The sequence below is a fragment of the Vibrio sp. V09_P4A23P171 genome (assembly GCF_963875615.1).
GTDB lineage: Bacteria > Pseudomonadota > Gammaproteobacteria > Enterobacterales > Vibrionaceae > Vibrio > Vibrio anguillarum.
In genome coordinates, this window is record NZ_CAWNMR010000033.1 from 173,015 (window position 1) to 287,463 (window position 114,449).

The 114,449-nt window shown below is 44.6% G+C and carries 107 protein-coding genes, 2 tRNA genes and 1 pseudogene (1 of these 110 cut by a window edge); 25 read left to right on the plus strand and 85 right to left on the minus strand.

What is annotated here, in order from left to right:
* Both AACT23_RS11410 and AACT23_RS11415 read left to right on the plus strand, forming a co-directional pair.
* Window positions 1-1,389, plus strand: partial view of a DUF3413 domain-containing protein gene (locus AACT23_RS11410; protein ID WP_013856391.1) — the 3' portion only. The gene continues 417 nt to the left of window position 1, outside the view; the window shows 1,389 of its 1,806 coding nt (coding positions 418-1,806); its start codon lies off the left edge, out of view; the stop codon is at window positions 1,387-1,389.
* A 62-nt stretch (window positions 1,390-1,451) separates the two neighbouring features.
* Window positions 1,452-1,528: transfer RNA gene (locus AACT23_RS11415), tRNA-Pro, on the plus strand.
* A 54-nt stretch (window positions 1,529-1,582) separates the two neighbouring features.
* Here the strand turns inward: AACT23_RS11415 and AACT23_RS11420 are convergent.
* A complete protein-coding gene (locus tag AACT23_RS11420; RefSeq protein WP_094128982.1) occupies window positions 1,583-3,892 on the minus strand; it encodes an FdhF/YdeP family oxidoreductase in 2,310 nt (769 codons plus the stop codon).
* A gap of 10 nt (window positions 3,893-3,902) precedes the next feature.
* Window positions 3,903-4,793: a formate dehydrogenase accessory sulfurtransferase FdhD gene (locus AACT23_RS11425; protein WP_094128985.1), complete on the minus strand. Its 891-nt coding sequence runs from the start codon at window positions 4,791-4,793 to the stop codon at window positions 3,903-3,905.
* 568 nt (window positions 4,794-5,361) lie between these two features.
* Here AACT23_RS11425 and AACT23_RS11430 point away from each other — a divergent pair.
* Window positions 5,362-5,452: transfer RNA gene (locus AACT23_RS11430), tRNA-Ser, on the plus strand.
* 225 nt (window positions 5,453-5,677) lie between these two features.
* On the plus strand, window positions 5,678-5,818 hold the full coding sequence (locus AACT23_RS11435) for a hypothetical protein (RefSeq protein WP_176428670.1): 141 nt from the start codon (window positions 5,678-5,680) through the stop codon (window positions 5,816-5,818).
* An 81-nt stretch (window positions 5,819-5,899) separates the two neighbouring features.
* On the opposite strand, the gene AACT23_RS11440 is transcribed toward AACT23_RS11435, so the two are convergent.
* Entirely contained in the window at window positions 5,900-7,852 is a 1,953-nt protein-coding gene (locus AACT23_RS11440; RefSeq protein WP_094128988.1) for a DNA topoisomerase III, read from the minus strand.
* Between the two features lie 84 nt (window positions 7,853-7,936).
* Window positions 7,937-8,269 carry a Grx4 family monothiol glutaredoxin gene (gene grxD / locus AACT23_RS11445; RefSeq protein ID WP_094128991.1) on the minus strand — a complete coding sequence of 111 codons (333 nt, stop codon included), beginning with the start codon at window positions 8,267-8,269 and terminating at the stop codon, window positions 7,937-7,939.
* Between the two features lie 242 nt (window positions 8,270-8,511).
* Here grxD and sodB point away from each other — a divergent pair, with 242 nt between their 5' ends.
* The 3 genes from sodB (at window position 8,512) to AACT23_RS11460 (ending at window position 10,582) form a co-directional block, all read left to right on the plus strand.
* A complete protein-coding gene (gene sodB, locus AACT23_RS11450) occupies window positions 8,512-9,096 on the plus strand; it encodes a superoxide dismutase [Fe] (RefSeq protein ID WP_010318866.1) in 585 nt (194 codons plus the stop codon).
* A 122-nt stretch (window positions 9,097-9,218) separates the two neighbouring features.
* Window positions 9,219-9,722 (plus strand): VC2046/SO_2500 family protein, encoded by a 504-nt coding sequence (locus AACT23_RS11455; RefSeq protein WP_026028396.1) that lies wholly within the window; start codon window positions 9,219-9,221, stop codon window positions 9,720-9,722.
* A 233-nt stretch (window positions 9,723-9,955) separates the two neighbouring features.
* Window positions 9,956-10,582: an SDR family oxidoreductase gene (locus AACT23_RS11460; protein WP_370685854.1), complete on the plus strand. Its 627-nt coding sequence runs from the start codon at window positions 9,956-9,958 to the stop codon at window positions 10,580-10,582.
* A 33-nt stretch (window positions 10,583-10,615) separates the two neighbouring features.
* On the opposite strand, the gene AACT23_RS11465 is transcribed toward AACT23_RS11460, so the two are convergent.
* The 23 genes from AACT23_RS11465 to sixA form a co-directional block, all read right to left on the minus strand.
* Window positions 10,616-11,380, minus strand: a complete 765-nt coding sequence (locus AACT23_RS11465) for an MlaA family lipoprotein (protein WP_094125525.1) — start codon at window positions 11,378-11,380, stop codon at window positions 10,616-10,618.
* Window positions 11,381-11,449: 69 nt separating this feature from the next.
* The gene (ccmI, locus tag AACT23_RS11470; protein WP_017045243.1) at window positions 11,450-12,667 is read right to left on the minus strand and encodes a c-type cytochrome biogenesis protein CcmI; all 1,218 of its coding nucleotides are present in this window, start codon (window positions 12,665-12,667) and stop codon (window positions 11,450-11,452) included.
* A complete protein-coding gene (locus tag AACT23_RS11475; protein WP_017042542.1) occupies window positions 12,667-13,164 on the minus strand; it encodes a cytochrome c-type biogenesis protein in 498 nt (165 codons plus the stop codon). Before AACT23_RS11475 ends, ccmI begins: the two co-directional genes overlap by 1 nt.
* The gene (locus AACT23_RS11480) at window positions 13,164-13,715 is read right to left on the minus strand and encodes a DsbE family thiol:disulfide interchange protein (protein WP_013856380.1); all 552 of its coding nucleotides are present in this window, start codon (window positions 13,713-13,715) and stop codon (window positions 13,164-13,166) included. The genes AACT23_RS11475 and AACT23_RS11480 overlap by 1 nt, the downstream gene beginning before the upstream one ends.
* The gene (locus AACT23_RS11485) at window positions 13,716-15,671 is read right to left on the minus strand and encodes a heme lyase CcmF/NrfE family subunit (RefSeq protein WP_017049118.1); all 1,956 of its coding nucleotides are present in this window, start codon (window positions 15,669-15,671) and stop codon (window positions 13,716-13,718) included.
* Window positions 15,668-16,153: a cytochrome c maturation protein CcmE gene (gene ccmE, locus AACT23_RS11490; protein ID WP_094128994.1), complete on the minus strand. Its 486-nt coding sequence runs from the start codon at window positions 16,151-16,153 to the stop codon at window positions 15,668-15,670. Before ccmE ends, AACT23_RS11485 begins: the two co-directional genes overlap by 4 nt.
* A complete protein-coding gene (gene ccmD, locus AACT23_RS11495; protein WP_013856377.1) occupies window positions 16,150-16,356 on the minus strand; it encodes a heme exporter protein CcmD in 207 nt (68 codons plus the stop codon). The genes ccmE and ccmD overlap by 4 nt, the downstream gene beginning before the upstream one ends.
* Window positions 16,357-16,358: 2 nt before the next feature.
* Window positions 16,359-17,111, minus strand: coding sequence for a heme ABC transporter permease (locus AACT23_RS11500; RefSeq protein WP_019280903.1), 753 nt, complete (start codon window positions 17,109-17,111; stop codon window positions 16,359-16,361).
* 111 nt (window positions 17,112-17,222) lie between these two features.
* The gene (gene ccmB, locus AACT23_RS11505) at window positions 17,223-17,891 is read right to left on the minus strand and encodes a heme exporter protein CcmB (RefSeq protein ID WP_013856375.1); all 669 of its coding nucleotides are present in this window, start codon (window positions 17,889-17,891) and stop codon (window positions 17,223-17,225) included.
* Entirely contained in the window at window positions 17,888-18,511 is a 624-nt protein-coding gene (gene ccmA, locus AACT23_RS11510; RefSeq protein WP_026027245.1) for a cytochrome c biogenesis heme-transporting ATPase CcmA, read from the minus strand. The genes ccmB and ccmA overlap by 4 nt, the downstream gene beginning before the upstream one ends.
* 211 nt (window positions 18,512-18,722) lie before the next feature.
* On the minus strand, window positions 18,723-19,223 hold the full coding sequence (locus AACT23_RS11515) for a DUF2802 domain-containing protein (RefSeq protein WP_202598892.1): 501 nt from the start codon (window positions 19,221-19,223) through the stop codon (window positions 18,723-18,725).
* Window positions 19,223-19,717 (minus strand): chemotaxis protein CheW, encoded by a 495-nt coding sequence (locus AACT23_RS11520; protein ID WP_013856372.1) that lies wholly within the window; start codon window positions 19,715-19,717, stop codon window positions 19,223-19,225. Before AACT23_RS11520 ends, AACT23_RS11515 begins: the two co-directional genes overlap by 1 nt.
* A 40-nt stretch (window positions 19,718-19,757) precedes the next feature.
* Complete coding sequence (locus tag AACT23_RS11525; protein ID WP_094128997.1) at window positions 19,758-20,747, minus strand: chemotaxis protein CheW; 990 nt, start codon at window positions 20,745-20,747, stop codon at window positions 19,758-19,760.
* On the minus strand, window positions 20,737-21,513 hold the full coding sequence (locus AACT23_RS11530) for a ParA family protein (RefSeq protein WP_026027244.1): 777 nt from the start codon (window positions 21,511-21,513) through the stop codon (window positions 20,737-20,739). The genes AACT23_RS11525 and AACT23_RS11530 overlap by 11 nt, the downstream gene beginning before the upstream one ends.
* Before the next feature lie 10 nt (window positions 21,514-21,523).
* Window positions 21,524-22,639 carry a protein-glutamate methylesterase/protein-glutamine glutaminase gene (locus AACT23_RS11535; protein ID WP_094129000.1) on the minus strand — a complete coding sequence of 372 codons (1,116 nt, stop codon included), beginning with the start codon at window positions 22,637-22,639 and terminating at the stop codon, window positions 21,524-21,526.
* 25 nt (window positions 22,640-22,664) lie between these two features.
* Window positions 22,665-24,959: a chemotaxis protein CheA gene (locus AACT23_RS11540; RefSeq protein ID WP_094129003.1), complete on the minus strand. Its 2,295-nt coding sequence runs from the start codon at window positions 24,957-24,959 to the stop codon at window positions 22,665-22,667.
* A gap of 9 nt (window positions 24,960-24,968) precedes the next feature.
* Window positions 24,969-25,685 carry a protein phosphatase CheZ gene (locus tag AACT23_RS11545; RefSeq protein ID WP_017045236.1) on the minus strand — a complete coding sequence of 239 codons (717 nt, stop codon included), beginning with the start codon at window positions 25,683-25,685 and terminating at the stop codon, window positions 24,969-24,971.
* 57 nt (window positions 25,686-25,742) lie between these two features.
* Entirely contained in the window at window positions 25,743-26,111 is a 369-nt protein-coding gene (cheY, locus tag AACT23_RS11550; RefSeq protein WP_033197405.1) for a chemotaxis response regulator CheY, read from the minus strand.
* A 44-nt stretch (window positions 26,112-26,155) separates the two neighbouring features.
* Window positions 26,156-26,890 carry an RNA polymerase sigma factor FliA gene (locus tag AACT23_RS11555; protein ID WP_010318887.1) on the minus strand — a complete coding sequence of 245 codons (735 nt, stop codon included), beginning with the start codon at window positions 26,888-26,890 and terminating at the stop codon, window positions 26,156-26,158.
* Window positions 26,883-27,770 carry a MinD/ParA family protein gene (locus AACT23_RS11560; protein WP_010318888.1) on the minus strand — a complete coding sequence of 296 codons (888 nt, stop codon included), beginning with the start codon at window positions 27,768-27,770 and terminating at the stop codon, window positions 26,883-26,885. Before AACT23_RS11560 ends, AACT23_RS11555 begins: the two co-directional genes overlap by 8 nt.
* Window positions 27,771-27,783: 13 nt before the next feature.
* Window positions 27,784-29,271 carry a flagellar biosynthesis protein FlhF gene (gene flhF, locus AACT23_RS11565; RefSeq protein WP_094129006.1) on the minus strand — a complete coding sequence of 496 codons (1,488 nt, stop codon included), beginning with the start codon at window positions 29,269-29,271 and terminating at the stop codon, window positions 27,784-27,786.
* A gap of 53 nt (window positions 29,272-29,324) precedes the next feature.
* Window positions 29,325-31,418, minus strand: coding sequence for a flagellar biosynthesis protein FlhA (gene flhA / locus AACT23_RS11570; RefSeq protein ID WP_013856364.1), 2,094 nt, complete (start codon window positions 31,416-31,418; stop codon window positions 29,325-29,327).
* Between the two features lie 181 nt (window positions 31,419-31,599).
* Entirely contained in the window at window positions 31,600-32,064 is a 465-nt protein-coding gene (gene sixA / locus AACT23_RS11575; RefSeq protein WP_094129009.1) for a phosphohistidine phosphatase SixA, read from the minus strand.
* Between the two features lie 214 nt (window positions 32,065-32,278).
* Between sixA and AACT23_RS11580 the strand changes: the two genes are divergently transcribed.
* On the plus strand, window positions 32,279-35,056 hold the full coding sequence (locus AACT23_RS11580) for an insulinase family protein (protein WP_047687818.1): 2,778 nt from the start codon (window positions 32,279-32,281) through the stop codon (window positions 35,054-35,056).
* A gap of 26 nt (window positions 35,057-35,082) precedes the next feature.
* Here AACT23_RS11580 and AACT23_RS11585 read toward each other — a convergent pair whose 3' ends face one another.
* Window positions 35,083-35,679: a VOC family protein gene (locus tag AACT23_RS11585; protein WP_094129012.1), complete on the minus strand. Its 597-nt coding sequence runs from the start codon at window positions 35,677-35,679 to the stop codon at window positions 35,083-35,085.
* A 205-nt stretch (window positions 35,680-35,884) separates the two neighbouring features.
* Here AACT23_RS11585 and argS point away from each other — a divergent pair, with 205 nt between their 5' ends.
* Together argS and AACT23_RS11595 are read left to right on the plus strand one after the other, a co-directional pair.
* The gene (gene argS / locus AACT23_RS11590) at window positions 35,885-37,621 is read left to right on the plus strand and encodes an arginine--tRNA ligase (RefSeq protein WP_094123958.1); all 1,737 of its coding nucleotides are present in this window, start codon (window positions 35,885-35,887) and stop codon (window positions 37,619-37,621) included.
* Between the two features lie 83 nt (window positions 37,622-37,704).
* The gene (locus tag AACT23_RS11595) at window positions 37,705-38,133 is read left to right on the plus strand and encodes an HIT family protein (RefSeq protein WP_017042525.1); all 429 of its coding nucleotides are present in this window, start codon (window positions 37,705-37,707) and stop codon (window positions 38,131-38,133) included.
* 112 nt (window positions 38,134-38,245) lie between these two features.
* Here AACT23_RS11595 and AACT23_RS11600 read toward each other — a convergent pair whose 3' ends face one another.
* The 5 genes from AACT23_RS11600 to znuA form a co-directional block, all read right to left on the minus strand.
* Complete coding sequence (locus tag AACT23_RS11600) at window positions 38,246-38,476, minus strand: FeoC-like transcriptional regulator (protein WP_094129015.1); 231 nt, start codon at window positions 38,474-38,476, stop codon at window positions 38,246-38,248.
* Window positions 38,473-40,746: a Fe(2+) transporter permease subunit FeoB gene (gene feoB, locus AACT23_RS11605; protein ID WP_094129018.1), complete on the minus strand. Its 2,274-nt coding sequence runs from the start codon at window positions 40,744-40,746 to the stop codon at window positions 38,473-38,475. Before feoB ends, AACT23_RS11600 begins: the two co-directional genes overlap by 4 nt.
* Window positions 40,746-40,973, minus strand: a complete 228-nt coding sequence (locus tag AACT23_RS11610; RefSeq protein WP_013856356.1) for a FeoA family protein — start codon at window positions 40,971-40,973, stop codon at window positions 40,746-40,748. Before AACT23_RS11610 ends, feoB begins: the two co-directional genes overlap by 1 nt.
* Before the next feature lie 770 nt (window positions 40,974-41,743).
* Window positions 41,744-45,106: an AraC family transcriptional regulator gene (locus AACT23_RS11615; protein ID WP_094129022.1), complete on the minus strand. Its 3,363-nt coding sequence runs from the start codon at window positions 45,104-45,106 to the stop codon at window positions 41,744-41,746.
* Between the two features lie 172 nt (window positions 45,107-45,278).
* On the minus strand, window positions 45,279-46,157 hold the full coding sequence (gene znuA / locus AACT23_RS11620; protein WP_094129025.1) for a zinc ABC transporter substrate-binding protein ZnuA: 879 nt from the start codon (window positions 46,155-46,157) through the stop codon (window positions 45,279-45,281).
* A gap of 84 nt (window positions 46,158-46,241) precedes the next feature.
* Here znuA and znuC point away from each other — a divergent pair, with 84 nt between their 5' ends.
* Together znuC and znuB are read left to right on the plus strand one after the other, a co-directional pair.
* Entirely contained in the window at window positions 46,242-47,024 is a 783-nt protein-coding gene (znuC, locus tag AACT23_RS11625) for a zinc ABC transporter ATP-binding protein ZnuC (protein ID WP_017049130.1), read from the plus strand.
* The gene (gene znuB, locus AACT23_RS11630; protein ID WP_013856353.1) at window positions 47,017-47,796 is read left to right on the plus strand and encodes a zinc ABC transporter permease subunit ZnuB; all 780 of its coding nucleotides are present in this window, start codon (window positions 47,017-47,019) and stop codon (window positions 47,794-47,796) included. The genes znuC and znuB overlap by 8 nt, the downstream gene beginning before the upstream one ends.
* 77 nt (window positions 47,797-47,873) lie before the next feature.
* Here the strand turns inward: znuB and sucD are convergent, their stop codons facing one another.
* From sucD to sdhC, 8 genes are all read right to left on the minus strand, one after another.
* Window positions 47,874-48,746, minus strand: a complete 873-nt coding sequence (sucD, locus tag AACT23_RS11635) for a succinate--CoA ligase subunit alpha (protein WP_013856352.1) — start codon at window positions 48,744-48,746, stop codon at window positions 47,874-47,876.
* A complete protein-coding gene (gene sucC, locus AACT23_RS11640) occupies window positions 48,746-49,912 on the minus strand; it encodes an ADP-forming succinate--CoA ligase subunit beta (RefSeq protein ID WP_017045227.1) in 1,167 nt (388 codons plus the stop codon). Before sucC ends, sucD begins: the two co-directional genes overlap by 1 nt.
* A 150-nt stretch (window positions 49,913-50,062) precedes the next feature.
* The gene (gene odhB / locus AACT23_RS11645; RefSeq protein ID WP_094129028.1) at window positions 50,063-51,271 is read right to left on the minus strand and encodes a 2-oxoglutarate dehydrogenase complex dihydrolipoyllysine-residue succinyltransferase; all 1,209 of its coding nucleotides are present in this window, start codon (window positions 51,269-51,271) and stop codon (window positions 50,063-50,065) included.
* A 30-nt stretch (window positions 51,272-51,301) separates the two neighbouring features.
* Window positions 51,302-54,112, minus strand: coding sequence for a 2-oxoglutarate dehydrogenase E1 component (sucA, locus tag AACT23_RS11650; protein WP_094129031.1), 2,811 nt, complete (start codon window positions 54,110-54,112; stop codon window positions 51,302-51,304).
* Between the two features lie 89 nt (window positions 54,113-54,201).
* Window positions 54,202-54,915: a succinate dehydrogenase iron-sulfur subunit gene (locus tag AACT23_RS11655; protein ID WP_094129034.1), complete on the minus strand. Its 714-nt coding sequence runs from the start codon at window positions 54,913-54,915 to the stop codon at window positions 54,202-54,204.
* 15 nt (window positions 54,916-54,930) lie between these two features.
* A complete protein-coding gene (gene sdhA, locus AACT23_RS11660) occupies window positions 54,931-56,697 on the minus strand; it encodes a succinate dehydrogenase flavoprotein subunit (protein ID WP_013856347.1) in 1,767 nt (588 codons plus the stop codon).
* Window positions 56,698-57,045, minus strand: coding sequence for a succinate dehydrogenase, hydrophobic membrane anchor protein (gene sdhD / locus AACT23_RS11665; RefSeq protein ID WP_010318675.1), 348 nt, complete (start codon window positions 57,043-57,045; stop codon window positions 56,698-56,700).
* Window positions 57,039-57,431 carry a succinate dehydrogenase cytochrome b556 subunit gene (sdhC, locus tag AACT23_RS11670; protein WP_010318676.1) on the minus strand — a complete coding sequence of 131 codons (393 nt, stop codon included), beginning with the start codon at window positions 57,429-57,431 and terminating at the stop codon, window positions 57,039-57,041. Before sdhC ends, sdhD begins: the two co-directional genes overlap by 7 nt.
* Window positions 57,432-57,827: 396 nt before the next feature.
* Between sdhC and AACT23_RS11675 the strand changes: the two genes are divergently transcribed.
* Complete coding sequence (locus AACT23_RS11675) at window positions 57,828-59,117, plus strand: citrate synthase (protein WP_017042719.1); 1,290 nt, start codon at window positions 57,828-57,830, stop codon at window positions 59,115-59,117.
* An 85-nt stretch (window positions 59,118-59,202) separates the two neighbouring features.
* Here AACT23_RS11675 and AACT23_RS11680 read toward each other — a convergent pair whose 3' ends face one another.
* Entirely contained in the window at window positions 59,203-59,958 is a 756-nt protein-coding gene (locus AACT23_RS11680; protein ID WP_017042720.1) for a Nif3-like dinuclear metal center hexameric protein, read from the minus strand.
* 86 nt (window positions 59,959-60,044) lie between these two features.
* On the opposite strand from AACT23_RS11680, the gene AACT23_RS11685 reads away from it, so the two are divergent.
* Window positions 60,045-60,803, plus strand: a complete 759-nt coding sequence (locus tag AACT23_RS11685) for a DUF1853 family protein (RefSeq protein ID WP_017047844.1) — start codon at window positions 60,045-60,047, stop codon at window positions 60,801-60,803.
* A 68-nt stretch (window positions 60,804-60,871) separates the two neighbouring features.
* On the opposite strand, the gene pgm is transcribed toward AACT23_RS11685, so the two are convergent.
* Together pgm and seqA are read right to left on the minus strand one after the other, a co-directional pair.
* The gene (pgm, locus tag AACT23_RS11690) at window positions 60,872-62,518 is read right to left on the minus strand and encodes a phosphoglucomutase (alpha-D-glucose-1,6-bisphosphate-dependent) (RefSeq protein ID WP_026028060.1); all 1,647 of its coding nucleotides are present in this window, start codon (window positions 62,516-62,518) and stop codon (window positions 60,872-60,874) included.
* A 110-nt stretch (window positions 62,519-62,628) separates the two neighbouring features.
* Entirely contained in the window at window positions 62,629-63,174 is a 546-nt protein-coding gene (gene seqA / locus AACT23_RS11695) for a replication initiation negative regulator SeqA (protein ID WP_010318681.1), read from the minus strand.
* A 92-nt stretch (window positions 63,175-63,266) separates the two neighbouring features.
* On the opposite strand from seqA, the gene AACT23_RS11700 reads away from it, so the two are divergent.
* From AACT23_RS11700 to fldA, 3 genes are all read left to right on the plus strand, one after another.
* Complete coding sequence (locus AACT23_RS11700) at window positions 63,267-64,037, plus strand: alpha/beta fold hydrolase (protein WP_017045728.1); 771 nt, start codon at window positions 63,267-63,269, stop codon at window positions 64,035-64,037.
* A gap of 108 nt (window positions 64,038-64,145) precedes the next feature.
* Window positions 64,146-64,367 (plus strand): DUF2788 domain-containing protein, encoded by a 222-nt coding sequence (locus AACT23_RS11705; RefSeq protein ID WP_010318683.1) that lies wholly within the window; start codon window positions 64,146-64,148, stop codon window positions 64,365-64,367.
* 48 nt (window positions 64,368-64,415) lie between these two features.
* Complete coding sequence (gene fldA, locus AACT23_RS11710) at window positions 64,416-64,949, plus strand: flavodoxin FldA (RefSeq protein WP_013856340.1); 534 nt, start codon at window positions 64,416-64,418, stop codon at window positions 64,947-64,949.
* A gap of 70 nt (window positions 64,950-65,019) precedes the next feature.
* Here the strand turns inward: fldA and AACT23_RS11715 are convergent, their stop codons facing one another.
* Window positions 65,020-65,721 (minus strand): LrgB family protein, encoded by a 702-nt coding sequence (locus tag AACT23_RS11715; RefSeq protein ID WP_094129037.1) that lies wholly within the window; start codon window positions 65,719-65,721, stop codon window positions 65,020-65,022.
* Window positions 65,718-66,164, minus strand: a complete 447-nt coding sequence (locus tag AACT23_RS11720; protein WP_017042726.1) for a CidA/LrgA family protein — start codon at window positions 66,162-66,164, stop codon at window positions 65,718-65,720. The genes AACT23_RS11715 and AACT23_RS11720 overlap by 4 nt, the downstream gene beginning before the upstream one ends.
* 117 nt (window positions 66,165-66,281) lie before the next feature.
* Here AACT23_RS11720 and AACT23_RS11725 point away from each other — a divergent pair, with 117 nt between their 5' ends.
* Window positions 66,282-67,166 carry a LysR family transcriptional regulator gene (locus tag AACT23_RS11725; RefSeq protein ID WP_094129040.1) on the plus strand — a complete coding sequence of 295 codons (885 nt, stop codon included), beginning with the start codon at window positions 66,282-66,284 and terminating at the stop codon, window positions 67,164-67,166.
* Here the strand turns inward: AACT23_RS11725 and AACT23_RS11730 are convergent.
* The gene (locus AACT23_RS11730) at window positions 67,163-67,681 is read right to left on the minus strand and encodes a DUF4442 domain-containing protein (RefSeq protein WP_010318688.1); all 519 of its coding nucleotides are present in this window, start codon (window positions 67,679-67,681) and stop codon (window positions 67,163-67,165) included. The genes AACT23_RS11725 and AACT23_RS11730 overlap by 4 nt on opposite strands.
* Before the next feature lie 214 nt (window positions 67,682-67,895).
* Between AACT23_RS11730 and fcrX the strand changes: the two genes are divergently transcribed.
* Complete coding sequence (fcrX, locus tag AACT23_RS11735) at window positions 67,896-68,345, plus strand: ferric iron uptake transcriptional regulator FcrX (RefSeq protein ID WP_010318689.1); 450 nt, start codon at window positions 67,896-67,898, stop codon at window positions 68,343-68,345.
* Window positions 68,346-68,460: 115 nt separating this feature from the next.
* Here the strand turns inward: fcrX and AACT23_RS11740 are convergent, their stop codons facing one another.
* The 3 genes from AACT23_RS11740 to fabB form a co-directional block, all read right to left on the minus strand.
* Window positions 68,461-69,474, minus strand: coding sequence for an aspartate-semialdehyde dehydrogenase (locus AACT23_RS11740; RefSeq protein WP_094129043.1), 1,014 nt, complete (start codon window positions 69,472-69,474; stop codon window positions 68,461-68,463).
* The gene (locus AACT23_RS11745) at window positions 69,458-70,603 is read right to left on the minus strand and encodes a 4-phosphoerythronate dehydrogenase (RefSeq protein ID WP_094129046.1); all 1,146 of its coding nucleotides are present in this window, start codon (window positions 70,601-70,603) and stop codon (window positions 69,458-69,460) included. Before AACT23_RS11745 ends, AACT23_RS11740 begins: the two co-directional genes overlap by 17 nt.
* 226 nt (window positions 70,604-70,829) lie before the next feature.
* Complete coding sequence (fabB, locus tag AACT23_RS11750) at window positions 70,830-72,041, minus strand: beta-ketoacyl-ACP synthase I (protein WP_013856332.1); 1,212 nt, start codon at window positions 72,039-72,041, stop codon at window positions 70,830-70,832.
* 127 nt (window positions 72,042-72,168) lie between these two features.
* Here fabB and mnmC point away from each other — a divergent pair, with 127 nt between their 5' ends.
* The gene (mnmC, locus tag AACT23_RS11755) at window positions 72,169-74,196 is read left to right on the plus strand and encodes a bifunctional tRNA (5-methylaminomethyl-2-thiouridine)(34)-methyltransferase MnmD/FAD-dependent 5-carboxymethylaminomethyl-2-thiouridine(34) oxidoreductase MnmC (RefSeq protein ID WP_094129049.1); all 2,028 of its coding nucleotides are present in this window, start codon (window positions 72,169-72,171) and stop codon (window positions 74,194-74,196) included.
* 114 nt (window positions 74,197-74,310) lie between these two features.
* Here the strand turns inward: mnmC and AACT23_RS11760 are convergent, their stop codons facing one another.
* From AACT23_RS11760 to AACT23_RS11770, 3 genes are all read right to left on the minus strand, one after another.
* Window positions 74,311-74,835 (minus strand): NADPH-dependent FMN reductase, encoded by a 525-nt coding sequence (locus AACT23_RS11760; protein WP_026027294.1) that lies wholly within the window; start codon window positions 74,833-74,835, stop codon window positions 74,311-74,313.
* 117 nt (window positions 74,836-74,952) lie between these two features.
* Window positions 74,953-75,216 (minus strand): YfcL family protein, encoded by a 264-nt coding sequence (locus AACT23_RS11765; protein ID WP_013856329.1) that lies wholly within the window; start codon window positions 75,214-75,216, stop codon window positions 74,953-74,955.
* A 32-nt stretch (window positions 75,217-75,248) separates the two neighbouring features.
* Entirely contained in the window at window positions 75,249-75,779 is a 531-nt protein-coding gene (locus AACT23_RS11770) for an elongation factor P hydroxylase (protein WP_017045732.1), read from the minus strand.
* Between the two features lie 234 nt (window positions 75,780-76,013).
* Here AACT23_RS11770 and AACT23_RS11775 point away from each other — a divergent pair, with 234 nt between their 5' ends.
* Window positions 76,014-76,637, plus strand: a complete 624-nt coding sequence (locus tag AACT23_RS11775) for a trimeric intracellular cation channel family protein (RefSeq protein WP_026027295.1) — start codon at window positions 76,014-76,016, stop codon at window positions 76,635-76,637.
* A gap of 166 nt (window positions 76,638-76,803) precedes the next feature.
* Here the strand turns inward: AACT23_RS11775 and aroC are convergent, their stop codons facing one another.
* Complete coding sequence (gene aroC, locus AACT23_RS11780; RefSeq protein ID WP_026028357.1) at window positions 76,804-77,889, minus strand: chorismate synthase; 1,086 nt, start codon at window positions 77,887-77,889, stop codon at window positions 76,804-76,806.
* A gap of 184 nt (window positions 77,890-78,073) precedes the next feature.
* The gene (prmB, locus tag AACT23_RS11785) at window positions 78,074-79,006 is read right to left on the minus strand and encodes a 50S ribosomal protein L3 N(5)-glutamine methyltransferase (protein ID WP_013856325.1); all 933 of its coding nucleotides are present in this window, start codon (window positions 79,004-79,006) and stop codon (window positions 78,074-78,076) included.
* Window positions 79,007-79,069: 63 nt separating this feature from the next.
* Between prmB and smrB the strand changes: the two genes are divergently transcribed.
* Window positions 79,070-79,600: an endonuclease SmrB gene (gene smrB, locus AACT23_RS11790; protein ID WP_013856324.1), complete on the plus strand. Its 531-nt coding sequence runs from the start codon at window positions 79,070-79,072 to the stop codon at window positions 79,598-79,600.
* 56 nt (window positions 79,601-79,656) lie between these two features.
* Here the strand turns inward: smrB and flhB are convergent, their stop codons facing one another.
* From flhB to AACT23_RS11935, 29 genes are all read right to left on the minus strand, one after another.
* Complete coding sequence (gene flhB / locus AACT23_RS11795) at window positions 79,657-80,787, minus strand: flagellar biosynthesis protein FlhB (RefSeq protein ID WP_017042734.1); 1,131 nt, start codon at window positions 80,785-80,787, stop codon at window positions 79,657-79,659.
* Between the two features lie 9 nt (window positions 80,788-80,796).
* Entirely contained in the window at window positions 80,797-81,579 is a 783-nt protein-coding gene (gene fliR / locus AACT23_RS11800) for a flagellar biosynthetic protein FliR (protein WP_094124522.1), read from the minus strand.
* 8 nt (window positions 81,580-81,587) lie between these two features.
* Window positions 81,588-81,857 (minus strand): flagellar biosynthesis protein FliQ, encoded by a 270-nt coding sequence (gene fliQ / locus AACT23_RS11805; RefSeq protein ID WP_013856321.1) that lies wholly within the window; start codon window positions 81,855-81,857, stop codon window positions 81,588-81,590.
* An 11-nt stretch (window positions 81,858-81,868) separates the two neighbouring features.
* Complete coding sequence (gene fliP / locus AACT23_RS11810; RefSeq protein ID WP_017048873.1) at window positions 81,869-82,708, minus strand: flagellar type III secretion system pore protein FliP; 840 nt, start codon at window positions 82,706-82,708, stop codon at window positions 81,869-81,871.
* Window positions 82,709-82,754: 46 nt separating this feature from the next.
* Window positions 82,755-83,135, minus strand: coding sequence for a flagellar biosynthetic protein FliO (fliO, locus tag AACT23_RS11815; RefSeq protein WP_013856319.1), 381 nt, complete (start codon window positions 83,133-83,135; stop codon window positions 82,755-82,757).
* Window positions 83,136-83,168: 33 nt separating this feature from the next.
* Window positions 83,169-83,579 carry a flagellar motor switch protein FliN gene (fliN, locus tag AACT23_RS11820; RefSeq protein ID WP_010318705.1) on the minus strand — a complete coding sequence of 137 codons (411 nt, stop codon included), beginning with the start codon at window positions 83,577-83,579 and terminating at the stop codon, window positions 83,169-83,171.
* A gap of 17 nt (window positions 83,580-83,596) precedes the next feature.
* Window positions 83,597-84,649 (minus strand): flagellar motor switch protein FliM, encoded by a 1,053-nt coding sequence (fliM, locus tag AACT23_RS11825; RefSeq protein ID WP_013856317.1) that lies wholly within the window; start codon window positions 84,647-84,649, stop codon window positions 83,597-83,599.
* Between the two features lie 7 nt (window positions 84,650-84,656).
* On the minus strand, window positions 84,657-85,154 hold the full coding sequence (fliL, locus tag AACT23_RS11830; RefSeq protein WP_013856316.1) for a flagellar basal body-associated protein FliL: 498 nt from the start codon (window positions 85,152-85,154) through the stop codon (window positions 84,657-84,659).
* Between the two features lie 33 nt (window positions 85,155-85,187).
* On the minus strand, window positions 85,188-87,239 hold the full coding sequence (locus tag AACT23_RS11835) for a flagellar hook-length control protein FliK (protein ID WP_094129052.1): 2,052 nt from the start codon (window positions 87,237-87,239) through the stop codon (window positions 85,188-85,190).
* 156 nt (window positions 87,240-87,395) lie between these two features.
* Window positions 87,396-87,848, minus strand: coding sequence for a flagellar export protein FliJ (gene fliJ, locus AACT23_RS11840; protein ID WP_010318709.1), 453 nt, complete (start codon window positions 87,846-87,848; stop codon window positions 87,396-87,398).
* 3 nt (window positions 87,849-87,851) lie between these two features.
* A complete protein-coding gene (gene fliI, locus AACT23_RS11845; protein WP_013856312.1) occupies window positions 87,852-89,174 on the minus strand; it encodes a flagellar protein export ATPase FliI in 1,323 nt (440 codons plus the stop codon).
* The gene (fliH, locus tag AACT23_RS11850; protein WP_013856311.1) at window positions 89,174-89,977 is read right to left on the minus strand and encodes a flagellar assembly protein FliH; all 804 of its coding nucleotides are present in this window, start codon (window positions 89,975-89,977) and stop codon (window positions 89,174-89,176) included. Before fliH ends, fliI begins: the two co-directional genes overlap by 1 nt.
* Before the next feature lie 30 nt (window positions 89,978-90,007).
* Entirely contained in the window at window positions 90,008-91,057 is a 1,050-nt protein-coding gene (gene fliG / locus AACT23_RS11855; protein ID WP_094129055.1) for a flagellar motor switch protein FliG, read from the minus strand.
* Entirely contained in the window at window positions 91,050-92,792 is a 1,743-nt protein-coding gene (gene fliF, locus AACT23_RS11860) for a flagellar basal-body MS-ring/collar protein FliF (RefSeq protein ID WP_013856309.1), read from the minus strand. Before fliF ends, fliG begins: the two co-directional genes overlap by 8 nt.
* Window positions 92,793-92,806: 14 nt before the next feature.
* Window positions 92,807-93,118: a flagellar hook-basal body complex protein FliE gene (gene fliE / locus AACT23_RS11865; RefSeq protein WP_026028064.1), complete on the minus strand. Its 312-nt coding sequence runs from the start codon at window positions 93,116-93,118 to the stop codon at window positions 92,807-92,809.
* Between the two features lie 84 nt (window positions 93,119-93,202).
* Window positions 93,203-94,612: a sigma-54-dependent transcriptional regulator gene (locus AACT23_RS11870; RefSeq protein WP_094129058.1), complete on the minus strand. Its 1,410-nt coding sequence runs from the start codon at window positions 94,610-94,612 to the stop codon at window positions 93,203-93,205.
* Window positions 94,612-95,670, minus strand: a complete 1,059-nt coding sequence (locus AACT23_RS11875; RefSeq protein WP_013856306.1) for a sensor histidine kinase — start codon at window positions 95,668-95,670, stop codon at window positions 94,612-94,614. The genes AACT23_RS11870 and AACT23_RS11875 overlap by 1 nt, the downstream gene beginning before the upstream one ends.
* A gap of 129 nt (window positions 95,671-95,799) precedes the next feature.
* Window positions 95,800-97,266, minus strand: coding sequence for a sigma-54 dependent transcriptional regulator (locus AACT23_RS11880; protein ID WP_017045739.1), 1,467 nt, complete (start codon window positions 97,264-97,266; stop codon window positions 95,800-95,802).
* Between the two features lie 248 nt (window positions 97,267-97,514).
* Window positions 97,515-97,925: a flagellar export chaperone FliS gene (gene fliS / locus AACT23_RS11885; protein WP_010318718.1), complete on the minus strand. Its 411-nt coding sequence runs from the start codon at window positions 97,923-97,925 to the stop codon at window positions 97,515-97,517.
* Between the two features lie 10 nt (window positions 97,926-97,935).
* Entirely contained in the window at window positions 97,936-98,241 is a 306-nt protein-coding gene (locus tag AACT23_RS11890; RefSeq protein ID WP_069212109.1) for a flagellar protein FliT, read from the minus strand.
* Between the two features lies 1 nt (window position 98,242).
* Window positions 98,243-100,243, minus strand: coding sequence for a flagellar filament capping protein FliD (gene fliD, locus AACT23_RS11895; protein ID WP_094129061.1), 2,001 nt, complete (start codon window positions 100,241-100,243; stop codon window positions 98,243-98,245).
* Between the two features lie 22 nt (window positions 100,244-100,265).
* Window positions 100,266-100,694 carry a flagellar protein FlaG gene (gene flaG, locus AACT23_RS11900; RefSeq protein WP_013856302.1) on the minus strand — a complete coding sequence of 143 codons (429 nt, stop codon included), beginning with the start codon at window positions 100,692-100,694 and terminating at the stop codon, window positions 100,266-100,268.
* A gap of 74 nt (window positions 100,695-100,768) precedes the next feature.
* Window positions 100,769-101,899 (minus strand): flagellin, encoded by a 1,131-nt coding sequence (locus tag AACT23_RS11905; protein ID WP_026028066.1) that lies wholly within the window; start codon window positions 101,897-101,899, stop codon window positions 100,769-100,771.
* A 285-nt stretch (window positions 101,900-102,184) separates the two neighbouring features.
* A complete protein-coding gene (locus AACT23_RS11910) occupies window positions 102,185-103,318 on the minus strand; it encodes a flagellin (RefSeq protein ID WP_013856299.1) in 1,134 nt (377 codons plus the stop codon).
* A gap of 243 nt (window positions 103,319-103,561) precedes the next feature.
* Window positions 103,562-104,695 carry a flagellin gene (locus tag AACT23_RS11915; RefSeq protein WP_094129064.1) on the minus strand — a complete coding sequence of 378 codons (1,134 nt, stop codon included), beginning with the start codon at window positions 104,693-104,695 and terminating at the stop codon, window positions 103,562-103,564.
* A 125-nt stretch (window positions 104,696-104,820) separates the two neighbouring features.
* Window positions 104,821-105,723 carry a Dyp-type peroxidase gene (locus AACT23_RS11920; RefSeq protein ID WP_017045744.1) on the minus strand — a complete coding sequence of 301 codons (903 nt, stop codon included), beginning with the start codon at window positions 105,721-105,723 and terminating at the stop codon, window positions 104,821-104,823.
* Window positions 105,724-105,789: 66 nt separating this feature from the next.
* Window positions 105,790-106,254: a DUF2919 domain-containing protein gene (locus AACT23_RS11925; protein WP_176428671.1), complete on the minus strand. Its 465-nt coding sequence runs from the start codon at window positions 106,252-106,254 to the stop codon at window positions 105,790-105,792.
* A 243-nt stretch (window positions 106,255-106,497) separates the two neighbouring features.
* Window positions 106,498-108,036: an EAL domain-containing protein gene (locus AACT23_RS11930; protein WP_094129069.1), complete on the minus strand. Its 1,539-nt coding sequence runs from the start codon at window positions 108,034-108,036 to the stop codon at window positions 106,498-106,500.
* A 310-nt stretch (window positions 108,037-108,346) separates the two neighbouring features.
* The gene (locus AACT23_RS11935; protein ID WP_094129071.1) at window positions 108,347-108,751 is read right to left on the minus strand and encodes a response regulator; all 405 of its coding nucleotides are present in this window, start codon (window positions 108,749-108,751) and stop codon (window positions 108,347-108,349) included.
* A 933-nt stretch (window positions 108,752-109,684) separates the two neighbouring features.
* Here AACT23_RS11935 and AACT23_RS11940 point away from each other — a divergent pair.
* The 3 genes and pseudogenes from AACT23_RS11940 to AACT23_RS11950 form a co-directional block, all read left to right on the plus strand.
* The gene (locus tag AACT23_RS11940; protein ID WP_094129074.1) at window positions 109,685-110,917 is read left to right on the plus strand and encodes a winged helix-turn-helix domain-containing protein; all 1,233 of its coding nucleotides are present in this window, start codon (window positions 109,685-109,687) and stop codon (window positions 110,915-110,917) included.
* Between the two features lie 206 nt (window positions 110,918-111,123).
* Window positions 111,124-112,191 carry an outer membrane beta-barrel protein gene (locus tag AACT23_RS11945; protein ID WP_094129077.1) on the plus strand — a complete coding sequence of 356 codons (1,068 nt, stop codon included), beginning with the start codon at window positions 111,124-111,126 and terminating at the stop codon, window positions 112,189-112,191.
* A 308-nt stretch (window positions 112,192-112,499) separates the two neighbouring features.
* Window positions 112,500-112,931: pseudogene (locus tag AACT23_RS11950) on the plus strand (transposase); the annotation flags it as partial.
* Window positions 112,932-113,157: 226 nt separating this feature from the next.
* On the opposite strand, the gene AACT23_RS11955 reads toward AACT23_RS11950, so the two are convergent.
* Complete coding sequence (locus tag AACT23_RS11955) at window positions 113,158-113,592, minus strand: hypothetical protein (RefSeq protein WP_094129080.1); 435 nt, start codon at window positions 113,590-113,592, stop codon at window positions 113,158-113,160.
* Window positions 113,593-114,449 lie beyond the last annotated feature (857 nt).

Below are 114,449 nucleotides of genomic sequence, written 5' to 3' on the forward strand. Positions count from 1 at the left end.
GTGGTCATGCCGCTCATTTTCCTCTTACAACTTGGGCTTTCGGAGTGGGTTTGGCGTAAGCAGCGAAAACTATCGCATAAACACGTTGGCCGGCCCATCGCGGCGGTATTTTTCATTAGTTTTATTACCAGCCACCTTATTTACGTTTGGTCTGATGCGTATTTAGAAACATCAGTGACCAGCCAAAAATCAAACTTCCCGCTCTCCTATCCAATGACGGCAAAATCGTTCATGGAAAAACACGGTCTATTTGATCGTGATGTGTACTTAAAGCGTTTGAAGGATAATGAAGAGAACCTTAACATTGTTCGTTATCCTCTTGAGCCTCTTCAATTTGGCCGCAGAGCAAATAATCTCAATATTTTGCTAGTGAGTGTCAATAATTTAAGAAGTGATGTGCTGACAGCTGAAATCATGCCCAACACTTACCAATTTGCGACAGAAAATTTGAAGTTTAATAATCATTACAGCTCGAGTAATGACATGTTTGGGATCTTTGGCTTGTTTTATGGCTTGCCAAGCAGTTATGCCAACGCCATTCGTTCACAAGGTACCCCTCCGATACTGATAGATGTATTGAAAAAACAGAATTATCAGTTTGGCCTCTTTAGTGGCGATAATTTTGACGACACCTTATACGAAGAGACGATTTTCCGCACTTTAACGGTCTCTAAAGCTCCTTTTGATCAAAAATCGAGCACAGATAACCAAACTATACAACGCTGGCATAAATGGGTATCCGAGCAAACCGAACAACCCTGGTTCAGCTATTTGGAGTTGACGACCGTTGACAACTTTAATGACTTTGACCCTCGGTCAAGTAAAGGTAGTGCCAGCGATCGCCTGCGTGCTGGTTACAATAACTCGGTCAATGCAGCCGACCAAGAAATAGGTCTGCTGCTCACTAAGATTGACGAATTACAATTGCAAGACAATACGCTGATTGTGATCACCTCAAATCATGGCGCGGAGTTTAACGAGACAAAAACCAACAGCTGGGGTGCTAACAGCAATTACAGCCGATACCAGTTACAAGTGCCGATGATCATCCATTGGCCTGGGAAAATGGCAGGGGAATACTCACACCGTTCAAGTCACTTAGATTTTTCAGTCACGCTTTTACAGGATCTGTTAGGTGCTTCATCCAACCCCATTGAATTTAGCAGTGGTAGAAACTTGTTTGATGAAAACAAAAGGAAGTGGATTTTAGCCGGTGATGCCCGTGAATTAGCTTTGATTACCGATACCCAAACGACTCTCATTGATAAATTTGGCAACTTCAAGCTGTTTGATGAAAACTATCAACGTCAGAAAGACTCTAGCCCAGCGTTACCTGTACTGATGCAAGGCTTAACTGAATTGCAGAGATTTTACGCCAAAGATAATTAAATCAGGTCGTTAGCAAGATTATCTCTTGACGCTAAAGGGATAAATGATTAGATTACGCCAATCGGACTGTAGCGCAGCTTGGTAGCGCACCGTCATGGGGTGTCGGGGGTCGGAGGTTCAAATCCTCTCAGTCCGACCATACACCTAAAAAAAGAGAGCTTCGGCTCTCTTTTTTGCTTTAGTATCTGATTTTTTAGTCTGTTTGAACTAACAGTGGTGCAACTTTGGTTGGGTGAATGACAACGGCAATAGATTTTGATGTCGGGGTATCACTAAAGTCGCCTTTACTGCTCAATGGAATGAGTGCATTTGCCTCAGGGAAATAGGCCGCTACATTCCCTTGAGGAATTACATAGGCGACCACTTTGAAGCCCAAAATTTCACGTTTAATACCATCATCCCACAGTGTCTCAATATCGACTCGTTCACCCGCTTTTAATTGCAGCTGCTCAATATCTTTTTCATTCATGAAGATGACATTACGTTCGCCAAATACACCTCGGTAACGATCATCCAAACCGTAAACCGTGGTGTTGTACTGATCGTGCGAACGCATCGTCTGCAACACAAAAATCGGTTTCTTGGTCATCTGCTGAGTTTTAAGCGGAACGATAGATTCAGGAAGTGCATTGCTGCTTATCTGCGCTTTTCCTGTGGGTGTTTTCCAATTAAATTCACGCGCTGAATTACCAAGATAAAAACCGCCAGGCCCTTTGAGCCGCTGATTAAAATTGGCAAATCCTGGGATAATCTTTTCAATCAAATCTCGAATGTTATCGTAATTATCGGCCATGGATTGCCAATCGATTGGATTTCCCTCCCCTAAGGTCGCTTTTGCCATTCCTGCGATAATGGCAGGCTCTGAGCGCATCATCTCTCCTGTAACATCAATTCGCCCAGAAGAGGCATGAACCATGGAGAATGAATCTTCAACGGTAATTTTCTGTGGCCCCTGAGCCTGAATATCAATATCTGTCCGACCTAAACAAGGCAGGATCAACGCATCCTTGCCCGGGTTGACATGACTCCGATTCAGTTTAGTCGCAATGTTTACGGTCAAATTACAGTTTTTCATTGCTTGTGCGACACGCTCGGTATCGGGCGCAGCAGCAACGAGGTTTCCTCCTAAACCGATAAAGACTCTACTTTCACCCCGTAGCATCGCCTCAATAGCATTAACTACATTATGGCCATGCGCTTTTGGTGGCGTAAAGCCCAGTACTTTTTCAATATTGTCGAGTAGAAATTCAGGCGGTTTTTCATTAATTCCAACCGTGCGGTCACCTTGCACATTTGAGTGACCACGGACAGGACATACCCCAGAACCATCCTTACCAATTTGGCCAAACAGTAATTGTAGATTGACCAACTCTTGTATGGTTGCCACCGAATGCTTATGCTGAGTCACCCCCATTGCCCAAGTTACGATCACGCGTTTAGCGCCTTGGTAAATATCTGCCACCAGCTCTAGCTCTTGTTGCGTGAGCCCAGATTGTTCAATAATACTTGACCACGGCGTAGCCTGCACCATGGCTAAATAAGACTCCATCCCTTCGGTATGCTGGGCAATGAAATCAAGATCGAATATCGATTCACCGCAGGCCTGTGCTTGCTGATGACGAGCAAGAAGAATTTTCACCAAGCCACGAACCGCCGCCATGTCTCCGCCTAATTTAGGAGTGAAATAATGGCTAGTGGTCGGTGTTGAACCATTGCTTAACATTTCAAAAGGATTTTGCGGGTTAGTAAAACGCTCCAATCCTCGCTCTTTTAAATTATTAAACGCAACAACCCGAGCTCCACGCTTATAGGCTGACGCCAGTGTTTCCAACATACGAGGGTGATTCGTTCCTGGGTTTTGTCCAAATAAAAGAATCGCATCGGATTCTTCAAAATCCTCAATAGTCACAGTTCCCTTACCAATGCCAATCGAGCGAACCAAGGCGACGCTCGTCGCTTCATGGCACATGTTTGAGCAATCAGGAAAATTATTGGTACCAAACCGGCGCGCAAACAACTGGTATAGAAATGCAGCTTCATTACTCGCGCGGCCTGATGTATAAAATTCCGCCTGATTTGGACTAGCGAGTTGATTGAGGTGTTGTGCAACCAGTGCAAACGCCTCATCCCAGCTGATTGGCTCATAGTGATCCGTTTGAGCGTTATAGCGCATTGGTTCCGCTAAACGCCCTTGAGATTCGAGAAAATAGTCACTCTGCTTATTGAGCCAAGTGACCGAATATTGCTTAAAGAAATCCGCCCCAACGCGTCGAGAAGTGGCTTCCCAGTTGACGGCCTTAGCGCCATTTTCGCAAAAACGAAAACGCCCTGGGACATGTTTTTCACCCCAAGCACAGCCCGGACAGTCAAAACCATGGTCTTGGTTGGTTTTTAAAAGATTGGAAATATTTTTGGCAACATTATGACTTTTCAATAGATGATGCGCGGTGCTTTTTAGCGCTCCCCAACCACCAGCCGAACCGGTATATTGTTTAATACTCATATTCTTCTTCTCACTCTTTCACTGACTGCAAACGTGCATGACCATGGTATATATTGAACTGATTTTTTTTGATAAAACCAATCAGTGTCATATCGAACTGACGCGCCATATCGAGCGCTAAACGTGATGGCGCACCAACAGCCACCACCACTGAAATGCCAGCAATGGCCGCTTTTTGCATTAACTCAAAACTCACTCGGCCGCTAAGAATTAATACCCCTTGCGGGTGCCAACGCTGCTCACTCAAAATTCGACCAATCAACTTATCCACTGCGTTATGGCGGCCCACATCTTCCGCAACGGCAATCAACTCACCATTCACGAAGTAACCCGCACCATGCACCGCCCCCGTTTTTGCAAACAGTGGTTGATGAACAAGAAGCAGATTAGGAAGCGCAATAACAACATCAGAAGAGAGCCATTTCGGGCTATCATCAACACGAATTTCTCGCCTCAAACTCAAGGATCGGATGGATGTCATACCGCAAATGCCACAGCTCGACTGGCTCATATAACGACGAGCCTGATGCTGAATCACATCAGTGTATGGATGATTGAGCGTGACCAACCAGTGATTCTGGCCATGGCGTGATTCGTCGTCAACCAATTCCATATTGAGTATATGGTCATATGAATCGATCACTTGCTGCGTGTAAAGTAAGCCACCGATGAGATGGGCATCGTCACCGGGCGTTCGCATTGTCATGCTCCACTCTTCGATATGCAGCTTGTTAGTAACCGTATCATTCCATTGCAAATGGATTTGTAAAGGCTCTTCAATAGCAAGAATATCGTATTCATTTTGAAACCCTATTTTGGAATCAAAACGTTGGCGATAAATGCGTTCAGTCCCCTCAGGTTGAGCATCATGAGGGTCATTGGTTGTCGTTTCTTCTAGCATGGTTCTTTTTATTGACTGATTTCAATCATCAGCATAGGTGAGTGCAAGATAAACTCCTGCAAACACTCTGTACTTAATGATTGGAAATGGAAGCAGTGCCTTAAACACAGGAAGCTGCAAATTACTCCTCACCTTGCGCAGGGTCAAGAAAGCCATCTTTTGGCTATGGTTCAGGTTTAGTACCATTTCCCTGCCAGTTTTAGCTTGTTACCCGTCATTCCCAGAGGTTCAAGCATTATATGAACATAAAAGCATAAAAAAGAAATAACATTCCATTTATGAAACTCCGGTAGCCTGATACTACAAGAGAGCATCAGGCTCTTGGTAAACCGTTGCTAATACATAACCGATTATTTCTGTATAAACATCGTCAGAATTCACCGTTAAGCCAGCAACCAAATAAAAAAGGCGCCATAACGAAGTACGCATTAATGTACATTTTTTCTCCAACAAGGTACTAAGAATCAAGCCATTAGTGGAAAATCATCGTCAATTGTATACAAAACCAGCAAACAATCAGCTCAAGACTTTACAAAGTAAAATTGCCTCGCTATTATGCGCACCACACGGAGAGATGGCTGAGTGGTTTAAAGCACCGGTCTTGAAAACCGGCGATGGTTAATAGCTATCCTAGGGTTCAAATCCCTATCTCTCCGCCACTTTTAAGAAAAGCCGCTGTTTTTACAGCGGCTTTTTCGTATCTGATTAACATCATTTTCTCATACTGATATTTTATTCCACGCACCAGTTGCCATTCATTAGATAAGTACCCTCTCCATTCATTACATACCAAAGGTGTATTTTTTAGAAACTGGCATCAAATATGCTTTCCATTATTCAACGGTTATGTCGTAATTAATGGCACGGTTAGAGAGGAGAAGTGTATGAGCCATCTCTATAAGATTGAATCCTACAGTGAAGAAGCGGTCAGCTCGATTGCCCAGTTTATCCGTTCTAAAGGTGGAAGATGCTGTATTGCTGGTTTTGCCGTGATAACAAGCCAGCCTTTTTTATCGAAAATGTGATAATTAGCTCGTCAGGTCGGTGAACATCTTACCTAATTCGCAGGCATCTGCTTACTTAGCGACCGATTCTTTGATGTCATTTTATTGAGCCGAATTACGTTGATAACGCGTGGTTTTGCTGGATTTACGTATCTTTCGTTTGAATGCAGGGCGCTCCACTTTGGGCAATGAGCGAAGCGACTCTGGCACTGAGCCCGATTTCGCCTGTTCCATGATCTGAATAATGCGCTCTTGCAGCACTTGCATAAAGGGTTGATACGCTTGCCCACGTTCAGCCATCGCTTGCAATTGATGCTCCCAATGGGCGGTCATATCAGGATAAGTTGATTCATTTGGCAGCGCATGAATTAAACCCCTTCCCGCTGGCGAGCTTAGAATCAGCTTACCTTGACGTGTTAAGAGTTGCCGCTTGAATAAAGTGTCAAGGATCCCCGCTCGCGTCGCTTCCGTACCCAAACCATCGGTTTCACGTAAGATTTTTTTCAGCTCTTTATCTTCAACATAGCGAGCAATTCCCGTCATCGCTTGTAGCAAAGTCGCTTCAGTAAAATGACGAGGAGGCTCGGTTTTTCGATCGTGAATCTCCCCTTCTCGACACGTCAGCACCGTCCCTTTACTCAGTGGTGGAACGGTATCGACTCCGTTCTCTTCTTCATCGACTTTGCCTAACAAACTCTTCCAACCGGTTTCAACCAGTTGTCGCCCTGACGCAACAAAAAAGCCACCCGCAATATCAAACACCAGCTTGGCTTCGGCGTACACGGCGGCGGGATAAAATTGCATCAAGTATTGGCGCGCAATCAATTGGTATATTTTCATCTCATTTCCCGACAAGGCATTGACGGATGCCTGCTTTGGTGTGGGAATAATGGCATGGTGCGCGTCCACTTTCTTATCGTTCCATGCTTTGGATTTAAGAGCTAAGTTTGCGCCACTGACCGCCGTTAACAACTCTTTGGCGTTGCACGCGATAGCTTGAGTTACTGACGAAGCTTGAGCGTAATGTTCTTGTGGTAAGTAACGACAATCTGAGCGCGGATAGGTGATTAATTTATGCTTCTCATACAGAGATTGACAAGTGTCTAACACTTGCTGGGCGCTCATTGCAAAGCGCTTCGCTGCATCAATTTGCAGTGCAGATAAGGAATAAGGTAACGGCGCGGCTTGCTTAGTTTGCTTTTGTTCGGCTTCAATCACTGTGGCGGGTTGCCCTGCGATGCGCTGTGCGACATTTTCCACCAACTTGCGGTTTAAGACTCGCCCTTCTTCATCTTGCCACGGCTGGCAAGCATCGCTGGGTTTCCAGCGCGCACGGATATCAAACGCCACTTGATCAGTTTGATAAGGGATTAACGCATGTAATGTAAAATAGTCTCGCGGGATGAAGTTTTCTATCTCCTCATCCCGACGTACCACAAGCCCTAGAATAGGAGTTTGTACCCGTCCAACCGACAAGACACCTTGATAGCCCGCTTTCTGCCCCAGCAAAGTATAAGCCCGTGACATATTCATGCCATACAACCAATCGGCTCTTGAACGCGCGAGCGCTGAAACCGATAAAGGGATGAATTCGCGATTACTGCGCATCTGTTTCAGTGCACGCTGCACGGCTGGAAGGTTTAAATCGCTGATCAGTAGCCGCAATGCTTGCTCTTTTTTACTTTGGCTTACTTTGCAATAATCAATCACTTCATCAACTAATAGTTGCCCTTCGCGATCCGGGTCTCCTGCATGGATAATTTGCGATGCTTCTTTCAAAAGCTGACGAATCACAGTCAACTGTTTGCTCGATGTTTTGCGCGGTCTAAGCTGCCACTGTGAAGGAATGATAGGTAAGTCGAGTAAATTCCACTTTTTATAGCGTTCATCATAAACATCCGGCTCAACTTGCTCGAGTAAATGCCCAATACACCAAGTAACGATGTCACCATTCGCACAACGAATGAAACCTTGATCTTTCTTGTGTGGTTTCGGCAGAGCATCGGCTATAGCGCGCCCTAAGCTGGGCTTTTCAGCAATGAATAAACGGGTCATAAACTCAAATCAACGCAAAAAAATAAGGCCACATTAACCAATGTGACCTTAATAAATCAAGAAAAACTGTTATTTTATACAGTATTACCCTTCATTGCCTGCACGTGCAGCGGCTTCTTTCACTAAAGGTTGCAGTTCGCCTTTTTGGAACATTTCGATAATGATGTCACAACCACCAATCAACTCACCTTCAATCCACAATTGTGGAAAAGTAGGCCACTGTGCGTATACAGGCAGCTCAGCGCGGATATCTGGGTTTTGCAGAATATCCACATAAGCAAATTTCTCACCACAAGCCATCAAAGCCTGCGCAGCTTGAGAAGAGAATCCGCAACTTGGTAGCTTAGGAGAGCCTTTCATGTATAGCAGAATGGCATTTTCTTCAAGTTGCTGTTTAATTTTATCAATAGTTTCCATTGCTTCCTCTTAATGGGGATAGTGCGGTTTGTTACTGACATTCTAAATCATTAATAGAGAATAAAAAGCACATATTATTTATGGATATCCTGCCTATACAACAATTTTCAACATTAGGACTTTTAATAAAGTAAAAACTTGCTAAAATACCTTCAAGTCAGTCGTATCGACGAATATCATTATAATATCTGGAAGCTACTGAAAGAGACTTTCACTCTTTCTACACAACGGAGAATCGAGCAATGTCATTCGAATTACCAGCTTTGCCTTACGCTAAAGACGCTCTAGAACCACACATTTCAGCCGAAACACTAGATTTCCACCACGGTAAGCACCACAACACTTACGTTGTGAAGCTTAACGGCCTTATCCCTGGCACTGAATTTGAAGGTAAATCTCTCGAAGAGATCATCAAGACTTCAACTGGTGGCGTATTTAATAACGCCGCTCAAATTTGGAACCACACCTTCTATTGGCACTGCCTTGCACCAAATGCAGGTGGCGAACCAACAGGTGCCGTTGCAGACGCAATCAACGCCGCATTTGGTTCTTTTGAAGCTTTTAAAGCAAAATTCACTGACTCAGCGATCAATAACTTTGGTTCATCTTGGACTTGGTTGGTGAAAAATGCGGATGGTTCTTTAGAGATCATCAACACTTCAAATGCAGCCACACCACTGACTCACGAAGGTGTGACTCCGCTACTGACGGTTGATCTGTGGGAACACGCTTACTACATCGATTACCGTAACCTACGCCCTGACTACATGAATGGTTTCTGGGCACTGGTTAACTGGGCATTCGTTGCAGAAAACCTAGCAAAATAACCTTTTCCCCTTGGATTGGTATTTAGTCATATGAAAAGCCTGCTTTGTCGCAGGCTTTTTTGTTATTTTATCTAAAGTTATCTGCTTTCTCGCCGCTAAAAGTGCATCGGTTGGAGAGGCAAATGCAAGTACATACATTAGATAAAGCCAGTATTATAAACGAGCTTCAATTTGGCTCGGGGCTAAGCCATGCTGTCCAGCAAGGACGCCGTGCGGACTTTGCACTCATACTGTCGATGTTTTCTAACGATGTACGCGACAACACTCCTGTTGAACGTATTGAAAACCCACCCACTAGCGATGAATTGTTACGTAAGCGATTTGAGCTTACGGAGCCTCAAGCACTGCGTTCCGACCAAAGCTCTTACGCTGTTTCAGCAAAACAGGCCGAGCTTTTCCATCACGGAGGACTCGCCAGTGCGAAACTCAGCCACTACTTGACTCCTGAAGTACTCGCCTATTTGCCTGAAGATACGCATGATTTACCCGAAGAGGTATATCTTAATCTGTCAGGACATGAGCGAAGGCATCTTGCCTCCCCCTCAAACGTTGAGCTCTTAGTTGCCGATCTGTCGGTTCAACTCACCGTTGCCCACCGGCGAGATCAGATCCGCACCCAAGTTTGATGTCTTGTATGTAACACAAAACGACATTCTCTAGATCAGAATGTGAGTATGACCAAAAAAAACACATACCACGCTCGCTTAGGCTGAGTAATTTGATGTTATTCACACCCTACCCACAGTTAATCAACCATCCTATTGAGACTAAATCCCGCTATAACAATAAAACAAACAATAGGGTGAGGCACCCAATGGATATAAAAAGTGCAATAATATTAATCACTTCAGCAAGTTCGATGCTTGGTAGCACGCTGGCCGTTCATTTCGCACATTTAGGTGCAAAAATTATTTTGTGTGACCAAGACAAATTTGGGTTAATGGAAACCTTTGCTCGTTGCAAAGCGATCTCTCAGGATGTTCATTATTACCACACACCAGATTACTCTTTAGAAACGATCCATCGGCTGTTCGATTTTATTGATCAAACCTATCATGGGGCACCGGATGTGCTGGTCAATAATTGGCCAAATGCATCCCTCCCCCCCTTGATAGGTGAACAACGAGCTGAAGTCTTTCTTCAGAAGCTCGCCATGATGGCCTCAACTTTATTCACTTTTGGTCAAGCCAGTGCTGAGCGAATGCGTATTAACAACAAGCCAGGTGTGATTGTGAACGTCATTTCTCAAAATGATGAGTATGACCTAGCGGGAATTGAAAATGCGAATTCTATGGTTTCTGGTTTCACGCAGAGTTGGGCAAAAGAACTAACCCCTTTCAACATAAGGGTCGGAGGCGTAGTGCCTAGCGCAAAAGGTGATGTAGATGAGAAGCCCCATTGGGCTGAGCTGCAAGATGAATTGATCCGCAATACGGAATACATCGTCGCTAACGAATACTTTAGCGGACGTGTGATGTCGGCCTAGCTAGCAGTACAAGGCCGACCTACATGGGTATGATTAAAACCCTTCTTCCAGATAATCGTCGAGATACTCTTCTTCCGATTCATCGTACGTTTGGGTATCAATTTCTGCTTTAAAATCTTGGCGTTGTAAATAAACATCGCGAGTTAATGAATATGGATCTGGGGAGTTTTCCAACGTCACTTCTTGGGGAACGAGCCTTGCTCGGGTCTCCAATCCTTCCAGAGCCCATTTACCTAGGCCAGCCCAGACATTGAGATAAGAAAGTGGTACATACAAGCCATCCACAACATCTGTGGTTTCTCGAATCGTGTAGGGCCCGTATCCAGGAATCATTAAATATGGACCATTACCAACACCATAATGGCCTACCGCATCACTAAACGCTTTTTCATTGTGTTTGGTGATGCCCGCTTCTGACGCAATATCAATCATCCCAAACAGGCCTAAGGTGCTATTAATCCAAAAGCGGTTAAAGTGGTCAACGGCTTTCGTACCATTACCCATCAATATGTTGTTGATAATGCTTGAAGGTTCATCAAGGTTTGACAGAACATTGGCGATCGTTTTTCTAATGGGGTGTGGAATGTAATCCACGTAGGCAATCGCAACAGGGCGAACCAAGTATGGATCGATATAATCGTAGTTGATTGTCCACATTGATCGGTTAAAAACCTCAAAAGGATCGCCCGACTGCGTTTGCTTTGATTCGGCTGACGTTGAATCCGGAGCGCTTGCACACCCTGCTAATACGAAAAGGAACAGCATAGGGCATATCAGTCGGGATAGGCGGCTTATCATTATTTATTTCCATGTATAAAGGCCGATGAGACATCGGCCTATCAATACGTTAATTGTATATAAGTGCTATTAATACTGCTTATTGATCACAACTTCAACAGGTTGACCGAGACTCATGGGAGCACTTTCACCAAACCAATCACCTTGTTTGGTTGAAACATTGCCATCCGTATCCAAGCGTACTCGAACAATAAGCTGTGCAAGGTCGGATAACTTCCGACCCTGAACCATGCTATTGCTATCATCTAACACAACCTTAATAGGGAATTGAGTCAGTGGATAACGCGCTGCGGCAACAGGCATAGGTGCACCATCAGAACTGTGCACAGAGACTATGAGTACTGCATTTTGTTCAAGAGTCACACCATCACCGAGTGAGATGGTGACAGGAACCATTTTCCCATCGATAGCTTTAGGCTGCATTTTGCTTTGTGCTCTTTCAATACTGCGCGAAAGCATCTCATAACGGCTATCTTCAGGGCCAATCATCTGCTGCATTAATCGCCAATACTTCATCGCCGCTGGGTAATCCTGGCGTTCAAACGCATCAAACGCAAGTAGTGAAAACACGCGTAAATCAACATAATCTTGTTGTACTAATGCCGTTAAAATTTCACGTGCTTGATTTTGGTCAAGCTCATCTTGTGACAACATTAATGCTTGCGCATAGCCCAACTTCACATCTGCATCTTTTGGATCTAACGCATACGCTTTTTTCATTGAGCCAATCGATGTTTCTATATCTCTGTTAGCAAGTCCAATACGTCCAAGCAGCAACCACCCGGTCGCATCTTGAGGCTGATAATGCAGACGAGTGCGCAGCGCCAGTGTGAGATCATTCATCTCATCATCACTTAAGGCAGCACCTTCTGGTGACATCATTTTTTTTGAGAGTGCAGGTAAGTTAGCGTTCACTTGCTGCCACTGCTCCACTTGACTAGCCGCGCCAAATTTTAGGTAAAAGCCATAGCTTAAGATAACGACCAATAAAATCGAGGGGATCAAAACAACCATCGGTGATACATGTGAAGAATTTCCTTGCACCGATTGCGCAGGAATATCATCCAATAGCGACTGTTTCAGATCAGCAATCAGCTCTTGTTCGCTGTCAACCAACCCTTCTTGCGTCTCTTCGTGTAACTCTGCAAGGCGGTTTTTAAAGATCGCTTTGTTCAATTCGTCACGCAGCGCTGCATCGTTGTTCGCTCTGTTTTTGAGGATCGGCAGTGCAATGAAGACACAACCAAAGAAGGTCACAATGAGGGTAGATAACCAAAAAAACGTCATTATTGTTTGTCTCCATGCTTCTCATCATCAACCGCGTCTTCGGCGAGCAACTGATTTAATCGCTCTTCCTTTTCGGCATCCCAAACTTCACCATTTTGAGCGGTTGATGCTTTACGACGTTTGCTGCGTAATACAATAAAACCAAAACCCAGAAACACCACACTCAAAGGACCTAGCCATAAGATGGAAGTCGCCAAAGTCAACGGTGGGTTATAGGTCACAAAGTTGCCGTAACGTGCAATCATGTAGTCAACAATGTCTTGTTCAGACTTACCTTGTTTGGTCATTTCATAGACTTTATTACGTAAGTCCTGTGCTAATGCAGCATTTGAGTCGGCAATAGTATTGTTTTGACACTTTGGACAACGCAATGTATTGCTCAACTCTTTGAATTGCTGCTCTTGCTGTGGATTATCAAACTCGTACACTTCAATTGCAGATTGCACAGAAAATACCAAAGCAAAGCTAGCAATGATCGATAATATAAAACGCTTCATTACTTCGCTTCCTCTAGAAGTTTCTGATACATAGGTTGCAAAGTTGTTTGCCAATTGGTTGGATTAACATCCCCCACATGGCGGTAACGAATAACGCCGTTGGCATCAATGAGAAAGGTTTCCGGCGCACCGTAAACGCCGAGATCTAACCCTAGCATACCATTACCATCGAACAGGCTGATCAAGTAAGGATTACCTAGCTCATTTAACCATTGAACCGCTTTATCTCGTTGATCTTTATAATTTAAGCCTATAATTTTTACACCATCACCCGCCAACCGATTGAGATATTGATGTTCGGCATAGCAGGTCGGGCACCAAGTTGCCCAGACGTTCAGCAGCAAAGGCTCGCCTTTAAATATCGCTTGGTCATACAGCTTTCCGGGTTCGGCTAAATCTTCCAAACGAAATTCAGGCACAGACTTACCAATCAGAACCGACTCCAATTTTGTGGGATCATCACCTTCGGTATTTTTGACCAACTGAGTAACAAACACGGCAACTAGACCAAGAAAAGCCACCAATGGAATAAATAGAATTTTCTTGTTCATCTACGCCTCCTGTTGGGAGCTTTTTCTAAAGCGGTAGCGTTTGTCACTGATGGCTAACGCACCACCTAATGACATCAATAAAGCACCAGCCCAGATCCAACGTACAAATGGTTTGTAATAAATTCGGATCGCCCATGAATGACCATCTTCTAATCGCTCACCCATTGCAATGTACAAATCGCGAGTGATGCCACGATCGATGGCCGCTTCAGTCATCATTGACTTGGCAGTACGATAAAAGCGTTTTTCCGCATGGAGTGTATTCACGTATTGCCCATCCTGCGTAATTTCAAAATCGGCAATATAACCATCATAGTTCGGGCCATCTTTATCTCTTAACCCTTTGAAATAAAAGTTATATTGTTGGATTTCAAAAGATTCCCCAGGTGCTAGACGAACATCACGCTCGATACTGTAGTTTTGCACCATCGCAATACCAATCACAGTAACGGCAAGACCAACATGGCCTAACATCATGGCCCAGTGGCTACGTTGTAGTTTAGTCACCCCTATCATAAAGCTATGACGATGTGTCGCACGTTGGTGCAACTCGACAACGTGTAGCAAGATGATCCAAAACGCCATGACCCAGCCGATAAATGCCATCAAGCTAAAGCGTTCAGCTAGCAGGTACACCATAACCGCCGAAAGAATCAACGCCATCAGGCCACAAATCAACATCGGTTTCAAAAGCTTGGAAAAATTATCGCGCTTCCAACGGATCAGTGGACCGATCCCCAGCAAAAATGCAAATGGCACCATTAGCCATGCAAACAGCATGTTGAAGAAAGGCGCTCCTATTGATACGGAACCAAGGCCAATCTGCTTGTGGATTAAAGGTAACAAGGTGCCAACCAACACCACCACCAATGCCGCGATTAATAAGATGTTGTTGGAGAGCAGCGCATTTTCACGCGAGATCAATTCAGCATTGCCACGGACGCGCACTGCCGCACCTTTAACGGCAAACAATAGCAGTGAGCCACCGATGACAAACACCAAAAACCCAAGGATAAACAGGCCACGAGCGGGATCGGATGCAAATGCGTGTACCGAAACCAAAATACCAGATCGCACTAAGAATGTGCCCAGTAAACTGAGCGAAAATGCTGAAATTGCCAGTAACACTGTCCAAGCTTTGAATGTGCCACGTTTTTCTGTCACAGCAAGTGAGTGCATCAATGCCGTTCCCGCAAGCCATGGCATAAACGACGCGTTTTCTACTGGATCCCAGAACCACCAGCCACCCCAGCCAAGTTCGTAGTAAGCCCACCACGAACCTAGCGCGATACCTAATGTCAAAAATAACCACGCCGCAGTTGTCCAAGGACGAGACCAACGGGCCCATGCAGTATCCAAACGCCCGGTCATCAAAGAGGCTATTGCAAATGAGAATGCGACTGAAAAACCGACATATCCCATGTATAACATGGGTGGGTGAATGATTAGCCCAGGATCTTGTAGCAGCGGGTTTAAGTCACGACCATCAATTGGGAAATAGGGTAAGGTGCGTAAAAATGGATTCGAAGTCACGATGACAAACAGCAAGAATCCAACGCTGATCAGCCCCATAACGGATAAGACTCGCGCCACAGATTCTTGAGGCATACCACGGCTAAAGGTAGCCACCGCCACAGTCCATCCCGCTTGAATTAAAACCCACAGCAATAATGAACCTTCATGCGCCCCCCACACCGCTGTTAGACGGTAATACCAGGGTAATTGACTATTCGAATTACTCGCCACATATTGCACCGTGAAGTCATTGACATAAAATGCCCACAACAAAATGCTAAATGATACCAATAGCAATGAAAACATTCCCCATGCTAATGGCCGCGCAGTATTCATCAGCATGGTATTGTTTTTAGAAGCACCAACAAGTGGAAGTAAGCTGAGTAATATGGCAAGCCCAAGTGAAACAATAAGGGCAAAATGTCCTATTTCAACAATCATTGAGCACTTCCTTGTTTTTGTTCCGAGCTATAGGTTAACGGCTCATGCGTTTTCTTCATTGCTTCAGCAATTTCCGGTGGCATATAGTTTTCATCATGCTTGGCTAGCACTTCAAACGCTTCCACTGTGGTGGCATCTTTCAATACGCCTTGCGCAACAATACCCTGACCTTCTCTAAACAAGTCGGGTAAGATGCCTTCATATTCGACCGTCACATTTGGACCAACATCGTGGAGCTGAAATCTTACTTTTAGTGAACCCGGAGCTCTTTTCACAGAGCCCACCACCACCATGCCGCCAATACGTAGCCGTTGACCCACTTCTGGCTTTGTCCCATCGGGTTTACCGTGTACAAGCTCGGTCGGCGTATAGAAAAGGTCCATATTTTGATTGAGTGCATACAACATCAAACCAATGGTGGCACCAGCCCCAATAATCAATGCCAAAATAATGGTGAGTCTTTTTTTACGTCTTGGGGTCATAAGGTGTTCTCCATATGCTTTGCAGCATCAATTCTGGCTTGGCGTTCAACCTTTGCTTGCACATCTTGCAACAAGGTTTTGCCACGCTTGATGCTGAGCATCAGTAAAATAAACATGGATAAAAAGGTAATGCCAAATGCACTCCATACATAGGCGGAGTAACCGCCCATCGCCAAGAAATCACTCAAAGAGTCAAAATGCATGATCAGTTACCTTTCTGTGTTTGAAGGGTTGCCAATTCGATAACCCAAGGGCGATGGCTCTCTTTACTGATAATTTCATTGCGTAAGCGGACCATAGTGACCGCAGCAAAAAAGAAAGCAAAACCAAAAATATTGAGCAGCAATGGCCACAACATGTCACTGGATATGGAAGGCTTTTCAAATTTAGTAATCGTGGCACCTTGGTGCAGGGTATTCCACCACTCAACGGAGAAATGAATGATAGGTAGATTGATCACACCAACGATGGCCAGCAGACCTGCGGCTTTTGCGGCTGTTTTTTGATCATCGAAAGCGTGGTAAAGCGCAATCACTCCCAAATAGAGAAACAGTAAAATGAGCTCAGACGTCAGACGAGCATCCCATACCCACCAGGTACCCCACATCGGTTTGCCCCAAATTGCTCCAGTAATTAACGCAATAAACGTAAATACCGCACCGATGGGCGCCATTGCAGCAGCGGCCATGTCTGACAGTTTTAATTGCCAAACTAGACCAATGAAAGCCGCAATCGCCATCGACATATAAATGCCCATTGACCAAATGGCGGAAGGGACATGAATGTAAATGATTCTGAAGCTGTCGCCTTGTTGATAGTCTGCCGGAGCATAAGCTAAACCAAGGATATTACCGACTACCAGGCATAAGATAGCGAGCCCTGCAAACCAAGGCAGGAACTTTCCACATAGCCGATAGGCGGATTCAGGCTTTGCATAGGGATGGAGCCATTTCCACATTGTATTGTCTCACTCTTACTTCATTGCTTCTGAGCATGTGTCTGCTCAGTTTATTGTGTTGTTGATACGCAACGCTCAAATGCATTGCTGAAAATATCGTTCGTACTTAATTTAGTTAACGCTGACTCTCAATGCTGCGCTAATAGCAAATGGAGTTAATGTTATCGCGCCCATAAACATTGCCCCCAAAACAGCCAATTGACCGTTGTAGAGCATGCCAAGCGATGCTGCATCAATAGCTGATGTAGCGAAGATTAAAATCGGGATATACAAGGGTAAGACCAGTAGGCTCAGCAACACGCCACCTTTTTGCAAGCCTACGGTCAATGCAACACCAATAGCACCGATAAAACTCAACGTTGGCGTGCCAATGAACAAAGTCAATACAACTGCAAGCCACGTATTAAAATCTAATGACAATAATACGGCTAACAATGGGCTAATTAAAATTAAAGGCAGTCCAGTCAATAACCAATGAGCCACGACTTTTGAAATAACGACTATGGGTAATGGCACTGGGATCAGCATCATTTGTTCAAGTGACCCGTCTTGAAAATCATCGCGAAACAGACGCTCAAGTGATAGTAGCGCCGACAGTAACGCCGCAACCCAAACAATACCTGCAGCGATACGGGCGAGCAAAGCAGGCTCTGGGCCGATACTCAGCGGGAATAGGGTGATCACTATGATAAAAAACCACAGTGGATTAAAAATATCGGCTTGACGTCGAAAGGCGATCAATAATTCACGACGGATGATCATCCCCATGGTCACGATCATGACTCATGCCCCAATTTAATTTTTCGCAATTGCGGATAGTTAGCAAACATATCTTGGTGTGTGGTCAATACAACAATGCCACCTTGTTGCGCATGCGCTAGAAATAAGGCTTCCAACACTTTGACACCCTGCTTATCAATCGCAGTTAACGGTTCATCTAAAATCCACAACTTTTGTTGACTGAGCCACAAACGAGCCAGCGCAACTCGGCGCTGTTGTCCGGCAGAAAGCTGGCCTGCAGCCACGTCTTCTCGGCCAGCTAAACCCACTTTAGCCAAGGCTTGATATATCTCTTGAGAAGACGATTCTGCATTATGCACTGATTGATAAAAATGAAGATTCTCGAATGCCGTCAAATCGCGCTTAACCCCAGTTTGATGACCAAGAAACAGTAAATCTTGGTGGTAATCATCACGATTAGACTCAATATTCATGCCATTCCACAAAATAGAACCATCCTCTCTATCACCTAACCCGGTAATAATTCGTAGTAAGGTCGTTTTACCTGTGCCGTTCCGTCCTTCAATCTGCACCAATTCGCCAGCATGAATCACAAAGCTAAGTGCTTCAAACAGAACTCTTTCATCACGAATTGCGGTCAGGTTATTTACTTCAAGCATGTGCATCTAAATCGAGAAATTTGAGCCGCTATATTAGCACACCACACCTAAGACAAAACATAATAAGACTATTACCAGTCACGAAACTAGGTAAGAAACTGTTAATTTTTAATTATTTTCTGTCTCATTTACTACTTTATGGCTACATTTAACCACATTCAAAACTAGAGAGGGAAGCCATTGGCTTCCCTCTCTAGTTTCGCTCTTTCGACTATTTTTTTGCAGGTCGCCTCGTACTTTGCACCGGCTCGCGACCTTCCGGGTGACTACTCAGTGGCGGGATGCTTTCATGCCCTGCAATTTTCTTCTGCAAGGACATCATCAACTCAGCTTCAGCTTTAGGTAGCTCACACTCTTTAATAAGCTCATTGATGTCAGCACCGAGTTGGACCATTTTTGTCGCTCGGCTGTATAAACGCCCATCCGTATCAACATGTTCCAATTCAGTAATTCGCTCGTTTAAATGCTGGATGAGATCCTGCTGATCCGTCACTTTTTGGCCAAGACCAATAGCAACTGAGCGTATTTCCAACAGCTGTCTATTCGCCTTTTGCAACTCCTTATCTAACGATCGGGCTTGTTGTCTTTGGTGATCAATCTGTTGGGCAAGTCCCTGACGTACACGAAGTAACACCAGCAACAAAAATACAACAACAAAAACCGCGCTCCCTATAAGAATAACAGGAGCACTGAACAACATAGCTTCGCTCATTATAGGTGGACCATCTCGTCCCACTCGTCTTCAGTTAGCAGTTTATTCAGGTCAACAAGGATCAATAGCTTACCGTCACGGTTGCTCACGCCTTGGATAAACTTAGCGCTCTCATCAGTACCAACACTTGGTGTAGTATCGATTTCAGAAGAACGTAGGTAAACTACTTCCGCAACGCTATCGACTAAAATACCAATCACTTGGCGCTCAGATTCAATCACAATAATGCGTGTATTATCCGTGATTTCACCTTGCATTAAGCCAAAACGAGATCGTGTATCAATGACGGTCACAACATTACCACGTAGGTTAATGATGCCAAGAACATAATCAGGAGCACCTGGTACCGGTGCAATTTCTGTATAGCGGAGTACTTCACGTACCTGCATTACATTAATTCCGTATGTTTCTTCTTCTAGTTGGAACGTCACCCACTGAAGCACTTCGTCGTTAGACTTGTCTTTTCTTACTTCTACTTCGTTAGTCTGAGACATACCTTTTCCTCTCTAAGTCGATTCCGACATCAATGTATTATTATTTCTCTAGTGCTTTTACATCAAGCCCTGCATTAAGCATAGCTATCAATGCTTCAACATGGATCAAAGCACACATTTTTTCTTTTACCATTCCAGCAAGCCACGGCCTTTTGCCTGCCTGTTCTCGCCAGCGGACCTTCTCTGAGCTTAGCAATTCTGTACCCATAAGCTGAGTACTTGCTAACCCCCACATACTGTCACCAAGCATGACGATGTATTGATAACCTTCTTTGTAGCTATCATCATGGAGCTTTTCTGCCATTACCCATTTTGCCGTATCGACAACATCTAGCTGATTATCTTTATTCGTTTGCAGTCCAAGGTACCAAGCAGGTCGACCGATTAAATGATTGAGCGTTGCCATACGGTGGATCCCCCCAAGTTCATCAAGAGGCACCGCAAACGTCACGCCATTCACTTCAAAATAGAGCACTTGAAAATCTAGTGTTCTCGCAGTGCTTTGCCATGTACCAATTCCAGAGTAGCCCGCTTGCGTTTCAAGTTCGACTTCAGCCGTCGGTTGCTCAACCACTTCCACGTCAACAGCAAATTCTTCAACAGTGTCTGCCGCAGTCAGAATTTCAACTTCAGGTTCTGTTTCCAAGGTATCGGCGGGAATATCCCATTCTTGGATCTCTTCAACAATTTCAGTCACTGGTTGAGTTTTTAAAGCGATCTGAACGGTGTTTTGCTCCATGATCTCTTCCAGCTCTAACTCTGCCACTGGATTACTTGATTCTAGCTGGCTTAATAAGCGCTGCACATCATCTAAATTCGGCAGCTCAAACTCAACCACTTCAGCATGGTAATAACTTTTTTCCGGTACAGATTGCACCGATGTCGAAAGCGCTAACTCAGGTTCAGCAAGGGACAATTCTTTTTGCTCTTCCGCTTTCAGCTCAAGTTCAATCGCTTCTTCATCTAGTAACGCTGTAAAGTAGTCATCGAGTGCTTGTTCACTGGATAAAAATGGCCCACTACTCATCAATAGCTAGCCTCTCTAAATAAATCAGCAACTGTTTATAAGCAAAAACACCACGGCTACCTTCAGCAAAATGAGAAGCAGGCAAGCGCTTTAAACTCGCATCACGAAACTTGGTGTCTATAGGTACAGCAGAGCTCCAAACTTGCTCTGGGTAATCTTTTTTAAGTTGATTCAGCGTTTGCAAAGAAGCCCGGGTTCGCTTGTCGTACATAGTCGGTACGATAGTCACTTTAAACGATCGACTACGAGATTTTTGCATGATGGCTAAGGTGCGAATCATCCTTTCGAGCCCTTTCATAGCCAGAAACTCAGTCTGCACTGGAATTAAGATACGATCGCTGGCGGCCAATGCATTAACCATCATTACACCTAAGATTGGAGGACAGTCGATCAATACGTAGTCATAATTATGGCGCAATGCAAGAAGCGCACGTTTCAAAATCAGCCCCATTCCACTGCGGTTGCCCATGACTCTATCTAAAGTGGCTAGAGACATATGGGCAGGGATGAGATCAATGCCTTCAACATCGGTTTTTAGGATAAGAGGGGTAACGCTTTGCTCTGTTAACTCACGTTGCTGAAATAGGTCAAACAGGCTGACGGGCACGCCATCAGAATCATAACCTAAGTATGTAGTAAGCGAGGCGTGAGGGTCAGTATCGACCAACAGCACTCTTTTGCCTTGCTGACTTAGCAAACCAGCAAGCGTAATCGTTGTGGTTGTTTTACCCACACCGCCTTTTTGGTTTGCAATACTCCATACAATCATTGAACTTCCTTTATGCGAGGCCAACTTCAACTAACATTCGTTCTGATATACGCTCTAACGGTAAATCTTCAGACGAGATCCCCGCTTTTGCGACAGCTTGCGGCATGCCATACACCACGCAACTTTCTTCATCCTGAGCCCAAATGGTTGCCCCTGCGGCTTGTAACATTCGAGCCCCTTCACGACCATCGGCTCCCATACCAGTCAATATCATTGACAGCACTTTATCTGCATAGATCTTCGCCGCAGAACCGAATGTTATATCAACACACGGCTTATAATTCATACGTTCACCACCATCGATAATGCGCAATTTTGCACTACCCGGACGGCCCTCAATCATCATCTGTTTACCACCCGGAGCCAAGTAAGCAACGCCTGGGCGCAATGCATCGCCATCTTCTGCTTCTTTCACTTCAATTTTACACAGTGAGTTGAGCCGGTTTGCAAATGCAGCAGTGAAGGTGGCAGGCATGTGTTGAATGAGTACGATCGGATGCGGATAATTCGCAGGTAACTTCGTCAATATTTTTTGTAACGCAACCGGGCCCCCTGTAGAGGTACCGATAGCGGTCAACTGATATTTTTTACCTGTAGCTTTAAAGCGAGCCAATGTGCCCATTGATTTCGGCACAGGGGAACTCGCCGTTGTAGCCGCTGTTCTATTGGCAAACGGCGACGATGTGCTCGGCGCTGGGCGTGAAACCAAAGGTCTTCTCAGCATCCCTTTTTTCGACGCGATTTGAATAACCCGTTGTTGTAATAAAGCGACAGCCTCATCACGGTTACGGGCAATATCTTCAAACTTTTTCGGTAAGAAATCTAACGCTCCAGCATCTAAAGCATCTAGCGTTGCTTTGGCACCATCATGAGTCAGCGATGAGAACATCAAGATTGGGATCGGGTTCGCAGCCATAATTTCACGGACAGCAGTAATGCCATCCATAACTGGCATCTCAATATCCATTGTGATGACATCAGGCTTTAAGATTCTCGCTTTTTCTACGGCTTCTTTACCGTTAGTTGCAACATCAATCACTTCTAGACGGGTGTCAGAGTTAATAATTTCACTCACACGCCGTCTAAAAAAGCTCGAATCATCAACGACTAATACTCTAATCGCCATGGGTGTCCTTATATTGTGTGCTCATTTAAATGCGGGAAGCAGCAGCATACTGCTTAAGCAAATCTGGCACATCTAGTATTAGTGCAATATGTCCATCGCTGGTAATCGTTGCCCCAGCCATACCCGGTGTTTTTTGAAGAAGCTTATCTAGTGGTTTGATTACCACTTCTTCTTGGCCAATTAAGGTATCAACCACAAAACCAACTCGCTGGCTACCAATCTGAACAATAACAACATGTCCATGACCTTTACGCAGTTCTATTTTACCCGCTTTAGGTGCTAGCCAATTCTGTAAGTAGAAGAGTGGTATCGATTTTTTACGTACTATGATGGTCAGTTGTCCATCAACGACGTTCGTCCGGCTAAGATCAAGATGGAAGATTTCATTCACGCTCGCAAGCGGTAGAGCAAATGGATGCCCTGCGACCCCAACCATCAATGTCGGTAAGATAGCGAGTGTTAGCGGCACTTTGATCGTAATCTTAGTCCCTTTGCCCATCTCAGAATCGATGTCAATTGAACCATTGAGTGTATTGATGGCTGTTTTTACAACATCCATCCCAACACCACGACCAGAAATGTCTGAAATTTGCTCTTTACTGGAGAATCCCGCCATAAAGATTAAGTTAAAACACTCTTTATTGGAGAGACGCGACGCCGCATCTTCATCCATCATGCCTCGTTTAACCGCAATACTACGCAGCTTATCTGGGTCCATACCGCCGCCATCATCGACGATAGCTAGCTCAATATGATCACCTTCTTGCGAAGCTGAGAGTATGATTTTACCCGTGCTTGGCTTTCCAGATTTGCTACGCACATCAGGCATTTCAATGCCGTGGTCAACTGAGTTACGCACTAAGTGGATCAATGGGTCTGCAAGCGCTTCGACCAAGTTTTTATCAAGGTCTGTTTCTTCACCGCGCATTTCAAGCACGATGTCTTTTTTCAGGGTACGTGCAAGGTCTCGAACCACGCGAGGGAAACGACCGAACACTTTCTTAATCGGTTGCATGCGCGTTTTCATGACAGCGCCTTGCAAATCCGCAGTAACTACATCAAGGTTAGCCACCGCTTTTGCCATCTCTTCGTCGTTGCTATTAAGCCCTAAACTCAGCAAGCGGTTACGCACTAGCACCAATTCGCCAATCATGTTCATAATGATGTCGAGCGTTGATGTATCAACACGGACTGTTGTTTCCGGCTGAGTTTGCGCTTTTTTAGCCACAGCAGGTGCTGATACTTCTTTTTTCTCAGCCACTGCAACCGGAGCTTTCGCCGGGGAAGAGGCGGCTGGAGCCGTTACTTTAGGCTGAGGAGCAGGTGTAGGTTTCGCCGCTTCAGCTTTCGGTTTTGCGGTCTCTGTTGGTTTTACAGGCTCTGCTGGCTTCACATTTTCAGAAGCAGGTCTGGTTGCCATTTCCAACTCTTCTGGCAATGGCCCTTTTCCTGAGCCATGCAGTTCGTCAAGAAGCTTTTCAAACTCCTCGTCCGTCATCAAATCATCGCCACCACCAGCAGAAGCTTTAGGTGCCGCTGTTGATTTAGGCGGAGTAGTTGGTTTCGCTGTCACCTCAGGAGCGGGTTCAACGGTTGGAGCTTTGCCTACGCCGTGCAGTTCATCAAGCAGCTTTTCAAATTCGTCATCCGTAATGTCACCACTAGCAGCCACTGATGCACTTGGGGCTTTAGGCGCTGGGGTCGCTGGTGCGGCATTTTCAGAATGAGCATTAGGCGCGGTGCCCTTGCCATGTAATTCGTCTAACAGTTTTTCAAATTCATCTTGCGTGATTTCATCGATAGAATTTGACGCGACAGCCTTTGAGGCCACTGGTTGAATGACTTCCGGTTCAGGCGCTTCGATAGCGGCCTCTTCCTCGACTTCAACTTCAGCAATAACAGGCTCTACTTCGTCAATTTCATCTTCAGAAGCAGGACGACACAATTTATGAAGTTCATCGAGTAGAGCGGGATCTGCAGGCTCTAAGGGTTCTTGATCTTGAACAGCGCGAAACTGTGCGTTAACGGTGTCTAAAGCTCGTAACATCGTATCCATCAAGCTCGATGTTACACTTCTTTGGCCATTGCGTAAGATATCAAATACGTTCTCGGCACCGTGGCACGTCTCAACCAGCTCGGTGAGTGCAAGAAACCCGGCCCCACCTTTAACGGTATGGAAACCGCGGAAAATCGCATTTAATAACTCCCTGTCTTCGGGGTTGTTCTCAAGTTCAACCAATTGCTCTGAGAGCAATTCGAGAATTTCACCTGCTTCAACCAAAAAGTCCTGAAGAATGTCGTCGTCTAATTCGTAGCTCATACGTTACCCCTAAAAACCAAGACTCGATAACAAATCATCGACTTCGTCTTGAGATGAAACCGCATCGGCTCTTTCATGAGGGTTCAAAATAGGACCTTCAGGTTCGATAGATGGGTTCTTCTTGTCTGTTTTTTGTTCTATTTGGTTAGCCCCAAAGGCAGTGAGAATCTCAACTAGGCGTTTCTCAACTTCATTAACCAGCGTAATAACACGCCGAATTATTTGGCCAGTGAGATCTTGAAAGTCTTGAGCCATCAATATCTCAGTTAGCTGACCTCGCAATTCGCTGCTGTTGCCTTCAACTTGTGATAGTAGATCATCAATACGGTGACAAAGTGCTTTAAACTCAATGAGATCAATACGTCCATGCATCAACTCATTCCATTGTGGACGCACTTTTAACAGACCTTCGTGAAGGCTGTCAGCGATCGGCATACATCGATCCACTGCATCCATTGTTTTATTCGCAGCCACTTCCGTTTTATCAATTACGTATTGAAGACGATCCCTTGCATCTGGAATTTCGTCATTTGCAATCTCAGCCATCCGTTCATCAAGGTTGAACTGTTTGAGCGATTCATGCAGTTCCCTTGTCAAAGTGCCTATTTCTTGCAGCATTGGATTGCTTGCTTTGTCGTAGGTCTCTTTAAAGAGTTGATTCGCCTGATCTTGCTGTCCATTTTCCAGTAGCTGAACGAGTTCTTTTGCTTGTTCTAATGAAATCATCGATTAGCCTTTTCGCGCATAAATGAATAGAGCACCTTTTGTCTGTGACCACACGCTTTATAAACGCTCGAAAATTTTATCCAGTTTTTCTTTAAGCGTAGCAGCAGTAAAAGGTTTTACGATATAACCATTCACACCTGCTTGAGCAGCCTCGATGATTTGTTCGCGTTTTGCTTCTGCGGTGATCATCAGAACAGGCAGATGCTTAAGTTCTGCATCTGCTCGGATATTTTTCAACAAATCGATGCCTTGCATGCCCGGCATATTCCAGTCTGTAACCACAAACTCAAAATCACCTTTCTTTAGCATAGGCAACGCTGTCAGGCCATCATCTGCTTCTTGGGTATTATTGAAGCCCAAATCACGAAGTAGATTCTTAACAATACGGCGCATTGTTGAAAAGTCGTCAACAATAAGGATCTTCATGTTTTTATTCAAAATTGCCTCCACTGAGCTCGAAATCAGTGATATTAGTCATTTTGCGTCCAAGAACTTAACTTCGTTCTTAGTCGCTGCATAGATTGGCTTAGTATCTGGCTAACGCGGGATTCGCTAACACCTAGAACTTCACCAATTTCTTTTAAGTTTAGCTCTTCATCATAATAGAGCGAAAGTACCAAAGCTTCACGTTCTGGAAGTGATTTTATTGATTCAACCAATGCTTTACGAAACGATTCATCGGCGACTCCCTTAAATGGCGAGTTGTCTTCATCGTCATCCAGAGGAGAAATTGCATCATCAGAAATACCTAAATCTTCGATTCCGACAATCCGTGAGCAATTAATGTCAGTTAATACAGTATGGTACTGATCCAGCGACATGCCTAAATACTTCGCAACTTCTGTATCAGTTGGGTTTCGGTTTAGCTCACCTTCTAGAACTGAAATTGCATGGGTTATCTCTCGGTTGTGTTTATGAACCGAGCGTGGAACCCAATCACCACGCCGAATATCGTCAAGCATAGCTCCACGAATTCGAATTCCTGCGTAGGTTTCAAAGCTTGCACCTTTACTCCCATCATAATTTTTTTGTGCTTCAAGTAGGCCTATCATACCGGCTTGTATTAGATCTTCGACCAATACGTTTGGTGGCAGGCGACCTGCTAAATGGTGTGCAATACGCTTAACCAATACAGAGTATTTTTCTAAAAATGCTTGTTGGCTCTTTAGGTTTCCGTGTTGGTCATAAGTAAGCGCTTTATTCACCGAATGGTTCCCCTACACTTTCTGTTCTATTTAGCAAACGCTCGACAAAAAATTCCAGATGGCCTGTCGGCGTTCTTGGAATTGGCCACGTTAACGCTTTACTTGCCAACGAGCTGATTGCCAGTGCCGCAGGTGACCGTGGAAACGCATCGACCACTATTTTTTGTTTTTTTACTGCTTGTCGCACTTTATCATCCAAAGGTATGCAAGCAACAAGTTCAAGGCTCACATTTAGGAATCTTTCTGTCACTAAAGTTAATTTAGCAAATAATTCCCGTCCTTCACGATAACTTCTCACCATATTGGCCACAATTTTAAAACGTTGCACTTGGTGTTCACGACTTAAGAGCTTGATCAGCGCGTAAGCGTCGGTGATGGATGTCGGTTCGTCACATACCACGATCACTACATCTTGTGCGGCGCGACAGAAGCTCACGACCATATCAGAAATACCTGCGGCTGTATCGATGAGCAGAATATCCATCTCATCTTCTAAACTGCCAAAGGCGCGTATTAAACCAACATGTTGGGCGTGTGACAACTCTGTCATCGACTGTGTGCCCGAGGTCGCTGGAATTATTCGTATCCCAAAAGGTCCCTCGACGATGGCATCTTTCAGTTCACACTCGCCAGCCAGTACATGCCCTAAGTTTCGCTTCGGGCGTATGCCAAGCATAACATCCACGTTAGCTAAACCTAAGTCTGCATCCAACACCATGACTTTTTTGCCTTGACGAGCCATGCAGATCGCCATGCCGAGTGTCACGTGAGATTTACCCACACCACCTTTACCACCAGTCACAGATATGACTTTGGTCAGTGACGGTTGAGTTAAGCGGCGTAAACCGCTCGCTTGGTCATATATCATATTATTCGCCATATTTGTCCGCCGCCTAGAATCTCTCGGAGTCGCTGCTCCAATAGTGAGGTTCATTCTCTGTCGACTTCTCTAGCAATTCGTTTGCCTTTGCAACCATGTACTTCGGCTGGGCAATCACAATATCTTCTGGTACACGCTGGCCATTCGCGATGTAAGCAACGGGCAGTGCGTTTTGAACCACGACACTCACAAATTCCCCTAAGCTCAATGACTCATCAAGCTTAGTCATAATGCACCCTGAAAGAGGGATCCTTCTAAAGTGCTCGATTGTTTCTTGTAATACTTTTCTTTGTGCCGTTGCAGGCAGAACAAGGTAACTGTGGATGATTTCGCCACTCTCTTGCATCAGGGTATCGAGCTGCTCTGATAACCGAACATCACGCTGCCCCATCCCCGCGGTATCAACTAAAATTAAACGCCGATTTCTTAGCTGATATATTACATCGGCTAACTCACTGGAATCTTTAGCAACTCTTACTGGACAACCCATGATTCGGCCATAAATAGAGAGCTGTTCATGAGCACCAATACGGTAGGTATCTGTGGTGACTAGAGCGACGTTATCAGCGCCATACTCCATAGCGGCACGAGCGGCTAGTTTAGCAATGGTGGTGGTTTTACCAACCCCTGTAGGGCCTAATAGCGCAACCACACCACCACGTTTCAGAATATCTTGTTTGGAAACAGGGACTTGATCAGCCACTAAGCCAAGCAGTGCCTTCCAAGCTTTAGTTGGAGCAGTATCTTCTGGGATATAACACGCAAGCTGGTCAGCCAGTTCTTGTGAAACCCCCATGCGCTCAAGTCTTTTAATGAGCATGGCACGCAAAGGCTCTCGACGCTCAACTTCTTGCCACATTAATCCTGAAACTTGATGTTCTAACAAGCGGCGTATTGAGGTCATCTCTTCACGCATGTTTTCCAGCTCTGGGTTCGAAACACTCGCCTCTTGCGTTGGGTAACGATCATAACGCGACGGATCTAGCTTCGGCGTTTGACGGGTGGACGCTCTTCTATCCTCTGCAATTAACTTCGCTAATGGCGAATCGGCTCGTAACTCTGCACTACCGTGTCCTGAGTTGGTGTTAGATGAACCCGATTGACGTTGCAATAATGCAGAGAGCGAATCTTCATTTTCGGCGTGATAGTCCGAATCTGAGCCACTTGGTGCGCTGTACTGCTTTAACATATTTGCAAAACGTTTGGTCATTGAACGCCCAGAATCTGCGCTGTTTTGCAGGCTGACTCGATCATCATCCAACTCACGAGAGGATTTGTTCAAAGACGGGGTGACTTGGGTGTAACCTTGTTGTCTAGGCTGCGAATTATAGCGCTTGGCACTGTTTTGCTGGGTGGGCTGTTCACCATCCACAGCGGCAACGATTTCCACACCACCCGCGACTTTTTTATTCGACATGATCACCGCTTCCGCACCAAGCTCTTCTTTCACTTGCAGCAGCGCTGTTCGCATATCTTTGGCAAAAAATCGTTTTATTTTCAAAGCAGATATCCGTGTTTAAATGGCTAAAGCCCGATTAGGTAACAGCAGTTTCGTTAGTTACCAACGGCTTGAACAATCCGAATTTGTTTCTCGTCAGGTATTTCTTGATAAGAGAGCACACGCAAATTAGGTATCGTGTTTTTCACAAACTTCGCCAAAGTTGAACGAAGCACACCAGACGTGAGTAACACGGCGGGCTCACCTTTCAATTCTTGTTCTTGCGTTGCATGGCTCAGTGCAGCTTGTAGACGCTCTGCTAAGCCTGGCTCAATACCTGCCGATTCTCCTCCTGACGCCTGCATGGTTTGATGCAATATTTGTTCCAGCTCAGGAATCAGTGTTATCACTGGTAGTTCAGGTTCTATACCATTGATTTCTTGGACGATTAAACGCTTCAATGAGATTCGAACGGCCGCCGTTAGGATGTCAGGTTCTTGACTCCGCCCAGAATACTCCGCCAAAGTTTGTATTATGGTTCGAATATCTCGGATTGGAATCGCTTCATTGAGTAGGTTTTGCAGTACCTTAACGACTGTACCCAACGGCAGTTGATCTGGAACGAAATTTTCAACTAGCCTTGGCGCTGAGCGACCCAGCATTTCAATTAAGTTTTGAACCTCTTCATGACCAATCAGTTGCGAGGCGTTATTAGTGAGAAGCTGACTCAAATGAGTGGCGAGTACGGTCGATGAGTCCACAACTGTGTAACCGAGAGCTTGTGCGTGTTCACGTTGTTCTTCACGGATCCAAACCGCTTCAAGGCCGAATGCAGGGTCGAGTGTGCGTTCACCGTCAATAACACCATAGACTTGACCAGGGTTAATCGCCAGTTCTTGATCTGGGCGGATCTCCGCTTCACCAACAGCAACCCCCATTAAGGTAATGCGATAACTATTGGGTGTTAATTCTAAATTGTCACGAATATGCACTGCGGGGATGAGAAAGCCAAAGTCTTGCGACAGTTTTTTCCGAACACCTTTTACGCGTTCGAGCAGCTCTCCACCTTGATCTCGGTCCACCAGCGGTATCAATCGATAGCCCACTTCTAAGCCAATCACATCAACGGGTTGAACATCATCCCAAGAGAGCTCTTTTTGAGTGGGTGCTTCGTTGTCCACTTTTGCAGGCAGTTTCTTTTCATCGGCGGTTTTTTTCTGTTTGCGTATCATCCAATACGCGCAACCACCCGCTAATGCGGCTAGCAGTAAGAAAGCAAAGTGAGGCATACCCGGCACAATGCCCATGATGCCGAGAATACAAGCGGTAATCATCAATGCTTTAGGGTTGTCAAACAGTTGGAAGACGACTTGCTCTCCCATATCTTCATCGGTATTTTGACGGGTAACCATCATGGCAGCACCAATCGAAAGCAGCAATGAGGGGATCTGAGCCACTAAGCCGTCACCAATGGTCAGCAGTGTGTAGATTTGGATCGCTTCTTTAAAACCCAACCCATATTGCGCCATACCAATCGATAAGCCGCCAATAATGTTGATGAACAAAATTAAGATCCCAGCAATCGCATCCCCTTTAACAAATTTTGACGCACCGTCCATTGAACCGTAGAAATCCGCTTCTTTGGTTACTTCAAAGCGTCTCAGCCGCGCTTGGTCTTGATCGATTAAACCCGCATTTAAGTCCGCATCTATGGCCATTTGCTTACCCGGCAAGGCATCTAGGGTAAAGCGAGCACTCACCTCAGAAATACGTCCCGCACCTTTGGTTACTACCATGAAGTTGATGATCATCAAGATCAAAAACACCACTAAACCGACGGCGTAGTTACCACCGATCACCACACTACCAAACGCTTCAATGACGTTACCAGCCGCCCCAGGGCCTTCATGACCATACAATAAAACCACACGGGTTGAAGCAACGTTCAAGGCTAGTCGAAGTAAGGTTGCAATAAGCAAAACCGTAGGAAAAGCAGCAAAATCAAGCGGTCTACGGGTATAGACAGTAACGAGTAACACCACCATCGATAAGGCAATGTTAAAAGTGAAAAACAGATCCAATAGGAAGGCTGGGATCGGTAAAACGACCATAGCCAACGTGGCCAATACCATAACCGGCGCACCGATTGCTGGCATACTTCGCTGCGGTATTGATGGCAATTTATCTGCAAATGGGAGAGTAAATTTCATAGGTTAGCAAGCAATCTGTTGATAAATATCTATAAATGCGACAATGCGTTAACTCGGCAATGCAATTTTTAGTCCAGTAAAACAGTCAAAATAATGGCTACATTGGTAAAGGCAATAACCCTTCACTTAACGTAGCCTAGTTATTCAAATTACGTGAACTTCTTTTACTTTGAATGGTGGTTTAAGGATTAATACTCCAGATCTGCTGTCCTTTGCGCAACTCTCTATCATATTCGATACCAATCAGACCGGATGTGGGGAACATTGGAGGGACTAAATCGGTAACAAATTCAGCCGCGAGATAGCCAACTAACGGTAAATGAGACACCAGCAGCACTGATTCGATTTGTTCTACATCGGCCAAGGCAGAGACATACTCAAATACCACTTCCGCTTTCCCATAAGGTGTGATGTCATCACAGGTCACAACATCATTGGCATTAAAATAAGAGGCTATCGCAGCCCAAGTTTGCTGCGCCCGTAAGTAAGGGCTTACCAATACTTTATCTACATGGCGAAGATCTTGCTTTTCACAAGCACGAGCCACAGCAACAGACTCACGAAGACCTCTTTCGGTTAAGGCCCTTTGTGCATCACTCGCTGCATAATGTTCAGCTTCTCCGTGACGCATAATAAAAATCTTCATTACTCATTCCTAGTGGTTATTATCTATGCCGTCTAGGCGGCTTTATTCTCGATTATATCAGGCAACCAAGCAAAGACTTCGACACTGTTAACAGTCTATTAAAAAGTCTCCTGAAGGACTAAAATGGCACTTTGCTCATAAAATCATTGCTTGAAATTTGCACCTAACCGTTTCAACGCCATAATTAAAAAAGCCTTTTCTGTGGAGAGTCACTGTGCATTTAAGCCCTAACGACACCAACCAATACCGCTACATTACGTTAACTAATGGTCTGAGAACATTACTTATTCAAGCGGATGATGCACAAAAGTCAGCCGCTGCTTTAGCGATTAATGTGGGGCATTTTGATGACCCTGAAGACAGAGAAGGTCTTGCCCACTATCTGGAACACATGCTGTTTTTAGGCACAGAAAAGTACCCGAAAATTGGTGAGTTTCAAAGTTTTATTAATCAACATGGTGGCAGCAATAACGCATGGACTGGTACAGAGCACACCTGTTTTTTCTTTGATGTAAGCCCAAATCATTTTGAAAAAGCCTTGGACCGATTCAGCCAATTCTTTTGTGCCCCCTTGTTTAATGAAGAAGCCCTAGATAAAGAACGCCAAGCGGTGGATTCTGAATTTAAACTCAAACAGAATGATGATTCGAGAAGGCTCTATCAGGTTCAAAAAGAAACCATCAATCCGCAACACCCGTTTGCTAAATTTTCAGTGGGTAATTTAGAAACGCTGTGTGATAGAAATGGTGTCTCTATCCGTGAAGAAATTGTCCGCTTTCACCATGAAAATTACTCGGCTGATTTGATGACGCTCTCGCTAGCAGGCCCACAGACACTTGATGAGTTAGAGCAGTGGGCAAGAGATGAATTTTCCTCCATCCCAAATAAACAGCTCGGCCCGAAAAAAATAGAGGTGCCTTTTGTTTTAGACGCGCACCGAGGCGTCTTGATTCAAATCGAGCCACGAAAAGAGATCCGCAAACTGATTTTAAGCTTCCCTGCCCCAAGCACGGATGACTTTTATCATGTCAAACCTCTCTCTTATTTCGCCCATCTCATCGGTTACGAAGGTGAAGGCAGTTTAATGCTGGCATTAAAAGAGAAAGGTTGGATCACGTCCTTATCGGCTGGAGGCGGCGCGAGTGGCAGCAATTATCGTGAGTTTTCGATAAGTTTTAGCCTGACACATGAAGGCGTAAAACAGGTCGATAACATCATCCAGTCACTCTTTACTCAGATTAAATTAATCGCAGATCAGGGGCTAAACGAATGGCGTTACCTTGAGAAAAGAGCGGTGCTTGAATCGGCTTTTCGCTTTCAAGAAACGACAAGGCCATTAGACATGGTCAGCCATTTAGTGGTTAATATGCAGCACTATCAGCCGCAAGACACCATCTATGGCGATTACATGATGGCGGGCTACAACGAATCACTACTTAAGCAAGCACTTCATTATTTGACTCCTGAAAATCTACGCGCCACGTTAATTGCTAAAGATGGGTATTACGATAAGAAAGCGAAATGGTATTTTACACCTTATTCAATTACTCCATTATCGGCGTCACAACTTGCAGCATTCGCAACCCCTTGCGACATTGAAACAAACTTACCGCCACTCAATCCTTTTATCTGTTACGACTTAGACCCAAAACCGTTAGAGCCTTCAACGTCTTTACACCCGGAAATCATTGAAGAGTTACCAGGCTTTCGTTTATGGCATCTACAAGACCATGAATTTAGAGTGCCTAAAGGGGTAATTTACATCGCGATTGATAGCCCCATCTCGGTAGCCACTGCTCGAAATATTGTTAAAACCCGCCTCTGTGTGGAAATGTTTTTAGACTCGCTGGCCACGGAAACTTACCAAGCAGAAATTGCTGGGATGAGTTACAACATGTACGCTCATCAAGGCGGCGTCACCCTGATGCTTTCTGGTTTTAGCGAAAAACAACCACAGTTAATGGAGATGATTCTCGCACGCTTTGCTAAACGTGATTTTAGCCTAAAACGCTTTAACACCATCAAGCAACAACTGCTTCGTAACTGGCAAAATACCACTAAAGATCGTCCAATTTCGCAGCTTTTCAATGCAATGACGGGTATTTTACAACCCAACAACCCTCCTTATGAAACGCTACTTGGTGCCTTAAAACAGATAGAAGTCGATGAGCTCAGTGATTTCGTTGAACAAATATTAGCGCAACTTCATGTTGAGATGTTTGTCTATGGCGACTGGTTAAGAAGTGATGCACAAGCGATGGCAGATACGCTTAAAAATGCATTACGAGTCAAAGATCAACAGTACGAGGAATCATTAAGACCACTCGTCATGCTCGGAGAGAGTGGGACTTTTCAAAAAGAGGTTCACTGCGATCAAGAAGATTCTGCTGTGGTGGTCTATTATCAGTGCAATGATGCCGCACCGCGCAGCATCGCCTTATATTCATTAGCTAATCACTTGATGTCCGCTACATTTTTTCATGAAATTCGCACTAAGCAACAACTTGGTTATATGGTCGGAACGGGCAACATGCCATTAAACCGTCACCCAGGCATCGTACTCTATGTCCAGTCACCGAATGCTGCCCCTTATGAGCTGATTAGCGCTGTAGATGAATTTTTAAATGCTTTTTACATGGTGTTGCTGGAGCTCAACGAATACCAGTGGCACAGCAGTAAGCGCGGTTTATGGAATCAAATTTCAACGCCCGACCCCACCCTTCGCAGCCGTGCGCAAAGACTTTGGGTTGCTATCGGCAATAAAGATGCCGGCTTTGATCAAAGAGAGCAGGTTTTGAGTGAACTGAAATCACTCAGCCGCAGTGATATGATTCGCTTTGTGGTCAATGAGCTAAAACCAAGGACCGCCAATCGACTGATCATGCACAGCCAAGGAAACGCACATCAAACGGTTCAGAAACTCAGTTTAGGGCAAGAAATTGGCTCAATTGAAGCGTTCCAGCTTCGGCCTAAAAGCTATAACTTAGGATAACCGTACTTCATCGCCATCAGAGCAATTTATCTTTGCTCTGATTTTACGATCTCTTTTAAAGAGTGGGGATGCAGTTTAATGCACACGCCTTGCCACTTAAATGCAACCGTCGGGTTATGTAATCGCTCTCCTTCCCCTTTTGGACTGGACAATTTAACTTGAACACCTTGAGTGTCTAATGTTGTCCAGCATTCTTTTAATTGTGGGTAAACCGACAGTATATCCTGCAAATAAGCTTGCGCGGTTTGAGCCTCAGATGGCACCACAAATTCCACATGCTCCCAGCTCTGCTCTGGGTAAATTTTTCCCTCGGCAGGGTAAGGCAATTCCAAACATTCTATTGACCAACCATAAGCCGATAGCGGCACCGAAAATTCAATCACAATGATAGGACGGCCATTTATATGAGCACTCGATATTTCTCGTCCTTCCTCCAGCCATGCCGCATGTGCTAATGACGCTAATTTACGATCATTAATGCGCAGTGCAATGTGGTCAGCTTGATTTGTGGATAAATCAATATGCAAAATTTTGGTTAATTCTTGAATTTTATGCATAAATTTATCTAAATCCTGCTTAAGCTGTTCAGGATGAAGCGCTGCATTCTTCAATGGTTCAAGCATTTAAATGGTCCAAAATGATGATTATCGTCTAATAGTACCAACAACTCTTCGAAAAGTAGAAAATTTCCTAATTTAGTCCCTATAAGCGCCTCAATAAAATTGGTATTATGTGCGCCAAATGATGAACAAAATTAAGATATGTATTGGCACTAAATGGTGAATAAAATGCATACCTTTGCAATTCCAAGAATTAAAGGAAACGCGTGTGAATATCCAAGCACTGATTAATGACAAAGTATCTCAGGCTCTTGAAGCCGCAGGCGCACCAGCTGGCAGTCCTGCTGCTGTTCGCCAATCGGCCAAAGCGCAATTTGGTGACTATCAAGCCAATGGCATTATGGGCGTAGCTAAGCAACTGGGTACCAACCCGCGAGAATTTGCTCAAAAAGTATTGGATGTTCTGGACCTCGATGGTATTGCGAGCAAAACGGAAATTGCAGGCCCAGGTTTCATCAACATTTTCCTCAGTGAAGCGTTTCTTGCTAAACAAGCGGATATCGCCCTAGCAGATGAGCACCTTGGCGTAACCAAAGAAGCGCAGAAGACGATCGTCGCAGACTACTCAGCGCCTAACGTTGCTAAAGAGATGCATGTAGGCCACTTACGCTCAACCATCATTGGTGACGCCGTTGTACGTACCTTGGAATTTTTAGGCCATAAAGTGATCCGCGCCAACCACATCGGTGACTGGGGCACGCAATTTGGTATGTTGATAGCCAACCTTGAACGTGTGCAACAAGAGTCTGGTAACGAAGTTTCAATGGAACTTTCCGATCTTGAAGCTTTCTATCGTGAGTCAAAAAAACTCTACGACGAAGATGAAGTGTTTGCTGCTAAAGCACGAAATTATGTGGTCAAACTACAAAGCGGTGACGAATTCTGCGCTCAAATGTGGAAAAAATTGGTGGACATCACCATGATCCAAAACCAGCGTAACTATGATCGTTTGAATGTTTCGCTCACGCGCGATGATGTGATGGGCGAAAGCATGTACAACGACATGTTGCCCGGCATCGTAGCCGATTTAAAAGAAAAAGGTTTGGCGCAAGAAGATGATGGCGCACAAGTCGTTTTTCTTGAAGAATACAAAAATAAAGATGGCGAGCCGATGGGCGTTATCATCCAAAAACGTGATGGCGGCTTCTTATACACCACAACCGATATCGCGTGTGCAAAATACCGTTATGAAACCTTAGGTGCGGACCGTGTGTTGTACTTTATCGACTCGCGTCAACATCAGCACCTAATGCAAGCATGGACGATTGTCCGCAAAGCGGGCTATGTACCTGAAGAAGTGACTCTTGAACACCACGCCTTTGGTATGATGCTAGGCAAAGATGGCCGCCCGTTCAAAACTCGTGCTGGCGGTACTGTTCGTCTGGCCGATCTTCTCGATGAAGCGCAAGAGCGTGCCGCTAAATTAATTGAATCCAAAAACCCTGATTTAGACGCCGCAGAAAAAGCGAACATTGCCAATACTGTCGCGATGGCCGCAGTGAAATATGCTGATCTTTCTAAGCACCGTACTACCGATTACGTGTTTGACTGGGACAACATGTTGGCATTTGAAGGTAACACTGCACCTTACATGCAGTATGCCTACACACGTGTCGCGTCAATTTTTGCTAAAGCAGGCGTATCGATGGATAACCTGACGGGTGAAATTAAAGTCACACAAGAGAAAGAAAAAGCTTTGATTGCGAAACTTCTGCAGTTTGAAGAAGCGGTACAAGCTGTTGCCCGCGAAGGCCAACCTCACATTATGTGTAGCTACCTATTTGAATTAGCTGGCCAATTCTCTAGCTTCTATGAAGCATGCCCAATCTTAGTCGCTGAAGATGAAAGTGTGAAACAAAGCCGCCTAAAACTGGCTGCGTTGACAGCAAAAACCATCAAGCAAGGTCTGTCGCTACTCGGTATTGATACATTAGAACGTATGTAACGACAGCTATGAGTGAATGAAAGGGTTGACCATGGTCAGCCTTTTCTTTTATCGGTGATAACATCCGTGCAAGTGAGATTGACATGAATTTTGAACTCCACCCGCAACTGGCCAAAGACACTTCCGTCATTGGTGAATTTCCTCTTTGCTTAGCCTTACTCCATAAAGATAATGCCGTACCTTGGATTATTCTGGTGCCTAAACGTGCCAATTTGAAAGAGTTGCATCATCTACCAATGCAGGAACAGCAACAATTTTTATGCGAATCTCAAGCCGTTAGCCAAGCTCTTGAAGCCACGTTTTGTCCAGATAAACTCAATTTAGGTGCGCTGGGTAACATGGTGCCTCAGCTCCATATTCACCATGTTGCTCGATTTAAAAATGACGTAGCATGGCCAGGGCCTATCTGGGGCAATACTCAAGGGATAGTGAGAGCCGAACAAGAACAGCAAGCGATCTTAACCAGAATCCAAAATGTTCTATCACTGAGTTCTATTTTTAGAAAAGGATAAACGTCGTTTCTCACACCATATACTAGGTAAAAGATAGATTGGGTAAAAGTTTGAAAGCCGCTGACTTCAGCGGCTTTCGTTTATCAGACAGAATGCCTAGCATCAATTATGACTAAAGTACGACAGTCAAAGACAGCCCATTGTTTCGGTTAAGCCCATAACGCACTCTTGTTACGTGGTGAACCTTGTTGGTATCGATAGTGCGCGACAACACACCTTTTCTTATCCACACGGCTAACATAGCGTCAACGCCGTCCTCACTGAGCGAAAACTTTTTCGCAATCGCCGAGCGGCTAACGATCCCATTCTCTTCAATGTAGCGCTTTAACTCATTTAATATCATGCCACTTGTACCTCAAGCACCGTTTTCTGCTGGAGTCCTTTTCGCTTAAGCATTTTAAAGGTCAACAAACTCACCATAATAATGGCAATAATCCACGTTAAACTTTCAACTGGGGTTTCAGTGATCCTAGTCGCTTGGTAATAAAGCGCGCCACCACCATACGCAAGCCCCATCGTCCATACTGCGATAAAACGAGCGTAATTCGCACCAAACTCACGAACATAAGCCCCCATGGCTGCAACGCAAGGCGTGTAAAGCAAAATGAAGATAAGGTAGGCAAATGCGGCATGACCAGTGACAAAGTGCTGTTTCAAATTACCAAAGATTGAGGCATCTACGGCTTGCTCTTCAGCCACTGCGCTACTGTCTGTCAAGTCTCCGACTTCGATACCGAGCGGATCAGAGAAGCTTAATCCCGTTAGGTTTTCTGGAATAGACATAACCGCTTCTTGTAGGCTCGCCATTAGGTCATATTCACTTTCATCACCTTCAGCAGAGGTATATAAATTGTTTAATGTTCCGACTACCGCTTCTTTTGCAAAAATACCCGTGATGATACCCACTGTCGCTGGCCAGTTATCTTGATTGATACCAATAGGAGCAAATACCGGAGTAACCACTTGAGCCACTTTTGATAACACGGAGTTGTCACTATCTTCATTACCAAAGCTACCATCAGTACCAACTGAATTGAGGAAGCTTAAGATCATAACGACGATGACAATCGTTTTCCCTGCACCGAGAACAAAACGTTTTAATTTCTGCCATGTTTTGATCATGACGTTTTGTACCGTTGGGATCTCGTAATCTGGCATCTCCATGACTAGGCTGTCGCTTGAACCCGGATAGAGCGTATGCTTCAAAACCAAACCAGTGAACACTGCGGCTAAAATGCCCAACAAATAAAGAGCAAAAACTACATTTTGACCGCTTTCAGGGAAAAATGCCGCAGCAAATAGCGCATACACTGGCAAACGTGCACCACATGACATAAAGGGTGCCATCGATGCCGCTAATTTACGTTCACGTTCTTGATCTAGAGTTCGGGTCGCCATAATCGCGGGAACGTTACAACCAAATCCTAAGACAAGCGGAACAAACGCTTTACCCGGTAGGCCTATCTTCTGCATCACTTTATCTAAAACAAAAGCCGCGCGAGACATATAGCCTGAACTTTCGAGTACAGCTAAAAATAAGTACAAACAAGCGATAACTGGGATAAATGTGGCGACGGTTTGAATACCTCCGCCAAGGCCATCTGCTAATAATGTCACTAGCCAAATAGGCAAATGATCATCCAGTAAGTGGTGCCCACCATCAACCAATAACGCCCCGACGCCAATGTCGAAGAAATCAATGAAAGCGCTCCCAATATTGATCGAGAACATAAACATTAAGTACATAACCACAAAGAAAAACGGTACACCCACCCATTTATTTAAAATCAGCTTATCCGCTTTTTGTGTAAAACTGTGGCTTAATTTCCCTTCTGTTTTGCGGATCTGCTGGCACTGTTCATGCAAAAATGTGTATTTGGTATCAGCGACATGCAGATCAATATCCAAACCACTTTGCAATTGCTCTTTCTGGATAAGCTCACGCTGCACTTCTGGTAATCCATTAATCACCAAAAGATCATTTTCTAAGGCACGAATAGCCAATGCGCGAGGTGCCACTTGCTTATGTTGAAAAATAGTGGCTAATTTTCCGATCGATTGTTCAAATGCACTGCCGTAATCCAATAGCAGTTCTTTAAGAGCTACGCCTTGCAGCAGTACTTTATGCAGCTTTTCTTTGAATCGACTCACCTGCTCTTTACTGGTAGCAGAAAGCATAAAAACGGGGCAACCTAGAACTTTCTCAAGTTGTTGAATGTCTAGGCTTTGACGCTCTCTTTTTAAAGCATCCATTTTATTCAAAACCACAATCATTGGACGCCCGAGCTCTCTCAATTGAAGCGTCATATAGAGACTGCGCTCCAAACACGTCACGTCCACAACGTTAATGATTAAATCGGCAGGATGTGTAAGAACCGCTCTAGAGGCAATGGATTCGTCAATGCTGTTACTGTCATTCCCGCTGTCAAGTGCGTAGATGCCCGGCAAATCCGTTAGTATGAATTCATCTCCAGAATGAGTGTAGCGACCCGTTTTTTTCTCAACTGTAACACCAGCCCAGTTACCGACTTGCTGCTTAGAACCTGTCAGTCCATTAAATAACGTTGTTTTGCCACTATTAGGGTTACCAACGGTTAGAATTTGATATCGCACTACGCTCTCTCCACTTCAATACAAGCGGCTATATTTTCACGTACCGCTAAAGAGACGCCTCTCACTTCAAGTTGAAGTGGATCTCCCATAGGAGCTCTTCTGATTAACGTAACAGTAGTTAGAGGCAGCAAGCCCATCACCATCAATTTTTTACGAATGTCATTTGGAAGTTGATTGAACGCGACAATGCTCGCGCTATCCCCTTCATTTAATTGAGATAATTTCATCTATCTTGCTCTCAATGGTAGTGGTAATGAGAAATATTTTTATTAACAGGCGAATAATACACGCGCTAACCCTCTATTTTATTGCGTGAAATCAAAGATTGCATAAATCCATCACGTTGTTTTCGGTAAATAAACTGACGTTAAAAACGTTAAAAAATTATCAGGCACAAATTAGCTCAACATAAAAAAATAAACAAAAACAGAAAAAATCAAAATAAACCTTTAAAATCAATCAGTTAATGTTAATTATATATTTTGTCGTTTTTCTTATACTAGGTTGTCGTTAATTTTATAAATGAAATAAGTCCTTTGCCATATAGTAAATCCATCGAAAGGAATTACTCCTTAGATACAAATTCCAGAGGTGGTACGGGTGTTACTCGTATCACTCCGGCAGCAAGCGAAGGTGTCATTGACACCCGTGGTATAGTCCCCCCGGCTATACCACGATCTTTTTTTTCTACTCATCTCATCTTTACCGCAACACAATCACCAACCCAGCCTGTTTATTGAGTAAGTGCTATTTCCAAAATAAATTGATATTACGACTTTGAGTATTAATGAGTGTATCTACGCAAGCATAGACAAATATGCGCAGCTAACACCGCAGCCAATCTAATCAAGAAGGGAGATACAGCTTGATTGCAGGCCGGCGGAAAGTGAGTTCATCTCCACACACCTGAATAAGCTTTGTGATTAGGGTGACTGAATGTCGCTAACATCGCTGCAGCTTCAAGTGGGAAAGTTATCACTATTTATCAGGGGCGGTATTACTCGTTATCATCAACAAATTGGGTTGGCGATAAACCGAAGTGATGTTTAAATCTTTGGCTGAAATAAGACGGATCATTAAACCCACAATCAAAAGCGACTTGGGCGACTTTTCCTCCTGCGAGCAAATATTGGCACGCTTTCTCTAAGCGGATCTCATTTAGATACTCTTTGAATGTTTTATTGGTGATCGCTTTAAAACGACGCTGCAAACTACGCTCCGATACGAAGAGTGATTTGGCCGCACTAGAGGTACTAAATTCAGGATCTGAATAGTAATTGTGTACCAATTTTTCTACTTTTTTAAGCCACTCTTTTTCCGTTACATCAATAAACTTGTCCTCTGAATGCTCCTCTACGACGATCATTTCAGGTGCATCACTCACAAGCTCAACTGATGGCCAAGAAAGCTCAACTAAATTTCGTTCTGGCGATGAAAAAATATGTATTTCCCCACCACTGCGCTGTACTAACAGTTGCATTTCCTCTAGTTCAAAACCAGAGATACGCTTATCACTATTGATAGACTGCACCTGATCGCCACAGTCAATCATCACAATAAACAGTCTTTTCTCCCTTTCATAACAATGAATTTGTAGCTCTTGATTTCTGTAAAGACGTTTTACCGCATCAGACAGTAGCGTATTGAAAATGATGTCTAGGTTAAAATGGGCAGATTCAATATAAGCTTGTTTAAGCTCATTGTTCACCGCCAACGAAATATTCGCTTTCGCGAACTCTTCACGCCATCCGTCCACACAAGAGTTCAAGATGATCGATAGATCGTAGAGCAACTGAGTCGCTGTTTTATCATTTCTTACATTACGAAGTAACGCCAGTTCACGTTTTACTTTTAAAGCTAAAGACTCAAGTCGCGCGAGTTGATGGAGTTGCGAGCGATAAATCAGCTGATTTAATGTAGGTGTAATAGAATCTAACATCTGTTCAACAACGATATGGCGAATTTGTAATTGCTTGCGCAACTGCTGGTTATTAGTCAAAACAATTTTGCTTTGATGCCGTAGTTGATCCGTTTTCAAGGCCACCTGAGCTTTTAACTTTCGGTTTACTTTGGTAACCCAACGAGATCGCCACCATGAAGCAAAAGCAATAAGGCCTATAGAAAGGCAAAGGTAAAGAACAATAGCCCATGAAGACCAATACCACGGGTTATCCACAATAAATGATAGGCTGTTTATCATACTGTTTTGCGGATTTGGACTGTAATTTCTCACCAGCAAACGATAGTGTCCAGGTAACAGGTGATCAAGTGTCAACTGAGCACTTTCTAATCTCTGCCACTCCTTATCCCCTGCTATACGATACTCCAATGATAAGGCTCTCGATTCTGGCAATGCACCAAACAAAAAGCTTATCGAACTTCCATATTCCAGTTCTAGTGTCTGAAAACGACCACGACCGAACATGACAGGAATGTGATCGACATTCACTTGGCTAAAGATAATATTGGTATTAGGAGGGGTAGCAACCGTGAGTTCAGAGGACCATGCTGTCACTAAGCCAAAACGGGAACCTAGCAGCAACTGCTGTTGGTTATTGATAATACTTGATTCGCAAACTCCACTTTTAAATTCGTTATTCATCAATCCGTGTGGATCACCAAAATGCTTTACCATCTCACCCATAGGACTGTAGAGCGAGATTCCTTGTGAGGAAGTCAGCCAAATACCGTTGCCCGTTTCAGTTAAACATTTGGGGCTAATATTCTCTTCAACCATATCAATAGATCGAATATCACTACGATCATGTGCCAAAACAAAGACGCCATAAGCACTAGCAAACCAAACATCGCCCTTGCTACTCTCAAATATATCAATGCTTTGTCCATAATGACTAGTCGCTCGGAGAAAAACAATTTTGCCTTTGTCAAAAAGATAAACACCATGGTCAGTGCCGATAAATACCCCTCGCCGAGTTGACTTAAGTTTTATTATTTTTGCAGGCAAAAATGCATCAACAAACCATTCAGAACCGAAATCGGTTAGCGAGTTATCGGCCAACTGATATGACCACAAATGGTTACCTGTTGCTCCCCACAACAGTCCTTCATGATCAAATTCAAGATGTTTAGTATCATTCGAACGCAGCTTCAGAGGTAAAACGCTCGTTTCTATCATCTTTTTTGTCTGCAAGTGATAAATAACGATGCCTGTATGTGTAGCTATCCATAGAGAATGATCATCTATTTGAGCGACATCATGCACTTCTCCAGGGAAAATAAGTTTAGGCTCTTGCCAATCTTCAGCATCGACTTGGTACAACCCTTGTCGAGTTAAAAACAAATACCCTTTATTATCTGACCTTGTCACAATTTTTGTTATGGGATTATTGTTGAGCTGTGCAATGGAATGGCGCTTAAATTTTTGTCCAAACAGAGAAAAGTAACGAATACCTTTATCCGTTGCGATCCAAATCCCACCTTGTAAGTCATTGACCAATGAATAAATTTTATTGCCTGGTAACCCATTATTGTCTTGGTCATTACTTTCTAACTTGACGGTTTTACCTGTCAAAAACGAATGAACAAATAATCCATCTTCAGTACCAATCCAATACTCTTGATCTGTCTCAGCAACAGATAATACATGGGAATCTCCAACCAACTTTTGTTGGCGCTTTGGGTCCTCGACATCAATAATCAGCCCACCATTGAGCATTCCAATCACAAGCTCTCTACGTTTCTCGGAAAAATAGAGTTTCTCAATGAAGTTTTTACCAGAGCTGAGCACGTGAGAAAAACTCTCTCCATCTGACAGATAGACTCCAGCATTAGTGGCTAATACCCATTTAGAAAGCACAAACTTCGCATCATTAACGATCAATCGACTAGCTTGATTTAATTGATACATTTCTTTAAAAGAATAAGTAACTAACTTGTGGGTTTGCGCATGGTATGTATAAAAGTGCGTCTCATCGGCTAACCAGATGAAATTACCTGACGAACCTATTTTTTTTATGATGATTCCAGGCGTTAAGCTAAATACTAATTCGCGATCTTGTGCGGGATAAGTTCGATAAAGTTCATTATCAATGAACGTCCAAAAAGCGTTATTAAGATAGGTAATATTTTCGCTCTCTTGTGAAAGCACTGAGCCACGCCGGGGAAGGATGTTTTGTCCATCAAAGAAAACCACTTTGCCATGCACATCGTGTATCCAAATTCCCCCTTCTTCACCTAAAAACAAATTTTGTGCGGCAAAAATTTTCCCTTGAGCCTGAGCTGGCAATGGATAGAAGATGGAAGGTGCTTTGTCTAGAGCTTGTGTCCCCTGCGCTAATAAAAGCGTCAGAAAACCCAAGATCCAGAGCAAAGGTTTAAAATAGTCGTTCTTTCCTTTCAACAGACAGAGCCTCAATCAATAGCACGCCAAATTGCAAACTGTTTTTTCGTGGCGATAATTATCAAAACATTCTAACCAAAGATAAGGCTTTTTGAAGCTAAGAAAGCGACAATCTGTGAATCTTTATCCTAGATTTCAGTGCAGATCGTACAACATACAATACAGCGTACATCTATTGAGACAAACAAGTGTAAAAGTTGTTGCTCAGCTGATTTAACAGCTCAAAATAGCTGCCAATTTTCACTTTGATATCTGCGCCTAATGGATCAAGTACTCCCGTTTTGACCTTAGTGCCACGAGTCACAGTATCAATCACCGCCGGGGTAAACTGAGGTTCTGAAAACACGCATTTCGCTTCATTATTAATGATTGAATTTTTAATGGTGATTAGGGTTTTAGCACCCGGCTTTCTGTCAGGACTAACGGTAAAATGGCCGAGGTTATTCAAATGGTATTGCTGTTCAAAATAGCCGTATGCATCATGAAAAACATAATATCCTTTATCACTAATTTTGCTCATCTTCTGCATGATTGATTGATGGGTCGAATCTAATTGAGCTAAAAAGCGGACTAAGTTTACTTTATACTGCTCGGCATTAGCGCTATCACTTTTCACTAAACTTGCGGTAATCGCCGCTGCCACTTGCTTGGCTTGATCGGTTCCAAGCCAAAAATGTGGGTCATACATACCATGGTGATGCCCATCATGATCGTGTTGTTCGCCACTGAGCTCTCTCAGTGTCAGGCCATCAATTTGGCTGATGGTCAAAACGTTGTGGTGACTCGCTAATGTCTTACTTAAGAATGGCTCAAGGTCTTTTCCATACCAAATCACTAAATCCGCCGCTCTGACTTTTTTAACATCAGAAGGGCGCAACGCATAGTCATGCGGTGAGGTATTTGCCCCCAGTAGTACTTCTGGTTCATTCACATCGAGAGTCAATTCATATGTAATCATCTGAATCGGCTTGATGCTGGTCAAAATGACCGTAGACCACGCCAAAGGCGATAATGTTATTAAGCAAAGAAGGAGCATAATCTGACGCAACATGATGGTTTTTCCATTCGGTATATAGCGTTAAAGGGAACGAAATGTTACATTATAACACTTCCGAATTGCAAATAAGTTCCATTCATGTCCAACTTAATTCAGCTGCAAGGCATTTGTGTCGAATTCAACAACCGCCGTGTTTTGGACAATGTCAGTATCAACCTAGAAAAAGGGAAGATTACCACACTGATAGGTCCTAATGGTGCGGGCAAGTCGACGCTCGTTAAAGTATTGCTCGGGCTACAGCCCGTCCATAGCGGAACGATGACGCGCGTAAAAAACCTTAAAATTGGTTATGTTCCTCAAAAGTTAAAACTTAATGACGCGTTACCACTCCCCGTTAAACGATTTTTAAGTTTAGCCGGACGTTTTAGTCAACAAGAGTTGCTAGACGCACTCAGACTAGTCGGGGCCGAGCATCTTCTTGATTATGATATGCATAAGCTGTCCGGTGGTGAAACGCAACGGATTCTTATCGCCCGTGCATTGCTACAGCGCCCAGGTATTCTAATTCTTGATGAACCAGCCCAAGGTGTTGACGTGCAAGGGCAAATTGATCTGTATGATCTTATCGATGCCATACGACATCGTTTCGGCTGTGGTGTCTTCATGGTCTCTCACGATTTACATCTGGTAATGGCAAAAACGGATGATGTTATCTGTCTTCATCACCATGTTTGCTGTTTCGGTTCACCTGCAACGATTACTCAACACCCAAGCTATATCGCTTTATTTGGTACGCGCAATCGCGAAGCCTTAGCTTTTTACCATCACAAACATCAGCATCATCACGACTTAGCAGGCCAACCTGTGAAAGGAGATGCAACTTGCTGTTCAAATCATTCACACGGTCACCATCATGATTGAATTTCTTCTTCCATCAATATTAGCAGGCCTTGGTATTGCCGTTATCGCAGGTCCCCTTGGGTCATTCGTGGTTTGGCGAAAAATGGCTTATTTTGGCGATACCCTCGCACACGCCTCGCTGATGGGATTGGCGCTAGGCTTTTTGCTTGATATCAACCTTTATCTTGCGTTGCTCGTTTGCTGTCTTGGGCTTGCAATCATTTTGGTTACTATGCAGAAACAGCAGCTTGTGGCGACAGACACTTTGCTCGGCATTCTCGCTCATAGCTCGTTATCCATTGGTCTCATTGCAGTAAGCTTCCTTGATAACGTTCGCATCGATTTAATGAGCTATCTCTTTGGCGATTTATTGGCGGTAAGTTTTACTGATTTAGCCTTCATTTGGGGGGGAGCGATTGCAGTAAGTGCACTGCTATTTCTTTTTTGGCGACCATTACTTTCAACTACAGTGAACGAAGAACTTGCGTTTGTTGAGGGCATCAACGTTGATTTAATGCGTTTGCTGCTAATGCTATTAATTGGAGTGGTGATTGCACTAGGAATGAAATTTGTTGGTGCTCTGATTATGACATCGCTGCTGATTATTCCCGCGGCGACCGCTAGGCGACTCACAAAAACCCCAGAGCAGATGGCAATATTGGCTTCTTTGGTCGGCGCTTTAGCTGTGCTGGGCGGGCTAATCCTCTCGTGGCATTTTGACACACCTGCAGGCCCTTCGGTTGTCGTGACGGCTACAACGATGTTTATGTGCAGTCAACTTGTAAAACGCTAGTATCAAAACCTATTGAATCTAAAGTAAAAACCCCGAAACAAGGTTCGGGGTTTGTCTTCAAACTGAGGAAGGCGTGATTACCAACCCGTCACTTCACGCAATGCTTTTCCGATATCAGCAAGGCTTTTGACAGTTTTCACACCCGCGGCTTCAAGCGCTGCAAATTTCTCATCAGCTGTCCCTTTACCACCAGAAATGATAGCACCAGCATGGCCCATCCGTTTGCCCGGAGGCGCTGTCACACCAGCAATATAAGACACAACCGGTTTCGTGACATTCTCTTTAATGAATGCCGCGGCTTCTTCTTCGGCTGTACCACCGATCTCGCCAATCATCACAATCGCTTCAGTTTCAGGATCGTCTTGGAATAGTTTCAAGATATCAATGAAGTTAGAGCCCGGGATTGGGTCACCGCCGATACCAACACACGTTGACTGACCAAAGCCTTCATCTGTTGTTTGCTTAACGGCTTCATAAGTTAGCGTTCCTGAACGAGAAACAATACCCACTTTTCCTTTCTTATGAATGTGGCCTGGCATGATGCCGATCTTACATGCATCCGGTGTAATCACACCCGGACAGTTCGGGCCAATCATACGCACACCAGTCTCTTCGAGCTTCACTTTTACGTCAATCATATCGGTAGTCGGTATACCTTCCGTGATCGTCACAATAAGTTCAATACCAGCGTCAATTGCTTCTAAAATAGCGTCTTTACAAAATGGTGCAGGTACATAAATAACGGTTGCCGTTGCACCCGTTGCTTTCACTGCGTCACGCACCGTATTAAATACAGGCAGACCAAGGTGAGTTTGACCACCTTTACCCGGAGAAACCCCACCGACCATTTGTGTACCGTAGGCAATCGCCTGTTCGGAGTGGAAAGTTCCCTGACCACCAGTGAAACCTTGGCAGATTACTTTGGTGTCTTTATTAATAAGTACCGACATTATTTACCCTCCGCCGCAGCAACAACTTTCTGAGCTGCGTCCGTTAACGACTCAGCTGCAATGATATCAAGACCAGAATTTGCGAGTACTCCGCGTCCTAATTCCGCGTTTGTACCTTCCAAACGCACGACTACGGGAACCGTTACACCAACTTCTTTCACCGCACCGATAATGCCTTCTGCAATCATATCGCAACGTACGATACCGCCGAAAATATTCACCAATACGGCTTTCACGTTGTCATCAGACAAAATGATTTTGAACGCTTCAGCAACACGCTCTTTGGTTGCACCACCACCAACATCAAGGAAGTTTGCAGGTTTGCCGCCATGAAGGTTAACAATATCCATGGTGCCCATTGCAAGGCCAGCACCGTTCACCATGCAGCCAACATTGCCATCAAGAGCAACATAGTTCAGTTCCCACTGAGCAGCATGAGCTTCGCGCTCATCTTCTTGTGAGAGATCGTGCATCTCGCGAAGTTTAGGTTGACGATAAAGTGCGTTTGAGTCGATGTTGATCTTGCCATCAAGGCACAACAAGTTCCCTTCAGCGGTGACAACTAATGGGTTGATTTCTAGCAATGCAAGATCATACTGGGTAAACATAGCACCAAGACCTAGAAAGATCTTCACAAATTGCTTAATTTGGTCGCCTTCCAAGCCAAGTTTGAAAGCAAGTTCGCGGCCTTGATAGGCTTGCGGACCAACCAAAGGATCAATTGCGGCTTTATGAATCAGCTCCGGAGTCTCCTCCGCTACTTTTTCAATTTCCACGCCGCCTTCTGTTGAGGCCATGAACACGACACGACGAGTCGCACGGTCAACAACAGCGCCTAAGTAAAGCTCATTCGCGATATTAGAGGCTTCTTCAACCAAAATTTTTGATACTGGCTGACCATTTGCGTCCGTTTGATAAGTAACCAGATTTTTACCTAGCCATTTTTGAGCAAACTCTTTGACACCATCTTTAGTGTCGTGCAACTCAACGCCACCCGCTTTACCGCGACCACCTGCATGCACTTGACACTTAACAACTTTCTTCGCTGTACTAATCCGACCCGCCGCTTCAAAAGCTTCTTGTGGAGTATCACAGGCATAACCTTCCGGTACAGGCAAACCGAATTCTGCAAACAGCTGTTTGGCTTGATATTCATGCAAATTCATTATGTTCTTCCGTTTGTTTATCCCTTAGGGGATTTATTATTTCCATAAAGCGGCAGCTATGCTGCGCCATATATCTGTAGGGTGCTTCTCAAATTAAGCGGCTGCAATTTATCCAAGAGGATAGCTTGTAGCTTTTTGCTTAAATGAAGGCTAGACGTCCAGTAGCAGACGTGCTGGATCTTCAAGTAGCTCTTTTACTGTCACAAGGAAACCAACTGACTCACGGCCATCCACCAAACGGTGGTCGTAAGAAAGTGCTAGGTACATCATTGGTAAAATTTCTACTTTGCCATCCACAGCCATTGGGCGGTCTTGGATTTTGTGCATGCCCAATATGGCCGCTTGCGGCGGATTGATGATCGGTGTTGACATTAACGATCCAAACACACCGCCATTCGTAATTGTGAAATTACCGCCAGTCAGTTCTTCAACCGTCAATTTGCCATCTCTTCCTTTGAGTGCAAGCTCTTTGATGCCCTTCTCAATTTCGGCAAGGCTTAGCGTATCGCAATCTTTAAGAACCGGAGTCACTAAGCCACGAGGCGTTGAAACTGCCATGCTAATATCAAAATAGCTGTGATACACAATATCTTGGCCATCAATAGATGCATTCACTTCTGGGTAACGCTTTAACGCTTCTGTTACCGCTTTCACGTAGAAAGACATAAAGCCTAAACGAATACCGTGTTTCTCTTCAAACAGACCTTGATATTGCTTACGAAGATCCATGATAGGCTTCATGTTAACTTCATTAAACGTCGTCAACATCGCCGTGCTATTTTTTGCCTCAAGCAGACGCTCCGCAACACGTTTACGCAAACGCGTCATCGGTACACGTTTTTCGCTGCGCGCCATCGCAACGACAGGCTCAGGTTGACTTGAAGCAACTGCTGACGCTGATTTTGCAGCCGCTAGATGAGCATCAATATCTTCACGCGTGATACGCCCACCCACACCAGAGCCTTTCACTTGGCTTGCTTCCAAACCATGCTCGGCGAGTAAACGGCGTACCGCAGGGCTAAGTGCATCATTCGTTTCGTCTATCAATGTGGCTTTGTGACGTTTATCAGGAGACGGCTCTGTATCGTTGGTGGTATCTTTCGTCGGTTCACCTGCAACGGCACCGGGTTTTAATTTCGCCAATAACTGTTTCGAAAGCACCGTCGCACCTTCTTGCTCGATAATGGCTTCGAGAACACCCGCCTCAGGCGCTGGCACTTCAAGAATTACTTTATCAGTTTCAATCTCAACGAGTACTTCATCACGAGCGACGGCTTCACCTGGCTTTTTATGCCATGTCGCGACTGTTGCATCAGCCACTGATTCAGGTAGATCTGGAACCAGAATTTCAATTGTCATAATCTGTGTCTTCCTTTTACTTCTAGTTCGTTAAGCTAGGGTCAGAGCGTCTTCAATCAACGCTTTTTGTTGTTTCAAGTGTACCGACATATAACCAACGGCTGGTGATGCTGATGCAGGGCGACCTGCGTATTTCAGATCAGCACCGGCTGGAATGGCAGAACGGAAGTTATGTTGGCTACTGTACCAAGCACCTTGGTTTTGAGGCTCTTCTTGGCACCATACATAGTCAACAACATTAGTGTATTGAGCGATAGCCGCTTCCACTTCTTCTTTCGGGAATGGATATAGCTGTTCAATACGGACGATAGCAACATCACCTTGTTCGTTATTGCGGCGCTGTTCAAGCAGGTCGTAGTAAACCTTACCAGAGCAGAACACAACACGTTTGACATTCGCTGGGTTGAGATCGTCAACTTCGCCGATAGCCGGCAAAAACGATCCGTCAGCCAAGTCTTCCAGTGTTGATATACATAGTGGGTGACGCAGCAACGATTTTGGTGACATAACGATCAATGGTCGACGCATTGGACGAACAACCTGACGACGCAGCATGTGGTATACCTGCGCTGGCGTAGAGGGAACCACCACTTGCATGTTTTGTTCGGCGCACAGTTGCAAATAACGCTCTAGGCGTGCTGATGAGTGCTCCGGGCCTTGCCCTTCATAACCATGAGGTAGCAGCATGGTTAAACCACACAAACGCGCCCATTTTTGTTCACCGGAAGAGATGAACTGGTCAATCACGACTTGAGCTCCATTGGCGAAATCACCAAACTGAGCTTCCCAAATCGTCAAACCACTCGGCTCCGCTGTCGCGTAGCCATATTCAAAAGCTAGCACTGCTTCTTCCGACAAAACCGAATCCAATACTTCAAAAGGACCCTGTTTATCATGGATATTCGCCAATGGAATATAGGTACTTGCGTCACTTTGGTTATGCAATACCGAGTGACGGTGGAAGAAGGTTCCACGCCCAGAGTCTTGCCCCGAAATGCGGATTCGCTTTCCATCATCAACTAAGGTTGCATAAGCCAGCGTTTCAGCCATACCCCAATCGAGAAGCTTCTCTCCATTAACCATCGCTTGTCGGTCGGTATAGATTTTATCCACTCGACTTTGCAGTTTATGGCTTTCTGGATACTGACAAATTCGGTTACCTAGCTCTTTTAAACGCTCAAGGTCAACTTTACTATTCCATGGCATATCCCATTCATGGCCAATATACGGTGACCAATCAACAGAATGCAGTGCCATTGGACGCCACTCTTTCACCACGACTTCACCATGGTCCAGAGCATCACGATATTCGTTGACTAACTGTGTGGCAATCTCGATATCAAACTCACCACGCTCTATCAAAACATCGGCATAAAGCTTACGCGGTGTAGGATGCTTTTTGATCTTTTGATACATCAGCGGTTGAGTTGCGTTTGGCTCGTCGGCTTCGTTATGGCCGTGACGGCGATAACAAACCAGATCAATGACGACATCACGCTTAAATTCATTACGATAATCGAGTGCAATGCGGGTGACGAAAGCAACTGCTTCTGGATCATCAGAATTGACGTGGAAAATAGGAGCCTGAACCATCTTAGCGATGTCAGTACAATACATAGTCGAGCGTGTATCACGAGGGTTTGACGTGGTAAAACCAACTTGGTTGTTAATAACAATACGTACCGTCCCTCCCACGCAATAACCACGCGCTTGAGACATGTTAAATGTCTCGGCAACGACACCTTGGCCAGCGATAGCAGAGTCACCATGAATCGAAATAGGTAGCACTGTCGAACCGTCTTCATCTCCCAATCGATCTTGTCGAGCACGAACTGAACCAATTACGACTGGGTTAACAATTTCAAGATGCGAAGGGTTAAATGCTAAGGCTAGATGCACATCACCGCCGGGTGTCGCAAAGTCAGCAGAGAAACCTTGGTGATATTTAACATCACCCGTTCCCCAGCTTTCACCATGCTTACCCGCAAACTCGTCGAACAGATCTTGAGGTTTTTTACCTAAGACGTTGACGAGCATGTTAAGACGACCACGGTGCGCCATACCAATCACAACTTCACGCATACCTGTGCTACCAGCATGACGGATCAACTCTTTCATCATTGGGATGAGCGCGTCACCACCTTCCAAAGAAAAACGCTTAGCACCGGGGAATTTCGCGCCTAAATAACGCTCAAGTCCTTCTGCGGCTGTCAATTCTTCGAGGAAAATTCGTTTTTCTTCTTTGCTGAAAGAAGGTTGACCAACGACTGATTCAAGACGTTGTTGTATCCAACGCTTTTGTTCAGTGTCGATAATGTGCATGTATTCTGCACCGATGGAACCGCAATAGGTTTTGTTGAGGGCTTGATAAATGTCTTTCAATTTCATTGTCTCTTGCCCGATAGCAAAAGAGCCGACATTGAAAGTTTCTTCGAAGTCACCTTCGTTAAGATTGTGGAACGCTGGGTCTAATTCTGCCACTAATGGGCGTTGCCATAAACCTAGGGGGTCGAGTTGAGCCGCTTCATGACCGCGAAAACGGTAAGCATTAATCAGCTGCAAGACTCTTACTTGCTTAGCATCGACATCTGGATCACTAACTTGGACATTGTAATGCTTTGTTTCTTTCGCGAGTCGTCGGAAGTAGTCACGGACACGTGAATGTGGCTGTTCAACCACATTGTCAGCTTGCGCAGGCAAGCCATCAAAAACACGTTTCCACTCCTCACTTACCAGATCAGGATCACTTAGATACAGTTCGTAGAGGTCCTCTACGTAAGTTGCATTGGCGCCAGCCAAGTGTGAAGACTCGAGCCATGCCTTCATCACGCCGTTGTGCATATTTTCCCTTAACCAGTAGTTTTCACGTTTGCTTCGGTCTATGCCGAGCTATAAAAGGCAGGTCCGAAGACCTGCAATTTTTATTCATTTTAAACCGAACGGTTCACAAGCATTGATTTGATATGTCCAATGGCTTTCGTCGGATTTAATCCCTTAGGACAAACACTTACACAATTCATGATGCCATGGCAACGAAAAACGCTAAAAGCATCATCAAGATTAGATAAACGTTCATCTGTTGCGGTATCTCGGCTGTCAATTAGCCAACGATAAGCCGCCAACAAACCTGCTGGGCCGATAAATTTATCCGGGTTCCACCAGAAAGAAGGGCATGAAGTTGTGCAGCAAGCGCACATAATGCACTCATATAAACCGTCTAAATGCGCTCGCTCTTCTGGTGATTGCAAGTTCTCACGAGCCGGAGGCAAGTTTCCGTCAGTCATAAGATAAGGTTTAACTTTCTCGTAATTTTCATAAAACTGGGCCATATCGACAATTAAATCACGGACGACTGGTAGCCCCGGCAGAGGTCGAATAACGATCGTGCCTTTGGCCAAAAGCGCAGATAATGGAGTGATACACGCTAATCCATTTTTACCATTCATGTTCAAACCATCAGATCCACACACCCCTTCACGGCACGAGCGACGAAAAGCAATGGTGGGATCTTGCTCTTTCAGCAAAATGAGCGCATCCAGCAACATCATGTCAGAGCCCTCTTCTACTTCAAGCAGATAATCCTTCATGTAAGGCTTTTGATCGACATCCGGATTATAGCGATACAAAGAGAATTTCAATTTCATAATAGTGCCTTCTCCTTAGTATGTGCGCGCTTTAGGCGGAAACGCTTCACGATAAATTGGTTCCATATTTACGCTACGCTTCGACATGCTTTCAGTCTCAGGGTTGTAAATTGAATGGCATAACCAATTAGCATCATCGCGTTCAGGATAGTCAAAGCGAGCGTGGGCTCCACGGCTTTCGGTACGATAATTTGCAGCAACCGCGGTAGCAAATGCTGTTTCCATCAAGTTTTCCAGCTCTAAACACTCGATCCGTTGAGTGTTGAACTCGGTTGACTTGTCTGAAAGATGTGCGTTCTTCAAACGTTCACGAATCACTTTAAGCTCTTCAAGACCTTTAGCCATCGCTTCACCTTCACGGAACACCGAGAAGTTATTTTGCATACAACGTTGCAGATCTTTACGAATTTGCGCGGGATCTTCACCACCTGTACTGTTTTCCCAGCGGTTGTAACGTTCTAGCGATTTTTCAATATCCGCTTCTGTGGCAGGTTTTGCGTCCGCTTGCTTTTTCAACGTTTCGCCCAAATGCAAGCCTGTTGCTCGGCCAAAGACCACTAAATCCAGTAGAGAGTTACCACCCAAACGGTTCGCGCCATGCACCGATACTGATGCAATTTCACCACACGCAAACAAACCTTGAACTTCCACATCAGCGCCTTTAGCATCTTGCTTAATCGCCTGACCTGAAACTTGAGTCGGTACTCCTCCCATCATGTAGTGGCAGGTTGGGATCACTGGAATCGGTTCTTTAACTGGATCGACGTGAGCAAACGTACGTGACAACTCACATACGCCCGGCAGACGAGATTCCAGAGTTTCTTTGCCAAGGTGATCCAGTTTAAGCTTGATGTGCGGACCCCATGGACCATCGCAACCACGACCTTCACGGATCTCAATCATCATTGAGCGGGCTACTACATCGCGACCAGCCAAATCCTTCGCGTTTGGTGCATAACGTTCCATGAAACGTTCGCCATCTTTATTTAAAAGATAGCCACCTTCACCACGACACCCTTCCGTCACAAGAACGCCTGCACCAGCAATCCCTGTTGGGTGGAATTGCCACATTTCAATATCTTGCATCGGGACGCCAGCGCGGATAGCCATGCCCACACCATCACCCGTATTGATATGCGCGTTGGTGGTTGAAGCATAGATACGGCCAGCTCCGCCAGTCGCTAACACTGTGGCTTTAGATTTGAAATAACAAACTTCGCCTGTTTCCATGCACAATGCGGTACAGCCAAGTACTGCACCCTCTTCATTTTTCACTAAATCAAGTGCGTACCACTCAGAGAAAATAGTGGTCTTATATTTAATGTTTTGTTGATACAAGGTATGAAGTAGTGCGTGACCAGTACGGTCAGCGGCAGCAGCGGTTCGAGCCGCTTGTTCACCGCCAAAATTTTTGGATTGCCCACCAAATGGGCGCTGATAAATGGTGCCATTGTCAAAACGAGAAAAAGGCAAACCCATTTTTTCTAGTTCAATCACCGACTCTGGACCATTCTTACACATGTACTCGATAGCATCTTGGTCACCGATATAATCGGAGCCCTTTACCGTGTCATACATATGTTGTTCCCAGTGGTCCTCATGCGCGTTGCCTAAGGCAACGGTAATACCGCCTTGAGCCGAAACCGTGTGAGAACGTGTTGGAAAAACTTTAGAAAGCAGAGCACAGGATAAACCTTGCTCTGAAATTTGCAGTGCTGCACGCATGCCAGCACCACCAGCGCCGATCACTACGGCATCAAATTCACGAACTGGAATAGTCACTTACGCACCCCACAATACAAATAAGCCAGAGAAGAAGTATCCAAAGAGCACTGCAATAACGACCAATTGCAGGCCACCACGCAATTTAGAACACTTAATGTAATCCGTTAATACTTGCCATAAACCGATCCAACCATGGATAAGGACAGAGACTAACGCCAGCATTGTGAAGACTTTGGTAAAGGTTCCACCAAAAAACTGTGTCCATGAAACATAGGAGATATCACCAGAGAAAGCACAGAAGCTGACTAGGTAGATAGTATAAAGAGTCATAATGATCGCAGAAGCACGGATCAGCAGATAATCATGCACTCCGTTACGACCAAAAGAAGAAACATGTTTTACCATACCAATACTCCCGCTAAAACTGAAAGCACTGCTGTTGCGATGAAGGCGACTTTGGCACTCATAGCCCCTGACTCCAACTCTTCAAAGTGGCCCAGGTCCATCAGCAAATGGCGTATACCACCTGCAATGTGGTAAGACAGCGCTGTTAAAATTCCCCATAAAATAAATTTTGCGAAAAAGCCATTAACAATGTTGCTGGCTTCCATAAAACCTACCGGAGAACTTAACGAGAGGGAGAGTAACCACAGCAAAATTCCGACCGCAACGAACATCATCACCCCAGACACTCGGTGTAGGATGGATGCAATCGCACTGATCGGAAAGTGAATGGTCTGTAAATCTAAATTAACAGGTCTTGACTTTCTTTCTTTCACGGGCTTGCTCACTCAGCTCCATTGAGCATTTATAGTTATAAATGAATTTTGGTTGTAAAACCCACAAAAGTTAACATTATTTTAACATAAAAAGCCCGATATCGCGCAGTTAAATGTAATAATTCCGTTAACAACAAAGACAGAATGCAATACTGAAATACAGTTTCTAGCCTTTTATTTATAAGGTGTTCACCAAAATTTTCAGTGCCACTATACGGCTCGCAACATTCTAATACAATTGATGTAACAATTTTTGCTACACAGAACAGATTTTTAACTTTATATGTATAAAAAATCAAAACAAGTGCACACATCAGACGAGAAAAATTGACTTTAATTAAGAACACACGTAAAAAAATGTCACACAAACATCCTGGACGGATTAAATAATAAACAAAGGAGATTGTTATGGCAGATAAGAAAGCGACCCTTCATATTGAAGGTAAAGCGCCAATCGAGCTGCCGATTATGGATGGGACTGTAGGCCCACAAGTAATCGACGTTCGTAAACTAGGAGCCAACGGATACTTCACTTTTGACCCTGGTTTTCTTGCCACTGCATCTTGTGAATCTCAAATCACTTATATCGATGGCGAAAAAGGGGTGTTACTGCACCGCGGCTTCCCTATTGATCAATTAGCCAATAACGCTGATTACTTGGAAGTTTGTTATATTCTTCTTTACGGTGAAGCCCCTAATCGTAAGCAATATGAAGAGTTTAAACATACAGTGACGCGTCACACTATGGTTCATGAGCAAATCGCAAGTTTCTTCCACGGTTTCCGCCGTGACGCTCACCCAATGGCTGTAATGTGTGGTGTGGTTGGAGCGCTTGCTGCGTTCTACCATGATTCACTTGATATTAATAATGATATACACCGAGAAATAGCGGCTTACCGCCTACTCTCAAAAATGCCAACATTGGCGGCGATGTGCTACAAGTATTCTGTCGGCCAACCATTTATCTACCCGCGTAATGACTTAAGCTATGCCGAGAACTTCCTACACATGATGTTTGCAACGCCGTGTGAAGAGTATGAAGTGAATCCTGTGGTTGCACGCGCGATGGATAAAATTTTCACACTGCATGCCGATCATGAACAAAACGCGTCAACCTCAACGGTTCGCCTTGCCGGTTCTTCTGGTGCTAACCCGTTTGCCTGTATTGCGGCTGGCATTGCCTCGTTGTGGGGGCCTGCTCATGGGGGTGCTAACGAAGCCTGTCTGCGTATGCTAGAAGAGATAGGCAACGTTGATAACATTCCTGAGTATGTCGTCAGAGCAAAAGATAAGGATGATCCATTCCGCTTGATGGGTTTTGGTCACCGAGTTTATAAAAACTACGACCCAAGAGCGACGGTAATGCGTGAGGCTTGTCATGAAGTGCTCAAAGAGCTGAATATTCAGGACCCACTATTGGATGTGGCGATGGAACTTGAGCGCATCGCGCTTTCTGACGAATACTTTGTTGAGAAAAAACTCTACCCTAACGTGGATTTCTACTCAGGTATTATTCTGAAGGCTATCGGTATTCCAATCTCTATGTTTACCGTTATCTTCGCAATGTCTCGCACTATCGGTTGGATTGCCCACTGGAATGAAATGCACAGTGATCCAGATAATAAAATTGGCCGTCCTCGCCAACTTTACACTGGTCAAAAAATGCGTAACTTTAAACCGTTACACGAACGCGAATAGCAAACCCAGTCATAGTACCTAATAGAAAAGAGCGAGTTCCCACTCGCTCTTTTTTCATTTGATACATTGATCAGAAACAAGCCCACTACACAGGGTTATTGATATCGATAAACTCAACCTCAAAGCCATATTCGCTCGCTAACCATTCTCCCAGTGCCTTCACACCATAACGCTCTGTGGCATGGTGCCCTGCAGAAAAATAATGAATATTTTGCTCTCTTGCTGAGTAGGTAGTCCGCTCTGATATTTCACCAGAGATGAACGCATCTAATCCGTGCTGCGCCGCTAGATCGACGAAATCTTGCCCACCACCAGTACACCAACCCACCGTTTTGATGATTCTGTTTGAGCTCGGAGCTACGTGCAGTGGCCGTCGTTGTAAAGCTTGCTCGATTCGTTGACTGAGCTCATCGGCTGTCAACGCTTGTTCAAAATGGCCGAACATGGCGACCGACTGCGGGTGCCCTTCTAATCCGCCATCAACATGAATCCCCAACAAATCAGCTAACAACTTGTTATTGCCTAATTCTGGATGGATGTCTAACGGCAAATGATATGCGTATAAATTTATATCATTTCGTATCAAAGCTCGGATCCGGTGGCCTTTCATTCCACGGATGGACTCAGGCTCACTTTTCCAAAAATAACCATGATGCACTAATAAAGCGTCAGCATTTCGTTCAATTGCTTGTTCAATCAGCGCTTGCGAGGCCGTCACACCCGTCACAATCTTTTTGATTTCAGTGCGACCTTCAACTTGCAATCCATTAGGGCAATAGTCTTTAATCAATTGAGGATTAAGCTTTTGATTGAGCAGAGCTTCAAGTTTTAAATTATCCATCTTTCATTCCAAAATTGAGTTTTATCATTAGCGTGGTTATAACAATTTCAAGCTAGAATGTCGAAAAATAAGGACGAGAACAATTAATGACAATGGACCTCAACACACTGGCACACTGGGTGTCGACAACCCCTACTCTTTTCCAAGGAGAGGGTGTAGTCGCGGCACGTACTCCTTTTTTACCCAATGTTCCGATATTGAAAGAAGAGTATAGAGGGAACCCTAGGTTAGGCTTTCTATACCAGCATTTATGTTCTTTATTGTTTACGCTAAACCCCACTTATTCCGCCGTTTCTGAAGAAATTCAATTGAACGAAGCAGGAAGTACACTAGGTTCGCTAGATTTTGTCATCAAAAATAAACGCAGTCAGCGTTATGAGCATTGGGAAGTCGCAGTGAAGTTTTACCTGCTACATCAAGGGCTGTGGTATGGTCCCAATGCTCAAGATCGATTAGATCTCAAACTTGAACATATGCTGAACCACCAATTGACCCTTTCCCAATCAGCCCAATTTAGTGCGGCTTACCCACTTTGGCGTGACGTTAGCCGTCATTTACTGATGCAAGGGCGCTTATATGTAAACCCTTTTCACGATGAGCCTGTTCCTAGTGAATGCCTAGGTTATAAACTCAATCCGTCACAAATTGCTGGTTTTTGGTGTTATCAAAGCCAGTCACATCAAATAGATGAAGCGTTATTCTTACTGGAAAAGCCTCAATGGATTAGCGGGAAAGGTAAAAACTGCACGCGTTACACAGCAAATGAAGAGCATAGTTTTGTACATTGCCAAAGTGACAGCGGAAAGTTCTGGTTCATCGTTCCCGACAGTTGGCCTCAGCTTTAACCAAGATAATAGACGACTAAATATAAAATAGGCGGCCTCTGGCCGCCTATTTTAATTGATAAGTTTGCTTACAAACCAGCGTCGGCAAAGACTTGATTAACAATCTGTTGCGCTTCCGCTTCGATTTGCTTGAGGTGCTCATCGCCCTTAAAACTTTCACAATAGATCTTATAAATATCTTCTGTGCCTGATGGACGAGCAGCAAACCAGCCATAATCAGTGGTCACTTTTAATCCACCGATGGCTGCGCCATTACCGGGAGCATGCGTCAAGCGGGCTGTGATCTCATCTCCCGCTAATGTTTGCGCAGAGACCATCTCTGGTGACAATTTGCTCAGCACTGCTTTTTGTGGGCCATTTGCGACAGCTTGAATACGACTATATTTAGACTCTCCATGTTTCGCGGCCAGATCTTCATAATATTGCTGCGGATTTTTACCTGTGACAGCGGTGATTTCCGCCGCCAGTAAGCAAAGGATAATACCGTCTTTATCCGTTGACCAAGGCGTTCCGTCTTTACGCAGGAATGACGCACCTGCGCTCTCTTCACCACCAAAACCGAAGTGACCACTGTATAAGCCATCAACAAACCACTTAAAGCCGACAGGTACTTCACACAGCTCACGGCCAAGATCGGCGACCACACGGTCAATCAATGCACTTGATACTAACGTTTTACCAACAGCCACTTCTTTACGCCATTGCTTGCGGTGACGATACAGATAATCGATGCATACGGCTAAGAAATGGTTTGGGTTCATCAAACCTTTCGGAGTGACAATGCCGTGGCGGTCGTAGTCAGGGTCATTACCAAACGCGAGATCATACTGATCTTTTAACGCTAATAACCCCGCCATTGCATAAGGAGAAGAACAGTCCATACGCACTACACCATCTTTATCGAGTGACATAAATTGGAATGTCGGATCCACCGCTTCGCTCACCAGTGTTAAATCAAGCTGATACGCTTTGCCAATTTGACGCCAGTAATCAATACCACTGCCACCGAGCGGATCAACACCCAGTTTTAGATTGGCTTTTTGGATGGCCTCCATATCAATCACATTCACTAAGTCATCAATATAAGGTTTCACAAGATCAACTTGTTTAAACAGCGGCGATTGCTTTGCCGACATAATAGGCAGACGCTTCACGCCTTGCATGCCTTCTGCAATGATCTCATTGGCTCGGTTTTCAATCGCTTGGGTGATTTCCCCTTCAGCAGGGCCGCCATGGGTAGGATTGTATTTAATACCACCATCTTGCGGTGGATTATGAGAAGGTGTGATCACAATCCCATCAGCTTTTTGCGCGTGCTTCAAGTTATGAGTCAAGATTGCGTGTGAAATACCCGGCGTTGGCGTATAGCCATTATCCTGTTGAACGATCACTTCAATTTCATTAGCGATCAGTACTTCAAGTACACTAGAAAAAGCAGGCTCAGAGAGTGCGTGCGTGTCTTTTCCGACAAAAATCGGCCCAGTGGTTCCTTGCTGAGCGCGCACTTCTGCTACCGCTTGAGCAATAGCAAGAATGTGGTTTTCGTTAAATGTCGATTTATCCGCGCAACCACGATGCCCCGAAGTACCAAATTGTACTTTATGGTCTGGGTTAGCCGCATCAGGTTGAAGTAAAAAGTAGTTTGCAACGAGCGCAGGGATATTATGTAAGTCTTCCTGCCGTGCTTTTTGTCCGGCGCGTGGGTGCATAGCCATTTTTGACATCCTTTCTTAAAATAACAACGAAATAAAAAGCCTCATGATACGGACTTAGTGGTCCGCAGTATGAGGCTTGAATCAGATTTTTATCTATGAATGGGCACAAATCAGATTGAGTGCGTCACTTTCTCAATAATGTCACTCGGGAAATTCATCAATACCATCAGCTGCTCGATCATCTGTTGTTTGCGGCTAGTATTGTTATTGGTAATGACCCAAAATGGTGTGTTTGGAATCGCTCTTGGCTTGGTTGTCTGCCCACTAGCAAGCAAGGTTTGCTCGTTGTCAGCAAAATACACACGCTTACGTCCTTTCACTAAGGTCGCTTCAGCAAAACTTACTGGATCGATACGGTATAAGGTTGAAAGCACCAACATAAAACGATCAATTGCTTTTTTCAAAGCCGCAAATTCATCAGAAATGAGCAAAGAACGCATCTCTTTTACGCTATCAATCTGTATCTCTTGTACGGCATCTTTACTCACAACAATGCCCTTGGGCTCGGTACTTACTTGCGTCACGACCGCTGCTGCAGACACTTTACCGTCAACATTGAGCAAACGGCGTAAAATATCCGACGCGCTTTCTCCAATATGTTGGGTTTGGCTGGCAATATAACGGTATAGATCCTCATCAACCTCAATTGTTTTCATTCGCTTTTCACAATCTCAATGTTTAAACTCTGAGGGATTATAGCGAGATCTTCACTGATACTCTACGTTAAACCAATCACTAATAAGATAAAATGTCAGCACTTCTTAATTACAAACTCGAAGGTGAAGGTCACACCGTTGTTTTGATCCATGGTTTATTCGGCAATTTAGACAACCTAGGTTTACTTGCAAGAGACCTAAAAGCCGATCACCAAGTATTGAGTATTGACTTGCGCAATCACGGTCAATCATTTCACAGTGAGGAACATGATTACGCGAGCATGGCATTCGATGTTGCTAGTTTACTCGAAGAGTTAGCTTGTGATTCAGTCACGCTGATTGGCCATTCAATGGGCGGTAAAGTTGCTATGAAGCTGGCTGACATCGCCTCATCCAAAGTCGCCAAACTGGTGGTTTTAGATATGGCACCCGTCAGCTATCAGCATCGGAAACATGATAACGTACTGGCGGGGCTCAACGCGGTTATTGCGCAGCAGCCTACCTCGCGAGCAGAGGTCATGGCCATTTTAGCGCAACATATTGAGCTAGAAGGCGTACGACAATTTCTCAGTAAATCGTTATTTAAACGAGAAGATGGTGTAATGAGCTGGCGTTTTAATGTTCCCGCCATTGAAAAAAATTACTGGAATATTTTAGGCTGGGAACCAATCCCTTGCAGCTCTGTTCCAACCTTATTGGTTAAAGGCAGCAACTCTGACTATCTACTAGCGGAACACCAAGAAATGATCCAGCAGCAGTTTAGCCAAGCGAAAGCGCACGTCATCGCCAACACAGGGCACTGGCTACACGCAGAAAAGCCCGTTGAAGTTTTACGAGCGATCAGAAAGTTCATTGGCAGCTAGCCGCTTTACTGTGAAACAACAAGTGTGAAATAGGTACCAATGCGCGCATTAACTTTGACGAATAACAGTGTTATAGTGCGCTCAAGCAAATTGGCATAAAGGATACCCATGCTGTACGACTACATGAACATGCTTGAATCGATTGGACTCGATCTTCTTTTTGCGTCTATATTTTTCCTTATCGGTATGGCAATAAAAGATGTCCTTAAGCAAGGTAATGTACCGCCATTTGGGCGCCGTATTGTATGGCTAGTTCTGTTTTTAGGTTGTGCTGGCTTTATCCTTAAAGGACTTATCCAACTCAGTTGGGAAGGCACCGGGCTGGGGTAAAGAACACGCTCATCCGCCAGAAAATGACAAATTAAAGGTAATGATTCTATGGCAAGTGTAGGCCTCTTCTTTGGTAGCGATACCGGTAATACTGAAGCCGTTGCGAAAATGATTCAAAAGCAACTGGGTAAGCAGCTCGTTCACGTTCAAGATATTGCGAAAAGCAGCAAAGAAGACATTGATAATTTTGACTTATTGTTACTGGGTATCCCTACTTGGTACTACGGTGAAGCGCAGTGTGATTGGGATGATTTTTTCCCAGAATTAGAAGCGATCGACTTCTCGACGAAATTAGTTGCTATTTTCGGTTGCGGCGATCAAGAAGACTACGCTGAATACTTCTGTGACGCGATGGGTACAGTGCGTGACATTATCGAAAGCAAAGGTGCAACGATTATTGGCCACTGGCCAACTGAAGGTTATGAATTCGAAGCCTCTAAAGCCTTGGTTGCAGGTGACAATAGCCACTTTATTGGTTTATGCATCGATGAAGATCGTCAACCAGAGCTAACTGAACAGCGCGTCAGCACATGGGTTAAGCAGATTTATGAAGAGATGTGTTTAGCCGAACTTGAAGGCTAATCTCTTAAACATAAAAAATCCCCTTGCGAGGGGATTTTTTATTGACCCGTATACAACAGCACTCTTTTCTTTACCAAAGTAGACGACCGATAAATGGAGCAAGCAACACAGTGACCATTCCCGCAATCATCATCACCACACTCGACACGACCCCTTCAGCATTGCCAATTTGATACGCTTTTGCCGTTCCTGCACCGTGCGCGGAAGCGCCAAGACTGGCTCCTTTACCAAGCCCAGAGCGAATGGATAATAACGCTAACACCACTTCACCTACCGCCATGCCTATCACCCCAGTAAGTACCACAAATAGAGCAGTCAGATCACTTTGCCCACCAATTGACTTCGTTGCCTCAACAGCAAAAGGGGTGGTAATCGAGCGCATCGCTAAACTGCGCTGAAGCATATCGGGTAATTCAAACCAACGAGCCAACAAAACCGTGCTTCCCACAGCCACCACAACCGATACGATCACTCCCACGGATAGAGAGAGCCAGTGGCGCTTGATCAACAATCGGTTGTCATAGACCGGAATAGCAAAAGCCACTGTCGCGGGTCCAAGTAGCCACAATAACCAATGAGATTCTGCCATATAGGTTTGGTAAGGGATGTGAAAGATCATCACAACAGCCACTAACAATATAGGGGCCAATAGCAGCGGCATTAAGAAAATAGAACGTTTACGTTGATAAAGGCACTTGCTGCCATAGTAAAAAGCCAAGGTTAGCAGCAAGCAAAATACACCAAGCAGCGTTGTGGTAAGTAGTGAGCTCATGATGAACGCTCCACTTTGGTTAGGCGTATTGCCCGGTTGCTTTTTCTACGCGCTAATATCAGCTCTAAACGATACATTTTATCAACGGTCCAAGCAGTAATAGCAATGACCATGATGGTACTGATGACAAGTACCGCCATAATTCGTAACCCTTGCTGTTGCATTAACTCTTGATAGTTAACGACCGCAATGACCGCTGGTACAAAGAACAACAGCATTTCCGCCAATAACCAAGTTGCTCCCTTGCGCAGCCAATCAACTTTTACAACTCGCATAATCACTAAAGTTAACAGCAATAGCATGCCAGTTAAATTTGCTGGTAAAGGAATATGAAAAGTGCTGACTAGAAAATCCGCCAAAAACCAGATCATTGATAGCGCAGCAACTTGTACCACTGTTTGCAGATTGTTTTTTACTCTTTGGCTGTTTCTTATTCTTTGCATGATGAGACTAATGCCGTTTTGTGAAATTAGTCACATTATATTAATCCATAAAACCATCGTAAAATGACTTTTTATTATCATTTTCATGCCAAAATGGAATGATAAAAAGGAGATATTATGGATATTAAAGCACTGCGCTATTTTGTTGAGTTGGTCAATCAACAAAGCTTTACCCGCGCATCCGAGCAACTGTTCGTCACCCAGCCCACCATCAGTAAAATGATCCGCAGTCTAGAGCAGGAAATTGAACAGCCACTATTACATCGTGAAGGTCGACGTTTCTGGCTTACCGATGCAGGAGAGGTTGTCTATCAAAGAGCGCTAGAGATCTTAGCGCAGATGTCTCAGTTAGAAGCCGAGCTGGTCGATCTCAATCAGGTAAAGCGGGGACAACTGCATCTCGGAATTCCACCAATGGTTGGACACCTTTACGCAGGTCTGATCCGCCAATACCGTCAAACCTACCCTCATGTAGAGCTCACCATCGTTGAGTATGGCGGACGTAAAATAGAGCAAGCTATCCTCAATGGCGAAATTGACGTAGCCGTCACCATGCTTTCGCCTCATCCGATTGATAATCTGCGGTCACTCTCCTTAGACAGTTACCCCATTTGCGCCGTACTCCCCGATTCATCTCCTTGGAAGCAGCAAGAAGCCATCGGTTGGGAGCAACTACAAAATGAGCCATTTTACCTCTATACCCATGATTTTACGCTGAGTGACTACATCCACTCATTCTGCCTACAACACGGATTTACACCACAAGTTGCAGCGCGCAGTAGCCAGTGGGATTTTTTAGTCGCGTTGGTCAAAAGTGGCGTAGGCGTTGCCTTTCTACCCGAACCACTTTGTCGACGAATTCAAGGAGAAGGCGTCTTAGTCAAACCTATGACACCCAGTATTGATTGGCACTTAGGATTAATATGGCACGCGGAACGGTACGTTTCTCGCACCGCCGAAGCTTGGATTGAGCTGTGCCAAATGCAGAATGGACAGCCTTAGCGGTCACAAAAAGTAACCATTTTGTCTGCATCACTCTCTTCTCTGTATTTAGGTTTTTTGCGCACGTACAATTTACGTTGCACTTCAGAGACCACTTCGCCTTTGGCATCCTTAACATGGATAACAAATTCCGGAAAGCATTTATCCCCATTGGCCGTGCTCACTAAGATTGAATCCAGTTGGTCTTGCGTTATCAGAAACTCCGCATACAAATCAGAATGGCCCGGTTTGATAAAGTTGATGCTGGCCTCTTTGTCCCATACATAATATTGCTCACCCAAAATCCCCATTAACATCAAAGAGTAAACAGGGTCCGTGAGAGAGAAAATGCTGCCACCATACTGAGTGCGATTGGCATTTTTGTTCCACCACCGCAGCTTTAGGCGCATTTTCACCTGACGGAAGTCGCTACTAATTTCATCAATGTGGATACCAGCGCCCCAAAAAGGGGGCCAGCTATTTAACGCCCACTTAACAATATTTGGCTTATAAAATCTTGCTAAAGAGTGATTCATTCCGTGCTCACCTTTTAAACCTATCGACTCAATCACTAATAAATGTTACGCAATTGTAACTGGTAAGAGCTGTTATATCAGTGATATTGCGCGGCTTTGTGACAAATATAAAGTAACCCTTTGAACTTCGTGGTTTATTGTTAGCAGTGACTCCCCTATAATGATCGCAATTATGAATTCTGTTAACTGCTGCAGATCATCAACAGGAAAGTGTATGTCAGATAATAACCAAGCGCTCAAGGATGCAGGTCTTAAAGTTACCCTTCCTAGGCTAAAAATTTTAGAAGTGCTACAGCAGCCTGAATGCCAACATATCAGCGCTGAAGAACTGTATAAGAAATTGATTGATCTTGGTGAAGAAATCGGTCTTGCGACTGTTTATCGAGTATTAAACCAATTTGATGATGCGGGTATTGTCACTCGTCACCATTTTGAAGGTGGAAAATCCGTTTTTGAACTTTCAACACAACACCACCACGACCACTTAGTGTGCTTAGATTGTGGTGAAGTGATTGAGTTTTCAGATGAGGTGATAGAACAACGCCAAAGAGAGATTGCCGAGCAATATAATGTACAGCTCACCAATCACAGCCTTTATCTATATGGTAAATGTGCCGACGGCAGTTGCAAGCAGAACCCTAACGCGCACAAGTCAAAAAGATAGCCATCATTCTCAGCCTTGAGCTGGACGATAATAAAAAAGCCGGGTGAATCAATCACTCGGCTTTTTTGTGTAGAGAGAAAGGAGTGGTAAGCCACTCCTTTTTACTAGGTATTAATTAGAAATAATCTCGAATCAACACTTCCGCAATTTGTACCGCATTTGTTGCAGCGCCTTTTCTCACGTTATCTGCCACTACCCACATGTTAATGCCACTGTGGTGACTGATATCGTTGCGAATACGCCCTACAAGAACCGTATCCTTCCCTCCCGCATCGCGAACTTGCGTGGGGAAATTATTCCCGCTGAATACTTCAATACCTTCAGTTTTCTCTAATAACTCAATAACTTGCTCAGCATCAATCGGTAAGCGTGTTTCAATATGCAGTGACTCAGCATGGCCGTAAAAAACTGGCACGCGTACACAAGTTGGGTTGACCATAATGGTTGAGTCATTGAATATTTTTTGCGTTTCCCACACCATTTTCATCTCTTCCTTGGTGTAACCATTATCCATAAACTGGTCGATTTGTGGGATGCAGTTAAACGCAATTTGCTGGCTAAACACATCAGGATCGGCCGAAACACCGTTTAACAGCCTTGCGGTTTGTCCCGCCAACTCATCAATGCCTGACTTCCCAGCTCCTGAAACGGACTGATAAGTTGATACGTTAATTCGCTCGATACCCACAGCGTCGTGAATCGGCTTTAACGCCACCAACATTTGGATGGTTGAGCAGTTTGGGTTCGCAATAATATTGCGGTTACGGAAATCCGCAATCGCTTCAGGGTTCACTTCAGGCACAACAAGTGGGATATCGTACTCATAGCGGAAATGTGAGGTGTTATCGATGACTACCACGCCTTCTTCTGTGGCAATAGGAGCCCATTTTGCGGACAATTCACCACCAGCGGAAAACAGTGCAATCTGAACTTGTGACCAATCGAAATCTTCAACATTTTGTACTTGTATGGTCTTACCATTGAAGCGGTAGAATTTACCTTCACTACGCTCACTGGCAAGTAGGTAAAGTTCACCAACGGGGAATTTGCGATCTTTGAGCACTTCAAGCATGGTTTCACCAACCGCGCCGGTTGCTCCTAAAATAGCGATATTAAATTCTTGGCTCATTTGTTACCTCTGTTTTAAAACCTAATTTAGCTAAGGGAGTGAGATCACACGACTCACTACCGACGACAGTCATCGCGCTATATTCTCTTCTATCCCAATAAAGTTTACGCATTTGATCAAAAGCACCTGGTTTGCCAATTTCACGGCGAAACAAGGCGTCATCTTTGCGTACGTCATAAATCAATTGGGTTAAACTGTGTAATGTTTCCTCATCCCAACCGCGTGATAAATACACTTTGGCAATGGGAGCCTCGGGTAATAAACTACTGGCATTCGCGCAATGGTCATCGCCAAGATACTCACAAAAACTATTGAAAATCATGGTCGTGCCTCGGGCTTTACCTTCTAACCCATAGCCAGCCACATGCGGCGTCGCAAAGGCGAGCAAAGGCAGCAGTTCCATATCCACTTCAGGTTCAAATTCAAACACGTCTAAAGCGGCAATAAAACCATCATTTTTCTGTAGGCGTTGTTTCAGCGCTTGGTTATCCACCACAGGACCACGAGCCGCATTGATCAAGATCTGATCACTGCGCAACTGGGCAAGTCGAACTCCATCAATCAAGTGATGAGTTGGCCATTCACCACTTTTAGTAATGGGTGTATGCAGCGTAATGACATCCGCTTTATCAAGTAAAACATCAAGATGAGTAAACTCGCGGCAATCACCTTGTGCTTGTTTTGGGGGATCGTTGAGCAGTACATTGATGCCAATCCCCGCTAAACACTCGGCTAAATAGCTGCCGACTTGACCAGCACCAATAATGCCAACGGTTTTCTCTAAGGCAGAAAAACCATGCTGCTGTGCTAACACCATCAATACACTGAAAACATACTCAGCCACTCCCACCTTATTACACCCCGGTGCGGCAGTAAAAAAGATGCCTCTTTCAGCCAAAAGCGCTTGATCAACGTGGTCCATACCTGCCGTCGCCGTACCAACAAACTTTAATTTATTGGCTTTCGCTAATAGTGCTTGATTTACTTTCGTAACAGAACGAATCATCAAGGCGTCAACGTCGATAAGATCATCAGCCGTTAAGCTTCTACCGGGTTTCAACACCACCTCACCAAACTGGCTAAATAACGATTCAGCATAAGGCATGTTTTCATCAATAAGGATTTTCATAGCGGAGTTCACAATTTTCGAAATTGAAGGAATTGTGCAGAAAAGCGCACAGACTGTCGAGAAGAAATCCCGCTTTCCATAAAAATGCCCGGCTCCTCACGGAAACCGGGCAAAAACCCAGAACAAAAGGATCCCGTCCCGCTCTCCATGGGACAGAGTCTGCGTCTGTTCGATCAGCTAAGCTGACCCGCTCTGGAAACCTTTTTATTAGAGGTGTGTAGGCGCATTAGCCTTGATACTTTTTGATCACTAGCGTCGCGTTCGTACCGCCAAAACCAAAGCTGTTAGACATCACAGTGGTTAGCTCTTGCTCGCGCATTTCGGTCACAATATCAAGGCCATCAGCCGCTGGATCTAAATTGTCAATGTTGATGCTTGGCGCGATAAAGCCGTGGTGAAGCATCAAGGTAGAGTAGATGGCTTCATGCACACCTGCCGCACCTAATGCGTGGCCAGTCATTGCTTTTGTTGCCGAGATAGCTGGGCTGTTGCCAGCGAACACTTCTTGAATGGCACCCAACTCTTTTACATCACCGACAGGTGTGGAAGTACCATGTGTATTGACATAATCCACACTATCTACCGCTTGCATTGCCATCTTCATGCAACGCACAGCGCCTTCACCTGATGGAGCCACCATGTCGTAGCCATCGGATGTCGCACCGTAACCGACGATTTCACCGTAAATTTTTGCGCCGCGAGCCAGTGCATGCTCAAGCTCTTCAACCACAACCATGCCGCCGCCGCCTGAAATCACGAAACCATCGCGGTCAGCATCGTAAGTACGTGACGCTTTTTCTGGTGTTTCGTTGTACTTAGTTGACAGCGCACCCATTGCATCAAACATCATAGTTAAAGACCAATCGAGCTCTTCACCACCACCTGCAAACACAACATCTTGCTTACCCAATTGGATAAGTTCCATTGCGTGACCAATACAGTGAGCCGACGTCGCACAAGCGGAGCTCATGGTGTAGTTGACGCCACGGATTTTAAATGGCGTAGCAAGACAGGCTGAAACAGTCGAAGACATAGTACGTGGAACCATGTAAGGACCAACGCGCTTCACGCCTTTTGTGCGCAATGTGTCGACAGCAATAACTTGGTTATACGACGACGCACCGCCAGAACCAGCCACAATACCAGTGCGGTCATTAGAGACCTGCTCTGGTGCTAAACCTGAATCGGCAATCGCTTGTTCCATTGATAGGTATGCAAACGCGGCCGCATCACCCATAAAACGCATCTGTTTGCGATCAATATGGTCAGCAGGGTTCATTTTCAGGCTACCCCACACTTGAGAGCGTAAACCGTTCTCTTTGAACTGCTCAGAAGCGGTAATACCTGATTTGCCTGCTTTTAGAGACGCTAAAACTTCTTCGACGTTGTTACCGATACTTGAAACAATACCCATACCGGTGATTACGACTCGTTTCATGTGACATTCCTATAATTCAAAATTCGCTTAGATAATAACTAAGAAGAATAACAAAAGTGGTCAGCTTTCCCAGAAATTCGTACAATCTCGAGCTATATATCGCCCGATTTCACAGAATTACACCATTATGACCAGCATAACCAACGCAACACTGGGTTGGAATGAAGCGGGCACACCCGTTTCCGACCAATTCGATGACGTTTACTTTTCCAACGTTAACGGCCTAGAAGAGACGCGTTACGTGTTTCTTTCCCAAAATCATATACCACAAAGATGGCACCAATATGACCAAAAACGATTCGTCATTGCCGAAACGGGGTTTGGCACTGGGTTAAATTTTCTCGCTGTATGGCAAGAATTTGATGCGTTTAGGCAACAAAACCCAAATGCGCCATTGCAAGCGCTGCATTTTATCAGTTTTGAAAAATATCCGCTCAATAAACACGACTTGATAACAGCGCACCAAGCGTGGCCTGAATTAGCGACTTATGCGAAAAAGCTTCAACAACACTACCCGATTGCAGTACCAGAATGTCATCGCATTGTTCTTGATGATGGCGCCATTACCCTTGATCTTTGGTTCGGTGATATCAAAGAGTGTATGCCGCAAGTTCCCACAACCGAGCAAGGCGTGGTAGACGCATGGTTTTTGGATGGTTTTGCTCCCAGTAAAAACCCTGAAATGTGGAATCAAACGCTGTTTGAGAATATGGCCAAACTGGCGAAACACAAAGCCACGTGCGCCACTTTTACCGCCGCAGGTTTTGTACGACGCGGATTGATAGAAGCAGGCTTTTCGATGAAAAAAGTGAAAGGCTTTGGCACCAAAAGAGAGATGATTGCTGGTCAACTGGAACACAAAACGCCGTACAGCAATATAAAACCTTGGTTTGCGATTGCGCCGACGACCAATGTTACCGACGTGGCGATCATCGGCGGCGGCATTGCTAGTGCCACATTAGCTAAAATGCTCAATCGCCGCGGTATCAATGTCAGCCTGTATTGCGCCGATCCTCAGGCCGCTCAAGGTGCTTCAGGTAACCGACAAGGTGCGGTTTACCCACTGCTGAATAAAGACCACAGTGGTGTATCGCGTGTTTTTGCGCCCGCTTTTCTGTTTGCTCGGCAATTTGTTGAGCAAATGGCGCAAACCGTCCCTTTTGATCATGATTGGTGTGGTGTGACCCAATTGATGTGGGATGAAAAATCGACCCAAAAACAGATGGCGATGCTTGAAGGGAAATTTAACCCTCAGCTAATGCACTACTGCGATCAACAAGCAACGTTACAAAACGTCGGCTTACCGACTGACATGGTCAGCTTACATTACCCACTCGGAGGATGGCTTTGCCCTGCTCAACTGACACAAGGCCTGTTTGACCAATTAAGCCAAAGTGAGCGATTCAACGCCTATTTCAATCACAAGGTGGAGTCTTTGCGCTGGGATGAAATACAACGGCAGTGGACATTAAGTGTTAATGGTAGCGAAAAGCACCATCAGTGTGTGGTCATTGCAAACGGACATCAATTTGACCATTTCGAGCAAACACAAGCGTTGCCACTTGGCAAAGTGAAAGGACAAGTAAGCCATATTCCAACCTCAGAAACATTGCAAAAGCTGAGCAGCGTGTTGTGTTACGACGGCTATATGACACCGCACAACCCCAACACTCAACAGCACTGCATTGGCGCAAGCTATGACCGAAGTCAAATCAACCAAGCATTCGATGCGGCGGCGCAGCAAGAGAATGGACAACGCTTAACCCGTTGTATTAACGACCAAAACTGGACACAGCAAGTCGATACATCTAGCAATCAATCTCGCCAAGGCGTTCGCTGTGTCAGCCGCGATCATTTGCCGTTTGTCGGGAATGTGGGCAACTTTGAACAGATCAAGCTCGACTACCAGCCGTTAACGCCCCAAGATCCGCAACAGACTCCATCTGTGGCTCACTATCCTCATTTGTACTGCATGCTCGGGCTAGGATCGCGAGGGCTAAGTTCTGCGCCATTAATGGCTGAGTTGCTGGCTTCACAAATGAGTGGCGATCCACTTCCGCTTGCTGTTGATGTTCTCGAAACGCTTCATCCAAGTCGAATGTGGGTGAGAAAACTCAAAAAAGGCAAAGCCATCACCGAACGTACTCCTCGATAAAACCCGTCATAGAAAAAAGCCTTACTTATCCAGCAAGGCTTTTTTAATGCTCACTTTTTCACGCGAAAAGCCGTGAAACTTAACGTGAGACGAACTTAAAACGAGACACGAAAGCTATACGAGCTTCGCAACCGCGTCTTTCAATTGTGCCGCCACTTCTGGGTTAGTCACTTGACCCGTAGCCAAGTCAAAATTGTCATAAAAACTCGGTACCGAGACAGACGCTTTTACATTACCACCAAAATAAGGAGCAGAATTATTTGCCGCCGCCAAAACCGATTGCGCGCCACCAGGACCAGGAGAGCTGGCTAGGTAAACAGCAGGTTTACCTTTGAATAGTTCACGGTCAATGCGTGTTGCCCAGTCAAATAAATTTTTGTACGCCGCTGGGTAGTGACCATTATGCTCAGCAAAAGAGATAACAAACGCATCCGCTTGAGCAAGATCACGCAGAAAAGCTTGAGCGCCTTCGGCTTGACCAAGCTCTTTTTCAAGATCTTCGCTAAACATAGGAACGGTATAGTTGTTAATATCAAGCACCACCACGTCTGCACCTTCAATGAGGTGAGCGGTGTAAGTGGCCAATGCTTTATTGATTGAAGTTGAGCTGTTTGATGCTCCAAATGCGATGACTTTCATGGTGTTGCCCTTGTGTGTTCGAATATGGCTTAAGCATAGCGATCGCACAAATTAACAACAACCATAAAAATTTTACGGACTCATTCAAAGAATTCGAATGAGTTAAGTGTGGTCACCTTAAGCTTGGTTGTGAAGCTCGGTCCATAAATCGAACACAATCACGCGGTCTGCAGGCGTAAGCTCTGTGCGCGCTTGCTCTAGGCTTTGCTCAATTCGTGCTTTAAACAGAGATAGATCGTCAATTCCTTCATCTTCACACGCGGCTGCAGACAAAGAAATATGACCTCGCAAATAACCACCCGCAAACAATTCATCGTCCGATGCCGTCGCAATACGTGCATCAATCATTTCCAGCAGTTTTTCTTCAAATCCAATAATCATACAACTCTCATTTTCTCTTATTATTTAGCTAGTTACCTGATAATAAAGTGCTCTAGCCTTAATTCTGTCGTACCATAAAAAGCACGTAATGCATCTGACAGCATCTTCACTCGGGGTGGAAGTCCAACCTGTAAGATAGCGACTACCTCACGATGTACCTGAGTCATAAAGGCGATACGGTCTGGTTCAAAATCGCCATGTAGGTTGTCACAACTCACAGTAAAAGGAAAGCCAGCACTGACCGATAAAATCCACTCATACGCTTGAGGGCGAACCTCTACTTTTTCAAATTCGGCTTGAACTTGCGCGGTTCGCCCGTCTGGTTGATACCAATAGCCAAAATCTTCCATCAATCGCCGTTCAGGGCCGGCGACACACCAATGCGCGATTTCGTGCAGTGCCGAGGCAAAGAAGCCTCGTGCGAAAATGATGCGGTGATGATTGATTTGCGCATCAGCAGGCAAGTAAATCGGCTCATCACCACCGAGCTCTAAACGCGTATTGAATGGCTCAAAAAAAGTGTCATTGAACAGGGAGATCAAGTCTTGGTATTGATGTGTCATCGCTCAGTCATGCAGGCAAAAATTTCTCAACGCATTCTCTTATTTTTCTGTAGTCAGGTAAAGCCATTCAATCGCCCCACTTCATTAGTTTTATTAATCGGTCAAACGGTTTCTTGGCATAAAATCTCATTCGCCATCGCCTGACTTTACTACTACACTTGCGCCTCCATTTTTAAGTTCAACCGCTTTCTCGGTTCTTATATACCTAAGGAAGTGCTGTCGGAGTACCGCATTATGTTGCTCAGTGTTTTATATATTATTGGTATTACTGCCGAAGCGATGACTGGCGCATTGAGTGCAGGCCGTCGAAAAATGGATTGGTTCGGTGTGATGTTAGTAGCGAGTGCCACTGCGATTGGAGGCGGTACGGTGAGGGATATTTTACTCGGCCATTATCCGCTAGGTTGGGTGAAGAATCCGGAGTTTTTAGCCATTACCTGTATCGCAGGCGTTCTCACCACAGGCTTAGCTAAATGGGTAATCAAACTCAAAGGGTTGTTCATTCGTTTAGATGCATTGGGGCTAATTGTGTTCAGTATCATAGGCACAAAAGTCGCAATGGGCATGGGGTTGCATCCCGGCATTTGTATGGTTTCTGCGTTGGTCACTGGGGTGTTTGGTGGGTTATTACGCGATTTAATCTGCAGACAAACCCCACTGGTACTGCATGAAGAACTCTACGCTTCGGTTTCATTAGTCGCTTCAGGGCTTTATTTAACCTTGCTCGCATTCGGCATCAATGATGTCACCAGCACGATAGTAACGCTTATTGTGGGTTATTTATTGCGTATGGCGGCAGTGCGTTTTAAATGGCGTTTGCCTTCTTTCCAGCTTGATGCTGAAAATCAGATTCATTAGCCATAATCCGATGTTAGATATTCCGATGTTAGATATTTGGTTAGTTAGCTGACTTGTTTCGATAAAAAATTCATTCAGCCGCGGAAATTAGCCAAACAGAAAATTGATTAAAACAAAAGCGCCCTAACAAGAAGGGCGCTTTTCATTTTAATTCGGTTATGCTGGATTAGATTTTAGGCGTTTCGGTTTGAACCGCAAAATTCTGCCCGCGATGACGAAGTAAGTGGTCCATCAACACAATCGCCAGCATTGCTTCGGCAATGGGCACGGCGCGAATACCAACGCAAGGATCATGGCGACCTTTCGTGATAAGTTGTGTGGGTTCACCCGTGCGAGTAATGGTATCGCCAGGTACTGTAATACTTGACGTGGGTTTAAGTGCAATACTGGCAACAATATCTTGTCCAGTCGAAATACCGCCTAAAATACCGCCAGCATGATTTGAGCGAAAGCCGTTCGGTGTTAGAGGATCTCGATGCTGGCTGCCTTTTTGCTGCACGACATCAAAACCGTCACCAATCTCTACCCCTTTCACCGCATTAATGCTCATCAAAGCATGCGCAATATCCGCATCTAGACGATCAAATACCGGCTCACCTAAACCAACAGGCAGGTTGGTCGCGACAACTTGAATTTTTGCACCGATCGAATCACCTTCTTTTTTCAAATCACGGATCAGTTGGTCGAATGCCGCCACTTTGTCTGCATCTGGACAGAAAAAGGCGTTATTCTCAATTTCATTCCAATCCACTTTATCGATACAAACATCACCCATTTGTGACAAGTAAGCGCGAATTTCAACCCCAAATTCTTGTTTGAGATATTTCTTCGCAATGGCTCCCGCTGCCACTCGCATCGCTGTCTCTCGTGCTGATGAACGGCCACCACCACGATAGTCGCGAATGCCATATTTTTGGTGGTAGGTATAATCGGCATGACCGGGGCGAAACTTGTCTTTAATGTCTGAATAATCGGTTGAACGTTGGTCGGTATTTTCAATTAATAGACCGATCGATGTACCAGTGGTTTTCCCCTCAAATACACCAGAAAGAATTTTGACTTCATCCGCTTCACGGCGCTGCGTTGTATAGCGAGATGTGCCAGGACGGCGACGATCTAGGTCTATCTGTAAGTCAGCTTCTGTAATTTCTAAGCCCGGAGGGCATCCGTCGACGATACATCCTAGTGCGATACCGTGACTTTCTCCGAATGTCATCACCCGAAAATGTTGTCCGATACTGTTTCCTGCCATTACTTCCTCAATATTGATGACACAGAGCGACATGCTCCCTATCACCGCTTCATTCTATTGTTCGTGGATTCATAGTGGCTTTATTACGAAATGATGTAAAGCCCCAAAATAAAGCAATGTGTATTTTTCTAATGGATAAAAAAACGCCAGCACTGTGGCTGGCGTTTTTGTTGTGCGTACGGCATTAGTCGATATAAAGCGCAAAGTCGCTAGCGCAATCAACCAACTGCTGGCGAGTCAGCATGAATACGCCATGCCCACCATTTTCAAACTCAAGCCAAGTAAACGGAATGTGGTCGTATTGGTTCATCATATGCACCATCGAATTGCCCACTTCACAGATCAAAATACCGTTATCAGTGAGGTACCCCGCCGCATTGGCCAAAATACGACGCACCAATTTCAAACCATCGGTACCGGCGGCTAAGCCGAGTTCTGGTTCGTGTTTGAACTCTTTGGGCAAACTATTCATATCTTCTTGATCCACATACGGTGGATTCGACACGATTAGGTCATATTTCTCTTTTGGCAAATCACGGAATAGATCGGAACGGATCGGGAAAACTTGTTGCTCCATACCGTGATCTTGAATATTTTGCTCTGCCACTTGCAGTGCGTCGGTTGAGATATCAATCGCATCCACTTCAGCATCAGGGAAAGCGTGGGCGCACGCAATGGCGATGCAACCGCTGCCAGTACACAAATCCATAATGCGTACAGGCTCGTCGATCAACCAAGGTTGGAACTGCGCTTCAATCAATTCGCCAATCGGTGAACGTGGCACCAGTACTCGCTCATCCACATAAAACTCAAGGCCACAGAACCAGGCTTTATTGGTTAAATAGGCGATAGGAGTACGTTCATTAATGCGCTTAATCACCCGTTCAACAATACGCAGACGTTCGCTGCCTGTTAAACGAGAATTCAGTACATGCGGAGGAACATCAATCGGAAGATAGAGTGTCGGTAGGATTAGCTGAACGGCTTCATCCCACGCATTATCGGTCCCATGACCATAAAATAAGTTGGCGGCATTAAAACGGCTGACCGTCCAACGAATCATATCTTGAAGCGTGTGAAGTTCAGAAACCGCCTCTTCTACAAAAATCTTATCCAAAATTGCCTCCGAAAAGCGCTACAATACTGCCAATATCGATCTGTTAGAAAATGACCAAACCCAATGAGCCAAAAAGAGACCGAACACGATGACGCTTTCGACTTGTTTCGGGATGCAGTAAAGGGCGTTAAAAAGTTGCGACAGGATACCATAATCCAGCCGCCAAACAGAAACCCCAAACAAAAAGAAATCCGCCGTATTGCGCGGGAAGCCAGCGATACCGAATTTTATTTTTCCGATGAGTTTATACCAAAACTCAGCGATGAAGGCCCGACGCGCTATGCTCGTGATGATGTGTCGAAATATGAAGTTAAACGGTTAAGACGTGGCGTCTATGTGCCGGATGTGTTTTTGGATATGCACGGCATGACACAGCAAGAAGCGAAACGAGAACTAGGGGCGATGGTTGCTTATTGTGTGAAAGAAAATATTCACTGCGCTTGTGTCCAACATGGGATCGGTAAACACATTCTCAAACAAAAAGTTCCTCTCTGGCTCGCTCAACATCCTGATGTGATGGCATTTCATCAAGCCCCCCTTGAATTTGGCGGGCATGGCGCGGTATTGGTGCTGCTTTCTATTCCTGATAAGTGATTTAAACTGACGCTAACTTCAGCATTAACGCTTTTGCTCCAGCATAACGATGAGGATTAATGTCGTAAATCCGGTGGAATCGGCATGTTATTTTCATCGAGTTTGGGTCTTTGGCCACCGCGTTTACGATACTGCTTAAGCTGAAAGACATAAGCCAGTACCTGCGCAACCGCCACGAAAAGCCCGTCGGGGATCTCCTGTTCAAGATCGGTTGTGTGATAAAGCGCTCGAGCCAAAGGCGGTGCGGGAATGATGTGTATATCATGCGCACGTGCTACTTCACGAATTTTCATCGCCATATGATCGACGCCTTTAGCCACCACAATCGGTGCTTTATCCGTATTTTGTTTATAGCGCAGCGCAACTGAGAAGTGTTCTGGGTTGGTGATGATTACATCCGCTTGTGGCACTTCCGCCATCATCCGCCGCTGGGCCGCTTCACGCTGCAACATCCGAATTCGGCCTTTAACCTCAGGTTTTCCTTCCGTATCTTTGTATTCGTCTTTTACTTCTTGCTTGGTCATTTTTAATTGGTCAGCGTGCTGCCAGATTTGGAATGGGATATCGATGGCGACCACGACCAATAAAGAACAACTGATCAGCAACACGAAGTTGAGTAAGATATCGAGCGCATGGAAAATATTTTGTGGATAGACATCCATGCTCAGTTGAAATAGATCTTCTTTCGATGCATTGATCAGATAAAAAGCAACGCCAGAAACAAGCAGTACTTTTAAAATGGACTTAAATAACTCAACCCAACTTTGCAAACCGAACATACGTTTTAAGCCACTGAGCGGGTTCATTTTGGAGGGCTTTGGCATCGCAGCTTCGACAGAAAAGTTAATTCCACCAATGCCAGCCGCGCCAATTAATGCAGCAATAAATAACGTGATTAAGATAAGCGAGAGTGGCAATACCAGGGTCGCAAGAGAACCAGCCGCAATATCAAACAACTTTCCGAGATCAAACACTTCTTCTCGGCTTAAGTTGAAGATTCGACCCATCAAAGCGTACAAGGCTCGGGCTAACGATTCGCCAAACCACATCAATGCAATCGCACCCACCACCAGTACCGAAACGGACGCTAACTCTTTTGAACGAGCGACTTGACCTTTTTTTCGCGCCTCGTCCAATCGCTTGGGCGTGGCGTCTTCGGTACGTTCTTGACCGTCTGACTCTGCCAAACGCGCCTCCTAACAGTTCATACGGATAAGGCGACAAATTTGTTGCTCGCCTTCTAACCAGAATAGTTCGTAGTGACTATACAGGCCGCCTAAAATATACCAACAGAGTAGCAAGCCGACCAAAAGTGCAAACGCAAAACCCAACGAGAAAATGTTGAGCTGAGGGGCTGCACGAGTCATCACACCAAATGATAAGTTGACGGTTAATAGCGCAATGATGCCAGAAAGAGACATACTCAGCGCCACTTTAAACATAATTCCCAGCCACAATGCGAGCTCACGAAAATCCACGGTCGTTAATGCCCCATCGCCAATAGGCAAGGTTTTGAAACTGAATACCACCAGTTGGATCATCTTTAAATGACCATCGGTTGCTAAGAAGAACAAGGTCGCTAAAAACATAAACAATTGACCAAGCAAAGGGGTGTTCTGCCCGTTTACGGGGTCGACCATTGAAGCAAAACCTAAGCTGGCTTGCATACCCAATATTTGGCCAAGCATAACAAAGGTTTGGATTATAAACTGGGTGATCATGCCCATTGCAACGCCAATAATAATCTGCTCAAAGGTGGTCAAAAAACCTTTAAATGAAAGTAGTTCAACGGTCTCTGAAACGACAGGAATCGCGGGCATCACGGCGAAGGTAATAGCCAAACCTAAGTAGAGCCGCACTCGGGTCGGAACAAAGCGGGCCCCAGTGACTGACATCACCATCAGCATGGCGGAAATACGAGTGTAGGGCCAAAAATAGCTAGCAATCCACTCTAAAACGAGGCTTGTTGGGTACTCCATTCAAGCTCCTAGTACAACACCTGTGGTAGCCGTTCAACGATAGAGAAGAAATACTCCATCAACATCTGCGTCATCCAATGGGCAAAGAACATCAGTGCTAGTAACGTCACAATGAGACGCGGTAAAAAGCTCAACGTCTGTTCGTTAATTGAGGTCGCGGCTTGGAAAATGGCGACCACTAAACCAATCAACAAACTCGGGATGATGATGGCGCACACCATGATAAGCACCATCCACAGTGCGTCTCGAAACAGCTCAACAAAGACTTCAGGAGTCATTCGCGCCCCCGCTATAAAGCAAAACTGCCGGCTAGCGTTGAGAGGATCAAGTTCCATCCATCCACTAGTACAAACAGCATGAGTTTAAAAGGCAGCGAGACGATCATCGGCGAAAGCATCATCATACCCATCGCCATCAAAACAGACGCCACCACTAAATCAATGATTAAAAAGGGTAAAAATAGCATAAAGCCGATTTGAAACGCCGTTTTTAGCTCCGAGGTGATGAACGCAGGGATCAGCACCGCCATCGAGACCTCTTCAGGATTGGTTGCGTCAGAGCCCGATATCTCAACAAAGGTTTCTAAATCTTTGACTCGCGTCTGTTTCAGCATGAAGGCTTTTAGTGGCTCTTGAGCCGTATCAAACGCTTGACGTGCCGTCATCTGCTCATTGAGATACGGCTGCACAGCTTGCTCATTAATGGCGTTGATGACTGGTGACATAATGAAAAAAGTGAGAAAAATAGCGATACCGATAATTACTTGGTTTGACGGCGTTTGTTGCAGGCCCATTGCCTGGCGCAAGATCGACATCACAATCACGATACGTGTAAAGGAAGTCATCAAAATGACCATGGCAGGCAAAAAACCCAACATGGTCATCAAGGCTAAAATTTGTAGATTGATCGAGTAATCTTGACTGCCATCTGGATTGGTCGTCATGGTAAATGCTGGAATACCGCCACCACCACTGACGCTACCAGCGGCTATCGTTTTAGAGGCGCCACTGTCTTTATTCATCGCCGTTACTGTCACCGTTTCTGCGCCTACGGCGCTGGAAGGAATTGGCGTGGCTAACTCTTGCTCTGAAAACGCAAACGGGGTAAACAATAATGCCACCAGCAACATAGAAAGATGCCATAGATGACCAAGGTAACCCAATGAGGCCGTGCGACTATTTCTTGTCATTTTTCTTTAGCAGCTGAGTCAGTTGACCGGCAAACGGACTGACCTCAGCCTCCTCCTGTTTGAGTGGGGCATCTAATTTGGCGATCAATTGGACGGATTGTGACGTGACTCCGACGAGAAATTGTTCTTCTCCCGCTTGCACAATAACGATACGCTCTTTAGTACCCACCGGCAGTTGACGTACAATGCTCAGCCCTTTTTGATTACCGAACGTGGGCACTCGCATGCGTTTTAACACCCAAGCCAAAAAGAGAATTAGCGCAATAACGAACAAAAGCGACCCGAAAGTGGTCGCTAAATCTAAGTGATCATTCGGCGCTGCCATCGCCTGGCTTGAACAGAGCAATAAACCGATCAGTTTTTTCATCCAAATACTTCTTTTTCGTAAACTGACGTTATGCTAACGCAGCTTTTTAATGCGCTCAGTCTGGCTGATTACATCGGTTAAACGAATACCGAATTTATCGTTAACCACTACCACTTCTCCATGAGCAATCAAGGTGCCGTTCACCATCACATCCAATGACTCACCCGCGATGCGATCAAGCTCAACCACCGAGCCTTGGTTCAATTGCAGTAAGTTACGAATGCTGATCTTCGAACGTCCCACTTCCATCGAAATGGTCACCGGAATGTCCATGATCGTATCAAGTTTGCGGCGCTCATCTTCGGTGATCGGTGGTGAAGTGTCTTTTAATTCATCAAGAGGCGCGGCCAGAATTTCATCTACATCAATACTAGGCGCGGATGGGTCTTCCCCTAATGCGGCTGCCCATTCGTCTGCCAATCTTTGGTCGTCACTTGGTTCCATCTTCGTTACCTACTCTATTATTCTTCGTTATCTTCTTCGTCATCATCTTCAAATTCAGACATGATGTCTTTGCCTAAAAAGGCGAGATCCGTTTTTACTACATCAGGGCGTTTAATTTTTTCAGAGACTTGAACCGCCAGTTTTTCACCAGAGCGGCCCATTTTCACTCGGTAAGTAGGCAGCTCTTCAACAAACATCGTTGCGTTTTTGGGCATTTTAATTGGGATGATATCGCCTACTTGTAGATCCATTAAGTCACGCAATGAAATGTCTTGTTCTAATAAATTGACTCGGAAATTGACGGGTACATCCATGATCTCTTCGCGCAGTGCAGAACTCCAACGCACATCGGTTTCCATTTTATCCGACTGGACACCCGCATCGAGTAACTCACGAATGGGTTCAACCATCGAATAAGGCATGACCACGTGGAAATCGCCGCCGCCGCCATCGACTTCGATATGAAACGAGCTCACTACGATCACTTCCGTTGGGCTGACGATGTTAGCCATACTTGGGTTCACTTCTGAATCCAAATATTCAAACTCAACGCCCATCACCGGTGACCAAGCTTCTTTGTAGTCACCGAAAACAATTTTTAACAGTAATTGAATGACACGTCGTTCTGTTGGCGTAAATTCGCGCCCTTCAATTCGAGCGTGGAAACGTCCATCGCCACCAAAAAAGTTTTCCACCAAAATGAAGACTAAACGCGCTTCCATCGTGACCAACGCGGTCCCTTTTAACGGACGAAAACGCACCATGTTCAAACTAGTCGGAACATAAAGCGTATTTTGGTATTCACCAAACTTCATCATCTGTACGCCGTTGATCGACACTTCAGCCGTTTTACGCAGCATGTTGAACAAACTAATACGCATGTGACGAGCAAAACGTTCGTTGATAAGCTCCAGCGTAGGCATGCGCCCACGGACGATACGGTCTTGTGAAGAGAAGTCAAAGTTAATCGCCGATTTATCGGCAACATCGTCATCGTCTTCCGCCTCATCAACACTGTCTACACCATGAAGCAGGGCATCAATTTCGTCTTGGCTTAATAAATCAGTCACTTCTCACCTACTGCATTACAAAATCGGTAAACAACACTTTTTCGATCACAGGTTGCCCAACCGCTTTAGTGAGTGCCGCTTTAATGTCATCGGTCGCCTTATCTCTCAGCTCAATTCGTCCGGTAGGGCTACGAAGCTGTTCCACAGTGGCAGACGCAAAAGTGGCCAGTAAAGAGCTTTCCACTAAAGGTGAATGGTAACGTGCAAGGCTTTCATTTTCTGAACCTCGCACCATCAACTGCACTTTGATTTGCACCAAACGATCTTTCTTATCACCCGTGACGTTAAACACAAACGGCTGTGCAATATTAACGTAAGCCACAGGATCCGTTGGCAAAGCTTGCTGCGCTGCGGGGGCTTGCTCACTCGTGGCTTCACCCTCATCTCCGCTCATCAAAAAGAAAGCTGCACCACCACCAAGCAGTAACACTACGGCAGCAATAATGATAATCAGCAGTTTTTTCTTCCCTTTGGGGGCTTCCGCGCCTAACTCTTCATCGGCCATAATGTTCTCTATGTCGTTATTTTTAATATTAGTTTAAGCGTAATAACTGATTCCATCACGCTTTGATGCGACATTCAAATCAAGTTTGACGTCTGTATCAAGGTTTTCTTCGTCTAAATAGCTTCCGTTGCGCGCCAATTGACCAGATTGAGCATCCCCGTCGGCAGTGTAGCGCGCTTGTTGCTGACCAGCGCTCTGTTGTTGGACAGAGGTCTCACCCAACTGCACACCTTGTTGTGCCAACATTTCTCGTAGCCTTGGCATAGATTGTTCAATCACATCACGTGCTTGATGGTTAGCGACCGTAAAATGAACCGTCGTATGATCACCATTCATATTCATACGAATTTGTAAACGCCCCAATTCCGGTGGATCTAAGCGAATATCGACATGTTTAAGGTTTTTCGACATCATCATTTGCAGCCGTTCCGCCATTTGCTCACTGGCCATTTCTCGGTTAAGCAACAAAGGAGGCTGTTGCGCGGCTTGCAAGTTGTCAGCACGGCTCTGCGTCGCGTTCAAACCATGTTGCCCCAAAGCACTCGAAAGCTGCTGCGCTAATGTGCCCTCTTTTTGCTCTTGAGCCGACCCTGCATCATTCACACCCGATAACGCTTTCGCGCCTAATCCGGCTTTGAATAGCGCGGGGTTGAGTGGCAATTCTGCATGGGTTGCAGCTGGTATCGCGGCCGCATTCGCTAACTGTTGTATTTGTACATTGGATAACTCATTGCTTGCTGTCACAAGAGGTGACGATGCTAGTGCGGCTTTATCTGCCGCCGCGGCAGCCTGCATGGTTTGAGATTGTTGCTGAGCTAAGGCTTGCTGAACAGAATGGGCTAATGAAACCGGCGTATTTTTACCCTTGAGGACCGTTTCACTTTGTGCCACGTCTAGAGGTAATGCTTGCCCTTCGGCAACAACTGTGTTCGCCCAAGGAATGGCAGCGGCAGTCAATAACGCCTCTGTGGGCAGTCCTTGCTGATCATTTTCCGAATCGGTTTGAGGTGTATTCGCTGATGGGGATGGGGAAAGTGGCAGCTTGCCCTCTGCTAAATTTGTCGTCAATTGTGAATCAAGTGCTTGCGCTTCAACCAAAGGTGATGGCTCTATGGGCATGGCGTTGTCACTTTTTGCCACCGCGTTAACTGCTGCATCGCCAACTTCAGTTGTGGCAAGTAAAGTGGCCTCATCTTCTATCGCTTGCGACAAAGCGCTTGCTTGCACTGACTTTGTATCTTGAGGCGGCTGAATGAATTTTCGGACTGATTCCGGCAGGATGAGTTCACCATTCTCTTCAGTCTCTGCGTTTAAGCTTGATGCCGTAGGTGAACCTTCCGCAGCGATCAAACGCTCTTTGCCCTGCTGAATAGGCAGCACACGCTCTGCATCTTGTTCCGTGATGTGCTGATCAGATAATGGAGCTTGCTCATTCACTGACGTCGGTGCTACTGGTTCAGTAGTGGGTTTAGCGAATGCATCCTGTGCTGATATTTGCGCAGCCGCTGGCGCTTTTTGCTCCACTTGATCCGAGGAGTCACCTGCGTTGTCGTCGATTTGCACGTCTACCGGATGAGTGTTTTGTGGCAAGGTTTTGCCGTTTTGGTCAGCAAGTGCTTGATTGGCGCTATTTAAACGGCCAAGGATTTCATCGCCATCGCTCATCACTTGCGCTGTTTTCTGCTGAAGAGCGGAGTCATCAACCTCTGCTGAAGGAGGTAATTGTGTTTGCACGGTAGCAAGATCAGCCTCTTCACTCAAGGCTTCACCAAGTTCTTTATCTAACAAGGCATCGCTACTTTGGGCTGCCACGTCATCGGTGAGCACAGCTCCCTCATCCAGCGCCTTAAAGTCGGTTTCTGCCGAAGATTCAGTGCTACGACCCATAATGAGGGCGGTCAGTTTTTCAAAAAAACCTTGAGATTCAGAACCTTCACTCACCGCATCAGAGCCTGCTTTACTCACGCTGGCCATTTTAGAGGTGTCGGATGGTGTTGTAATATTTACATTCATATCCATGATGCTCGCACTAAAAACAGAGGATGACGCGGATTCATTATTGGCCAGTAAGCCATGTTTCATCATTTTTTGACGATGGCGCTGTGGATTAACCTAATGAACTCCGTGATTAGTCAGAAGCAAGAAATGAGCCAAGCCTTCAATATCGATAAGAAAGTATGACACCCATCTTATTGGACACGTTGACGACTTGAGGCGTCAGTGACTTAAAACTTATTTTGATTAAAACTTATGTTGATTAGAACGTTGCCGACTAAAGAGCAGTGTAGAAAACTCATCCATCTGCTTCTGCTCTCGTTTATCTTGCAGACGTTGCGCTTCTATCTGTTTTTTTTCAATGAGCCATTCGTAAGAGCGTCGCTGTTTTCTCACTTCCATCCAATGCTCTTGGCAGTTCTCTACCTGATTTTTGAAGTGTTGTTCTGCATCTCTTTGTTTGACAAGGGTTTCATCTAACTGGGTAAGAAATCGGTTTAAGTGTCCATATTGGCTCGCCGTCAAACCCGACATGCCGCGCTCCATAAGCTGCTGACAATAATCCAGTCGGTATTGTTCAATCTGCGCCAACTGCTTGTAATAACTCTCTAGCTCATCACGCGATTTAGATAACGCCATCACGGCTTTTTCTTCTTTGTCTTTGGCTTGATCAAGCAGAAACTCGAGTGCGTTATCCATCGATTACCCCACTTGCAAAACGTGCTTGAGCATATTGACGCACATGTCGTAAGGAACCGAATCCTTCATCCCTTGCTGCAAATATTCATCCAGCCTAGGTTTTAGCGTAAATGCACTGTCAATCGCAGGGTCCGTCCCCGGCTTGTAAGCACCGATAGAGACGAGATCTTGATTTTTCCGGCAGATGGAGAGTATTTGACGCACCGCTTTCGACATCAACAGATGTTCATCGGTGGTGATTTGTGGCATAACACGGCTGACCGATTTCTCTACATCAATCGCTGGGTAATGTCCGGCATCGGCCATTTCACGTGATAAAACAATGTGACCATCAAGAATGGCTCGCGATGCATCAGCGATCGGGTCTTGTAGATCATCCCCTTCGGTGAGCACGGTAAAGAAAGCGGTAATCGATCCTTGGTGAGGACCGCCATTTCCCGCTCGTTCAACCAAGGCGGGCAGTTTAGCAAACACCGATGGCGGATAACCTTTTGTGGCTGGCGGCTCACCCACAGATAACGCAATTTCACGTTGCGCTTGGGCAAAACGAGTCAACGAGTCCATTAGTAGCAATACATCTAACCCTTGATCACGAAAGTATTCCGCAATCGCTAACGCGGTTTGACAGCCTTTTAAACGCATCAGCGGTGAGGAGTCCGCAGGCGCGGCTACTACAACTGAACGTTGACGTCCATCAACGCCTAAAATCTCTTCTATAAACTCTTTTACTTCGCGGCCACGCTCACCAATCAGCCCCACCACCACCACTTGAGCGGTTGTGCCACGAGTCATCATGCCAAGCGTTACCGACTTACCGACACCAGAACCGGCAAATAAACCAATCCGCTGCCCTTTACCCACCGTCAGTAAACCGTTAATCGCTTTTAGGCCAACGTCCAGAGGTTCTGTTATGGGTTTGCGAGCTAATGGATTGATGGGGTCAGCATTAAACGATGCGCGCTTTTCGGTATAAATAGGCCCCAGCCCATCGAGTGGATTACCGACACCATCAATCACCCGTCCAAGCAGCTCCATCCCGACTGGTAGGCCAGCATCCCCTGTCATTGGGGTAACTTTAGCTCCGGGCAGTACGCCTGTTATCTGTTCGCTGGGCATCAGATAGAGGTTATCGCCAGAAAAGCCAACCACTTCCGCTTCCATTTCTCCTGACATGGTTTCTACTTTACATAAGCTACCAATAGGAGCTTTACAACCGGTAGCCTCAAGGGTTAAACCAACCACACGGACCAGTTTGCCCGATGCCATTGGGCGGCAGGTTAACCCTTCGGTTTTATATTGACTAAGGCGATCGGCAAGAGACAACACTATTGATCACCTTGTTGGTGACGATTGGTGCCACAAAAACTTTTCAACACGCTACGAATACGATCTTCCATTCGATAATTCACACTCGATTCACCTGCTTCAATCTGGACGTCACCGCGATTTAATGCCGGCTCTTTAACTAATGTCCAGTTTCGGAAATCCAGCTCTTTTTCGCCATAAGCAGAATGAATCACTTCAACATCTTCTGGATGGAGTTTTAATGTGATGGCATGACCAGATACAGGCAGGGACTCAACCGACGATTTGACGGTATCTAAGATCACTTGCGGGTTGGTTTGTACCTCAACGTGAACGACTTCTTTGACCAAGGTTAAAACCATATCGACCAGCTGTTTTTCGACTTGGGCATTCATCAACTCTAGCGGTTGAGCAAATTGATTGGCAAGACCAACGAAAATATCAACCTGCTGCTGGATGAGGGTTTGCCCTTCAGCGACACCCTCGGTTTTGCCTTGCTCAACACCTTCTTGGTGTCCTGCAATCAGCCCTTCTTCTTTGCCTTTTTCATAACCTTGTTTGAATCCGGCTTCTTGGCCTTGGTGCAAACCTTCTTGATAAGCCCCTTGTTTGATCTGGCCAATCTCTTCTTCGCTGAGTTGCAGAGGCTCTTCAACCACAGGCTCATCAAAACTTGGCATCCAACCGGGGTCGTAGTTCATTGCCGTTTCTTTGGCTTTTTTATTGATCTCTGCGCCGTAGTCCGGCAACCCCCACTTTTTGGCTTGTTCAATATTAGCGTCTGCATCTAAACGTAAAAAGCCGCGTTTTCTTTCTCCAGACATAATGCTACCTATTGTTGAGTCAGGGTTAGATTATAAGAATTCGTCTGCGCCGCCAGACAGCATAATTTCGCCACTGTCGGCCATACGACGTGCAATCGCCAGAATCTCTTTTTGCGCCGCTTCGACATCTGATACTTTAATCGGAGGCATGGCTTCCAGATCATCTTTCATCATCTCAGCTGCACGTTTTGACATGTTTTTGAAGATCTTCTCGCGCAATGCCTCATCAGCACCTTTAAGTGCTTTTTGCAGTACATCTTGCGGTACATCACGCAGCAATTTTTGAATGCCTTGGTCGTCCACTTCGACTAAGTTCTCGAACACGAACATCAGATCTTGGATCTGCGTTGCCATGTCTTCATCTTGCTCACGCATCTGATCCATGAGGATGCCTTCGATATTGTTATCGAGGTAGTTCATGATATCAGCCGCGGCTTTCAAGCCACCAATTTTCGCCGCTTGCGCGCCCGCTTGACCGGCAAATTGTTTCTCCATGATTTCATTTAGTTCTGCCAATGCCGAAGGTTGTACTTCTTCAAGGTTGGCAATGCGCATTAATAAATCTAAACGGTCACGTTCAGCAAACTGCGCCAAAATTTCAGCTGATTGATCCGGTTCTAAATACGATAAAACAATAGTTTGGATTTGTGGGTGTTCATTAACAATGATGCTCGCCACTTGTCGTGGGTCCATCCATTTCAATGAATCCAACCCTTTTGAACCCGTGCCAAGCAAAATTTGATCGACCAAGTTATTGGCTTTATCGGCACCTAATGCAGCGATAAGCGCGTTACGCATAAAGTCTTCGCTGCCCATACCGATATTGGTGTATTTCTGAATATCTTCGAGGAAAGCACGATGCACCGCGCCCACTTTCTCTTGGCTAAGCTCTTTCGCCTTCGCCATCGCGCTACCGACTCGTTGTACCTGCTTAGGTTCAAGATGGCGGATGATGCCAGCGGCGTCCTCTTCGTTTAAGCTCAACAACAAAATAGCCGCTTTTTCATCACCAGAAATTGTTGAAATATCAACCGATGATTCTGTCACTTCTGTTCCACTCTTATTTTTATTATCAGGCATTTTGCATCCAATTCTTCACTACTTGAGCCGCAAGTTCAGGCTCATTGGCCACTAGAGCACGCACCGCTTTCAGTACATCCTCATCCTTGTGTAAGTTTGGCAAATCAATACCGGAACCAAACTCAAAGAGATCACCGCCATCAATACCACTGCCAATTAAACTGGTTTCACCATCAGCACCAATCGGTAAACCATCAGGTCCGTACATTGGGTCATCATCATCCGCAGCAGGGTTGAGCAGTTTTTTCAGCGCAGGGCGAACCAGCACCAGCACCACAACCACAATAACCAAGGCACTAGCAAACCAGCGTACCCAATCGTTGAAGTTTGGATGCTCCCAAATAGGGACATCAACCATTGACTCAACTTCAGGCACGGCAAATTGCATGCTCAAGACATTCAACAAATCGCCACGGTTTTCATCAAAGCCAACCGTCCCAATCAATACTTGTCGCACGGCGCTAATTTCACTTTCGCTCAAGGGAGTATAGGTGACTTCGCCAGTCTCTGGGTTAACCGATGGTCGGTTTTTAATCGCCACCGCAACGGTTTGACGATTCACCACACCCGATTGTTTACGTTCATGACTGATGGTGGTATCGAGTTCAAAATTGCGCGTGGCTTCTTTGTGCACAGAACCTTGCCCAAGAACCGAGCCATCTTTCATCTGCGCGACGTCTTGTGGGATAGAAGCATCGGCAGGTGGCTGATTACTTAATGCACCTGGAACGCCAGCCACCACATTGCCGTTGTTATAGTCTTCAAGCGTATATTCGCTGCGTGTCGCTGGCGTATTCGGGTCAAAGCGTTTACGCGTTTGCTCAATGGCACTGAAATCCAGTTGGATATCCACTTGGGCGGTGTAATTACCAAAACCTAGAATAGGGATTAATACCGAATCAATTTTGTCACGCAGCGCCTCTTCTTGCTTGCGTTCAAGTTCTTGTTCTTTACGGCGGGCTGACGACACAGGATCTTGAGAGCCTGAGCTGAGCAACCGACCATGTTGATCAGTCACGGTAATTCGATTGGGTTTCATCCCTGGCACGGCACTGGCGACCATATCGACAATAGAGTCGACCTCTTCTTGTTTAAGGTTCGCGCCAGTTCGTAAGGTAAGAAATACGGAGGCAGAAGCATCTTGGTTATGACGAACAAATACGCTTTGCTTAGGCAGTGCCAATAACACACGAGCTTTGTTGACGAGCTTCATCTCTTCAATCGCTTTGGCAAGCTGACGTTCACGGCTAAGTTTAAGGCGCTCTTGCTCAAGGCGCTGAGAAACACCAAAGCCCATGTCTTGCATCAAGATTTCATCGCCCGCTTGCTTGTTTTGATTTAACCCTGCACGGACGAGGTTGAGTTTTAAGCTGTTGTATTCACTGGATGGCACTAAGATAGTATTACCATCTAATTTGTAGGTCAGTTTCTGCTGATCAAGATAATCGAGGACAGGAATAAGTTCTTCGGTTTCATAAGCGCCAAGCGGGCGCATTTCAGGTTCTCGAACCCAAAAGAACAACATGACAATCAGTGCCACACAGATGGAAATAGAGAGGACTAACACCACCTGGCGCAACAAGTCCAAGTCGCCCATCGCAAAATCACTTTTGGATGAACTCTTCTCTTCAAGATCTGGGTTTTGCGTGTCCATGTCTAGATCTGAGCTCGCCATTAAAGCGTGGTCAGAACCACTGGTCACGGTAAGATCGGTTGTTTGCTTATCTTCTGCCACGGCGGCTACCTAATTTATACGGGCATATTCATGAGTTCTTTGTAGGCGTCGACAAGTTTATTTCGAACTTGAATCGTCGCTTCAAAGGCTACACTCGACTTATTACGAGCAATCATCACATCCGATAGTGAGACATTTTCATCTCCCCGATCAAAGCGGGTTTGTAAATTACCTGAGGTCTTTTGCAAACTGTTCACGTTATTAATGGCTTTGGAAAGCATGTCGCCAAAATCAGCACTCACACTTTGTCCAGTTGCCGTAGGACGAGCATTGGTTGCTTCCAACATCATTGTTTGCATTTCGCTGTTTAAACCATCAAGTCTCATTGCTACCTCTAACGCCAAATCTTTGACTGCTGTGCTGCTTCTTTCTGTGATGCAGCAATTTATATGCCATCACCCACTTTGGGGTTAATTCGGGATATCAATTCCTGCATCACGCATTTTCGCTAATTTATAACGCAGTGTCCTAGGGCTAATTCCGAGCTTGTCAGCCATCTCTTTACGGCGGCCTTGGCACTCGACTAAAGTATCCATGATAATGGTGTACTCTTGATCTCTCAGCTCATCACCCAATGCAGCGCCATTGTTATTAAACAGCTTGTTCACTTCGGCTTGTACTACAGGCTTAATCTCTGGTGTGGCAATATCGCTGCGCTCTACGACTTGTTGCAAGCTGCTAGCATCTTGCCAATCAACCCCTTCCAACAAGATATGTTCACTTGCAATGTCTCCTTGCTCACTCAAGATCAGCGCGCGTTGCACGACGTTATCAAGTTCACGGACGTTGCCCGGCCAAGCGTAACTAAGCAGCTTGTTAATGGCTTGCGGCGCGATACGAGGCACAGGTAAACCAAGTTTAGTGCAGTGACGCTCTACAAGGTGGTGAGCCAGCGGTTCAATATCCCCTTTTCGGTCACGTAGCGCTGGCCATGAGATTGGAAAGACGTTGAGGCGATAATATAAATCATCACGGAAATTGCCTTCCTGCACATACTGCTTTAGGTCGCGGTTGCTGGTCGCCAATACGCGGACATCAAGCTTAATGCTTTTACGCCCCCCCAAGCGTTCCACTTCACGCTCTTGGAGTACACGCAGCAGTTTTGCTTGTAGGTTCAGATCCATCTCGCTGATCTCATCGAGTAAAATGGTCCCACCTTGTGCTTGTTCAAATTTACCCGGACAAGCTTGTACCGCACCTGTAAATGCCCCTTTTTCATAACCAAATAAGGTGGCTTCGAGCATGTTGTCTGGAATGGCGGCGCAGTTGATCGCCACAAATGGCCCATCTTTACGCGGAGATGAGTTATGAATGTAGCGAGACATGACCTCTTTTCCTGAGCCACTTGGGCCCAAAATCATGACGTTAGCATCGGTTTTTGCCACTTTGTCGGCAAGTGACAATAAGCGCAGGCTTTTCTCATCGGCAACAACCGCATCACCATTATCATCCGATTTCACTGGCGCGTAACGGCTAACCATGTTGAGTAGCACTTCGGGGGCAAAGGGTTTTGCCATGTAATCAATGGCGCCCTCTTTCATCGCCGAGACCGCATCTTCAATATTGGCGTACGCCGTCATCAGCAACACGGGTAAATTGGGCCAATGCTGTTTGATGTTGCGCAGCAGTGCAAGGCCACCCATGCCAGCCATTTGAACGTCAGAGACAACAATATCAACAGGATGTGCTTTGAGTTTAATCAGTGCATCTTCGGCGCAATCAGCTTCCAGCCATTCATAACCGGCCAGCGCCAAAGTATCGACTAACGCTTCGCGTAGACCTTCATCATCTTCAACGATTAAGACTTTGCTTTGAGCCATCATCCTTCTCCAGTCTCTGTTGGTGAAGAAGGGGCATGACGCTCGAGTGGAATGCACATAGTAAAGCAAGCACCCTCCCCTTCTTCTGAAATTAATTCCAATCGCCCATCATGGGCGCGGCAGACCATTTGTACCACCGCTAACCCTAACCCCGTTCCTTGTGAGCGAGTGGTAAAAAACGGTTCCATAATTTTACTTTGCAGCGCAGCAGGGACTCCCGGGCCACTGTCTTGTACCGAGATTTTCAGCTCACCATTTACCGGGCGAAAAAAGACATCAATTTGCGACGCCTTACCCGCAATTTGTATTGCGTTCATCACTAAGTTACTCAGTGCAGAGGCAATGGCATTTGCATTGCCTAACACCACTGTCCCTTCTTGTTCCACTTCCTGATGATAATCAATTGCGCTATTTTTTAATGCCGTTTCCACCATGGGAACAAATTCGCTGACCAAGTCTGTCACTGTAAACGGCTGAATGACTTTATTGTCACCACCTTTGGCAAACAACAACATATCATTGACTTGTTTTTCAAGATCATGAAGCCTATCCATCAGCTTAGACTGAAAACGCTCTCTTGTAGCGTTTGGCAAGTTAGGCGCACCTAAATTTGAGGCATAGAGCATGGCACTGGATAACGGTGTGCGAACTTGGTGTGCCAAAGACGCCACCATTCGACCGAGTGAGGATAAGCGCTGTAAATCACTGATGCGTGATTGAAGTAACCGAGTTTCGGTTAAATCGGTGATTAATATCAATTGGCCTGTTGCTGATGCTGAAATGGCTAATCTAACTTTACGACCATTGCGCAGCGAGATTTCATGCCCATCATCTTCTCTCGGCGCAAAGGCACTTTGAATGACGGAATACCATTTTTCACCCGCCAATGGGACTTGCAATAACCGCTGAGCTTCAGGGTTAGCCTCTCTGACTACGCCTTGAGTATCGAGCAAAATGACGCCAGCAGGCATCACATCAAGAACCTGTTTATAGCGCTCAACTTGATCCTCTACAGAATCTAAGTGAGATTGATTAATGGGTGTGTCAGGAGACTGCATGTCGAAATTCTACCTATAAAACAACAATAGCCTAACAAGCAAAATGCATGCCAGGCTATTTTTCTTTAAAATCAAAGAATTAATCCATTGCCAATATATTGACTAAACTTTACCCATGCTGTTTTTGAATCACCGTTGCATATTGTATTTACGCATTTTTTCAACCAAGGTCGTACGGCGCATACCCAACATATCAGCGGCACGCGCTACCACTCCGCCTTGAGCTTCAAGGGCTTGGTTGATCATATTGACTTCCAAGTCCGCCAATAGCTCTTTCAAATTCACGCCTTCAGGAGGCAATGACTGCGGTGCGTTGAGATTTTCGTGCATCTCTTCGACGTCTTCAAAACTGAAGTTTTCAGAGAAAATACCCGCCAGCACATCACGTTCTTGGTCTTCAACTGAGCCATAGGAGCTGTGCTCTGGTTGGAATTCTGGAATATCACTATAGCGGTATTTAGTTGGTAAATGATTGACGTCGACAAGACTATTTGGATAGAGAATGATCATCCGCTCAACTAAATTCGCTAGCTCACGAACATTGCCCGGCCAATTATGTTCCATTAACGAATTGACTGCTCGCGGGGTAAAACAAAATGGCTGTCCACCTTCCGCTTCCATACGTGTCATGAGTTCTTGTAACAGCAATGGAATGTCGTCTTTGCGATCTTTTAGCGCTGGCATTTCAATTGGGAAAACATTGAGTCGATAGTAAAGATCTTCACGAAATGATTCATCATCAATCATGTTTTCTAAATTGCGGTGAGTCGCTGACACCACACGCACATTCACTTTAATGGTGGTGTTACCGCCCACACGTTCAAAGCAGCGCTCTTGTAACACACGCAACAACTTTACCTGCATCGACATCGGCATATCACCGATCTCATCGAGAAATAAAGTACCGCCTTCGGCAAGCTCAAAACGACCTTTACGCGCGGTTATCGCTCCGGTAAACGCCCCTTTTTCATGACCAAATAATTCACTTTCAAGTAAATCAGCCGGAATCGCACCACAGTTAATCGGCACAAACGGACCGTTGCGGCGTGCAGAATGATAATGGATGTTACGCGCAACCACTTCTTTGCCCGTTCCAGATTCACCTAAGATCAACACATTGGCTTCTGTGCCTGAGACTTGCTCAATCAAATGGCGAACTTCTTGGATACCATGACTTTGGCCTACAAGGCTACGAAATAAGGTATTCTTACGCGATGTAGAGGGAACTTGCACGCCTTTGCGTCCTAAAAATTCTTTGCAATGTCGTAATGCGTCACTCAGTTGAGGATAATTAAGAGGTGACTCAAGTTCACCGACGTATTGAGTAAATTCTTCCAATGAATATGGCTGCTTGTTTGCCATTAGAAGTGGAATATAATTGGCCTTAGTCAACCACTGAGCTATCTCATCAGTTAACTGCTCACTTTTTAGCGATCCAATAATGCAGCCCCCCCACAATCTTGAACAATCAATATCCTTGATTTGGGATGACTCGATCGCCTCGCAGTGCTCTCCAACAAATTCTAAAATGTTACTTAGATTGAGACGGATCTGCGGATCGTCTTCTATCACAAGCAGTTTTGCTAAACCTTGCATAGGTGAGAATATTTGCCTTAAATCAGAGAAATTGTGGCCGCACTTCTGAAAATCGTTATTCAGTTTTGTTTTTCTATAATCACTTGATTAAACGATAGACAATTTGTGGAATTCAGCAACAAAAAAAGCCATTAGGCTAGTAATGGCTTCTATTCTATGGAATAAAAAAAATAAGGCAACCAAGCAATGAGCTGGTGTGACATCAGTTAAAACTTTAAAAAATAAGTGCCTAAAGTTTTATAAATAACTTATATGCCCACTTCGCTTGCCGTCAGATTGTGGTATTCAGGAGGGATTTGATCCCATGCTGATTTAATTTCTCGAATGATGTCGATCACATCATCCAGTGGTTGCGGGTCATTTTGATGATTCGCTTCGGTGATCTGAGTGATCATAAATTCATAAAGCTGATCTAAATTTTTTGCAATATCCCCGCCATCACTCATCGATAAGCAACTGCGTAAGCTAATAATGATATCCAATGCTTTACCAAGGCGTTCACCCTTACTTGGAATATTCCCCTGTAGCATTGCTGCTTTTGCTTGAATAAGGCGTTCAATGGCACCCGCCATCAACATTTGTACGACTTTATGCGGCGAGGCCGCACTGAGCTGGCTATCCACTGATACCTTTTTGTATGCCTGTAAAGAACCGCGCATAGTCTTCCTCTTATAAAAACTTTTTGTATTGCTGAACGGATTTATTACCGTGTCGGTATTTTTGGAGCGTTCTACCGATCTCGACCGTTTTTGACTGCATCAGTTCAACAAGATGTTTAGTTTCATCAATAGCCTCTCGCCATCGGCTCGACATTGCAAACTGTGGATTTTCTGACGCATGCGTCAGTAAGTTTTGCAATATCCGTTCCCTTTTATCGACAAGATGATTGATTTCTTCAGTATTAATTTCATCAATGACAAGCATTGCTCTTATTTGGTGATCTAGATCACTTAAAAGGTCGAGTTGCTGCTCCATATCAGCCGCCTAACGCATTCATCATACCAGCTAATTGGTTCTGCATTTTACTGGTCGCGTCTTGCATTGCTGAAAACTTAGAATGCGTTCGCTTCTCCAAACTGTCCATGCGGCGATCAAGTGCCGCTTGGTCGTCCGCCACACGGTAGTTGCGTTCTACTAAGCTTTTTTCGCGTGTGCGAATCGACCCTGTCACCCCCGTCATGCTCTGAATAGCATCTTCAACCCGTTTGGCAAATCCTTGGTTTCCACCAAAGAACTCACCTAGCTTATTAAAGTTGTTATTGAGTTGGCGATCTAGCATGTCGTAGTTAATTTCAAGTGTCCCTTGGCGTGTGGTGGTAATACCAAACTCAATCAGACTTTTGATCTCTTCTGGAGCCTGCTCAATTCTAGTCGAAAAAACACTACGTAGGCGGGAATCTGCACTGCGCACAATACTGTCACCCGCCAGTGGCCCAGCTTGGCCAGTCCGAGGGTCAACGCCTCCAAGTTCTTTAGAGACCTGATAAAACTGATTATACGCCGCGACAAATTGTTCAATATCATCGCGCACGGTTTTGCGGTCATATTCGATACCAATTTCAGCCGGTGGTTTGCCTTTGTCCGTTTGCCCTTTAAGGGTCAAATCAACCCCTTCAATCGCATCTTCAATCACGTTGTTGTTGCTAGAAAGGGTCGCCACACCATCCAAAACCACCACGGAATCTTGGCCTGCTTGTACTTGAGTCATACCTTGATAGGCGTCAAACGATGCTTGTGCCGCTCTAAGCTCAGCATCTGCTTTGTCCACTTTATCTAAATACTCACGCTCTTGCGGGTCAAGCTTTTCACGCTCTTTCTGCTTGGCTTGCTCTGGCGTCAGTTCACCACTACGCACCGCCGCCGCAACCGCGGCTTTTTCAGCTGCTAATTGCTGTTCAAGCTTGGCTTGCGCTTCTTTGGGGGTGACATAGGAGTCAACCAAAGTACCAGAAGCAGTATTGGTCCAACCGGGCACATCTGGCGCTTTTTCTAACGCGGTCGCATCAAGCTCTGGCTCAGGTTCATAGTAGGAATCGAGTAAGGTGCCAGAGGCGGTTTCAGTCCACCCTGGAATACGATCTTGCGGTTTCAGATATTTATTGGCAGCAACACCGGCGGCGGCAGCAGCTTTGACGGCGGCGTCGGTTAATTCACCGGCAGCATTAGCGACTTTACCGTCGGCAGCTACTTGTCCGGCGACTTCTTGAACACCACTCGCCATACTTTGGTCAACTTCGCGTGCCGCCGCACCTATTTTCTCGGCGACTTTTGCAGCGATAGCTTGTTGAGCTGGCGTGAGTGGTGCAATGATTTGTTGCGCTGCAGCGCGTGCTTTTTCTAAATCTTTAACGCGTTCTTCCAGCGTTTTGTATTCTAGATTTTTGAGCGGATTTCCGGCATCAGACTGAGCATTAATTTTAATGTCATGATCTTTTCCAGATAGATTAGAGGCCACAATCAAACGTGGTCCTTCAACATCATTGATTACCGAAGCACGAACTCCGGGATTGGTTTTAGTGCTGTTGATACCGCGAACGATATCAATCAATTTTGAATTGGCTTGGACATCAACATCAAACTTCTGATCACCAAGTGAAATCTGCAGCTTACCAGGACCAAACTTTGCCTCTTTATCTAAAACATCCGAGGCAACTTTATGGCTCTGTGCAAGCTGCAACACATCGATAGCATATTTACCTGCTATTGCGTCAGTGGTGGCTGTCGCGGAGACGACATTTTCATCAGTAGTATCGACTTTTCGCAAAGCGAAAGCCTTCTCCTGACGAAAATTCGTCATAAGATTTTTCATCGTATCCAGCGACTCTTTGAGCCGGCCGTAGGCACTGATACTGGCATCAATTTGGCCAAGCTCATTATCAATGCGTTGCTGCTTAGGAACGCGCTCTGCATTGACAATTTTGCTGACCAAGGAATTGATATCCATGCCAGTATTCATACCCATCGGGCCTAAGCTCATTAAATCACCTCAAAAACTACGATTACACCTTAGCAACCAATAAACCTGTACTGTGGTCTTTTTGTCTGGCAAGGCGTCGCAAAACCTCTAGCATTTCCTCGTTCGGGATCTGACGAATAATGTCACCAGTACTGGCTTCATAAATCGTCACAACATCCCGTCCTGATTCTTCATCGACTCTAAACGCTAAGTCTTTGTTGATAGATGAGATAAATTCATTCATCTGCTCTACCATCTTGGCTCTTTCCGATTTGTTGATCTGCTCTCGTTGCTGTGCAAGCTCGATTGCCGCTTCAACGCTTTGGTTTTGCCTATTTCTTAACTGTTCAGTACGATTCACCTCATTTTGTTTCGAGGAAGCGCGTGTCGCGCCATCGTTTTCTGAAGCAAATTTAATGCCACTTTGCGAGCCGTAAGGCTGGATGTTCGATGTGTAGGATGGTATTTCCATAACAATCTCCCTTCCACCTCATAGGTTGGCAGTGAAAACACTGCTTTCCCCACAAAGCTCCATTCGCCTATCGGTTAACCCAATAGACTCAGAGCTGCAGATGGTGACTGCTTCGCCTGTGCCAAAACTGACGTACTCGCTTGCTGCAAAATCTGCGACTTCGTCATTTGGGTTGTTTCACGGGCATAATCAGTATCCTTAATTCGACTACGAGAAGCGTTGACGTTCTCGTTGATGTTATCAAGGTTACTGATGGCATGACCGAAACGGTTCTGGAATGCACCTAACGAGGCGCGTTGGCTATCAACGGCCTTTAGTGCACCATCAATCAAAGCTACAGCTTCCTGAGAGCCGCCAACTGTTGTGACATTGATGTCTTTGACGGTTACGTCTTTACCTGCAGCAAAACCAATTTCAGTACCCAGTCCACCACCAATAGTGACATCGCTTGAGACTTTTTGATTGGCGGCAAACAGTTGCAGTTTACCTTCATCACCGACTGAAGCTTTGATGTCACCATTTTGACCATTAATGTAAGTAGCGACTTCTTCTAAATCATCACCCGCTTTAGCGTTAATGGTGACTTCGCGAGCTTCTCCTTGTTTATCAGTATAGCTCAGAGTCAGATCCGTCGCATTGGTGACTGACCAGTCAGGCGCTTTGCCATTTGTCGCGACATAGCTCTTACCGCCCATCGCTTTTGTGTCAGAACGCATGTCGCTCATGGAAAGCATCACAGCTTCACCAGAATCGGCACCAATTTGGAAAGATTTATTACCAAACGAACCATTTAGCAGTTTATTACCACCAAACGAGGTTGTTTCAGCAATACGGTTTAATTCATCATTGAGTGCTGAGACTTCCTCTTGGATCGCTTGACGTTCTGAACTTGAGTTAGAACCGTTTGCTGATTGCAAAGAAAGATCTCGCATACGTTGCAAGATATTGGTGGTTTCATTCATTGCACCCTCTGCGGTTTGTGCAATGGAGATACCATCATTTGCGTTTCTTACCGCCATATCTAAGCCACGGCTTTGTGACGTTAAACGGTTTGAGATTTGTAGACCCGCTGCATCATCACGCGCGCTATTGATTTTATAGCCCGATGACAGACGCTCCATCGATTTCTGCGTACCATCAGCGGCGTTATTTAAATAACGCTGTGCGGTCATTGCAGACACGTTAGTGCTTACATTAATTGCCATATTGATCTCCTTAGGCATTGTGTTGATGTACTTCCGTGTCTCTCACCTCACGTCGGTACACCTCATTTCTCTCGTATCCTTTAACGGCGAAAGATTTATATCCTTTAGAAAAAAATAAGCCTTTTTTTAAAATTTATGCAGCGAGCATGAGAAATGTGATTAGCGTCAAAAAGTAAGAAAGATAATGCTGCATCGACTAACACTTTTTCCACTTTACCGCTAAGCAAAAAAATCCAGCCGAGGCTGGATTTTCATTAAGGGTAACTCTTGAGCTATTGGGCTCTTTTAGCCAAGTAAGCTAAGTGCCGCTTGTGGCGCTTGTTTTGCTTGAGCCAGCACTGAGCTTGATGCTTGAGAAAGAATTTGCGACTTAGTAAGCGCTGTTGTTTCTTTGGCAAAGTCAGTATCTTTAATACGGCTCTTAGAAGCACTCACGTTTTCGTTAATGTTATCTAAGTTGCTGATTGCATGGCTAAAGCGATTTTGGAATGCACCTAATTGTGCGCGATGGCTATCTACAAATTGCAGTGCAGCATCAACAATGGCAACCGATTCTTGAGCGCCACCCACAGAGGTCACATCAATGACATCTACGGTAACAGCTTGACCAGCTTGCATGCCGAGCTCACCAGCAAGACCGCCTGCGAATGTTACAGGGCCTTCTACTTTATTACTGCCAGCGAAGACTTGTAGTTTTCCTTCATCATCAACTGATGCTTTCACCATATCAGTTTGGCCGTTGATGTAAGTCGCCAACTCTTCAATATCATCGCCTTCTTTAGCTGAGATATTGATAGTCTGATCTGTACCTGAAGTATCTTTCAGTGTGATTTGTAGATCGTTGCTGCCGGCTTGAACTGACCAATCTTTATCTTTGCCGTTCGCCGCTTGGTAGCTTGTGCCGCCCATCATAGCATTGTCACTACGCATGTTGTTTAGGCTAAGCATGACGGCTTCACCGTTATCCGCACCGATTTGGAATGACTTAGTTTCAAAAGTACCGTTAAGTAATTTGTTACCACCAAATGATGTGGTTTCTGCGATACGGTTTAACTCGTCATTCAGAGCGGTGACTTCTTCTTGAATCGCTACACGGTCTGCTTTTGAGTTTGAACCGTTAGCTGATTGCAGTGACAAGTCACGCATACGTTGCAAAATGTTGGTCGTTTCATTCATCGCACCCTCAGCGGTTTGTGCAATAGAAATACCGTCATTCGCATTACGTACTGCTACGTCAAGACCGCGGCTCTGAACATTCAAACGGTTAGAGATTTGTAGGCCTGCCGCATCATCTTTTGCGCTGTTGATTTTAAAGCCAGAAGATAGGCGTTCCATTGATGTTTGTTGTGCATTGCTAGCGCCGTTTAGGTAACGCTGTGCTGTCATCGCTGATACGTTGGTATTTACATTAACTGCCATGGTGATTACTCCAATTGATTTTCCGATGTTTCCGGTTTCCGACGTCTCGGAAAACCAAATAGTTCTCTCAAAGTTACTTTTTATAGCGGCGGTATTTTCCAAAGCTTGAGGATTTTTTTTCGATTTTCTTAAAAAAAATGTGTTTAGTGTAAAAAACAGGACAAGAGGTCAAAAACCCACCAAAAAGGTAATAATTTCGCTAAAGATTTGTTATTAAAAGTCGATAAGTGTTGCTTTTTATCGCTAGCGAAGTAAGGCCAATGCTAGGTTTGGCTGTTTTTTGGCTTGCGCAAGAATAGAGGTACTGACTTGTTGTAGGATTTGCTGTTTTACCATTTGGGTGGTCTCTTTCGCATAGTCAGTATCTTTAATTCGACTGTTTGAAGAAGCGAGGTTTTCATGTACGTTGTCGAGGTTGTTGATCGCGTGGTTAAAACGGTTTTGCAACGCGCCTAACTCAGAGCGATGGCTATCAACGTACTGCATTGCGGTATCAATGACGGCAACCGCCCGCTGCGCACCACCGACTTCGGTAATATCAAGAGTGTCTACTGCTTCATATCCCGTCACATTCATTTGCAACTGATTGGCTAAGCTACCTTTAAAATCAATAGTCCCAGAGGTTTCTTTACCCGCCATGAACAGCTGTAGCTGTCCTTTGTCGTTGACTGACGCCGATACTTTATCGGTTTGCCCATTGATGCAGGTTGCCAACTCTTCAATATCGTCCCCTACTTTTGCTTGGATTTGAATATTGTGCTGTTTTCCCTTGGCGTCGGTATAGCTCATGGTGAGCTGCCGATTATCTTGTGTCACCTGCCACTGGCTATCCGCCATGCCTGCCGCAACATAGCTAAAGCCCCCCATATCCAGACTGTCTGAACGCATATTTTTTAACGAAACTTGCACTGCTTCGCCAGAGCTCGCCCCTATCTGAAATGAGGATTGACCAAACGAACCGTTCAGTAACTTACGACCACCAAAAGAGGTGGTTTCAGCAATTCGGTTTAATTCATCGTTCAAGGCGCTCATTTCTTCCTGTAAAGCTTGCCTATCCGCTTTACTGTTCGCGCCATTCGCCGACTGCAAAGAGAGATCTCGCATACGCTGAAGCAGGCTGGTGGTCTCTTGCATTGCACCTTCAGCAGTCTGCATGATTGAAATGCCATCATTAGCATTGCGTACAGCGACATCTAAGCCCCTCATTTGCGACTCAAGGCGATTCGAAATTTGTAAACCCGCAGCATCATCTTTGGCACTATTAATACGCTTCCCGGAAGCAAGACGCTCCAAAGATTGATTCAACATTTCGCTTGCTGAGCCTAAGTGGCGCTGCGCAATCAAAGCGGAAACATTGGTATTAACGGTAATTGCCATAACAGACCCATGCCATAGAATGAATGATCTCTTTATCGGACAGTAGACGCTTTTCTTTACATAAAATGCTTAAAAAAGAAAAACCGAGCACAAGGCTCGGTCCGATAGTAGGTCAGTATTGAAACTTACTTTAGTTCAAGATGTTGCAGCATCTCAGCTGAAGGGGCAAAAAAGTACGCGCCCGTCACGGCTTTGGTAAAGCGCAGCAGTTGGTCTGTTTTACCATCCGCCACACCATACATACTTTCCAACATCACTTTAAAGTTATGCAGCGTATGGCAATAAGCAATGAATAGTAAACCGTGCTCACCACTCACCGTACCGTAAGGTAAGCTATGACGAACAATTTTTAGCCCTTTCCCCTCTTCTTTGATATCGACACGGCCAACGTGAGACGCTGCTGGTACATTATCAAGCTCAATCGAATCAGGCTTAGTGCGCCCAATCACTTTTTCTTGCGCCGCCACATTTAAGCGATTCCAAGCTGGAAGGTTATGCACAAAACGCTGCAACATCACATAGCTGCCGCCAGCAAATTCACCATCAGCAATCAGTGCAACTTCTTGACGTTTTTCGGCTTTAGGGTTTTCAGTGCCATCGATAAAGTCCGTCATATCTCGCGCATCTAAGTAACGAAATGAGTAGGTTTCATCCACCATTTCAACCAACTCAGCCACGGGTTCCATCCATTTACGCAACACATAAAACAGCAAGTCATGACGATGAGAATGGCAGTGAATCAACACATCCACCTCGGTACTTGGTGCTATGGTTTCGCCTTTACCAAGCTCAGGAAAATCAATCAGCTCTTGTGGTATGCTTTGATTTAAACGCTGCCAAAAGGTGCGAGTAAACGCGACCGACACGGTTAATTCAGCGCCGGGTTGATGTTGATTTATCTCATTGACTAAAGCGGGCAATGCTTTTAATTGCGCTAAAACATGCGCCGGATTTTGCTTTACTTTTAAAAGGCTAAATAGTGCAAACGGACCTGCTTCAGGCAGAATCGCGGTTTGAGGTTGTGTCATAAAATATCCTCACTTACTTATTTTTGCTCAGTGTAATTCAGTTTTTTGGGGCGACCTTGATTGGGATCACGCCTTGTCTATGAGCGGGATAGAAAAACAATCACGCACACTTTTACTCTTCAGTAGATATAGGCCAAACCATAACAGCACCAACAGTGTGCTTGCATTGGCCCAATTAAAAACGCCGTGCTCTAAATAGATATGATAAAGCGTTTGCATAAATTGCAAGATAACCATAAGTAACGTCAGCGGTTTTCCCATGCTGACGATGCGGTTTAGCCACGATCGTTCAGGAGCACGTAAGCTGATAAGCCACATAAGAATGATACTTGGCAACCCCATAATCAACCCCAAATAAAGCATCGAATGGTCTGGGTAAACAATGGTTAAAATCGTCGTGCCATTATCTCGGCTTGCTCCTGCCACCACGAAAACAATCCAAGCTTTTGCCAAAAATAACCAACCAAGCCAGATAAGTTTAGGGGCTTTAAGAAAACCATGCTGGTCGTATCGCTCTAACGTATAACGCATCAATACCTTCGCTCTTTTAAAAAAACGTTTTTACTTTAGCGAATCGATTTCAAATAGCTAGCCAGATCTTTTGCTCTTGACCAGTTTCTAACTTGAATGCACACAAACGACTCGGAATTGCGGGTAGGCAGGATAATCCTCAAAGATTTTCAATAAACGTTACACAGGTCTACTAAACAGTGGTATGGATGGGAAGTCAGATATCACAACCAAATCAGGTCGCTAGTTTAAAAACTATCGTAATTATTTAGCATGACATTGGTCTTGATACGCCTGCAAGAATTCCGATAGAGGCACAGGTTTTGCGAATAAAAAACCTTGTAAATAGTTAACATTATGATTTTTTAGATATTCAGCTTGCTCAGCCAGCTCAACGCCCTCAGCAACAAGATCAATTGATAAACGCTTAGCAAGTTCAATCGTATTTTCAACCAAGTGTTCAGCAATCGGATCCTTTCTTATGTTTTTAATGAATATTTGATCAATTTTTAAGTAGTCCAGTTCGATTTTTTGTAAGTTTATCAGACTGGAATGGCCAGTTCCGAAGTCATCAATCGCTATCTTACAACCCAAACGTTTTATGTTACTGAAAAGTACATCTGTTGCATCCGAAAACTCAAGAACCTCTCGTTCAGTAAGCTCTAAAACAAGCACTACTTTCTCTGTATCAATATACTCAACAAAAGCCTTACATTGGTTAAAAAGATCTTGACCATTGCAATGTTGAGGCGAAATATTTATCCCTACATGAAACGGATTAGGTAAGGAGTCCTTATAATTATTCAACTGCTTAGCGGTTTCGTTAATGAGCAATTTTGTCATAGGAATAATCAGCCCAGACTCTTCAGCTTGAGGAATAAAAAGATCCGGACGAACCACACCTTGAATAGGGTGAACCCACCTTATCAAGATTTCTATACCCATAATTTCATTGGTTGAGGCATTAACAATCGGTTGAGCATAGGGTACAAATTCTTCTTGACGAATTGCACGCTGAAGTTCCGAATCTAACGTTTTTGGGCGGTTAATAAGCCACCAATAACAAATCGAAAATGACACCTGCATAAATACAATCAAGAAAATATAGAACTTTCTCTCATTCCAAAATGCAGACCAGGATGATGGGTAACCAAATCCTGCATAAATTGTAAATGGGAAACGTTCTGATTTAATCTGTTGAACAGCAGTCAGTGCAAGCGTTGGATCAGTTGGATACATTATACCGTCCTCACCTAACCAAGACTCCCCCAACTGTAAAAATAGAGATAAAGCATAAGCAGAAGATTGAAGTAACGCTTGTTGGATGTGTAATCCATCAATACCGCTAAGTGACACATTATCATTTTCCACATTACGAACGACAATCAGTGGATGCTGCAAGTCTACTTGACTACCTGACATTAATAAGAGCTCACCTGAGATATAAGTCTGTGGGTTATCAATAAATGATCGTTCTCCCCAAAGAGATGTACAATATATCACTCCATCATGAGCTAAATTTGTCGTTCTTACAAAAGGGCTCGTCGCTACAATTTTTCTTAATTCTACGATAATTTCATCACAACTCTCATTATGACTAACGAGAGAAAGTGTTTTCTTATTCGCTTCTTTTCCGTAATAGAGAATAGAATCAATGTTTGATGCCGCACTTACAGCGTACTCTTTTGATTTTTCTTGTAGGGAACGAAAAAAATAGTAATGAGATAACTGCAAGATAAGAAAGCAGGGGATCACTGTCAAAAAAATGAAATGAAATGACTTTAGCTGGCCTTTTGCACTCATTATTTGCTCCATATAGTTGGTAGAGTGTTATTTATTAACCTATTAATCACTCCATCCCCACAAATTATTAAAGTTACATTGTTCACTTATTAATCGCCAGCTCCTCAGTTTCACCCTCAAAGATGAAATGAGGACAACCATAAAATGCACTAATTTATTAAAAATAGTGAAAAAGGCAAAGTATCAACACCATATATCTTGATGTATGTCTCATCTCTTTTTATAAAAAACTACGAAACAAATGATAGGATTTACTACGCCTAACACTTCATGTGTTGTTAAAAACACTGAACTTCAGGACGCTTTCTCCTCAATTCAGATTAGGGAAAAAACCTATGTTTTTCACAATCTGTTGAACATTCTTAAAAGTAAAAGGTTTGGTGATCACAAAATGTTCACAAAAATTCAGATCGTCCTCGAATTGCCTAATCTGAGCCTCATTGGACAATAAAATTAATGACGACAAACCATACTTAACCAGTTGCTTATCATTAATAGCATCTAACATAGATATAATGATGCTTGTCGGATCTTTTTTTACAGAATCCAAATCGTAAATCACAAGGTCATGACTACCTGTATCCGTTCTCTGTTTTATCACATTAAGGTCATTACCACCGGAAAGTTGAATATGGGTAATATGGTTCAATGGTCTGAGCGCAGAACGCAGCAACTCTCTGATGATAGGATATTCACTAACAACTAAAATGTTCATCTTTATTCTCCACGATAATTAAAGGCCACATTGGGTCATAAAAGAAAAACAAGAGTTAGATTTGCTAAAATCCATATACATATACTTTGACACTTGTTTTTTCCGCACTTAATGAATAACAATGCCTAGAGTCAAAGCCGCGTAATTACGTTTTATAGAACATCGAGTCAAATCGATATTTCATAAGACGTTATCAACCAGATACTCCACACTCAGGACATAACAATTCTCACCGAAGCGGACACACAAGTAAAAATATTAAAAGTTAGCAATAAAACACATTAAAAACAAAACGTTAAACAAAAAAATAAAATGGAATAACAAATTCATATTACTGAATTTCTTTACTACGTGGGTTCAAGTGCTCAGACATACCATGATGTATGGAGTGGATGGTTATAATAGGTAGAAATGTAAAAAAAAGTTACTTGTTTCCAGACAATGCCCATCGCGGAACGTCACACTGTATACAGAAAAAGATCGCCTTCCAATCCTCCTAAAAAACGAATAGAAAAAAACCAAAGCACCTAAAAACACTTTCATCATGCAATAACAAACAGATTCCAACAATAACCATGTAGATAACGCATTGTTTTAATTCGTATTTATTGGTAATAATTGGCAATAATTACTAACAATTGATCTGCATCAAATTTGCTATCCTGAATGTCGAAATGATTAGCGAGCATGAAGAATTTAATGCTTATGTTTCAAAAAAGAAGCATTTTATTGCAACCTCACTTAAACGACATTACAAGGTACTTTATTGAAATCATGAGCATAAAATGATGATTATATAACTTTGTGGACACCATCTTCGACTTGACATTGATTTTATGATTTATAATCTAACTAATGTAACCGTCTGAAAAAGTAAAAGCGCGACACGATTTGCAATTACTAGCCCATAACGAAACTAAAAAGAATAACGCCATGACCACACAATACAAGCATTCTGATAAATTCATTTTCGAACCAGAAACATTCCGACTCATTTTAGAAACAAAAGAGCTCAAACTTAGCCATAAAGAATCTGCCGTGCTAGAACAATTATGCAGCAACGCTATGCGTGTTGTAGAGCGCAGAACGCTGCTAACACAGATCTGGGGCGATAGAGAAAGCAGTGATATCAGCTTGAATAAAAATATATTATTGCTGAGGAGAAAATTCGAATCGATCGGCATCAAAAATGCAATTGATACCGTTCCTAGGGTTGGCTATATCTTAAAACTAGATCTTGAAACCATGCAAGGTGATTCACTTGCTCATAGGGAAGAGATTATTGATGAAAGCGTAGATGCAGCTGAAGAAGCTGAAATAGAGATCGTGAGTGCTCCTAAAAAAAACAAATTCGGGCTGAAGTCATTCCTAGCCGTTCTGACAATCATTATCGCTATAATATTTTTAATTATTAATATTTCCATATTTCTTAAAAGAGATAGCAATGATTTACCAGAAATATCATTAATTAAACCAGATAACCAAGAGCAAAATAGGACTATATTATACACAAGTGATATATCTAAAAATGATTATAACAAATATATAACATTGTCAGACTATGTAACAAGAGACATAAATTACTATGCTCTTGTTTCAAATGAAGCCATATCATTTATTAATTTAGATGATAGCAAAAAAATGATTTGGCAAAAGACATTTTTGATGGATAAAAATAAAGCTATCTCATCACAGATAAAGTGTATTGCTGGTTACATAAACAACTATCAAGCAAAACCTATTAATGTAAAAAAAGTGCCGGGAATGACATTTGTTAGGCTCAATTTTTATCGCCCATGCTCGGAAAACAATTACTTTGTCGGGACTATGCTAATAAAGAGTACAACGACCGATGATAGAACGTCGACATGGACGCAAGACTTTTCTTTCACCGATAGAAACGACAATGTTTTATTTCACCTAAAACGTCATTCCAGAGCATATAACTCTAAGAAAGCAATGCATCTCAATATAAAGTCTTTCCATGTCGATTTCGTACAACAGGAGTCGTTACAAATAGATTCCGATTTGAATCGTATTTTTAACCAATTTACACAAGATGATATTTATCTACAAACCGTGGATAAGAAAAATAAAATTTATGTGTCATCCGCATTTGGTGGAATTGTTTTTCATGTTGATGAGTTTTTAAATAAAACAGAATAAGTAAAAACCAACATTCCCTGCAACTCCGGTTACTATCCTTTATATAGAGTAAAAAAGAGGATAGTAACCAACCTACCCTTATATACCTATACAATTCTCACTCAAAATAAATAACCTTTGAGCGGTACTTTATTTTCCAAATTAAAGATTAAAATAACAACGTCAAGAAATTTTTCTATGTTTACTCGATACTAAAGGATAGCTAAATGAATAAATTCCGTTTTTCTTTACTCACATCAGTCATTCTGATGGGTATTTCACACACCACTCTGGCTGATGAATCAAATATTTATCTAGGTGCTGGTGTCGGCGCTGGGCACATTCACGGTTTAAATAAGATTGATAATGTTGAATCTGGCGCAGAAGATGCGGCTGCAGCAAATTTATTTTTGGGCTACGACCTAAATAATTACCTCTCGGTTGAAGGCGGTTATCTTTACTTAGGGCATGGTAAAACAGATAACCTCCCCTTTAAAAATCAAGGTGGTATGATCAGCTTAAATGGCAAAGTGCCACTAGTAGGAGACCTATCTTTACTCGCTGAAGCTGGCGGTTATTGGTCTCACACTGAAGGACTTGGCGAAAAAGACAGCAAAGTTTCCGCCGTGTTAGGAGCTGGCCTTGCTTATCAAATTAACGATCAGTTTGCTGTGCAAGCACGTTGGCGTTACATCAAAGATGTCGCAGACATCCAAAGCGAACTCTATCAAACCCATTTTGAACCGAATGAAAACCTCGCAACATTAGAACTGGTTTATCATCCATTCCGATCTGCAAAAGTAGAACCTATGGCAGTCACCACTTCCTTTGAAGCTGAAATAATGCAATCAGCAGAAGAACCAGAGATTATTCAGCCAGCTACCATCATGGCCGATAAACCATTTGAGCTAAGTACAGAAGTACACTTTAACCTCAACCAAACCGCATTAAATAATGAAGCATTACAATCACTGGATAAGTTAAACCAACAACTAACAGAAATTAATGCTAAAAAACAGATGGAGACCATAGTAATTGGTTATTCCGATAGCTTGGGGGCGAATCTAATCAGAGATCGTGTTTCTAAAGAGCGAGCAGAGGCGGTAGCCAATTATCTCGCCCATATCGGCGTACCAGAAAGTCAAATGCACGTACAAGCAAAGACTATTTCAGACTCAACCTGTAACGATGTAACAAATAAAGCAGAGCAGATTGCTTGTCTTGCTCCTAATCGCCGTGTCGACATAAAGATAACAGGCTATCACGAAGTGGAAGAGCTCCAATCGCCTTGGTAAGAACACTTAAGTAATAAGCAATAAGTAAATTGACTAAATTTGGGTTGCATATCCACCTCCCCCTTTGGATCTTAGCAGCCACTTTCATCGGTTTCAGAATGGTCCCTGAGGCCGATTTTTTTTGGCTAGAATAGCTACGTATTGCTACCAAGAATCATATTAGGTAAAACGTTTTTCCACCTGAACTGACTTGGTTGCGTAAATCGATGGAACTCATTATCGATTCTACGTTTTGAGCAGCTGCATTCACTTTCCACAGTAGCATAATGCCTAAACCTCGTTACAAAACAACCAACTGGAAACAGTAGATAGCTTTAATCAATCGTGGCTCACTTCTTCTGGATTGATGAAGAAGCGATAAGCGATTGGAAACAATGCAAACAAAAAAGCGTGGAAGATCTCGTTGCTTTAGCGACCTAGCGATCACAACTGCATATGATTAAGCGCATCTTCTCATTGCAGTTAAGAACTCGGCAAGGATTTTATTGGCCCTATATTTATGATTCCCCGAGTTCCATTGAAGTACCCACATAACACTTGTATCAGTTGCCGGGCTAAGCAGGTTGAAATATCGTTCAAACCTAAAACTTCTAGAATGATAAGACACTTAGCCATCGATGCCACTGGTCTCAAGGTTTATGGTGAAGGTGAATGGAAATTCAATAAGCATGGCTAAACGCACAGTTCGGCAAAAACGCCGTATTGCTGTTGATACGAGAACTCACGAAAATACCGCTGCGTAGTTGAGTTTATCGAACGTGGCTGATGCCGATGTACTGCCAGAATCTGCCTGAAACTTGTTGTGTCGACTAAGAAATACACAAGGCGGGGCAAATTTGTCTCTACACTGATACGCAACAAAGGCCGTTTTGAAAGATAAAAAGAAGTAAAGAAAGATAATTAAATATAACTATACGTACAAAAAGCGCCAAGTTATCCAAACTTGGCGCTTGAGCTAGACGCTCACTAACAAAAATGAGTTATGGAGCAAATATCAGTAGCCTGACTCGCTAAAATATCTCCATTTTCATCTTTAATACTGACAAGAATCATCTCCGGTGGAACTGCAAATGTTTTTTTCACTTCAACTGAAAGAACACTATCTATATCGTGCGTACCGTAACCATACTCATCTTTATCTACTAATAAACCATGTCTACCATAGTAGCTGATAACCATGGTTTCATAGAGATGCTTAATCGCATAAGCTCTTACGTTTAAATCACCTCCAAGACCCGATACTTGAGCAGGAAGAACAACTGGGTACTCATCCGGACTCGCTGTATTGCTCACCTCATTGCTCTGCGTCATTGAGCTATCAGCCGCGTTAGCATGGCTCGTCGCACCAAATAGACTTAGCGCTGCGCACGCCATTAACGCTGATAATTGCATTGGTTTCATGTTTTTCCCTGTTTACTTCTTAAGAGTTTAAATTGATTAAATTAATGATTGAGGGCAACAAGCGGAGAGTGAATATCATTTTCTCAGGCCGCTCACCCCAAGCCGTGAGGCAACATAATACTGTCATTGGTTAAAGCGGGATTCTATACATGGAATAATTCAGAATTATTCTAGAATCAATAGGTTGGGTAGCAAATTATTAGCAACAAACTCCATGTCAACTGAACATAACCTTTACAGAAATAAAAATCGAGAAAGGTAGGAGGTAACATTTAACGGCATCATATGTACGCATAAAGGTTGTTATGAGAGAATCGGCCAATGGGGAGCGTTTTATGACCATATTCAGGCGTATGCGGGAGGTAAACCGGTTGGGTTCGAAGTAGCAGGTCGTCAGAGTGGTAAGCCAGATGCTTCAGAGCATGGTTTTCACTGTTGTAGCGTAAAGAGGACAGGGGTTTTACATATAGGGGATAACGGGACATATAGGGGATAAGGGGGAATGGAACGCAGAAGACCTTTGCTTCGGAAAGTTCTCTAGTGAGTTGAACTGGTGCATAGAGGACGCGTAAGGGTTGATTTTCGAAAGGGGTAGGAGTAGGTGGAGAAAAAGTGTTGTATGACCCTGCGTTCAAGGAAAATACGGGAGTTGTACGTAACGAAGTGTCTTTTTCTTAATTTTTCGGTTCAATTCAGTTGGTTGGCCTCCAGTCTGGTGAGCCGAGCCGAGGGGATACAGTTAGTTCGACTCGGCCCGGGAATATCACATGGTCTTCTAATCGTATGTTATTCTAACCGGCACCCCCCACTTATAGGACCCCGCGACTGGGGGGGCCTGGACCATGCGCGTATTTATA

Bases quoted from the DNA above. Each gene is read 5' to 3' on its own strand.
- ccmB (WP_013856375.1), bottom strand. From the start codon at position 17,891: ATGATCGTGACCATGGGGATGATCATCCGTCGTGAATTATTGATCGCC.
- AACT23_RS11455 (WP_026028396.1), top strand. From the start codon at position 9,219: ATGCAAGTACATACATTAGATAAAGCCAGTATTATAAACGAGCTTCAA.
- fliL (WP_013856316.1), bottom strand. From the start codon at position 85,154: ATGGCCGATGAAGAGTTAGGCGCGGAAGCCCCCAAAGGGAAGAAAAAA.
- fliS (WP_010318718.1), bottom strand. From the start codon at position 97,925: ATGCGCGGTTCTTTACAGGCATACAAAAAGGTATCAGTGGATAGCCAG.
- cheY (WP_033197405.1), bottom strand. From the start codon at position 26,111: ATGAAGATCCTTATTGTTGACGACTTTTCAACAATGCGCCGTATTGTT.
- AACT23_RS11485 (WP_017049118.1), bottom strand. From the start codon at position 15,671: ATGATTGTTGAAATAGGACATTTTGCCCTTATTGTTTCACTTGGGCTT.
- ccmA (WP_026027245.1), bottom strand. From the start codon at position 18,511: ATGCTTGAAGTAAATAACCTGACCGCAATTCGTGATGAAAGAGTTCTG.
- AACT23_RS11910 (WP_013856299.1), bottom strand. From the start codon at position 103,318: ATGGCAGTTAATGTAAATACCAACGTATCAGCGATGACAGCACAGCGT.
- fabB (WP_013856332.1), bottom strand. From the start codon at position 72,041: ATGAAACGAGTCGTAATCACCGGTATGGGTATTGTTTCAAGTATCGGT.
- AACT23_RS11435 (WP_176428670.1), top strand. From the start codon at position 5,678: ATGAGCCATCTCTATAAGATTGAATCCTACAGTGAAGAAGCGGTCAGC.
- fliJ (WP_010318709.1), bottom strand. From the start codon at position 87,848: ATGGATAACGCACTCGAGTTTCTGCTTGATCAAGCCAAAGACAAAGAA.
- fliG (WP_094129055.1), bottom strand. From the start codon at position 91,057: ATGCCTGATAATAAAAATAAGAGTGGAACAGAAGTGACAGAATCATCG.
- AACT23_RS11420 (WP_094128982.1), bottom strand. From the start codon at position 3,892: ATGAGTATTAAACAATATACCGGTTCGGCTGGTGGTTGGGGAGCGCTA.
- AACT23_RS11500 (WP_019280903.1), bottom strand. From the start codon at position 17,111: ATGTGGAAATGGCTCCATCCCTATGCAAAGCCTGAATCCGCCTATCGG.
- AACT23_RS11725 (WP_094129040.1), top strand. From the start codon at position 66,282: ATGGATATTAAAGCACTGCGCTATTTTGTTGAGTTGGTCAATCAACAA.
- AACT23_RS11680 (WP_017042720.1), bottom strand. From the start codon at position 59,958: ATGGATAATTTAAAACTTGAAGCTCTGCTCAATCAAAAGCTTAATCCT.
- AACT23_RS11480 (WP_013856380.1), bottom strand. From the start codon at position 13,715: ATGAACAAGAAAATTCTATTTATTCCATTGGTGGCTTTTCTTGGTCTA.
- AACT23_RS11740 (WP_094129043.1), bottom strand. From the start codon at position 69,474: ATGAGCCAAGAATTTAATATCGCTATTTTAGGAGCAACCGGCGCGGTT.
- AACT23_RS11770 (WP_017045732.1), bottom strand. From the start codon at position 75,779: ATGACACATCAATACCAAGACTTGATCTCCCTGTTCAATGACACTTTT.
- fcrX (WP_010318689.1), top strand. From the start codon at position 67,896: ATGTCAGATAATAACCAAGCGCTCAAGGATGCAGGTCTTAAAGTTACC.
- AACT23_RS11835 (WP_094129052.1), bottom strand. From the start codon at position 87,239: ATGATGAAACATGGCTTACTGGCCAATAATGAATCCGCGTCATCCTCT.
- grxD (WP_094128991.1), bottom strand. From the start codon at position 8,269: ATGGAAACTATTGATAAAATTAAACAGCAACTTGAAGAAAATGCCATT.
- AACT23_RS11775 (WP_026027295.1), top strand. From the start codon at position 76,014: ATGTTGCTCAGTGTTTTATATATTATTGGTATTACTGCCGAAGCGATG.
- AACT23_RS11920 (WP_017045744.1), bottom strand. From the start codon at position 105,723: ATGACACAACCTCAAACCGCGATTCTGCCTGAAGCAGGTCCGTTTGCA.
- fliR (WP_094124522.1), bottom strand. From the start codon at position 81,579: ATGGAGTACCCAACAAGCCTCGTTTTAGAGTGGATTGCTAGCTATTTT.
- AACT23_RS11925 (WP_176428671.1), bottom strand. From the start codon at position 106,254: ATGCGTTATACGTTAGAGCGATACGACCAGCATGGTTTTCTTAAAGCC.
- AACT23_RS11905 (WP_026028066.1), bottom strand. From the start codon at position 101,899: ATGGCAATTAATGTAAGCACTAACGTGTCTGCAATGACCGCACAGCGT.
- AACT23_RS11955 (WP_094129080.1), bottom strand. From the start codon at position 113,592: ATGAAACCAATGCAATTATCAGCGTTAATGGCGTGCGCAGCGCTAAGT.
- znuA (WP_094129025.1), bottom strand. From the start codon at position 46,157: ATGTTGCGTCAGATTATGCTCCTTCTTTGCTTAATAACATTATCGCCT.
- AACT23_RS11560 (WP_010318888.1), bottom strand. From the start codon at position 27,770: ATGGCGAATAATATGATATATGACCAAGCGAGCGGTTTACGCCGCTTA.
- aroC (WP_026028357.1), bottom strand. From the start codon at position 77,889: ATGGCAGGAAACAGTATCGGACAACATTTTCGGGTGATGACATTCGGA.
- AACT23_RS11875 (WP_013856306.1), bottom strand. From the start codon at position 95,670: ATGCAGTCTCCTGACACACCCATTAATCAATCTCACTTAGATTCTGTA.
- AACT23_RS11915 (WP_094129064.1), bottom strand. From the start codon at position 104,695: ATGGCAATTACCGTTAATACCAATGTTTCCGCTTTGATTGCGCAGCGC.
- smrB (WP_013856324.1), top strand. From the start codon at position 79,070: ATGAGCCAAAAAGAGACCGAACACGATGACGCTTTCGACTTGTTTCGG.
- AACT23_RS11535 (WP_094129000.1), bottom strand. From the start codon at position 22,639: ATGGCGATTAGAGTATTAGTCGTTGATGATTCGAGCTTTTTTAGACGG.
- sucA (WP_094129031.1), bottom strand. From the start codon at position 54,112: ATGCACAACGGCGTGATGAAGGCATGGCTCGAGTCTTCACACTTGGCT.
- sdhD (WP_010318675.1), bottom strand. From the start codon at position 57,045: ATGGTAAAACATGTTTCTTCTTTTGGTCGTAACGGAGTGCATGATTAT.
- sucC (WP_017045227.1), bottom strand. From the start codon at position 49,912: ATGAATTTGCATGAATATCAAGCCAAACAGCTGTTTGCAGAATTCGGT.
- AACT23_RS11745 (WP_094129046.1), bottom strand. From the start codon at position 70,603: ATGAAAATCCTTATTGATGAAAACATGCCTTATGCTGAATCGTTATTT.
- mnmC (WP_094129049.1), top strand. From the start codon at position 72,169: ATGACCAGCATAACCAACGCAACACTGGGTTGGAATGAAGCGGGCACA.
- AACT23_RS11730 (WP_010318688.1), bottom strand. From the start codon at position 67,681: ATGAATCACTCTTTAGCAAGATTTTATAAGCCAAATATTGTTAAGTGG.
- odhB (WP_094129028.1), bottom strand. From the start codon at position 51,271: ATGACAATTGAAATTCTGGTTCCAGATCTACCTGAATCAGTGGCTGAT.
- ccmE (WP_094128994.1), bottom strand. From the start codon at position 16,153: ATGACCCCAAGACGTAAAAAAAGACTCACCATTATTTTGGCATTGATT.
- AACT23_RS11685 (WP_017047844.1), top strand. From the start codon at position 60,045: ATGACAATGGACCTCAACACACTGGCACACTGGGTGTCGACAACCCCT.
- AACT23_RS11610 (WP_013856356.1), bottom strand. From the start codon at position 40,973: ATGAAATTATCTCAATTAAATGAAGGGGATAGCGCGAGCATTGTCGCG.
- AACT23_RS11515 (WP_202598892.1), bottom strand. From the start codon at position 19,223: ATGAGCGAAGCTATGTTGTTCAGTGCTCCTGTTATTCTTATAGGGAGC.
- AACT23_RS11425 (WP_094128985.1), bottom strand. From the start codon at position 4,793: ATGCTAGAAGAAACGACAACCAATGACCCTCATGATGCTCAACCTGAG.
- AACT23_RS11720 (WP_017042726.1), bottom strand. From the start codon at position 66,164: ATGCAAAGAATAAGAAACAGCCAAAGAGTAAAAAACAATCTGCAAACA.
- AACT23_RS11600 (WP_094129015.1), bottom strand. From the start codon at position 38,476: ATGATATTAAATGAGTTAAAGCGCTACATTGAAGAGAATGGGATCGTT.
- ccmI (WP_017045243.1), bottom strand. From the start codon at position 12,667: ATGACGTTTTTTTGGTTATCTACCCTCATTGTGACCTTCTTTGGTTGT.
- flhA (WP_013856364.1), bottom strand. From the start codon at position 31,418: ATGAAATTTACTCTCCCATTTGCAGATAAATTGCCATCAATACCGCAG.
- pgm (WP_026028060.1), bottom strand. From the start codon at position 62,518: ATGGCTATGCACCCACGCGCCGGACAAAAAGCACGGCAGGAAGACTTA.
- fliP (WP_017048873.1), bottom strand. From the start codon at position 82,708: ATGTTGCTGGTGGCATTATTGTTTACCCCGTTTGCGTTTTCAGAGCAA.
- AACT23_RS11655 (WP_094129034.1), bottom strand. From the start codon at position 54,915: ATGAAATTGAAATTCTCTTTGTATCGCTATAATCCGGATGTCGATCAA.
- fliD (WP_094129061.1), bottom strand. From the start codon at position 100,243: ATGAGCTTAGGCCCGATGGGTATGAATACTGGCATGGATATCAATTCC.
- AACT23_RS11585 (WP_094129012.1), bottom strand. From the start codon at position 35,679: ATGCTTGAACCATTGAAGAATGCAGCGCTTCATCCTGAACAGCTTAAG.
- AACT23_RS11715 (WP_094129037.1), bottom strand. From the start codon at position 65,721: ATGAGCTCACTACTTACCACAACGCTGCTTGGTGTATTTTGCTTGCTG.
- ccmD (WP_013856377.1), bottom strand. From the start codon at position 16,356: ATGCATTTTGACTCTTTGAGTGATTTCTTGGCGATGGGCGGTTACTCC.
- flaG (WP_013856302.1), bottom strand. From the start codon at position 100,694: ATGGAAATACCATCCTACACATCGAACATCCAGCCTTACGGCTCGCAA.
- sodB (WP_010318866.1), top strand. From the start codon at position 8,512: ATGTCATTCGAATTACCAGCTTTGCCTTACGCTAAAGACGCTCTAGAA.
- AACT23_RS11540 (WP_094129003.1), bottom strand. From the start codon at position 24,959: ATGAGCTACGAATTAGACGACGACATTCTTCAGGACTTTTTGGTTGAA.
- AACT23_RS11545 (WP_017045236.1), bottom strand. From the start codon at position 25,685: ATGATTTCATTAGAACAAGCAAAAGAACTCGTTCAGCTACTGGAAAAT.
- AACT23_RS11520 (WP_013856372.1), bottom strand. From the start codon at position 19,717: ATGTCTCAGACTAACGAAGTAGAAGTAAGAAAAGACAAGTCTAACGAC.
- fliQ (WP_013856321.1), bottom strand. From the start codon at position 81,857: ATGACTCCTGAAGTCTTTGTTGAGCTGTTTCGAGACGCACTGTGGATG.
- fliE (WP_026028064.1), bottom strand. From the start codon at position 93,118: ATGAGACTTGATGGTTTAAACAGCGAAATGCAAACAATGATGTTGGAA.
- AACT23_RS11945 (WP_094129077.1), top strand. From the start codon at position 111,124: ATGAATAAATTCCGTTTTTCTTTACTCACATCAGTCATTCTGATGGGT.
- seqA (WP_010318681.1), bottom strand. From the start codon at position 63,174: ATGAAAACAATTGAGGTTGATGAGGATCTATACCGTTATATTGCCAGC.
- fliO (WP_013856319.1), bottom strand. From the start codon at position 83,135: ATGAAAAAACTGATCGGTTTATTGCTCTGTTCAAGCCAGGCGATGGCA.
- AACT23_RS11460 (WP_370685854.1), top strand. From the start codon at position 9,956: ATGCTTGGTAGCACGCTGGCCGTTCATTTCGCACATTTAGGTGCAAAA.
- fliH (WP_013856311.1), bottom strand. From the start codon at position 89,977: ATGTCTGGAGAAAGAAAACGCGGCTTTTTACGTTTAGATGCAGACGCT.
- znuB (WP_013856353.1), top strand. From the start codon at position 47,017: ATGATTGAATTTCTTCTTCCATCAATATTAGCAGGCCTTGGTATTGCC.
- sixA (WP_094129009.1), bottom strand. From the start codon at position 32,064: ATGAAGATTTTTATTATGCGTCACGGAGAAGCTGAACATTATGCAGCG.
- AACT23_RS11475 (WP_017042542.1), bottom strand. From the start codon at position 13,164: ATGAAGCGTTTTATATTATCGATCATTGCTAGCTTTGCTTTGGTATTT.
- AACT23_RS11765 (WP_013856329.1), bottom strand. From the start codon at position 75,216: ATGATTATTGGATTTGAAGAAAAACTGCTGGAAATGATTGATGCACGT.
- AACT23_RS11940 (WP_094129074.1), top strand. From the start codon at position 109,685: ATGACCACACAATACAAGCATTCTGATAAATTCATTTTCGAACCAGAA.
- AACT23_RS11705 (WP_010318683.1), top strand. From the start codon at position 64,146: ATGCTGTACGACTACATGAACATGCTTGAATCGATTGGACTCGATCTT.
- AACT23_RS11440 (WP_094128988.1), bottom strand. From the start codon at position 7,852: ATGACCCGTTTATTCATTGCTGAAAAGCCCAGCTTAGGGCGCGCTATA.
- AACT23_RS11675 (WP_017042719.1), top strand. From the start codon at position 57,828: ATGGCAGATAAGAAAGCGACCCTTCATATTGAAGGTAAAGCGCCAATC.
- AACT23_RS11935 (WP_094129071.1), bottom strand. From the start codon at position 108,751: ATGAACATTTTAGTTGTTAGTGAATATCCTATCATCAGAGAGTTGCTG.
- znuC (WP_017049130.1), top strand. From the start codon at position 46,242: ATGTCCAACTTAATTCAGCTGCAAGGCATTTGTGTCGAATTCAACAAC.
- fldA (WP_013856340.1), top strand. From the start codon at position 64,416: ATGGCAAGTGTAGGCCTCTTCTTTGGTAGCGATACCGGTAATACTGAA.
- AACT23_RS11930 (WP_094129069.1), bottom strand. From the start codon at position 108,036: ATGAGTGCAAAAGGCCAGCTAAAGTCATTTCATTTCATTTTTTTGACA.
- fliN (WP_010318705.1), bottom strand. From the start codon at position 83,579: ATGGAACCAAGTGACGACCAAAGATTGGCAGACGAATGGGCAGCCGCA.
- AACT23_RS11530 (WP_026027244.1), bottom strand. From the start codon at position 21,513: ATGATTGTATGGAGTATTGCAAACCAAAAAGGCGGTGTGGGTAAAACA.
- AACT23_RS11880 (WP_017045739.1), bottom strand. From the start codon at position 97,266: ATGCAAGGTTTAGCAAAACTGCTTGTGATAGAAGACGATCCGCAGATC.
- AACT23_RS11465 (WP_094125525.1), bottom strand. From the start codon at position 11,380: ATGATAAGCCGCCTATCCCGACTGATATGCCCTATGCTGTTCCTTTTC.
- AACT23_RS11890 (WP_069212109.1), bottom strand. From the start codon at position 98,241: ATGGAGCAGCAACTCGACCTTTTAAGTGATCTAGATCACCAAATAAGA.
- AACT23_RS11595 (WP_017042525.1), top strand. From the start codon at position 37,705: ATGAATTTTGAACTCCACCCGCAACTGGCCAAAGACACTTCCGTCATT.
- AACT23_RS11760 (WP_026027294.1), bottom strand. From the start codon at position 74,835: ATGAAAGTCATCGCATTTGGAGCATCAAACAGCTCAACTTCAATCAAT.
- AACT23_RS11700 (WP_017045728.1), top strand. From the start codon at position 63,267: ATGTCAGCACTTCTTAATTACAAACTCGAAGGTGAAGGTCACACCGTT.
- AACT23_RS11870 (WP_094129058.1), bottom strand. From the start codon at position 94,612: ATGGCTCAAAGCAAAGTCTTAATCGTTGAAGATGATGAAGGTCTACGC.
- sucD (WP_013856352.1), bottom strand. From the start codon at position 48,746: ATGTCGGTACTTATTAATAAAGACACCAAAGTAATCTGCCAAGGTTTC.